Genomic DNA, 112505 nt, shown 5'->3' with positions numbered 1-112505 from the left:
CGCCGCGTGAAGACCGCAATCAGCGGCGCAGCAGCAGCCCGTTCGAGCTGAGTTCGGCGCCGGCCGAGCGGGGCTGAAGACTTTCCTTCCTGCGAAGGCCTTATCGCGGGGCAAGCCCGCTCCCACGGGTTGAATTGCTTGTGGGAGCAACTGTCTTACGCAATTTTTAGAATCTGGCGCGATCCCTGTGGGAGCGGGCTTGCCCGCGAACACGGGCGAAGCCCGTGCCATCCACCACGGTGTTGGCTTCGCGGGCAAACCCGCTTCCACGCTGATCGCGCAGCGTTCTGGATTTACGTTGTACTTTCAGGTTGCGGCAGCACCAGGTCGCGCCATGATGTGCCCGTTCTGAGCATGGCATTTAGCCGTACGATGAAAGTCCTCATGCAGGCCACGATAGCAACCTTGGGAAGCTTCCCCCGCTCGCGCAGTGACTCATAACGCGCCTTGAGTGCTGGGTTGTACTTCATCGCCACAATGCATGCCATGTACAGCGATCGCCTGACCGCAAATCGCCCACCAGAGATAGAACGCTTGCCCACGGACTTCCCGCTGTCGTGGTTGAAGGGCGCGACCCCGACCAGGGAGGCAATTTCTCTGGATTCAACCCGACCTAGCTCCGGCAGCAGCGCTATTAATTTGCCCGCTGTCACCATCCCAATGCCTTTCACTGTGATCAGCTGGGCAACCCGTTCGTCGTTCAGCATCGCGGTTTGCTGTTCGATCTCGCACTCAACCAGTTTGATCTGCGTCTTGAAGTGCTTCAGGTTGGCATTCAGGTAGTTAGCGACTGCAGTCGATTGCACCTGCTTCAGGCGTCGCAGGTCGTCATCTCGTTGTTGAACCAACCGATCACGTTGCTGAAGCAGCTCTCGCAGAAGCGCTCGTTCTGGGCTGACTCGCAGAGAGGGTTGATCTGGAATGACTTCGGCATAGTGCGCCAGAACTTCGGCGTCGATGGCGTCGGTCTTGGCCTTGATGCCCAAAGAGTCAGCGAATGACCTGGCCCGCCTGGGATTGACGCGTATGACCTTGTAGCCAGCGTCCTGTAGAAAACGCATGACATCTCGCTCGTAGCCACCCGTTGCCTCTAGCAGGACGCGCTTGATACTGAGCTTGCGAAGGCTCTTCAGTAGCACCTCAAAGCCTCTCGGATCATTGCTGATATGCAGTTTGATGCCCTGGGGCCGCACCGCAGCATCGAGCGAGATACTGGATACATCGATACCCAAGAAGGAAGCCATCACCAAAACCTCCTAAACTCAACACAGTGAGAGGACTTTGGCTTGGCCCACGCTTGTGATTCGAGATCAGAGCCGCATCCAACTGTTCGGGCTCTCGCCAAAGTGGAACGGTGAATGGCAGCTTGTGCTCCCACGCGTGCTCAAGGCACCTGCGGCATTCAGCTCTTGCCATTCACCGCTCTCACTCCAGATTCTAATCCCACCTCAAGACACAAGCGGGCTTGCCCCGCGATGGGTTTTGTATATGTGAACACCCGTTCACCCAATTCTCGCCGGGCCTCTCCCCGCCACCTCATCCTCCCGTTACACTGCGCGATTGCGACACTGTTTGTCGCATTGCCGAAAACCTCGTGAAAACAGGGTTTGGCGCTGTAACAAGTTGTCGCCTGGCAGCAAGGACAGGCGCCGATCAGTCCTTACAATCCCTTCATCGCTCGCCACTTCCAGGCCAGCGTTCCTCTTCAGGAGACTCAGATGTCCGTTGAGCAAGCCCCGGTGCAACGTGCCGATTTCGACCAGGTGATGGTTCCCAACTATTCCCCGGCGGCCTTCATTCCTGTGCGAGGCGAGGGCTCTCGAGTCTGGGATCAGACCGGTCGCGAGCTGATCGACTTCGCCGGTGGCATCGCCGTCAACGCCCTGGGCCATTGCCACCCGGCACTGGTCAAGGCGCTGACCGAGCAGGCCAACACCCTCTGGCATGTCTCCAACGTGTTCACCAACGAGCCGGCCCTGCGCCTGGCGCACAAGCTGGTGGACGCCACCTTTGCCGAGCGCGCGTTCTTCTGCAACTCGGGCGCCGAATCCAACGAGGCCGCCTTCAAGCTGGCCCGTCGCGTCGCCCATGACCGTTTCGGCCCCGAGAAGCACGAGATCATCGCCACCGTGAACAGCTTCCACGGTCGCACCCTGTTTACCGTCAGTGTCGGCGGCCAGCCCAAGTACTCCGACGGCTTCGGCCCGAAGATCACGGGCATCAGCCATGTGCCGTACAACGACCTGGAAGCGCTCAAGGCACAGATTTCCGACAAGACCTGCGCCGTGGTCATCGAGCCGATCCAGGGCGAGAGCGGCGTGGTCCCGGCCGACAAGGCCTACCTGGAAGGCGCGCGCAAGCTGTGCGACGAGCACAACGCCCTGCTGATCTTCGACGAAGTGCAGACCGGCGTCGGCCGTACCGGTTCGCTGTACGCCTACCAGCACTACGGCGTGACCCCGGACATCCTGACCAGCGCCAAGAGCCTGGGTGGCGGCTTCCCGATCGGCGCCATGCTGACCACCAGCGACATCGCCAAGCACCTGGCCGTCGGCACCCATGGCACCACCTATGGCGGCAACCCGCTGGGCTGCGCCGTCGCCTGCGCCGTGCTGGATGTGATCAACACCCCAGAAACCCTGGCCGGTATCAAGGCCAAGCATGAGCGCTTCAAGACCCGCCTGGAGAAGATCGGCCAGGAGACCGGCCTGTTCACCCTGGTGCGCGGTGTCGGTCTGCTGATCGGCTGCGTGCTGAGCGAGGCCTGGAAAGGCAAGGCCAAGGACATCCTCAACGCCGCCGAGAAGGAAGGCGTGATGGTCCTGCAGGCAGGCCCTGACGTGGTGCGCTTCGCCCCGAGCCTGGTGGTCGAAGACGCCGATATCGATGAAGGCCTGGAGCGCTTCGAGCGCGCCGTGCGCAAACTGACCCAGGGCTGAGCCCTGGGTCCAGTCGCCGGCCCGCAGGCGGGCCGGCGATACCTGATTCCAGTGTGGGCACCTGCTTGCAGGTAGTGGCGCGTGCCCGCCGTTTTTCCGTGCCGATGTGATCGGCGCGCTATCCCGAAAGGAGTGACACCATGCTGGTGATGCGCCCCGCGCAAATGGCGGATCTGAACGAAGTGCAGCGCATGGCTGCCGACAGCCCCATTGGTGTCACCTCGCTGCCGGACGATGCCGGCCGCCTGGGCGACAAGATCGCCGCCTCGGAGACCTCCTTCGCCGCCGAGGTCAGCTTCAATGGCGAGGAGAGCTACTTCTTCGTGCTCGAGGACAGCGCGACCGGCAAGCTGGCGGGCTGCTCGGCCATCGTCGCGTCGGCCGGCTATTCCGAGCCGTTCTACAGCTTTCGCAACGAGACCTTCGTGCACGCTTCGCGCGAGCTGAAGATCCACAACAAGATCCATGTCCTGTCGCTGTGCCACGACTTGACCGGCAACAGCCTGCTGACCAGCTTCTATGTGCTGCCGGAGCTGGTGGGCAGCAGCTGGGCCGAGCTCAATTCCCGCGGTCGCCTGCTGTTCATGGCCGCGCATCCGGAGCGTTTCGCCGACTCGGTGGTGACCGAAATCGTCGGCTACAGCGACGAGCAGGGCGAGTCGCCGTTCTGGGACGCCATCGGCCGCAACTTCTTCGACCTCAACTACGCCGACGCCGAGCGCCTGTGTGGCCTGAAGAGCCGCACCTTCCTCGCCGAGCTGATGCCGCATTACCCGATCTATGTGCCGCTGCTGGCCGACGAGGCGCAGGAAGCCATGGGCCAGGTCCACCCGCGTGCGCAGATCACCTTCGACATCCTCATGCGCGAAGGCTTCGAGACCGAGCACTACATCGACATCTTCGATGGCGGCCCGACCCTGCATGCCCGGACGTCGGGCATCCGCTCCATCGCCCAGAGCCGCGTGGTGCCGGTCAAGCTCGACGACGCGCCGGTCAAGGGCGGGCGCCCCTACCTGGTGTGCAACGGCCAGTTGCAGGACTACCGTGCGGTGCTGCTGGAGCTGGACTGGGTGCCGGGCAAGCCGGTCAGCCTGAACAGCGAAGCCGCCGATGCCCTTGGTGTGGGCGAGGGCGCCAGCGTGCGCCTGGTCGCGGTCTGAGACGCCGCAACAGAGAGTTTCGCGGTGGGCACAGACCGCCGCACAAGGAGATAGCATGATCGTTCGTCCTGTACGCAGCAGCGATTTACCCGCGCTGATCGAGTTGGCCCGCAGTACCGGCACCACCGGGCTGACCACGCTACCCGCCAACGAGGAGCGCCTCGGCCACCGTGTCGGCTGGGCCGAGAAGAGCTTCCGCGGCGAAGCCGAGCGCGGCGACACCGACTACCTGTTCGTGCTGGAGAACGACGAAGGCCTGGTGGTCGGCATCAGCGCCATCGCCGGCGCCGTCGGCCTGCGCGAGCCTTGGTACAACTACCGGGTCGGCCTGACCGTCAGCGCGTCCCAGGAGCTGAACATCTACCGCGAGATCCCCACGCTGTTCCTGGCCAACGACCTGACCGGCAACTCCGAGCTGTGTTCGTTGTTCCTGCGCAGCGACCACCGCAGCGGCCTCAATGGTCGCTTGCTGTCCCGGGCGCGCATGCTGTTCATCGCCGAGTTCCCGGAGCTGTTCGGCAACAAGATCATCGCCGAGATGCGCGGCATGTCCGACGAGCAGGGGCGTTCGCCGTTCTGGGAGAGCCTGGGGCGGCACTTCTTCAAGATGGAGTTCAGCCAGGCCGACTACCTGACCGGCGTGGGCAACAAATCGTTCATCGCCGAGCTGATGCCCAAGTTCCCGCTGTACACCTGCTTCTTGTCGGAGGCCGCGCGCAATGTCATCGGTCGCGTGCACACCGACACCGAGCCCGCGCTGGCCATGCTCAAGCGTGAGGGCTTCAACTACCAGGGTTACGTCGACATCTTCGACGCCGGTCCCGCCATCGAGTGCGAGACTTCGAAGATCCGCGCCGTGCGCGACAGCCAGACCTTGGTGCTGGCCGTGGGCACGCCGGGCGATGACGCTACCCCTTACATCATCCATAACCGCAAGCGCGAAGACTGCCGCATCACTGCGGCGCCTGCGCGCCTGGCGGCCGGTACCCTGGTGGTCGATCCGCAGACCGCCAAGCGCCTGCGCCTGGGCGCCGGCGACAACGTGCGCGCGGTACCGCTGTCCGCCGCTCGGGAGGCTCAGTAAATGACCACGCATTACATCGCGGGCCAGTGGTTGGCCGGCCAGGGCGAAGCCTTGCAGTCGTTGAATCCGGTCACCCAGGCGGTGGTCTGGGAAGGGCAGGGCGCCGATGCCGGCCAGGTTGACGCCGCCGTGCAGGCCGCTCGCAAGGCGTTTCCGGGCTGGGCATCGCTGAGCCTGGAAGCACGCATCGACGTGCTGGAGAAGTTCGCCGGGCAGTTGAAGCAGCACGCCGAGGCGCTGGCCCACTGCATTGGCGAGGAAACCGGCAAGCCCCTGTGGGAGTCGGCCACCGAAGTCACCAGCATGATCAACAAGGTGGCGATCTCCGTGCAGAGCTACCGCGAGCGCACGGGAGAGAAAAGCGGCCCGCTGGCCGACGCCACCGCGGTGCTGCGGCACAAGCCCCATGGCGTGGTGGCGGTGTTCGGGCCGTACAATTTCCCGGGTCACCTGCCCAACGGCCATATCGTGCCGGCCCTGCTGGCGGGCAACTGCGTGGTGTTCAAGCCCAGCGAGCTGACGCCGAAGGTCGCCGAGCTGACCGTCAACTGCTGGATTGCCGCCGGCCTGCCGGCCGGTGTGCTCAACCTGGTCCAGGGGGCGCGTGAGGCCGGCGTGGCGCTGGCTGCCAACCCAGGCATCGACGGGCTGTTCTTCACCGGCTCCAGCCGTACCGGCAACCTGCTGCACCAGCAGTTCGCCGGACGTCCCGACAAGATCCTCGCGCTGGAAATGGGCGGCAACAACCCATTGCTGGTCGACGAGGTCAAGGATCTGGATGCCGCGGTCTACACCATCATCCAGTCGGCCTTCATCTCCGCCGGCCAGCGCTGCACTTGTGCCCGCCGCCTGCTGGTGCCGCAGGGTGCTTGGGGCGATGCGCTGATCCAGCGCCTGGTCGAAGTCAGCCGCGGTATCAGCGTCGGCGCCTTCGACCAGCAGCCTGCGCCGTTCATGGGCTCGGTGATCTCGCTGCAGGCGGCTCGCGCGTTGCTTGCCGCCCAAGCCGAACTGCTCGGCAAAGGTGGCGTGGCGTTGCTGGAAATGACCCAGCCCCAAAGTGACGCAGCCCTGCTTACTCCAGGCATCATCGACGTGACGGCCGTGGCCGAGCGTGCGGATGAGGAATTCTTCGGCCCGTTGCTGCAGGTGATCCGCTACGCCGACTTCGACGCGGCGATCGAGGAGGCCAACAACACCCAGTACGGCCTGGCCGCCGGCCTGCTGTCGGACTCCAACGCTCGCTACCAGCACTTCTGGCTGCGCAGCCGCGCCGGCATCGTCAACTGGAACAAGCAACTGACCGGCGCCGCCAGCAGCGCGCCATTCGGTGGCGTCGGCGCCAGTGGCAACCATCGCGCCAGCGCCTACTACGCGGCAGACTACTGCGCCTATCCCGTGGCTTCGCTGGAGACCGCAAGCCTTGCACTGCCGGCGACCCTGACGCCGGGCGTCACCCTATAACAACAGGTCTCGGAGCCTAGCCGATGAAATCCTTTGAAGTGAATTTTGATGGCCTGGTGGGGCCGACCCATAACTACGGCGGCCTGTCCTACGGCAACGTGGCCTCGCAGAGCAACAGCCAGCAGGGCTCCAATCCGCGTGAAGCCGCGCGCCAGGGCCTGGCGAAGATGAAGGCGCTGATGGACATGGGCTTCAAGCAGGGCGTGCTGGCGCCGCAGGAACGCCCGGATGTCGCCGCGCTGCGTCGCCTGGGCTTCACCGGCAGCGATGCCGAGGTGATCCAGCGCGCGTCGAAGGACGCGATGCCGCTGCTGGTGGCCAGCTGCTCGGCCTCGAGCATGTGGGTGGCCAACGCCGCCACCGTCAGCCCCAGTGCCGACACCGCGGACGGTCGTGTGCATTTCACCGCCGCCAACCTCAACTGCAAGTACCACCGCAGCATCGAGCATCCGACCACCAGCCGTGTGCTCGGTGCGATGTTCAGCGATGACAAGTTCTTCGCCCACCATGAAGCGCTGCCGGCCGTGGCGCAGTTCGGTGACGAAGGCGCGGCCAACCACACGCGTTTCTGCCGTGCCTATGGCGATGCGGGCGTCGAGTTCTTCGTCTACGGACGCAGCGCGTTCGACAGTCGCTACCCCGCGCCGCAGAAGTATCCGGCGCGTCAGACGCTGGAGGCTTCGCAGGCCGTGGCCCGGCTGCATGGCCTGAGCGACGCTGGCGTGGTCTACGCTCAACAGAACCCGGCGGTGATCGATCAGGGCGTGTTCCACAACGACGTGATCTCGGTGGGCAACGGCGAGGTGCTGTTCTATCACGAGGACGCCTTCCTCGAGACCGACGCGGTGCTCGGCCAGCTGCAGGCTAAACTGGCCGGCAAGGGCGGCAACTTCCAGGGTATCTGCGTGCCGCGTTCGGCGGTGACGGTGGAGGACGCGGTGCGCTCCTACCTGTTCAATAGCCAGTTGCTCAGCCGCGAAGACGGTTCGATGCTGCTGGTGGTGCCCGAGGAGTGCCGCAATAACGAGCGTGTCTGGACGTACCTGAGCCAACTGACCAGCCAGGGCGGCCCAGTGAAGGAGGTCAAGGTGTTCGACCTCAAGCAGAGCATGCAGAACGGCGGTGGCCCGGCTTGCCTGCGCCTGCGCGTGGCGCTGAAAGAATCGGAACTGGCGGCGGTCAATCCAGGCGTTATCATGACCGCCCCGCTGTACGACACCCTGGTGCAGTGGGTCGACAAGCACTACCGCGATCGCCTCGGCGAGGCGGACCTGGCCGACCCGCAGCTGCTGGTGGAATGCCGCACGGCCCTGGATGAGCTGACCCAGATCCTCAAGCTGGGCTCGGTGTATCCGTTCCAACGCCAACCTTGATAGAGAGAAATTGCAATGTCCGACGCCCTGCGCCTGATCCTGGAAGATGAAGACGGCACCCAGCTGGAAACCTCCTGCACCCGTTTTGCCGTGGTCTGGCAAGGCAAGGAAGTGTGGATCCAGCAGGATGGCCGTGGCCAGTTGCTGATCGGTGTCGATGTCGAGGAAGACGACACCGAGTACGCCAATCTGCTGCTGCGCCCGATGGCCACCAACCTGGTCAGCCTGCAGCTGGAAATGGAGCCGGCGGACGCTGGTGACGACGACCACGTCCACGGCCCGGACTGCGGCCACCACCACTAAGGAAGCGCCTATGCTCGCCCTCGGCAAACTGCTTGAGCTGACCCTGACCGATCACGAACCGGCCGAGAAGACCCAAGTGACCCCCGGGGGCGTGCGTTTGCGCTGGCTGGGGGAGGGCGCATTGGAAGTGCGCCCGCCCGAGGGTGAGGATTGCGGGCTCGACCTGCTGCTGTCGGCGGGTATCCATGGCAACGAGACGGCGCCGATAGAGCTGCTCGAACGGCTGCTGCACGGTGTGGCCAACGGCAAGATCAAGCCGCGTGCGCGGGTGCTGTTCCTGTTCGGCAACCCCGCGGCGATCCGCAAGGGCGAGCGCTTCATCGAGCAGGACATCAACCGCCTGTTCAATGGCCGCCACGAACTTTCCAGTGGCTTCGAGGCGCTGCGCGCCGCGGAGCTCGAGCAGTTCGCCCGGGTGTTTTTCAGCAAGCCCGAGCGCACCCGTCTGCACTACGACCTGCATACCGCCATTCGGGGATCGAAGATCGAGCAGTTCGCGCTCTATCCGTTCAAGGACGGGCGCAAACACTCCCGGCGCGAGCTGGCCCGTCTGGCGGCGGCTGGCATGGAGGCGGTCCTGCTGCAGAGCAAGTCATCGATCACCTTCAGCGCGTTCACCTACGAGCAGCTCGATGCCGAGGCCTTCACCCTGGAGCTTGGCAAGGCACGCCCATTCGGGCAGAACGAGCAGGTCAATCTCGACAAGCTCGAGCAGCGGCTGATCCAGATCATCGAGCACACCGAGCCCGATACCGAGCAGAGCCTCGATGGCCTGAAACTGTTCAGCGTTTCCCGCGAGATCATCAAGCACAGCGACAGCTTCCACCTGCACCTGCCGGCGGATATCGAGAACTTCTCCGAGCTGAGCAAGGGCTACCTGCTGGCCGAGGACCTGGCCGAGACGCGTTGGATCGTCGAGGAGGAGGGCGCGCGGATCATCTTCCCCAACCCCAAGGTCAAGAACGGCCTCAGGGCGGGGATACTCATCGTGCCGGATGCAGGGCAGAAGCTGGCCTGAGATGCCGGACACAACTGTGTTCAAGCTCCCTCAATAGACATTGCGCCGAGGCAGGCCCAATTCGCGGCGCAGTGCATTCTCGTTGAATGGATCCGGGTTGGTGTTGTTCGCTGGCGTGCTCGGATCGCCGTCGAAATCGAAGCTGTCCGGCGTCGGCAAGCCCGTTACCTGGTTCTCATGATCTGGTAGAACCGTGCCATTGACGCTGTTCCAGGCGTGGCATAGCTCGTGATAGAGGATGACCACTGCGGGCGTGTCGGTTTTCCGGGCAAGGGGATTGAACCCGATGCGGCCTTCAAGCACCTTGTCTCCATGCTGCGAATGGCGGATCGCGGGATCGCCCTGTGAAGGCTCGCCCCTGAAGTAACCATTATCCAGTTCGGGGATGTTCTCGATGGTGATACGGGCGTTGCTGGCGTCCAGGCTTTCCAACATGGCGCGGCCAGTGGCGGTGGCGACCAGCAATGCGAGGTTGAAGGCCACCAGTTCACGGTAAGAAGCGTCGCCGCTAACCAGAATGGACTGGTAGCCTGGGTGAGCGCGTACCGGAGAAGATGGCCCCGTACTTGGTGCAATCGAGGTGATCCTGGTTTGCGGGTTGCTGTAGACGTGGTCTCGGTCGGGAATGCATTCGACGTGATTGCTGCCTATCGTCGCGTCTATCACCGCAGTGCCCAGTGCCTTGACGGTGTCGCTTCCCGTTCCTGTGAAAATCGTGGCGTGCTGCATGTCCGTGATCAGCACGTCATCGCCTGCGCCGCCATAGACCGTCGCCTGACCGCCGCCTCTGAGTTCTACGTGGTCGTCTCCAGTGCCCGCGTTGACAACCACATTGCCTGGGCCGGGCGAGTGTCCCTGGATGATGTCATTGCCCGCCCCTGTTTCGATGACGACCAGGCCGTCATGCTCGGAGAGGATCTCGACACTGTCTGCACCATCGCCGGTGGCGATGTGCAGGGCATCCTTTTCGGCCATCGCAATGAAGTACCAGGTGCCAGCTGTCCTCAAGCGTGCGCCGTGCTGGTCACGTTGGACATGCAACTGCACGCCATGTTGCTTGGCAGTGCCGCGTAATATCGCACCTTGGGCGGTCGTGGCGGAGGGCATGACTTCCAGGTGGAGGTTTGCATCGCTGTAGGGTAGGGCGTGACTGTCGTGGAGGTCGGTTGGGGACGTGCCCTTGAGCACTTCTTTCAGGGTAAGCATGTTCGCTCCGATGGTTGGGATGAACGGAGCATTCTCGGCACTGCATCGCCCGTCCTGTGGTATTTAGAGCTACCTTGCGACCCCATTTTGGGAGTTGTCCCGCTGCTTTTAACTGTATAGCCTGCGCCCATGATCACTGAAATGAAGGTCATTTCATCCCGATTGACCGTTTCTCCCCCATAAACACACTGCATCCGCCTCTCAGGCTGGATATAATGGCGCCCTTTGCCGTCGTTTCGTCGATTCGACGTATGGCCGCCGTTTCCGTGGAAGAACCTATGAAAAGCGCAGAAATCCGTGAAGCCTTCCTCCGCTTCTTCGAAGAGCAGGGGCACACTCGTGTTGCCTCCAGCTCCCTGATCCCGGGCAATGACCCGACCCTGCTGTTCACCAACGCCGGCATGAACCAGTTCAAGGACTGCTTCCTCGGCCAGGAAAAGCGCGCCTATACCCGCGCCGTGAGCAGCCAGAAGTGCGTGCGCGCCGGCGGCAAGCACAACGACCTGGAAAACGTCGGCTACACCGCCCGTCACCACACCTTCTTCGAGATGCTGGGCAACTTCAGTTTCGGCGACTATTTCAAGCGTGATGCCATCACCTTCGCCTGGACCTTCCTGACTTCGGACCAGTGGCTGAACCTGCCGAAGGAAAAGCTGTGGGTCACCGTCTACGCCAGTGACGACGAAGCCTACGACATCTGGACCAAGGAAGTTGGCGTGCCCGCCGAGCGTATGGTGCGCATCGGTGACAACAAGGGCGCCCCGTACGCCTCCGACAACTTCTGGACCATGGGCGACACCGGCCCGTGCGGCCCGTGCACCGAGATCTTCTACGACCATGGCGCCGACATCTGGGGCGGCCCACCCGGCTCGCCGGAAGAGGACGGCGACCGCTACATCGAGATCTGGAACAACGTCTTCATGCAGTTCAACCGCACCGCCGATGGCGTCCTGCACCCGCTGCCGGCGCCGTCGGTGGACACCGGCATGGGCCTGGAGCGCATCAGTGCGGTGATGCAGCACGTGCACTCGAACTACGAGATCGACCTGTTCCAGAGCCTGCTGGCCGCCGCCGCCAAGGCCATCGGTTGCAGCAACGACGAGCAGCCGTCGCTGAAAGTGGTCGCCGACCACATCCGTTCCTGCGGCTTCCTGATCGCCGACGGCGTGCTGCCGTCCAACGAAGGCCGTGGCTACGTGCTGCGTCGCATCATTCGTCGCGCCTGCCGTCACGGCAACAAGCTGGGCGCCAAGGGCAGCTTCTTCCACAAGATCGTCGCCGCGCTGGTGGCCGAGATGGGCGAAGCCTTCCCGGAACTGAAAAGTCAGCAGGCGCATATCGAGCGCGTGCTCAAGACCGAGGAAGAGCAGTTCGCCAAGACCCTCGAGCAGGGCCTGCGCATTCTCGAGCAGGATCTGGCGCAACTGCAGGGCAAGGTCGTCCCGGGCGACGTGGTGTTCAAGCTGTACGACACCTACGGCTTCCCCATGGACCTGACCGCCGACATCGCCCGCGAGCGCGAGCTGACCATCGACGAAGCCGGTTTCGAGCGCGAGATGGAGGCCCAGCGTGAGCGTGCCCGCTCCGCCAGCGCCTTCGGCATGGACTACAACAGCCTGGTCAAGGTCGACACCGCCACCGACTTCCTCGGCTACGACGCCACCGAAGGCCAGGGCAAGATCATCGCCCTGTACAAGGACGGCCAGGCCGTCGAGCAGCTGGCTGAGGGCGAGGAGGGCGTCGTGGTCCTCGATCGCACCCCGTTCTACGCCGAGTCCGGTGGCCAGGTCGGTGACACCGGCTACCTGCAGGCCGGCGCCGTGCGCTTCGACGTGCGTGACACCACCAAGACCGGCGGTGCCTTCCTGCACCACGGCGTGGTCGCCAGCGGCGCGCTGACTGTCGGCGCCACGGTCGACGCCCGCGTCGATGCCGAGGTGCAGCACGCCACCTCGCTGAACCACTCCGCCACCCACCTGCTGCACGAAGCCCTGCGCCAGGTGCTGGGCGAGCACGTGCAGCAGAAGGGCTCGCTGGTCGACAGCCAGCGCCTGCGTTTCGACTTCAGCCACTTCGAGGCGGTCAAACCGGAGCAGATCAAGGCCCTGGAAGACATCGTCAACCGCGAAGTGCGCCGCAACACCGAGGTGCAGACCGAGCTGACCGACATCGAAACCGCCAAGGCCAAAGGCGCCATGGCGTTGTTCGGTGAGAAGTATGGCGACACCGTGCGCGTGCTGAGCATGGGCGGTGACTTCTCCGTCGAGCTGTGCGGCGGCATTCATGCCAAGCGCACCGGCGACATCAGCCTGTTCAAGATCATCAGCGAAGGCGGCGTGGCCTCTGGCGTGCGCCGTATCGAAGCGATCACCGGGGCCGCCGCGCTGGCCTACCTGAACGCTGCCGAAGAGCAGGTCAAGGAAGCCGCGCAACTGGTCAAGGGCAATCGCGACAACCTGATCGACAAGCTGTCGGCTGTGCTCGAGCGCAACCGCCAGCTGGAAAAGCAGCTGGAACAGCTGCAGGCCAAGGCCGCCAGCGCCGCCGGGGACGATCTCTCCAACGCGGCCGTTGAGGTCAAGGGTGCCAAGGTGCTCGCCGCCCGCCTGGATGGGCAGGATGGCAAGGCGCTGCTGGCGCTCGTCGATCAACTGAAGAACAAGCTCGGCCACGCAGTGATCCTGCTGGGCAGCGAGCATGAGGGCAAGGTCGTGCTGGTGGCTGGCGTGACCAAGGACCTCTCCGGCCAACTCAAGGCTGGCGATCTGATGAAACAAGCCGCTGCGGCGGTCGGTGGCAAGGGCGGTGGTCGCCCTGACATGGCCCAGGGCGGTGGCGTCGACGTCGCTGCTCTGGACAAGGCCCTGGCCCTGGCAGTGCCGTTCGCCGAGCAGGGACTTTGAGATGAGGGGGCCGGTCGTCTAGTGGCCGGCCTCTTCATGTTGGATTGTTTTTTGGGGCCCTTGAGGGCTGAGGCACCTTTGAAATGGCGTTGATCGTACAGAAATTTGGCGGCACCTCTGTCGGTTCCATCGAGCGGATCGAGCAGGTTGCCGACAAGGTCAAGAAATTCCGCGAGCAGGGTACCGACCTGGTGGTCGTGCTGTCGGCGATGAGCGGGGAAACCAATCGCCTGATCGACCTGGCGAAGCAGATCACCGACAAGCCCGAACCCCGTGAGCTGGACGTGATCGTTTCGACTGGCGAGCAGGTCACCATCGCCCTGTTGTCCATGGCCTTGATGAAGCGCGGCGTGCCGGCGGTGTCCTACACCGGCAACCAGGTGCGCATCCTCACCGACAGCGCGCACAACAAGGCGCGCATTCTGCAAATCGACGACCAGAAGATCCGCGCCGACCTCAAGGCCGGTCGGGTCGTGGTGGTCGCCGGTTTCCAGGGGGTCGATGAGCACGGCAATATCACCACCCTCGGCCGTGGTGGCTCCGACACCACCGGCGTAGCCCTGGCGGCGGCGCTGAAGGCCGACGAGTGCCAGATCTACACCGATGTCGATGGCGTCTACACCACCGACCCGCGGGTCGTGCCCCAGGCCCAGCGCCTGGAGAAGATCACCTTCGAGGAGATGCTGGAAATGGCCAGCCTCGGTTCCAAGGTGCTGCAGATCCGTTCGGTGGAGTTCGCCGGCAAGTACAACGTCCCGCTGCGCGTGCTGCACAGCTTCAAGGAGGGTCCGGGTACCCTCATTACCATCGATGAAGAGGAATCCATGGAACAGCCGATCATTTCCGGTATCGCCTTCAACCGTGATGAGGCCAAGCTGACCATTCGCGGCGTGCCGGATACCCCGGGCGTCGCGTTCAAGATCCTCGGCCCGATCAGCGCTGCGAACATCGAAGTCGACATGATCGTGCAGAACGTCTCGCACGATAACACCACCGACTTCACCTTCACCGTGCACCGCAACGAGTACGAGAAGGCGTTGAGCGTGCTGGAGAACACCGCCCGCGAAATCGGCGCGCGTGAAGTGATCGGCGACACCAAGATCGCCAAGGTGTCGATCGTCGGCGTCGGCATGCGCTCCCACGCGGGCGTTGCCAGCCGCATGTTCGAAGCCCTGGCCAAGGAGAGCATCAACATCCAGATGATCTCCACCTCCGAGATCAAGGTCTCGGTGGTGATCGAGGAGAAGTATCTAGAGCTGGCCGTACGTGCGCTGCACACCGCGTTCGAGCTCGACGCACCTGCCCGACAGGGTGAGTGACACGCTGCCTGGAGGGGCGCGGCTTGCCGCGCCCTTCGCGTTTCTGGTCGCCGCGGCTGTCCCTGTCCAGGCAGCCGTGGTGGTCGATCCGGGCCAATGCCGTCGTCCCCGGCCAGGCCCTGCTTATCAAAGACTGTTGTCCCTGAAGATTCATGTGAGGAGAAAACTATGCTGATTCTGACTCGTCGGTGCGCCGAGAGCCTGATCATTGGTGACGGTGAGATCACCGTGACGGTCCTGGGTGTCAAAGGCAACCAGGTGCGTATAGGCGTGAGCGCGCCGAAGGAAGTGGCTGTTCACCGCGAGGAAATCTACCTGCGGATCAAGAAAGAGAAGGACGAGGAGCCAAGCCTTTAATTTTTTTGAAGTTTTTTTCAAAAAAAGGGTTGCAAACGAGGAAGGGTGTGTTTAATATTCGCCTCGTGTTGCGGTGAGGTGGCCGAGTGGCCGAAGGCGCTCCCCTGCTAAGGGAGTATACCTCATAAGGGTATCGGGGGTTCGAATCCCCCCTTCACCGCCATTATTTGCCTAGAGCGCTTCGTGCGATCTGAATGGCACAGCAAGACACGGACTCATAGCTCAGCTGGATAGAGTACTCGGCTACGAACCGAGCGGTCGGAGGTTCGAATCCTCCTGAGTCCGCCACTTTTGAAGTGGCTTTGCCTGCAAGGCTGCTTCAATCAACCAGTGGTAACCTGGTCTAAAACTACCCCACGGACTCATAGCTCAGCTGGATAGAGTACTCGGCTACGAACCGAGCGGTCGGAGGTTCGAATCCTCCTGAGTCCGCCACTTCTGAAGTGGCTTTGCCTGCAAGGCTGCTTCGATCAACCAGTGGTAACCTGGTCTAAAACTACCCCACGGACTCATAGCTCAGCTGGATAGAGTACTCGGCTACGAACCGAGCGGTCGGAGGTTCGAATCCTCCTGAGTCCGCCACTTTTGAAGTGGCTTTGCCTACAAGGCTGCTTCGATCAACCAGTGGTAACCTGGTCTAAAACTACCCCACGGACTCATAGCTCAGCTGGATAGAGTACTCGGCTACGAACCGAGCGGTCGGAGGTTCGAATCCTCCTGAGTCCGCCACACAAGAAAAGCCCGCTTATATAAGCGGGCTTTTTTTTTCCTGATTTTTATTGGTCCCGCCTGACTGATTTGTCGATTGGCGCCGGCTAGACTCAAATCGATCGAGTGGTCAGGGGCGTATGCAATGTGCTTTTCGAAGTGGTTGTGTCGTCGCACTGTCGGCTTCGAGCGTTGTCATAGCTTTATCGCGCAAACGATTGTTCTGGCCAAAAATTTAAGCGATCCGACAGCTAACTCAGTGTATGATTGCGCCCGTCAGCCCCGCCGGGGCTTGTGGAATCCCACCATGGACTTACCCAGTAGTTACTCGCTAACACGCTTCATACAGCCAGATCTGACCGATTGATTCTCCCGGCGTGCTCCGCTGCTGGGAGTGGAGTTCGCCTATGACCGAAATAGAAGTAAAGAAAGCCCAAGAGAGCCTGCAGGATCGCCTTGCTCAGGTGATCGAGCTGCTGCAGCGCCAGAGGGTGGTCGAAGACCTGACGCATCGTCAGGAAGGTCATCACCATGACCTGGTGGAAAATCTTGTCCACCGCCAGAACCTTGTCGAGCTGCAGCGCAAGCTTGACGACCTGCACCCCGCCGACATTGCCTATATCCTCGAAGCACTGCCACTGGACGACCGCCTGACGGTCTGGCAGCTGGTGCGCTCGGATCGCGACGGCGACATTCTGCTCGAAGTCTCCGATGCCGTGCGCCAGACCCTGATCGCCGACATGGACGATCACGAGCTGCTGGCGGCCGCCAAGGAGATGGATGCCGACGAGCTCGCCGACCTCGCGCCGGAGCTGCCGCGCGACGTCGTTCATGAGCTCATGGAAAGCCTCGATGCCCAGCAGCGCGAGCGCGTGCGTTCGGCCCTGAGCTACGACGAAGAGCAAGTCGGTGCGCTGATGGACTTCGAGATGGTCACCATCCGTGAAGACGTCAGCCTCGAAGTGGTGTTGCGCTACCTGCGCCGCCTCAAGGAGTTGCCCGGGCATACCGACAAGCTGTTCGTGGTCGATTACGACGGGATTCTCAAGGGCGTGCTGCCGATCAAGCGGCTGCTGGTCAACGACCCGGACAAGAAGGTCGCGGAGGTCATGGCCAATGACCCGGTGACGTTTCATCCCGAGGAAGATGCCTACGACGCCGCGCTGGCATTCGAGCGCTACGACCTGGTTTCCGCGCCGGTGGTGGACAAGAGCGAGCGCTTGATTGGCCGTCTGACCATCGACGAAATGGTCGACCTTATTCGTGAAGAGAGCGAAAGCGAAGTGCTCAACATGGCCGGTCTGCGCGAAGAGGAAGACATCTTCGCCTCGGTCTGGCGTTCGCTGCGCAACCGTTGGGCCTGGCTGGCCATCAACCTGATCACCGCGTTCGTGGCATCGCGGGTGATCGGCCTGTTCGAAGGCTCCATCGAGAAACTCGTGGCGCTGGCGGCATTGATGCCGATCGTGGCGGGCATCGGCGGCAACTCGGGTAACCAGACCATTACCATGATCGTGCGCGCCATGGCGCTCGACCAGGTTTCGCCCGGCAACACCAGCCGGTTGATGCGCAAGGAGTTGGCGGTGTCGCTGCTCAATGGCCTGATCTGGGGGGGCGTGATCGGTGTCGTGGCGTTCTGGCTCTATGGCAGCTGGTCGCTGGGCCTGGTGATGACGGCGGCGATGACCTTGAACTTGCTGCTCGCCGCCTTGATGGGGGTGCTGATCCCGATGACTTTGACGCGTCTGGGGCGCGATCCGGCCATGGGCTCCAGCGTGATGATCACCGCGGTCACCGACAGTGGCGGCTTCTTCATCTTCCTCGGCCTGGCTACGCTCTTTCTGCTATAGGCGTGGGTTCAGGCCATGCGCAACCCCTGTAGGAGCGGCCTTGTGTCGCGAAAGGGTCGCGTAGCGGCCCCAGGATTTCAGCGTTGATACAAAGATCGCCGGGGCCGCTTTGCGGCCCTTTCGCGACACAAGGCCGCTCCTACAGGGGCGTGCGTGACCCCGCTGCAACCCCCGCAATCACCAGATGCAAAAAAGCCAGCTTGCGCTGGCTTTTTTGTGTGCGGTTGGTTGTCGCTTGCCTGGATCAGGACGCGTCGGCGGCCATTTCCACATCGTGGGCGATGAGGGCGACCAGGGCATTCTGCTGGCGGTGGGACAGTTGGCGGAAGCGTTGCAGCAGTTCGCGTTCGTGGAGGCTGAGTTCTGGGCTGTCCAGGCGCATGCTCAGCTCGTCGCCCAGCGCACCTTCCTGGATAAGGCTCTGTTCCAGACGGGCGATGATTTCGGAGTTCATGCTGCGGTGGTGGTTGCGCGCTACCTCGGCAATGCGCTCACGCATCCCGTCTGGCAGGCGGACGACAAACTTGTCAGCGGTGCGGCTCGAATAGATAGCCTGTTTCATTGGGCGCATATAAATTGACCGGTTGTTCTGGTTCAGGGGAAGCGGTTCTCAAATTGGCCGCACGGTGGAAGTACGACCGCGGCGACGACAAAATGTTCAACCGTGATGTGATTTTGGTTCTTCATCTTGCCTCATGGTCGCCGTTTCCTTGGCGTCAATTCTGTGACAAATAGTGATCTCGATAAAGGCTTTATGCCAGTACCAATTATCAGAAATGAGCACTGGTTTGAAAAGTTTCACATTCATCGAATCACATCGGTGTCAGACCTTTGTCGTCAAAAAGCTGGTAAAAGGCGAAAAAGGCCAGGGAAAAGTCTAGAATGCGCTGGTTTCCCACACATTGAGCATAGTGGCTATGCAATATGACGCAAGCGTTGGGCCGGCCTCAAGAGGCCGCCTGATATTCCTCGTAGGACCGTCTGGGTCGGGAAAAGATTCCGTGATCGACGCCGCGCGTGAGCAATTGCGAGGTCATGGGGTCGAAATCGCTCGCCGGGTGATCACCCGTTCGCCCGAGTCGAAAGGCGAGTCGGCTCATGGCGTCAGCCAGGAGCGCTTCGATGAGCTGCGTCGCTCGGGAGCGTTCGCCCTGGATTGGCAGGCCAACGGCCTGTGCTATGGCATTCCCGTGGGCATCGAGCATTGGTTGGCGCGGGGGCGTTCGGTACTGGTCAATGGTTCGCGGGGATACCTGGCGCAGGCGCGTGCGCGTTATCCCGACTTGCTGGCCGTGGGGCTGGTCGTCGATCCGCAGGCGTTGCGCCAGCGATTGTCGGCCCGAGGCCGGGAAAACCAGGACGAAATCGAGCAGCGTCTGGCACGCAATGCAAGTCTGCGAGCCTATGACGCCTCCGTTCACGTGCTGGATAACTCAGGCTCGTTGACCGATGCGGTCGAGGCATTGCTGGCACTGTTGGGCGAGCAGGGGGTGATCGCTGCACCGGTGGAAAAAATCTGACGTGCAAATTGCCCGATTGAGGCATGACAAACGTCGGCATGCTGGTTAACATGCTCGCCGTCTGTACCGCACGGCATTCGCTGTCGGTTCTCGGGTCTCAGTAGCTCAATTGGATAGAGCATCCCCCTCCTAAGGGGAAGGTTGCAGGTTCAAATCCTGCCTGGGACGCCATCATCGTCCTGGCATTTCCCATCCCGACCCAGGTTCCCGTATGCAGTGGATGCTGCCCACCGCCTGAGCGGCGGGGTGCATCGATCAAAGCGCGGTGGCCTTCGGCTTGTCGTCGTCCCGCATGCCTGCGATTTTCCCGTCTGCCTGCGCCTGCTGTTCCAGCCTGGCCTGGGTCTTCATCTGCACATCCTCCTGAATGCGCCTGGCGATCAGTTCATCGACCTTCATTTTTCGTTCCGGTGGCAGCGCGTCGTATTCGTCCTGGGTCAGGCCCAGTTCCTGGAGGAGCTTCTCCTTGATCTTCTCTGCCGGGGACTTGGCCATGTAGTCACGGAACTCCTGCAGTGCGGAGGATGCCCCCTGTTCGCCGACGCTGGTCTGCCGGCGTGCATGGGCATCCGGGTTCTGCAGCATGAGCATCAACTTGGCGAAGGCTTCCTTGTGGTCGCCTTCGGTGCCTTGCTGCGAGGAGCCCTGCTGGTTGGCCTGCCGAGCGTCTGGCTTGTGGCTGGCGGTGACCGGCTGAAAGGTCGCGGCCTGGGTTTGAGGCTGGTCGTTGCCGGTACGGTTCTGCTGTTGCATGGCCGGCCAGGCCAGACCGGTGGTGATGAGCATGGTTCCTCCTTGGATGAATGCAGCTGTGCGACGCAAGGGGCAAAAGCTGTGCCAGAGAAACTATCGGCTTGAAATAGGCCATCGGGGCTATTCCTGCCACGCCGCGCGCGGAATATGCTTGCCTGTCGGAGGAATGGGTTTGCCGTCAGCGGCAACCGTCATAAATGCCGGCGGCACCGGGATCGGGGCGCAGTTGCCGGATGTAAGGGAGAGCGTCCATGAGTCACGAAGCAATGCCGGTACCACCCGGTTTTTCCACAGCGCAACTGCAGACCTTGTTCGATCTGATCAGCGATGGCATCTGGGACTGGGATGCCAACAGCGGTTACGTCTACCGCAACCCCGGCTGGTACGCGATGCTGGGCTATGCCAGTCACTCCATGGCCAATTCGGTGCTGACCTGGGAGAGTGTGATCCATCCCGAGGACTACCCCCGCGTAATGGCGCACTTCGAGGCCTACATCGATCAGCGCAACGAGCGCTATCGCATCGAGTACCGCTGCCGCTGCCAGGACGGCAGCTACCTGTGGATCGAAGACAGTGGCCATATCATCGCCCGCAATCCGGATGGCTCGGTGGCGCGCATGCTGGGCGCCCACCGCAATATCGACGCAGGCAAGCGCCTGATCGCCGAGCTCGAGCAGCGCAACGAGTCGCTGGAGTGCCAAGTGGCCGAACGCACCCGCGAGCTTTCCTGGGTCAATCAGCAACTGCAGCGACAGTTGGACGAGAACCGCGAGCTGGCCGAGCGCGACGCGCTCACGCGTACCGGCAACCGTTACCGGCTGGAAAAGACCCTGCAGCAGGAGTGCGAACGTGCCCGGCGCTTTCGCGAGCCCCTGGCGTTGATCGCCATGGACCTGGACGATTTCAAGCCGATCAACGATCTGCATGGCCATGCGCGCGGCGACGCGGCGTTGATCGAAGTGACCGAGCGTATCCGTACCTGCCTGCGGCCCCAGGACTTGCTGGCGCGGTGGGGGGGCGACGAGTTCGCGGTGGTCCTGCCGCACAGTGCTCACGAGCAGGCCTGCGCGATGGCCCAGGCCATTCGTACGGCGATGGAGGCCCTTGGCTCGATTGGCACGTGCCGGTTGACCATGAGCTATGGCGTGGTGCAGTGGCAGGAGGGGGATGACGCCGCCGGGTTGCTGGAGCGCGCCGACCAGGCGCTGTACCGGGCCAAGGCTCGGGGCAAGAATGCCATCGCCGAGTAGGCGCGGCTCGAGAGGGCTGGGAGAGTGCCGGTCGACGGCAAGCCTGGGCTGAAAAAAATGCCCGCGGCGCCAGAGGCGCAGCGGGCCAAATCGGCTATTGCCGCTTCAGTGTCTTTCGCTAGATGTGCAGGGCATGGCCCAGCGCGCGTAATGCCGCTTCCTGGACTGCTTCGCCAAGGGTTGGATGGGCATGGATGGTACCGGCGACGTCTTCCAGGCGGGCGCCCATCTCCAGTGACTGGGCAAAGGCGGTGGACAGCTCGGACACCGCCACGCCCACGGCCTGCCAGCCAAGGATCAGGTGATTGTCGCGGCGGGCCACCACACGCACGAAGCCGCTTTTCGACTCAAGGCTCATGGCCCGACCGTTGGCGGCGAACGGGAACTGCGCAACGAGGCAGTCCACACCCTGCTGGTTGGCCTGTTCCGGGGTCTTGCCGACCACCACCACTTCCGGGTCGGTGAAGCACACCGCGGCAATCGCGCTGGGTTCGAAACGTCGTGCCTTGCCGGCGATGATCTCGGCGACCATCTCGCCCTGGGCCATGGCCCGGTGCGCCAGCATCGGTTCTCCCGCTACGTCGCCGATGGCCCAGACGTTGCGCATGCTGGTCTGGCAGCGCTCATCGATGGCGATGGCGGCGCCGTTCATTTTCAGGTCCAGGCTTTCCAGGCCGAAGCCCTGGGTGCGTGGGCGCCGACCCACGGCCACCAGCACCTGGTCGGCCTCCAGGCGCAATTGTCCGCCCTGGCCGTCGCGTGCCAGCAGGCAACCGTCGGCGTAGCCTTCGACGCTGTGGCCCAGGTACAGCTCGATGCCCAGCTTCTTGATCGAGTCGGCCACCGGCGCGGTCAGCTCGGCGTCGTAGGTCGGCAGGATGCGCTCGCGCGCTTCCACCACGCTGACCTTGGCGCCGAGCTTGCGGTAGGCGATACCCAGCTCCAGGCCGATGTAGCCACCGCCGACCACCACCAGGTGCTGCGGCAAGGCCTTGGGCGCCAGGGCCTCGGTGGACGAGATGATCGGCCCGCCGATGGGCAGCATCGGCAATTCGACGCTGCTCGAACCGGTGGCCAGCAGCAGGTGCTCGCACTGGATGCGCTGACCGTCGACCTCGACGCTCTTGCCATCGAGGACCTTCGCCCAGCCATGGATCACCTTGACACCATGCTTCTTCAGCAGCGCGGCGACGCCGCTGGTGAGGCGGTCGACGATGCCATCCTTCCATTCGATGCTGCGGCCGATGTCCAGGCGCGGCGAGGACACGCTGATGCCCAGCGCGGACGGCTCGGTGTAGCGGCTGGTCTGGTGGAACTGCTCGGCCACATGGATCAGCGCCTTCGAGGGGATGCAGCCGATGTTCAGGCAGGTGCCGCCCAGGGCCTGGCCCTCGATCAGCACGGTGGGGATGCCCAGTTGTCCGGCGCGGATGGCGGCCACGTAGCCGCCGGGGCCGCCACCGATGATCAGCAGGGTGGTGTCGATAATCGGTTGCATGATCACTCCACGAACAGGCAGGCGGGTTGTTCCAGCAGGCCGCGCATGGCCTGGATGAACAGGGCGGCGTCCATGCCGTCGACCACGCGATGGTCGAACGAGCTGGACAGGTTCATCATCTTGCGCACGACGATCTGGCCGTCGATCACCATCGGCCGCTCGACCATGCGGTTGACGCCGACGATCGCTACTTCCGGGGTGTTGACCACCGGAGTGCTGACGATGCCGCCCAGGGCGCCGAGGCTGGTCAGGGTGATGGTCGAGCCGGACAGCTCCTCGCGGCTGGCCTTGTTGCTGCGGGCAGCGTTGGCGACCCGGGCGATCTCGGCGGCGTTGCTCCACAGGCTGCCGGCCTCGGCATGGCGCAGCACCGGCACCATCAGGCCATTGTCACCCTGGGTGGCGATGCCGACATGCACCGCGCCATGGCGGGTGATGACCTGGGCTTCGTCGTCGTAGGTGGCGTTGATCTGCGGGAAGTCGCGCAGGGCGACGACCATGGCGCGCACCAGGAACGGCAGCAGGGTGAGCTTGCCGCGGCTGTCGCCGTACTTGGCGTTGAGCTGCTGACGCAGTGCCTCGAGCGCGGTGACGTCGATTTCCTCGACATAGCTGAAATGGGCCACGCGCCGCTTGGCGTCCTGCATGCGCTGGGCGATCTTGCGGCGCAGGCCGATCACCGGCACCTGCTCGCTGTCGGTGCGCTTGCCGTAGCCGCTCGGTGCCTGGCCGGCGCTGCGCTGCGGCTTGCTGATGAACGCGTCGAGATCCTCATGGAGGATGCGCCCGGCCGGGCCGCTGCCATGCACGTAACGCAGTTCGATACCGGCATCCAGGGCGCGCTTGCGCACGGCGGGGGAGGCCAGTGGTTTTTCATGGGCCTCGCGTGGCACGATCGGCGCCGCGGCGTGGCTGGCGGCTGCCTGAGGCTGCGCCTCGATGCGCGGTTCAGGCTTGGTTTCGGCTTTCACCGGCGCGGGCGCAGGCTCCACCGGCTTGGCCTGGGGCGTATCGACATGGTTGCCGCTGCCTTCGACTTCGATGCGGATCAGTTCGCTGCCGACCGCCATTACCTCACCTGGCTGGCCGCCCAGGGCCAGCACCTTGCCGCTGACCGGCGAAGGGATTTCCACGGTGGCCTTGTCGGTCATGACATCGGCCACCACCTGGTCCTCGGCGATCATGTCGCCGACCTTGACGAACCACTCCACCAACTCGACCTGCGCGATGCCTTCGCCGATGTCCGGCATCTTGATGACGTGCGTGCCCATTCAGACCTCCATGACCCGTTTCAGTGCCGCGCCTACCCGCGAAGGACCAGGGAAGTAGGCCCATTCCTGTGCGTGAGGGTAGGGGGTGTCCCAGCCGGTGACGCGCTCGATCGGCGCTTCGAGGTGATGGAAGCAGTGCTCCTGGACCAGCGACACCAGTTCGGCGCCAAAACCGCAGGTGCGGGTGGCTTCGTGCACGACCACGCAGCGACCGGTCTTCTTCACCGACTCGACGATGGTCTCCAGGTCCAGCGGCCACAGGCTGCGCAGGTCGATGACCTCGGCGTCGACGCCGGTTTCCTCGGCGGCCACTTGCGAGACATACACGGTCGTGCCGTAGGTCAGCACGGTGACGTCGTTGCCCGGGCGGACGATGGCCGCCTTGTCCAGCGGCACGGTGTAGTAGCCATCCGGCACGGCGCTGTGCGGATGCTTGGCCCACGGGGTCACGGGGCGGTCGTGATGGCCATCGAAGGGGCCGTTGTACAGGCGCTTGGGCTCGAGGAAGATCACCGGGTCGTCGCATTCGATCGAGGCGATCAGCAGGCCTTTGGCGTCATAGGGGTTCGACGGCATCACGGTGCGCAGACCGCAGACCTGGGTGAACATCGCCTCCGGGCTCTGGCTGTGGGTCTGGCCGCCGTAGATGCCGCCGCCGCAGGGCATGCGCAGGGTCAGCGGCGAGATGAACTCGCCGGCCGAGCGATAGCGCAGACGGGCCATCTCCGAGACGATCTGGTCGGAGGCGGGGTAGAAGTAGTCGGCGAACTGGATCTCGACCACCGGGCGCAGGCCATAGGCGCCCATGCCCACGGCGGTGCCGACGATGCCGCTTTCGGAGATCGGCGCGTCGAACACGCGGGACTTGCCGTACTTGGTCTGCAGGCCTTCGGTGCAGCGGAACACGCCGCCGAAGTAGCCCACGTCCTGGCCATAGACCACGACATTGTCATCGCGCTCGAGCATGACATCCATGGCCGAGCGCAGGGCCTGGATCATGGTCATGGTGGTGGTGGACATGGCGTTTTCCAGATGGATGCTGTTGTTGTGATCGTTCATCTCAGACCCCCAGTTCCTGGCGCTGGCGGCGCAGGTGGTCGGGCATTTCCTTGTACACGTCCTCGAACATCGAGGCGGCGCTGGGGATATGGCCATTGCTCAGGGTGCCGAACTGCTCGGCGTCCTTCTGCGCCTTGATGACCTCGGCCTCGAGCTCGGCGGTGACTGCCTGGTGCTCCTCCTCGGACCAGTGACCGATCTTGACCAGGTGCTGCTTGAGGCGCGTGATCGGGTCGCCCAGCGGGAAGTGGCTCCAGTCGTCGGCCGGGCGGTACTTGGATGGATCGTCCGAGGTCGAGTGCGGGCCGGCACGGTAGGTGACCCATTCGATCAGCGTCGGCCCCAGGCCACGGCGGGCACGTTCGGCGGCCCAGCGCGAGGCGGCGTAGACGGCGATGAAGTCGTTGCCGTCGACCCGCAGCGAGGCGATGCCGCAACCCACGCCACGGCCGGCGAAGGTGGTCGACTCGCCACCGGCGATGGCCTGGAAGGTCGAGATCGCCCACTGGTTGTTGACCACGTTGAGGATCACCGGGGCGCGGTAGACGTGGGCGAAGGTCAGGGCGGTGTGGAAGTCGGACTCGGCGGTGGCGCCGTCGCCGATCCAGGCCGAGGCGATCTTGGTATCGCCCTTGATCGCCGAGGCCATGGCCCAGCCGACCGCCTGGACGAACTGGGTGGCCAGGTTGCCGCTGATGGTGAAGAAGCCGGCCTCGCGCACCGAATACATGATCGGCAGCTGACGGCCCTTGAGCGGATCACGGGTGTTGGACAGCAGCTGGCAGATCATGTCCACCAGGGACACGTCGCGGGCCATCAGGATGCTCTGCTGGCGGTAGGTGGGGAAACACATGTCGCTGCGGTTCAGGGCCAGGGCCTGGCCGCTGCCGATGGCTTCCTCGCCCAGGCTCTGCATGTAGAAGGACATCTTCTTCTGGCGCTGGGCGACTACCATGCGGCTGTCGAAGATGCGCGTCTTGAGCATGGCGCGCATGCCCTGGCGCAGCACTTGCGGGTCGACGTCCGCGGCCCACGGGCCAACGGCGTCGCCATGCTCGTTGAGCACGCGGACCAGGCTGTAGGAAAGGTCTGCCGTGTCGGCAGGCTCCACGTCGATGGGCGGTTTACGAACTTGACCTGCGTCGTTCAGGCGCAGGTAGGAGAAATCGGTCTGGCAGCCTGGCCGGCCTGTAGGCTCGGGCACATGCAGACGCAGGGGGGCGTACTCGTTCATTGCTTTTTACGCTCGCTCGAATGTTGTTTTTGTGAGCTTTGAAGCGGCCGCCGCTGAGTGCCGGCTCGTGACTGGCAAGTCAGCGTCTTTTACATCATAGGGGGACGCCAGGAGAATTTTTCTCTCATGTTCATTGCCTTTGCAGCGCGGCGCAGATAAACATTCCGCATAAACACAAAAGCCAGGTGAATTTGTCTCATGCGCAAACTGGATCGTACGGATATCGGCATTCTCAACAGCCTGCAGGAAAACGCCCGGATCACCAACGCGGAGCTGGCGCGCTCGGTCAACCTGTCGCCCACGCCCTGCTTCAACCGGGTCAAGGCGATGGAGGAGATGGGCGTGATTCGCCAGCAGGTGACGCTGTTGTCGCCGGAGGCGCTGGGGCTGGACGTCAATGTGTTCATCCACGTCAGCCTCGAGAAGCAGGTGGAGCAATCGCTGCACCGTTTCGAGGAAGAGATCGCCGAGCGGCCCGAGGTGATGGAGTGCTACCTGATGACGGGAGATCCGGATTACCTGCTGCGGGTGCTGCTGCCCAGCATCCAGGCGCTGGAGCGGTTTCTCGATTACCTGACCCGCTTGCCTGGGGTGGCGAACATTCGCTCCAGCTTTGCCCTCAAGCAGGTGCGCTACAAGACCGCGCTGCCGTTGCCGGCCAATGGCATGACCTTGCGCGAGCAGTAGCCTGGGCTGGCCCTTTCGCGGGTGAACCCGCTCCCACAGGTACGGTGCATGGCTCGAGGTCGGCGCGGGTTTACCCGCGAAGAGGGCGCCACTGCCCCTGGGGTGCTTGATATTTTAAACACCCCCGGCCTATGTTGTGCTCGTTGCCATTCCCGGCAGGCGAAAACAACAAGAAGGACAGTGTCATGACGACCGCAGGCCCGCATACCCAGGCTGAACACCTGAAGGGCATCGATGAAATCGAGTGCGTCACCCCCGACCTCAACGGCGTTGCGCGCGGCAAGGTAATGACCGCCGAGGGCTTCCTCGAAGGCCGCCGCTTGCAGATGGCACGTGGCGTACTGCTGCAATGCATCATGGGTGGCTACCCGCCAGCGAAATTCTACGGCAGTGACGATGGCGACCTGGCGCTGGTGGCCGAGCCCACCCAGATCCATCGCCTGCCCTGGAGCGACGAGCCCCGCGCCCTGGCTATCTGCGATGCGGTGGAACTGGACGGCGCGCCTTCGGGATTGTCCAGCCGCGGCCAGCTCAAGGCGGTGATCGCTCGCTATGCCAAGCGCGGCCTGGCGCCGGTGGTGGCGACCGAACTGGAGTTCTTCGTCTTCGCGCCCAATACCGATCCTGGCCAGCCGTTCCAGCCGCCATTGGGCAAGGATGGTCGCCGGGAAATGGGCCATTCGGCGTTCAGCGTCAGCTCCAACAACGGCTTGCGCCCGTTCTTCAACGAGGTCTACCGGTGCATGGCCGCGCTGGGGTTGCCCCGCGATACCTTCATGCACGAGATGGGCGTCAGTCAGTTCGAGATCAACCTGCTGCACGGCGATCCGTTGCTGCTGGCCGACCAGACGTTCCTGTTCAAGCACCTGCTCAAGGAAGTGGCGCTGCGTCATGGCCTGACCGTGGTGTGCATGGCCAAGCCGCTGGCGCATACACCCGGCAGCTCGATGCACATCCACCAGAGCCTGGTGGAGATCGCCAGCGGGCGCAACGTGTTCAGCGACGAGCAGGGCCGGGCGACCGACACCTTCCACCATTTCATTGGCGGTCTGCAGGCCTGCCTGGCCGACTTCACCGTGCTGTTCGCGCCCAACGTCAATTCCTACCAGCGCCTGTGCCACCCCTATGCGTCGCCGAACAATGCCTGCTGGTCCGAGGACAACCGTGCCGCGGGCTTGCGCATTCCCGCCAGCTCAGCTGTTGCGCGGCGGGTGGAGAACCGCCTGCCGGGGGCCGATGCCAACCCTTACCTGGCCATCGCCGCCAGCCTTGCCGCCGGCCTGCACGGTATCGAGCAGCAGCTGGTGCCGGCGCCCGCCATCCAGGGCGAGTTCGAAGTGCCGGAGCACCTGAGCCTGCCCTGCACCCTGCATGCCGCGCTGGAGCGGCTCAAGCGCAGCGCGCTGGCACGGGAACTGTTCGGCCAGGAGTTCATCGAAGGCTACATCGCCAGCAAGACCCTCGAGCTCAGCGATTTCTTCGATGAAATAACGCCGTGGGAGCGGCGCGTGCTGGCGGCGCAGGCCTGAGCGCGACACGACCGCTACTGGATGCGCCCCTTGTGCTGACTTTCGCTGCAAGGGGCCTGCGTCGGGGCCGTTTTGCTCTTATGCTTGCCTGCAGCCCAACGCCAGCGAATGAAGGAGCTTGACGGGACGTATGCGAAATATCTGGAAGCCGTTTCAGTCGCTGTACTTCGCTGCCTTGATGATGCTGATCGGCTCCGGCCTGCTCAGTACCTACCTGGCGTTGCGCCTGGCCGCCGATCATGTCGACAGTCTGTGGATCGGTGCGCTGATGGCCGCCAACTACTTCGGCCTGGCGGTGGGCGGCAAGGTGGGGCACCGGCTGATCGGCCGGGTCGGGCATATTCGCGCCTACGCCACCTGCGCCGGTATCGTCGGCGCGGCGGTGCTCGGGCATGGCTTGACCAACTGGCTGCCGGCCTGGGTCGGGCTGCGCATGATCGTCGGCCTGGGGATGATGTGCCAGTACATGGTCATCGAGAGCTGGCTCAACGAGCAGGCCGATGCCAAGCATCGCGGGGCGGTGTTCAGCGGCTACATGATCGCCTCCTACCTGGGCCTGGTGCTCGGTCAGTTGATCCTGGTGGTGCATCCGCAATTGGGGCCGGAGCTGCTGATGCTGGTCGCCATGTGCTTCGCGCTGTGCCTGGTGCCGGTGGCGATGACCCGGCGCATTCACCCCGCGCCCCTGCGTCCGGCGCCGATGGAGCCGAAGTTCTTCATCAAGCGGGTGCCGCAATCGCTGTCCACGGTGCTGGGGTCGGGCCTGATCGTCGGCTCCTTCTATGGCCTGGCACCGTTGTACGCGTCCAGCCAGGGGCTTTCCACCGAGCAGGTCGGTCTGTTCATGGGCAGCTGCATCTTCGCCGGGCTGCTGGTGCAATGGCCGCTGGGCTGGCTCTCCGATCGCTACGATCGGGCGGTGTTGATCCGCAGCGTGGCCATCGGCCTGGCGCTGGCCTCGGCGCCGCTGGCGATCCTGCCGGGGGTGCCGCTGGCGCTGCTGTTCGCCATCGGCTTCGTCATTTCGCTGTTGCAGTTCTGCCTGTACCCCTTGGCGGTGGCGTTTTCCAACGACCATGTGGAGAGCGAGCGACGGGTGTCGCTGACCGCCATGTTGCTGGTCACCTATGGCGTCGGCGCCTGTATCGGGCCGCTGGCGGCCGGGGTGCTGATGAAGCTGCTGGGGCCGCAGATGCTGTATGCCTTCTTCCTGTTCTTCGCCCTGGTGCTGGTCTGGCGCATACGGCCCAAGGCCGTCACTGGTCTGCATCAGGTGCAGGATGCGCCGCTGGGGCACGTGGCGATGCCGGCGGCAGGCTCGCCGTTGTCGGCGGCGCTCGACCCACGGGTCGATGAGCAGACGGTGCAGGAGGTGATGCAGGCGCCGGTAGCGGCGGAGGATACCGAGGAAGAGGCGAGCGTGGAGCCGCAAGGCGAGGGTGAGGTGAGTAAATCGGCTTCCTAGGTGGGACGCCCCTTCGCGTCGAAGCGCCGCGAAGGGGCCCTGATCTTTCTCAGGTGAACAGCATCACTGGACTGGCGACGATCAGTAGTCGTCCTTGTCGAACCGACGCGCTTCACGCTGCAACTGGTAGACGAAACTCTCGATCTTGCGCTGCGCCTGGCCGTTGAGGTTGTGGAAGCGCACGCCGGCGAAGGTGGTGTTGATGCGCTCCTCGAAGTGCAGGTGACGCAGTTCGACCAGTGTGTCGGTCAGCCCCAGTGGATTGCCGGCCTTGAACCGTTCGTATACCTGGCCCAGTTGCAGGCGATCCTCGACGTTGCCGTCGAAACGCAGCTTGCAGCCGGTGGCGGAGATGTCCAGCAGCTTGCCGCGCAAGGCGCCGTTGCCCTTTAGGTGCGTCCCGTCGAGCACGATATCGACCAGCTGCGAGAGCTTGAGCGCGGCGCGGAAGGCGTTGCGGCGCTGGTGGTAAGTCATTTCCGTCGGCAGCGGGCCGCGGTAGCAGCGGTGGCCGTCGATTGCGCCGATGGTCAGCGGCGTGTCGCTTTCCCAGGCGATGCGCACGCCATCATGGAAGCCTTCGATGCGGAACGGCTCGCCGTTCTCGATGTACTTTTCGCCGTCGCGAGGAATCATCTCGTCCAGGGCCAGAGTGCCGGTGTCCTTGTCGACATGCACCACGTAGCTCTGGAATCGCTGGCTGCGCTCATGGAAGCTGATGATCAGCGGGTCGTGGCTCTCCAGCAACTGGCGCAGGTTGGCCGTGATCTCCAAAGGGGTGCTCAGCACCTTCGGCGGCTGGGGAGCATCGGATTCATTGAACACGGGTTATCAATCTCCAGGCAAAAACGACACACGCAAGTAACGGCATTTTGCCAGTATGTTCCGTGGCTTGATAGGACTAATCACACTTGGCTGAGGGCGCGGGGCTTGGCCATGGGCGAGGTGCCGCCACGGGCGTCGTAGAGCGACGGCGAGTCGCCGCCCTGGAGGATCCTGATCTGGTTGGCCGTGGCCTGTTGCTGCACCTGGATGATCCGGCCATTGGTCGCGTTGACCTGCTGGCAGGCATCCATGATCTGGCCCAGCGCATCCAGCCGGCTCATGATGGCGTCGCCGCTGCTCGACTGGGCGGCCAGCGCTTGCGCGCCGGCGCGATCGGCGCTCAGGCCGAGGCTCTGGAGCAGCTGGCTGCGCCGTGTACCCTGCTGTTCAAGCAAGATGATCAACGACTGCTTGCGGGCCAGGATCTGCTCCAGGGCCGCCATGTCCCGCCCGTGCAGGGCTATCGCTTCGTTCTGCAGGAGCTCGAGCAGCTCCTGCGCCGGGGCGATGTCGTTTTCGATCAGTTGCAGCAGGGTGATGTCGTGCATGGCTAACTCTTGGCGTGGTGCGTCCTGGAAGTCAGCGCGCCTTGAGGTCAGCGCTGGGCTTCGAAATCAAGCAGCTTGCTGGCGACCCGGTCGGCATCGACCTTGTAGCTGCCGTCTGCGATCGCCTGTTTCAACTCGGCCACGCGGGCGCTGTTGACGGTCGGCTGGTCGCGCAGCTTGTCGCTGATCTTCTGCAATTGCTGGGCCTCAGGGCTCAGATGTACCGTTTCTCCGCTGGCATCGGCGCGCTTGGGCGCCTGGCTGGCTTCGCCGGCTTTCTCGGCGTTGCCGGGCGCGGCATTGCCACGCACGCCGCCCGTGACGGACGGAGAGTTATTCAAACGACTGAAGTCGATGACCATGTCAGAACCCCTGGGTATTAGGACGCATGCCTTGTTTTCGGCCAACCCGAAAGAAACTTTAGGCAACAATGCATCACTGCCGTGAAGCCAGCTTGCGCCACCCGATTTCCGACACAGTTTAGGGCGCGCGGTTCCATACTGCCAGCCTCGCGTCGTTATCCTGACGCCCGGAGCTACATCGCCACCTCGACCTGGCCGGGCCCGGTCACGCGGGCCTTCACCACGCGCTTGGAGTTGAGGTTGCGCACGCGGATCTGCGTCTGCAGGCCGCCCTTGTCCAGGGCCTCGCCGGGCATGCGCACGCTGAGGCTGCCGCTGCGCGCGACGATCACCACGTGGTCGCCCTTGCGCACCACCTCGGCCTGTTCCAGGTGTTGCTGGGTCAGGACCTGGTCGAGCACCGTCGGGCGCAGCAGCTTCATGCCCAGCGCCTGGTCCAGCTGGGTCAGGTAGCCGGGGCCGAGGCTGCCCACGTCGCGCTCGCGCAGGGCCACGTCGCCTTCGCCGACCACGCTTTCGCGCTTGAGCGGGCGAGTCATCACCACCACATCGCGCAGCAGGCGCACCTGGGCGGGGACGAACACGGTCCATGGCGCCGCGCCGTCGCAGCGTACCTTGACCGTGACCCTGCCCAGCGGCGTCGAACTCTCCAGCGAGGCGTCGAGCTGCTGGCTGCACAGCGGCATGCGCAGGCGCGGGTCGAGGGTGTTGACCTGGATCTCGTAGCGGCCGGGCGTCTGGGTGGTTGCCAGATAATCCTCCACGGTGAATTCAAGAAACCCTTGAGTGACACCGATAAGCTGTTCAGGCAAGGTAAACGCGTCCGCCAGCGCACGAACGCCCGGCACCAGCAGGCACACTGCGGCCAGCGAGCCGGCCAGCAGGCGCGTCAGTCGTCGGAAAAATGTCGTTTTCATGTACATGGCGTTCAAAAAAGCAAAGCCCGTGCCGACTTGTTGCACAGGCATTCGTTGAAGGAGTCCGGCATGGCTGGAGTGATGGATTCGGTCAACCAGCGCACGCAGCTGGTGGGGCAGAACCGCCTGGAGTTGCTGTTGTTCCGCCTCAATGGCGACCAGCTCTATGGCATCAATGTGTTCAAGGTCCGAGAGGTGCTGCAGTGCCCGGACCTGACGCTGTTGCCCAAATCCCATCCGGTGGTGCGAGGGGTGGCCAACATTCGCGGGGCGACGATCCCGATCCTGGACCTGTCGATGGCGACCGGGCTGCCGGGGCTGCGGGAGGAAACCCGCAACAGTTTCGTGATCATCACTGAGTACAACACCAAGACCCAGGGCTTCCTGGTGCACTCGGTCGAGCGCATCGTCAACATGAACTGGGAAGAGATCCACCCGCCACCCAAGGGCACCGGGCGCGATCATTACCTGACCGCGGTCACCCGGGTCGACAATCGCATGGTCGAGATCATCGACGTGGAGAAGGTGTTGGCCGAAGTGGCGCCGTCCTCCGAGTCGGTGTCGGCGGGCGTGGTGGATGCCGAGGTACAGGACAAGGCCGTGCTGCTGCGGGTGCTGACGGTCGATGACTCGTCGGTGGCGCGCAAGCAGGTCAGTCGTTGTCTGCAGACCGTCGGCGTCGAGGTGGTGGCGCTCAACGACGGTCGTCAGGCCCTGGACTACCTGCGCAAACTGGTGGACGAAGGCAAGCGGCCCGAGGACGAATTCCTCATGATGATCTCCGATATTGAAATGCCGGAGATGGACGGCTATACCCTCACCGCGGAGATTCGCAGCGATCCGCGCATGCAAAAGCTGCACATCTGCCTGCATACTTCGCTGTCCGGGGTATTCAACCAGGCCATGGTCAAGAAGGTCGGCGCCGATGACTTCCTGGCCAAGTTCAAGCCGGACGACCTCGCCCAGCGCGTGGTCGACCGGATCAAGGCGACTCATTGAAACGGCCGGGGCCTGTCCCCGGCGCTAGCTATTTAGTAAAGAGGCGGCAGCATTGTCTACGGGTAATTTGGATTTCGAACAGTTCCGGGTCTTCCTGGAGAAAGCCTGTGGCATCCTGCTGGGCGAGAATAAGCAGTACCTGGTCTCCAGCCGTCTCAACAAGCTGATGGAACAGCAGGGCATCAAGTCGCTCGGCGAGCTGGTGCAGCGTATCCAGACCCAGCCGCGCGGCGGGTTGCGGGAGCAGGTGGTCGATGCCATGACCACCAACGAGACGCTGTGGTTCCGCGATACCTATCCCTTCGAAGTGCTCAAGAGCAAGGTGATTCCGGAGTTCATCAGGAACAACCCAGGGCAGCGTCTGCGCATCTGGTCGGCGGCCTGTTCGTCGGGGCAGGAGCCCTATTCGCTCTCCATGGCCATCGACGAGTTCGAGCGCAGCAATCTCGGGCAGTTGAAGATGGGGGCGCAGATCGTGGCCACCGACCTGTCCGGCGCCATGCTGAACAACTGCAAGACGGGCGAGTACGACAGCCTGGCCATCGCGCGCGGTCTGTCGCAGGAGCGCCTGCAGCGCTACTTCGATCCCAAGGGGCCAGGGCGCTGGGCGGTCAAGTCGCCGATCCGCAGTCGGGTCGAGTTCCGTTCCTACAACCTGCTCGACAGCTATGCGCCGCTGGGCAAGTTCGACATCGTGTTCTGTCGCAACGTGCTGATCTACTTCTCGGCCCAGGTCAAGAAGGACATCCTGATGCGTATTCACGGCACGCTCAAGCCGGGTGGCTACCTGTTCCTGGGGGCGTCCGAGGCGCTCAACGGCTTGCCGGATCACTACCAGATGGTTCAGTGCAGCCCGGGGATCATCTACCAGGCCAAGTGAAGCAGGCCAAAGGGCCGGTATCGCGAGATACCGGCCCTTTTCGTTTGCCTGTACCGGATTTTTCGCGGGGTAAGCCCGCTTCTGCAGGATTACGCAAAATCTCAAGCTAACGCTTTGCCTGTGGGAGCGGGCTCGCCCGCGAAAGAGGCAGCGCGATCCTCGCCTGAGACAGTGACGTCAATTTTTTGTTTTGCCGCTTTTGCCGCCCGGCAATTGCCGCTTTCCCTTCGTCGGGCGGAAACGGTTTGCCGCTTTTCTGGCATCGCTTTCCAGGTATCCCGTGCTCAGACCCAGCATTCATGGGCTTTGCGTGGCTTGGCACAGCCCTTGCTATACCTTCGCCAACGACATTCACGGTCGACCTTCGAAGGTTTCCCCGACATGAGCATCAGTTTCGACAAGGCGCTTGGCATCCACGAAAAGGCACTGGGCTTCCGCGCCCAGCGCGCCGAGGTGCTGGCCAACAACATCGCCAACGCCGACACGCCCAACTACAAGGCGCGCGACATGGATTTCTCGTCGGTGCTCGCCGCCGAGGCCGACAAGCAGCAGAACGGGCGCATTGCCCTCGAGCGCACCAACAACCGTCATATCGAGGCCCAGGGCCTGGCGATGGCCGACGACACGCTGCAGTACCGCACGCCCATGCAGCCGTCCATCGACCAGAACACCGTCGATGCGCAGATCGAGCAATCGAACTACACGGAAAACGCGGTTGGCTTCCAGGCCAGCTTCACCCTGCTCAACAGTAAATTCAAAGGGCTGGTATCGGCCCTGCGTGGAGAGTGACCATGTCCCTTGCCAGTGTCTTCAATATCGCCGGTAGCGGCATGAGCGCGCAGAACACGCGCCTGAACACCGTCGCCTCGAACATCGCCAACGCCGAGACGGTCTCGTCGAGCATCGACCAGACCTACCGCGCCCGCCACCCAGTGTTCGCCACCACCTTCCAGCAGGCCCAGGCCGGCGCCGGCCAGTCGCTGTTCGAGGACCAGGGTGAAGCGGGGCAGGGCGTGCAGGTCAAGGGCATCATCGAGGACCAGAGCAATCTCGAGGCCCGTTACGAGCCTAACCATCCGGCGGCGAACAAGGACGGCTACGTCTACTACCCGAACGTCAACGTGGTCGAGGAGATGGCCGACATGATCTCCGCCAGCCGCGCGTTCCAGACCAACGCCGAGCTGATGAACACCGCCAAGAACATGATGCAGAAAGTGCTGACCCTGGGTCAGTAAGCAGGGATCCGTAATGACTACCACCAATACTGATACCAAGGTCAACAGTAGCTACCTGGAGTCGCTGCAGAAGCCTGCCAGCAAGAACAACGCCAGCACCGGCCAGGCCGGCAGCGCGCTGGGCAAGGATGCGTTCCTGCAGTTGCTGGTGACGCAGATGAAGAACCAGAACCCGCTCGATCCGCAGGACAACGGCGAGTTCGTCGCGCAGCTGGCGCAGTTCAGCAGCCTCGAGGGTATCCAGTCGCTGAAGGAGTCGGTGGACGGCATCCTCACCGGCATCGGTTCGTCCCAGGCGCTGCAGGCCACTTCGCTGGTTGGCCGCTCGGTGATCGTGGCGAGCGACAAGGCGGTGGTCGACACCACCAAGAGCTTCAGTGGCCAGGTTGTGCTGTCGTCGAACATCACCGAGGGCAAGGTCACCATCAAGGACAAGGATGGCAAGGTGGTCAAGACCATCGACCTGGGCGCGCAGAAGGCCGGTAACGCCGACTTCATCTGGGACGGCAAAAACGACAAGGGTGAGGTGGTCGAGCCGGGCACCTATACCTTCAGCGCCGAAACCAAGGTCGACGGCAAGACCAAGACCCTGGCCACCCTGCTGCCGGCCAAGGTCAACAGTGTCAGCTTCCAGAACGGCAGCGAGATGATGCTCGACCTGGCCGGTATCGGCAAAGTCGGCATCTCCAAAGTCACCACGATCGGAATTTAACGCCGCAGAATCGGCACAAGGAGCGAGTACATGTCTTTCAATATCGGCCTTAGCGGTCTCTACGCGGCGAACAAATCCCTGAACGTCACCGGCAATAACATTGCCAACGTCGCCACCACCGGCTTCAAGGCGTCGCGCGCCGAGTTCGGTGATCAGTACTCCCAGTCCATCCGTGGTACCGCCGGCGGCAAGACTCAGGTGGGCAGCGGCGTGAAGACCATGGCGGTCTCGCAGATGTTCAATCCGGGCAACATCAATGGCACCGGCCAGGCGCTGGACATGGCCATCGATGGCAACGGCTTCTTCGCCCTGAACGACAACGGCTCGCGCATCTACACCCGTTCCGGCGCGTTCTACAGCGACAAGGAAGGCTACGTGGTCAATGCCAACGGCGCCAACCTGCAGGGTTACGCGGTGGACGACAGCGGCAAGGTCATCCCGGGCGTGCTGACCGACCTGAAGATCGACACCTCGAACCTGGCGCCGCGGCCGACCGGTCGCATTTCCGAAACCGTCAACCTGAACTCCAGTGCCGACCAGCCGAAGGTGACGCCGTTCGATCCGACCAACGTCAACAGCTACAACTACACCTTCAATACCCCGGTCTACGACAGCCAGGGTAACGAGCACCAGATGAACCAGTACTTCGTCAAGGATGCCGGCACCAACTCCTGGACCATGTACACCACCATCGGTGGCCGCAACCCGGCCGACCCGACCCTGAGCACGCCGCTGGTGAACAAGCTGCCGTTCACCTCTGGAGGGCAGCTGAATACCGCCGCGATGGCTGCCGGCCCGGTCACGGGTGGCCTGACCATCGGTGCCGACAAGACCTTCCAGCTGGCCAACTGGGTGCCGGCCGAGAAGAACGCCGCGGGCAACTGGGTAAGCAACGGCGCCACCGCGCGCGCAGGTGGCGTGACCCTGGACATGCTGGCGACCACCCAGTACAACGCGGCTTCGGCCACTACCGCCAAGGATCAGGATGGCTACGCCACCGGTGAGCTCGCCGGCCTGACCGTCGATCAGAGCGGCAACATGTTCGCCAACTTCACCAATGGTCAGAACAAGGTGATCGGCCAGGTGGTGGTCGCCAACTTCGCCAACCTGCAGGGGCTGACCCCGGTCGGCGCCACTGCCTGGAAGGAATCCTATGCCTCTGGCGTGGCGATCATCGGCGAGCCGGACACCGGCACGCTGGGTCGCATCGCCGGCAGTTCCCTGGAAGACTCCAACGTCGACCTGACCGGTGAACTGGTCAACCTGATCAAGGCGCAGAGCAACTACCAGGCCAACGCCAAGACCATTTCCACCGAAAGCACCATCATGCAGACCATCATCCAGATGACCTGATGAGCGTGGCGTGATCGAGCCCCTGCTTGCAGGGGCTTTTTCACATCTGGCAGAGGAGGTTGATGTCATGCGCAAGTCGATGCTCGTGGTGGCTGGCGCGCTGTTGATCGCGCTGTCGCTGCAGGCCGCGCCAGCGCCCTGGTACCAGTGGCAAAGCCTGGCGACCGGGCGCTACATGTGCTCGGCCAACGACCCGGGAGAGGGCTGGAAGCGTCATTCCGGGCCCTACAGCAATGGCGCCTGCCGGGCCAACTGACGGGCGCTTGCCGCCTGCGGCAAACATTCGCCGACAAACTGACGCTCGATGCCTGTTGGCACCCCTGGAAGTCCCGTATTAAAGGGGTTCTATCAGTTTGGTTCGATAATTGCTTTGACCTTGTCAACGACAGCGCGACAAGGTGCACGTAGAGGAGATGCTGTGGACAAGATGCTTTATGTGGCCATGACCGGCGCCAGCCAGAACGCGCTGGCGCAGAAGGCCCATGCCAACAACCTGGCGAACGTTTCCACCCATGGCTTCCAGCGTGATCTGGAGCAGGCGCGTTCGATGCCGGTGTTCGGCGACAGCTTTCCGGCGCGCGCCTTCGCCATGACCGAGCGCCCGGCCACCGACTTCAGTGAAGGCGCCCTGGTCGAGACCGGTCGTGAACTGGATGTGGCCGTGAGCGGCAAGGGCTTCATCGCCGTGCAGGCGCCCGATGGCAGCGAAGCCTATGTGCGCACCGGCAGCCTGAACATCGATGCCCTCGGTGTGCTGCGCGCCGGCAATGGCATGCCGGTGATCGGCAATGGCGGCCCGATCGCCATTCCGCCCGAGCAGAAGGTCGAGGTCGGTGACGACGGCACCATCAGCATTCGCGCCATGGGCGAGGACCCTCGGGTGATGGCCGAGGTCGACCGCATCAAGCTGGTCAACCCTGACATCAAGGGCCTGAACAAGGGGCCGGACGGCATGATCCGCACCACCAGCGGCCAGCCCGCCGACGCCGACGTCAATGTTCGCGTGGTCTCGGGTTTCCTGGAGTCGAGCAACGTCAACGCCGTCGAGGAAATGACCTCGGTGCTGGCGCTGTCCCGTCAGTTCGAACTGCACGTCAAGATGATGAACGCGGCCAAGGAAGGCGATGAAGCCATGGCGCGCGTCTTGCAAATCGGCTAACCACATTTGAACGGGTGCCATAAAACAGGCGCACGAGGAGAACACTAAATGCTTCCGGCTCTTTGGGTCGCTAAAACCGGCCTGTCCGCTCAGGACACCAACCTCGCGGTCATCTCCAACAACCTGGCCAACGTCTCGACCACCGGCTTCAAGCGTGATCGCGCCGAGTTCCAGGACCTGCTGTACCAGATCAAACGTCAGCCTGGCGCGCAGTCGACCCAGGACAGCGAACTGCCTTCGGGCCTGCAGGTCGGTACCGGCGTGCGCATCGTCGGCACCCAGAAAAGCTTCATCGCCGGCAGCCTGCAGACCACCGAGAACCCGCTGGACATGGCGGTCAACGGTCGCGGCTTCTTCCAGATCCTGCAACCCGATGGCACCGTGTCGTACACCCGTGACGGCACCTTCCACCTGAACTCCGATGGCCAGATCGTCACCGCCAACGGTTTCTCGCTGGAGCCGGCCATCGTCGTGCCGCCGGACGCGCAGACCTTCACCGTCGGCAAGGACGGCACCGTGTCGATCACCACCGTGGGCAACCCGGCCGCGCAGGTCATCGGCAATATCCAGACCGCCGACTTCATCAACCCGGCCGGCCTGCAGGCCATCGGCGGCAACCTGTTCCTCGAGACCGCCGCCAGTGGCGCGCCGCAGGTCGGCACCCCGGGCCTGAACGGTTTCGGCACCACCGAGCAGCAGACCCTGGAAGCCTCCAACGTCAGCACCGTCGAAGAGCTGGTGAACATGATCACCACCCAGCGCGCCTACGAGATGAACTCCAAGGTCATCTCCGCCGCCGACAAAATGCTGTCGTTCGTCACCCAGCAGCTGTAAGCCCCGACGGCCCGCCGAGCGCGGGCCGCTGACCCATCGCTCGCTGTTGCAGCGTCTGTTTCACCGTGAGGTAAGTGTCATGAAGCGTCTGTTGTCCGTTTTCGCCCTTGGGGGGGCGGTGTCGCTGGCCGGTTGCGTCGCGCCGACGCCCAAGCCCAACGACCCGTACTATGCGCCGGTCCTGCCGCGCACCCCGTTGCCGGCGGCGGCCAACAACGGCTCGATCTACCAGGCCGGTTTCGAGCAGGGCCTGTATACCGACCGCAAGGCGTTCCGGGTCGGTGACATCATCACCATCACCCTCAACGAGCGTACCTCGGCGAGCAAGAACGCCGGCTCGCAGATCCAGAAGAACAGCAAGGCGGACATCGGCCTGACCTCGCTGTTCGGCACCGTGCCGAACACCAACAACCCCCTGGGCAGTGGCGATCTCACCCTCGAGGCCGGCTACAGCGGCGACCGCAGCACCAAGGGCGACAGCAAGGCCACCCAGGGCAACACCCTGACCGGTTCGATCACCGTCACCGTGGCCGAAGTGCTGCCCAACGGCATCATCGCCGTGCGCGGCGAGAAGTGGATGACCCTGAACACCGGCGAAGAGCTGGTGCGCATCGCCGGCCTGGTGCGCGCCGACGATATCGCCACCGACAACACCGTGCCGTCCACCCGCGTGGCCGACGCGCGCATCACCTATTCGGGCACCGGCTCGTTCGCCGACGCCAGTCAGCCCGGTTGGCTCGACCGCTTCTTCATCAGCCCGCTCTGGCCCTTCTGAGTACGGATGACCATGTTCAACGCTAGGCGGTTGATTGCCGCGACACTTCTCCTGACCTGTGCGTTCGCCGCCCACGCCGAGCGCTTGAAGGACATCGCCAGCATTTCTGGCGTGCGCACCAACCAGCTGATCGGCTACGGCCTGGTGGTGGGCCTGAACGGTACCGGTGACCAGACCACCCAGACGCCGTTCACCCTGCAGACCTTCAACAACATGCTCTCGCAGTTCGGCATCAAGGTGCCGGCAGGCTCCGGCAACGTGCAGCTGAAGAACGTCGCGGCAGTGTCGGTGCACGCCGACCTGCCGGCGTTCGCCAAGCCCGGCCAGGTGGTGGATATCACCGTGTCGTCGATCGGCAACTCCAAGAGCCTGCGCGGCGGCAGCCTGCTGATGACGCCGCTCAAGGGTATCGACGGCAACGTCTACGCCATCGCCCAGGGCAACCTGGTGGTCGGTGGCTTCGACGCCGAAGGCCGCGATGGCTCGAAGATCACCGTCAACGTCCCGTCGGCCGGCCGCATTCCAGGCGGCGCGACAGTGGAGCGCGCGGTGCCGAGCGGGTTCAACCAGGGCAACAGCCTGACCCTCAACCTCAATCGCCCGGACTTCACCACCGCCAAGCGCATCGTCGACAAGGTCAACGAGCTGCTCGGTCCGGGCGTGGCCCAGGCCCTCGACGGTGGCTCGGTGCGGGTCACCGCGCCGATGGATCCGAGCCAGCGCGTGGACTACCTGTCGATCCTGGAGAACCTCGAGATCGATCCGGGCCAGGCCGTGGCCAAGGTCATCATCAACTCGCGCACCGGCACCATCGTCATCGGCCAGAACGTCAAGGTCTCGCCGGCGGCGGTCACCCACGGCAGCTTGACCGTGACCATCACCGAAGACCCGATCGTCAGCCAGCCGGGGCCGTTCTCCAATGGCCAGACCGCGGTGGTGCCGCGCTCGCGGGTCAATGCCGAGCAGGAGGCCAAGCCGATGTTCAAGTTCGGTCCGGGCACCACGCTGGATGAGATCGTCCGCGCGGTGAACCAGGTCGGCGCGGCGCCGGGCGACTTGATGGCGATCCTCGAAGCCCTGAAGCAGGCCGGCGCGTTGCAGGCCGACCTGATCGTGATCTGAGGACGTCGCGGATGAACCCGAAAAGCCTGGTTTCCGGAGTTGCCGACAGCGGCTCCTACACCGACCTCAATCGCCTGAGTTCGCTCAAGCATGGCGACCGCGACAGCGAGGGCAACATCCGCAAGGTGGCCCAGGAATTCGAGTCGCTGTTCGTCAGCGAAATGCTCAAGGCGTCGCGCAAGGCCACCGACGTGATGGCCGACGAAGACAGCCCGATGAACAGCGACACGGTCAAGCAGTACCGCGACATGTACGACCAGCAGCTGGCGGTGAGCATGTCCCGCCAGGGCGGTGGCATCGGTCTGCAGGACGTGCTGGTGCGTCAGTTGAGCAAGACCAGGCACAGCGTCAATAACAGCCCGTTCCCGCGTACCGACGGGGCGGCGCCGGTGTTGTGGGGCAATCGCGTCGACGCCCCGGCGCATGCCGAGCAGGCCGGTGTCGCGCGCAACGATGTCGCGGCGCTCAATTCCCGGCGCCTGGCCCTGCCGGGCAAGCTGACCGATCGTCTGCTGGCAGGCATCGTGCCGTCCGCCGCTGGCGGCGATGGCGCCACCGCCAATCGCAACGCTCCATCGCTCGCCGGCGTGGCCCGGGGCGACTGGCAGCCGGCGCAGACCTTCGCCGCGCCGCGCGAGGGCATGCGCATCCTCGGTCGGGCCGTGGCCCAGCCGCCGTTGGCGCCGAACAAGGCGTTCAGCGACAGTGACGCCTTCGTTGCCACCATGCTGCCGATGGCCGAGCAGGCGGCCAAGCGCATCGGTATCGATCCGCGCTACCTGGTGGCCCAGGCCGCTCTGGAAACCGGCTGGGGCAAGTCGGTCATGCGCAACGCCGACGGCAGCAGCAGCCACAACCTGTTCGGCATCAAGGCCAGCGGCAGCTGGCAGGGTGGTGAGGCGCGGGCGATCACCAGCGAGTTTCGCGATGGTCAGTTCGTCAAGGAAACGGCGGCGTTCCGTTCCTACGATTCGTACCAGGACAGCTTCCACGATCTGGTCAGCCTGTTGCAGAACAACGGTCGCTATAAAGATGCGGTCGGTGCCGCCGATAACCCGGAACAGTTTGCACGCGAGCTGCAGAAGGCTGGCTACGCCACCGACCCGGACTATGCCCGCAAGATCATCAGCATTGCCCGACAGCTGCAGCCCGCCCAGGAATACGCCATGGCCGGCACTACCACGAATCTATAAGGATTGAAGCATGTCTAACCTGATCTCGATCGGGCTGTCCGGCCTGAATGCCAGCCAGACGGCGCTGTCCATCACCGGTAACAACATCGCCAACGCGGCGGTCTCCGGTTACTCGCGCCAGCAGACCATCCAGACCACCGGGCCGTCGCACCAGATCGGCGCTGGTTTCGTCGGCACGGGCACCACGCTGTCGGACGTGCGACGCATCTACAACGCTTATCTGGACAACCAGCTGCAGACGGCGACTTCGCTCAATACCGACGCGGCGGCGTTCCAGGATCAAATCACCGGTATCGACAAGCTGCTGGCCGAAAGCGACACCGGCATCAGCTCGGTGCTGACCGCATTCTTTTCGGCCCTGCAGACCGCTTCGGCCAAGCCCAGCGATGTGGCGTCGCGGCAGCTGCTGCTGACCCAGGCGCAGACCCTGAGCAACCGTTTCAATGCCATCTCCGCCCAGATGAGCAAGCAGAACGATGGCATCAACAGCCAGCTCGACACGTTGTCGGGCCAGGTCAACAAGCTGACCTCGAGCATTGCCGACCTCAACAAGCAGATCACCCAGCTGTCGGCGTCCGGCGCCTCGCCGAACAACCTGCTGGACGCGCGCAGCGAAGCGGTGCGCCAGCTCAACGAGCTGGTCGGCGTCACCGTGCAGGAGCGCGACGGCAACTACGACGTGTACCTGGGCAACGGTCAGTCGCTGGTCACCGGCAACCGCGCCAACACCCTCAGCGCCGTGCCGAGCACCGCCGACAAGAGCCAGTACAGCCTGCAGATCAACTACCAGGACTTCTCCTCGGACGTCACCTCGGTGATCACTGGCGGGCAGATCGGTGGCCTGCTGCGCTACCGCAATGATGTGCTCAACCCGTCGATGAACGAGCTGGGGCGTGTCGCCCTGGTGGTGGCCGACAGCATCAACAGCCAGCTGGGGCAGGGGCTCGACGCCAATGGCCAGTTCGGCAGCGCGCTGTTCTCCAGCATCAACAGCGCCGCGGCGATCAGCCAGCGCAGCCTGGCGTCCTCGGCCAACAGCGCCGGCTCCGGCAACCTGGACGTGACCATCGCCAACAGCGGCGCGCTCACCACCTACGACTACGAAGTCAAGTTCACCGGCCCCAACCAATACAGCGTGCGCCGTTCCGATGGCACCGACATGGGCAACTTCGACCTGACCACCACGCCGCCACCGGTGATCGATGGTTTCACCCTCAAGCTCAATGGCGGTGGCCTGGCGGCGGGCGACAGCTTCAAGGTGAGCCCGACCCGTGCGGCGGCCGGCTCCATCAATACCGTGCTCACCGATGCCAACAAGCTGGCCTTCGCCGGGCCGATCAATGGCACGGTCGGCAGTGGCAATACCGGGACCGGCACCATCACCCCACCGAACCTGGGCGCCAAGCTGAATATCTACGGCGGCGCCGACACCGCGTTGATCCAGGACTCGATGAAGCACTCGATGCCGGTGCGCGTGGTGTTCCAGGCCGCCAGCGGCGGTACCCAGGGCTATACCCTGTACGACTCCAAGGGCAACTCCATCGGCACCGGCAGCATCGTGCCTGGCCAGGAAAACAAGCTGTCGATCAATGTGCCGATGCGTGACGCCAGTGGCGCGCCGATCCTCGATGGCAGCGGCAATCCGCGCACCTTCAGCGTGGAGACTACCGTCGGTGGCAGCCCGGCGCTCAACGACAGCTTCACCTTCGCCTTCAACGTCGACGGCAAGTCCGACAACCGCAACGCCCAGGCGCTGCTCGGCTTGCAGACCAAGTCCACGGTCGGCGTGAACTCCGGTGGTGGTTCCAGTTTCACCTCCGCCTATGCCTCGCTGGTCGAGCGCGTCGGCGCCAAGGCCAACCAGGCCAAGATCGACACGGTGGCGACCAAGGCCGTGCTCGATTCGGCCAAGGAAAGCCGCAACGGGGTTTCCGGTGTCAACCTGGACGATGAGGCGGCCAACCTGATCAAGTTCCAGCACTACTACACCGCGTCGTCGCAGATCATCAAGGCGGCGCAAGAAACCTTCAGCATCCTGATCAACGCTTTGTAAGGAGTAGCCATCGTGCGTATTTCCACCGCTCAGTTCTATGAGTCGAGCGCCAGCAGCTACACCAAGAACTTCGCCGACCTGATGAAGACCAAGACCCAGATCGACAGCGGCGTGCGCATCCAGACCGCCGCCGACGATCCGGTCGGTGCCGCGCGCCTGCTGCTGCTGCAACAACAGCAGGGCCTGCTCAAGCAGTACGACAGCAACATGACCACGGTGAACAACTCGCTGCTGCAGGAAGAGAGCGTGCTGTCGACCATCAACGAGGCCATGCAGCGCGCCAGCGAGCTGGCGATTCGCGCCGGCAGCGCCGGTGTCACCGATGCCGACCGCACCTCCATCAGCGCCGAACTCAAGGAGATCGAGGCCAACATCTTCGGCCTGCTCAACTCGCGCGATGCCAATGGCGACTACATGTTCGGCGGCACCAAGACTTCGTCGCCACCCTATGTGCGCAACGCCGACGGCACGTACAGCTATCACGGCGACCAGACCCAGCTGAGCCTGCAGGTGTCCGACACCCTGCACCTGGCGACCAACGACACCGGCTTCAGCATTTTCGATTCGGCCAAGAACAAGAGCCGCACCGAATCCACCCTGGTCGCGCCGCCGGTCGACGATGGACGCGTCGCGCTGTCGCCGGGCCTGCTGACGTCGAGCAACACCTACAGCAACAGCTTCACGGCCGGCCAGCCGTACAAGATCACCTTCACCAGCGCCACCCAGTTCACCGTGACCGATGCCAGCGGTAACGACATCACCGCCGAAACCGCCACCAACGGCAAGTTCGACAGCAAGACCGAAGGCGGCAACCGCATCGCGCTGCGTGGGGTCGAGTTCGAGGTCAACGTGTCGCTGAAGGAAGGCGATGACCCGGACGCCGCCGTGGCGGGGCATGCATTCACCGTGCAGTCGCGTCCGGACACGCTGACCACCACCCGTGGCGCCGGCAACCCGTCCAGTGCCCAGGTCACCGGCAGCGCCGTGACCAACGAGGCGGCCTACCGCAGCACCTTCCCGAGCAATGGCGCGGTGATCAAGTTCACCGGGGCCAACACCTACGAGTTCTATGCCCAGCCGTTGACCGCCGACAGCAAGCCGGTGGCCAGTGGCACCTTCACCGCGCCGGCCCTGACCGTGGCGGGTGTCACCTACCAGGTATCGGGTGCGCCGCAGGCCGGTGACCAGTTCTCGGTGGCCGCCAACAACCACCAGAACCAGAACGTGCTGGAGACGCTCGGCCAGCTGCGTGCCGCCCTGGATGCGCCGCCCGGCACCGAAGGCAACAACCTGGCGATCAAGAACGCGGTCGCCTCGGCCATCGCCAACCTGAGCAGCGCGCGCGAGCAGGTGGACATCACCCGTGGCTCGATCGGTGCGCGGGGCAACTCGCTCGACATCCAGCGCCAGGAAAACACCAGCCTGACCACGGCCAACAAGATCACCCAGGACGCCATCGGCAACACCGACATGGCCGATGCCTCGATCATGCTGACCCTGCAGCAGGCCATGCTCGAGGCCTCGCAACTGGCGTTCTCGCGCATTTCGCAGCTGAGCCTGTTCAACAAGCTCTGATCCCCTGCGTCTGAAAAGCCCCGGTCAGCACTGCGCTACCGGGGCTTTTTCATGTCCGCTGCGCGTGCCTGCGACGGCTTTCGCGATAAATGAGTGTGACCAATGGGTCAAAACGCGCATCTTCCCTGTATTCTATGCGGCAGCTGTTGCAGCATTTTGTTACCGGTGTGGACGTGACGGGCCTGATGTCGGCCTGTCCAGGGTCGCAGTGGCCTTGACCCGGTAGTTGGCGCCCTCAATTCATCGAGCGGCGGTCTTTGGCTGTTTTCATTGGGAAGCCAGAATGATTGGCATCAAAAGCATCGCGAGTTACGTGCCCACCGCTGGCCTGGACAACTACGTCCAGGGTGCGAAGTTCGGCAAGGACGAAGAGTTCATGTTCGGCAAGATCGGCGCCTCCTTCCTGCCGCGCAAGGCCGAGGAGCAAGAGACTTCCGACCTGTGCGTCGAGGCGGCGCGGGCGTTGTTCGCCAACAACCCCGAGCTCGATCCGCAATCGATCGACGTGCTGATCGTGGTCACCCAGAACGGTGACGAAGAGGGCCTGCCGCACACCGCGGCCATCGTCCAGAACAAGCTGGGGCTGTCCACGCGCGTGGCGGCCTTCGACGTGTCGCTGGGCTGCTCCGGCTATGTGTATGGCCTGTACGCGATCAAGGGCTTCATGCAGGCGGCGGGGTTGAAGAATGGCCTGCTGATCACCGCCGACCCGTACTCGAAGATCGTCGACCCGGAAGACCGCAACACCACCATGCTGTTCGGTGACGCCGCCACGGCCACCTGGATGGGCGAGGACGCGGTATGGCAGTTGGGCGAGGCGCGTTTCGGCACCGACGGCTCGGGTGCCGAGCACCTGAAGGTCAGCGATGGCACCTTCTTCATGAACGGTCGCCAGGTGTTCAACTTCGCCCTGGTCAAGGTGCCGGCGCACTTGCACGAGCTGCTCGAAGCCAGTGGCCTGCAGTCGTCGGATATCGACGCCTTCTGCATCCACCAGGGCAGTGCGGCCATCGTCGACGCCGTGGCTCGCCGTTTCGAGGAGCAGCACCCGGAGAAGTTCGTCAAGGACATGCTCGAGACTGGCAATACCGTCTCCTCCAGCGTGCCGCTGCTGCTGCAGAAGCATATGTTCGACAGCAGCTGGAAGCGCGTGGCCATCAGCGGCTTCGGCGTGGGGCTGTCGTGGGGCTCGGCAATCCTGTATCGCGACTGACCACGAGCCTGATCGAAAGAACGCCTGGCGCAGCCCGCCAGGCGTTTTTTTATGCCTGGGATTTGCAGATCGCTCAGCCCTTTGGGTCGCGCTGTCGTGGCTGGAGTGGCGTTCGCGGGCAAGCCCCCTCCCAGGGGTGCCCTGTCGCATTCAAGATCCGGGAGGAGGGGCGGGCCGCCCTTGCATCGATAACCCCCTGATTTCGTGGGGGTGGCGGGGTGATGGCATTTTTTTTTCGAAAATGCCCTCAAGCAACCCACGCAAACGACGATAACCATTACGAAGGTTCTCTAGGCCATACCCGGCGGATGCCAGGGCCGGAAGCCGCAGCACCCATCCAACGAGGATTTCGTCATGGCTTTAACTGTAAACACCAACATTGCTTCGGTTACTACTCAGGTCAACCTGAACAAGGCCAGCAACGCCCAGACTACTTCCATGCAGCGCCTGTCTTCCGGCCTGCGCATCAACAGCGCCAAAGACGACGCTGCCGGCCTGCAGATCGCCAACCGTCTGACCAGCCAGATCAACGGCCTGGGCCAGGCAGTCAAGAACGCCAACGACGGTATCTCGATCGCCCAGACCGCCGAAGGCGCGATGCAGGCTTCGACCGACATCCTGCAGAAAATGCGTACCCTGGCCCTGTCCTCGGCCACTGGCTCCCTGAGCGCCGACGACCGTAAGTCGAACAACGACGAATACCAGGCTCTGACTTCCGAGCTGAACCGTATTGCGCAAACCACTACCTTCGGTGGCCAGAAACTGCTGGACGGCTCCTACGGTACCAAGGCCATCCAGGTCGGCGCCAACGCCAACGAAACCATCAACCTGAGCCTGGAAAACGTTGCTGCCAGCAACATCGGTTCCCAGCAGATCAAGAGCATCACTGCTGCTCCTAAGCTGACCGGCCTGACTGGCGGTGCCATCGATGTCACCGGTAACGGCGAAAGCAAGTCTTACACCGTTGCTGCTGGCGCTTCCGCCAAGGATATCGCCAAGGGCCTGAACGGTCTGATCGGTGGCCTGACCGCCTCGGCCAGCACCGACGTTCGCTTCACTGTCGATGACACCGCTGCTGCTGCTACCCCTGCTACCTTCACTATGAAGGTAGGTACCCAGAGCGTGAACTTTGTTGGTGTAACCAGCACTGCCAACCTGGCTGATCAGTTGAAGTCCAACGCTGCCAAACTGGGCATCAGCGTCAACTACGACGAGACCAACCGCGCCCTGTCGATCAAGTCGGATACCGGCGAGAACGTTCAGTTCTCCGGTGTTACTAATGGTGGATCTGTCCAGGTCGCGAGCAAGGGTGCTGATGGCACCTATAGCACCGATGCTGTCGTTGCCGATACCTTGGTTGCGACCGGTGCAGTCTCCCTGGACTCGGCCAAAGGCTACTCGCTGACTGGTGCGGGCGTAGCTGAGATCTTCGGTACTTCCACCACTTCGGTTAAGACTTCTGTTGCCCAAACTGACGTCACCGACGCCACCAAGGCTCAAAACGCCCTGGCCGTTATCGACAAGGCCATCGGTTCCATCGACAGCGTCCGTTCGGGCCTGGGTGCTACCCAGAACCGTCTGACCACCACCGTCGACAACCTGCAGAACATCCAGAAGAACTCCACCGCTGCCCGCTCCACCGTGCAGGACGTGGACTTCGCTTCGGAAACCGCAGAGCTGACCAAGCAGCAGACCCTGCAGCAGGCTTCGACTGCGATCCTGTCGCAGGCCAACCAGCTGCCATCCTCGGTCCTGAAACTGCTCCAGTAATTCAGGCGCCTGAGTGAAAGGTGGAAGGGCGCGTTTACGTGCCCTTTCACCTTTTTGACATGAGGAGTTCCAAGCATGGACATGAGTGTCAAGCTGAACCAGGTATACCCCTCGATGGCGCCGCAGGCGGTGTCGGTCGCCAAGGATCCGGTCGTGCCTGCCAAGGTGCAGGAGGCCGCGGCCCCTGACGATCAGGCGCACACGCGCGAGGACCTGGAGAAGGCGGTTGGCGAGATCCGCGATTTCGTCCAGTCGAGCCAGCGCAAGCTGGATTTCTCCATCGATGATTCCACCGGCCAGGTCGTGGTCAAGGTGATCGCCACCGAGTCCGGTGACGTGATCCGCCAGATCCCGTCGGAAACCGCGTTGAAGCTTGCACAAAGCCTCAGCGAAGCCGGCAGCCTGCTGTTCGACGGCAAGGCCTAGGCTGGCATGATTTTTGTTGCTGTCGGGCATTTGATGAACGTATTCGTCAAGGACCCGGCGGCTACTGAACAAGGAGAGCAATGATGGCAGGTACAACAGTCAGCGGTATCGGATCGGGCATCGATACCCAGGCGATTGTGAAGTCCCTGGTGGACGCGCAGAAGGCGCCGAAGCAGGCACAGATCAATACCCAGACACTGAAGGCAACCACCACGTTGTCCTCTATCGGCAAGATCCAGGCGGCGTTGGATGCCTTCCGTGGCGCCTTGACCAGCATGACCAACGACAACAGCTTCGGCGGTCTGGCCCTGAAATCCTCGGATGAAAAGGTTGCGACCATCACCGCCGGGGCCGGGGCAGCCAATGGTTCGTTCGCCCTGCAGGTGGAGCAACTGGCGTCGGCGTCCAAGCTCTCCACCAAGGTATACGCCGGTGGGGCGAATAGCGTGGTCAATGCCGGTACTTCCGCGACCACGTTGACCATCACCCAGAATGGCAAGGCCCATGACGTGAGCATTCCCCCAGGGGCCACGTTGCAGCAGGTGCGTGAGGCGATCAACAGCCAGTTCGGGACTGCGGGGCTGAGCGCCAACGTTCTGACCGACGCCTCGGGTTCGCGTCTGGTGATCACATCCAACAAGATGGGCGTGGGGTCCGATATCACCTTGTCGGGTAACTCCGGCATTGATACTGGCTACACCGTCGTGGAGAAGCCTCAGAATGCCAAGTACACGCTCGATGGCATCTCCATGGAGTCCAAGAGCAACGACATCAGTGATGCGGTCAGTGGCTTGAACATCAAGCTGGTCGGGGTTTCCGCCAAGGAAAAGGACAGCAACGACCTCGTCAAGACCACGCTGTCGCTGACCACCAGCACCACCGCGCTGAAGTCGGGCCTGAAGGGGTTCATCGATACCTACAACGCGCTGATGAAGGTCGTCAACGCCGAAACCCGAGTGACCAAGAACGCCGATGGCTCCATGACGCCGGCGGCGCTCACCGGTGATGCCTCGATGCGTGCCTTGATGTCCTCGATCCGCGAAGAGATGAACGCGCTGTCCGGCAATGGCACGTTGAAGTCGCTCGCCGCATTCGGCGTCAGCACTTCCCAGGACGGTGGCCTGTTGACCCTGGACGACAAGAAGTGGGACAAGGCGGCCGCCACCAACGCAGCTGACCTGACCAGTATCTTCAACGGCAAGGATGGCCTGCTGGCGCGTCTGCAGACTGCGACCGAGCCGTATGCCAAGGCTTCCACCGGCACCCTCGCCGAACGCTCCAAGGCCCTGTCCGAGAGCCTGACCAAGCTCAAGACCGAGCAGGACACCCTGGATACCCGCATGGAAGCCCTGCGCATCAGCCTGCAGGACAAGTACAACAGCATGGACACCCTGGTCACCCAGCTGCGTCAGCAGCAGAACAACGTGCTGGGCACGCTCAACGCGCTGAACAACGCCAAGAGCGACAAATAATCCGTGAACGCCGCGTGAAGTCCGGGCATCATGCCCGGCTTCATGTCATCGACCGGTAAAGTTTTTTGCCTCCGGCCCGATACAGGGACTATCGAACCTTCCGTTTTTGCCCGTCACGAGGTCGCAAGATGAACCCCATGAGAGCCCTTCGTCAGTACCAGAAGGTCAATTCCCATGCCCAGATTTCCGAAGCAACGCCCCATCGTCTGGTGCAGATGCTGATGGAGGGTGGGCTCGATCGCATGGCCCAGGCCAAAGGTGCGCTGGCCCGTGGCGACATCGCCGAGAAAGGCCTGATGCTGGGCAAGGCCATCGATATCATCATCGGCCTGAACGACGGTCTCGATGCGCAGAAGAGCGCAGACCCGGCCTACATCGAGCAGCTGTCGAGTCTCTACGCCTACATGACCAACCGTCTGATGCAGGCCAACATCGACAACGACCCGGCGATCATCGACGAGGTCGCCCAGTTGCTGATCACCGTCAAGAGCGGCTGGGACGCGATCGCCGAAGCGCAGCAGCCCGGCTGAGCCGGCAAGGAGAGCAAGGTGAACAGCGAGCTGCAACGATTCGACGAAACCCGCGACGCGCTGCTCGAGGCGCTGGGCGCGCGCGACTGGGAGGCCATCGGCCGGCTCGACGAAACCTGCCGTGGCTGCATCGATGCCATGGTCAATGCCCCGACGCTGGACGAAGCGCTGGTTCGCGAGCGTCTGGAAGGCTTGCTGGCGCTGTACGGCGAGCTGGTCAGCGTGACCACCGGCGAGCGCCAGGCAATTGCCGATGAGATGACCCAGATCAATCAAGCAAAGAATGCTTCGAAGGTTTACCATTTGTTCAGTTAAGATGCACCGCACTGAGCAAAAGGCGCCATAAATTTGACTGTGCAGGCCTTTTTGACTTAACTAGTGGCTGTTTTCGAAATTCAGACGTCCGAACACTGACCATTCAGTCGGAATGATGTCGTGCACGCCCTCCGGGCGCCGATATGACTAGGGAAGTTGCTATTGCATGTGGCGTGAAACCAAGATTCTCCTGATCGATGACGACAGCGAACGCCGCCGCGATCTGGCGGTGGTCCTGAATTTTCTCGGCGAAGAAAACCTTTCTTGCTCCAGCCAGGACTGGCAGCAGGTGGTCGAAGGTTTGCCTTCCAGCCGTGAAGTGCTGTGCGTCCTGATCGGGACTGTGAATGCTCCGGCCAGTGTGCTGGGGCTGCTTAAGACAGTGGCTGGGTGGGACGAGTTCCTTCCGGTGCTGCTTCTGGGTGAAATTTCTTCCGCGGAGTTCCCCGAGGACCTGCGTCGCCGTGTGCTCTCCAACCTCGAGATGCCGCCGAGCTACAGCCAGCTGCTCGATTCGCTGCACCGTGCCCAGGTCTACCGCGAGATGTATGACCAGGCCCGCGAGCGCGGTCGCCAGCGCGAGCCCAACCTGTTCCGCAGCCTGGTGGGCACCAGCCGTGCCATCCAGCATGTGCGGCAGATGATGCAGCAGGTGGCCGATACCGACGCCAGCGTGCTGATCCTGGGTGAGTCGGGCACCGGCAAGGAAGTGGTGGCGCGCAACCTGCACTACCACTCCAAGCGTCGCGAGGCGCCGTTCGTGCCGGTCAACTGTGGCGCCATTCCGGCGGAGCTGCTCGAGAGCGAGCTGTTCGGTCACGAGAAGGGCGCGTTCACCGGCGCGATCACCAGCCGTGCCGGGCGTTTCGAACTGGCCAACGGCGGCACCCTGTTCCTCGACGAGATCGGCGACATGCCGTTGCCGATGCAGGTCAAGCTGCTGCGCGTGCTGCAGGAGCGCACCTTCGAGCGGGTCGGCAGCAACAAGACCCAGAGCATTGATGTGCGCATCATCGCTGCGACGCACAAGAACCTGGAGAGCATGATCGAGGAAGGCACCTTCCGCGAAGACCTCTACTATCGGCTCAATGTCTTCCCCATCGAGATGGCCCCGCTGCGCGAGCGCGTCGAGGACATCCCGCTGCTGATGAACGAGCTGATCTCGCGCATGGAGCACGAGAAGCGCGGTTCGATCCGCTTCAATTCGGCGTCGATCATGTCGCTGTGCCGGCATGGCTGGCCGGGCAACGTCCGTGAGCTGGCCAACCTGGTGGAGCGCATGGCGATCATGCATCCCTACGGGGTGATCGGCGTGGCGGAGCTGCCGAAGAAGTTCCGCTACGTGGACGATGAGGACGAGCAGCTGGTCGACAGCCTGCGCTCCGACCTCGAGGAGCGCGTGGCGATCAACGGGCATGCGCCGAACTTCGCCAGCCACGCCATGCTGCCGCCGGAAGGCCTGGACCTGAAGGACTACCTCGGTAGCCTGGAGCAGGGCTTGATCCAGCAGGCGCTGGACGATGCCAATGGCATCGTCGCCCGTGCCGCCGAGCGCCTGCGCATCCGCCGCACCACCTTGGTGGAGAAGATGCGCAAGTACGGCATGAGTCGCCAGGGCGGCGACGAGCAGGCTGACGACTGACTGCCTGGGCAACTTCACAGCGCCGGCAGGTCCGTACCGCAGATACATGCTGTGGTCGGGCCTGCCGGCGATGACGTTGTAAGGCCCGTTCCTTTCAAGGTGTTCGCCGTTAGAGTTGCAGCGCCTATCAGATCGAGCGCCGCCCGCGCGGCGCATCGCGACGCAAGGCCGCTCCTACATTTGTTTCGGGCCAGTCTCTCCTGTGCCATTACCTGGTCCGCCTTGTTGGCTCGACACAATTCCAGCGTGGGCGTTGCTGCCGCCCCACATGACTCAAGGCATGCGCCAAGGCGGGCAGCGGTACTTTCACAGGACTCATTGGCCCGAAACAAATGTAGGAGCGGTCTTGCGTCGCGATGCGCCGCGCGGGCGGCGCTCGATCTGATAGGCGCAAAAATACTGTCGGCGGACACCTCGAGGCCCTACCCGATCAAGAGCCCTTGCCCCAAGGTCCTTGAGAAGGGCATGGCTTTAAACCCCCATCTCCGGCACGGCTATTGCTACACCGCTGGCAACATACCGTTTTTATGACGGTCAGCCATGCGAGAGAGCACGATGCCCCAGGCCGCCCACAGTTCCCATGCCCCCGATCCGCGCGCGCACGTCCCGCTCGAGCAGGAAAGCCGGCAGGGTCTTGAGCAGGCGTTCGCCCTGTTCGATCAGGTTTCCTCCCAGCTCAGCCAGTCCTACAACATGCTCGAGGCCCGCGTCAGCGAGCTCAAGGGCGAGCTGGCGGTGGTCAGTGCCCAGCGCATGGCCGAGCTGGACGAGAAGGAGCGCCTGGCCAACCGCCTGCAGAACCTGCTGGACCTGCTGCCAGGCGGGGTGATCGTGATCGATGTCGAGGGCTATGTGCGCGAGGCCAACCCGGCGGCCTGCCAGCTGCTTGGCGAGCCGCTGGTCGGGCTGCTCTGGCGTCAGGTGATCGCCCGCAGCTTCGCGCCACGCGAGGACGACGGCCATGAGGTCTCCCTGCGCGACGGGCGGCGCCTGTCGATCGCCACCTGCTCCCTGGACGCGGAACCTGGCCAGTTGGTACTGCTCAACGACCTGACCGAAACCCGGCGCCTGCAGGACCAGCTGGCGCGGCACGAGCGGCTGTCTTCGCTGGGGCGCATGGTCGCCTCGCTGGCCCACCAGATTCGTACGCCGCTGTCGGCCGCCATGCTCTATGCCAGCCACCTGGCCGATTCCGCGCAGGCATTGCCCGAGCAAACCCGGCAGCGCTTCGCCGGCAACCTCAAGGAGCGACTGCACGAGCTTGAGCACCAGGTTCGCGACATGCTGGTGTTCGCCCGTGGCGAGTTGCCGCTCAATGACCGGATCACCCCCAAGGCGTTGTTCCAGGCGTTGCAGCAGGCGGCCCAGGCGCACGTCCAGGGGCACGCGGTGCGCTGGCAGTGCGACACGCACCTGGGTGAGCTGCTGTGCAATCGCGACACCCTGGTGGGGGCGTTGCTCAACCTTGTCGAGAACGCCTTGCAGGCCAGTGGCGAGTCGGCGCGTCTGAAAGTTCACCTGCTGCGCCGTGGGGATGCCTTGCATCTGTGTGTCAGCGACGCCGGTAGCGGCATCGACGCGCAGTTGCTGGCGCGCCTGGGTGAACCTTTCCTCACCACCAAGGCCACGGGCACGGGCCTGGGATTGGCCGTGGTGCAGGCGGTGGTGCGCGCGCACCGGGGCACGTTGCGCGTGCGTTCGAAGGTCGGGCGTGGTACCTGCGTGACGGTGGTGCTGCCGCTGATCGGCGGTGCGGGGGAGGGCGAGCGATGAGCGTCAAGGTGCTGTTGGTCGAGGATGATCGCGTGCTGCGCCAGGCGCTGGCCGATACCCTGGAGATCGGCGGTTTCGCCCACCGTGCCGTCGCCAGCGCCGAGGAGGCGCTGCACGCGGTGACCGAGGAGGCATTCGGCCTGGTGGTCAGTGACGTGAATATGCCGGGCATGGATGGTCACCAACTGCTTGGCCAGTTGCGTCGTCAGCATCCCCAGTTGCCCGTGTTGCTGATGACCGCGCACGCGGCGGTCGAGCGGGCGGTGGACGCCATGCGCCAGGGAGCCGTCGATTACCTGGTCAAGCCGTTCGAGCCCAAGGCCCTGCTCAGCCTGGTGGCGCGTCATGGCGCCGGCAGTGGCGCGCTGGCCGAGGATGAGGGGCCGGTTGCCTGCGAGCCGGCCAGCCGGCAGCTGCTCGAACTGGCGGCACGGGTCGCGCGCAGCGACTCCACCGTGCTCATTTCCGGAGAGTCGGGGACTGGCAAGGAAGTGCTGGCGCGCTATATCCACCAACAATCGCCGCGGGCCGAGCAGGCGTTCGTCGCGATCAACTGCGCGGCGATCCCCGACAACATGCTCGAGGCAACGCTGTTCGGCCACGAAAAGGGCGCCTTCACCGGCGCCATCGCCGCCCAGGCGGGCAAGTTCGAGCAGGCGGACGGCGGTACCTTGCTGCTGGATGAGATTTCCGAAATGCCGCTGGGTCTTCAGGCCAAGCTGCTGCGTGTGTTGCAGGAGCGCGAAGTGGAGCGTGTCGGTGGGCGCAAGCCGGTCGCCCTGGATATCCGCGTGCTCGCCACCACCAACCGCGACCTCGCGGCCGAGGTGGCCGCGGGGCGTTTCCGCGAAGACCTGTACTACCGTCTTTCGGTGTTCCCCATGGCGTGGCGTGCCTTGCGCGAGCGTCCCGCCGATATCCTGCCGCTAGCCGAGCGCCTGCTGGCGCGCCATGTGGCGAAGATGCGCCATGCGCAGGTCCGGCTGTCCGCCGATGCGCGCGCCTGCCTGCTGGCCCATGCCTGGCCCGGCAACGTGCGCGAGCTGGATAACGCCCTGCAGCGGGCGCTGATCCTGCAGCAGGGCGGCGTGATCGAAGCGGCGGATTTCTGTCTGGCGGGCGCCATTCCCTTGTCGGTACCGAGCGTGGCCATCACTGAGCCATCAGTGTTGGGCGCGGTCGCTGAAGCCGGAGGCCTGGGCGATGACATGCGTCGCCACGAGTTCCAGATGATCATCGACACCCTGCGCGCCGAGCGTGGGCGGCGCAAGGAAGCCGCCGAACGCCTTGGCATCAGCCCGCGTACCCTGCGCTACAAGCTTGCGCAGATGCGCGACGCCGGGCTCGATGTGGAAGCCAGCCTGTTTGGCTGACACACCCTTGTGAATGTTTGTCGGGCTGGCTGGCACTTCTCTTGCTAGCTCCAGCCTATCCGCCGCATGAGTGTCAAAAAAATGCGGCCGCCGGAGAGAGAAGTCCATGACCCAAGGTGTTGAATTCAATCGTCTGATGCTGGACATGCGGGCCATGCAGGCCGAGGCCATGTCCCAGCCCAAGCTGGCTGCCGCGCCCGAGCTGGCGCCAGGGCAGAGCAGCTTCGCCGACATGCTCGGCCAGGCCATCGGCAAGGTGCACGAGACGCAGCAGGCGTCCAGTCAGCTGGCCAACGCCTTCGAGATCGGCAAGAGCGGCGTCGACCTGACCGATGTGATGATCGCCTCGCAGAAAGCCTCGGTGTCGTTCCAGGCCCTGACCCAGGTGCGCAACAAGCTGGTACAGGCGTACCAGGACATCATGCAGATGCCGGTTTAAGGGCGAGAGTTGAGTCATGGCCGAAGCAGTCGTCGATAACGCCCCCGCCAAGAGTGGCCCGCCAGCCGCCAAGCCGCCGCTGTTCGGCATGGCGTTCCTGGAAAACATTTCGCAGATGCCCATGCTGCGTCAGGTCGGCCTGCTGGTCGGTCTGGCCGCCAGCGTGGCCATCGGCTTCGCCGTGGTGCTCTGGTCGCAGCAACCCGACTACCGGCCGTTGTACGGCAGCCTGGCAGGCATGGACACCAAGCAAGTGGTGGACGCGCTGACCGCGGCCGATATTCCCTATCGCGTGGAGCCGAACTCCGGCGCCCTGCTGGTCAAGGCCGACGACCTCTCCCGCGCGCGCCTGAAGCTGGCGGCCGCCGGCGTGGCGCCGAGCGATGGCAACGTCGGTTTCGAACTGCTGGACAAGGACCAGGGCCTGGGCACCAGCCAGTTCATGGAAGCCACCCGCTACCGCCGCGGCCTGGAAGGCGAACTGGCGCGCACCGTGTCGAGCCTGAACAACGTCAAGGCCGCCCGCGTGCACCTGGCGATCCCGAAAAGCTCGGTGTTCGTGCGCGACGAGCGCAAGCCCAGCGCCTCGGTGCTGGTCGAACTGTACCCGGGCCGCAGCCTGGAAGCCGGCCAGGTCATGGCCATCGTCAACCTGGTGGCCACCAGCGTCCCGGAGCTGGACAAGTCCCAGGTGACCGTGGTCGACCAGAAGGGCAATCTGCTGTCCGATCAGCTGCAGGACACCGCCCTGACCATGGCCGGCAAGCAGTTCGACTACAGCCGTCGCATGGAAGGCATGCTCACCCAGCGCGTGCACAATATCCTGCAGCCGGTGCTGGGCAACGACCGCTACAAGGCCGAGGTGTCGGCCGACGTCGACTTCAGCGCCGTGGAGTCCACCTCCGAGCAGTTCAATCCCGACCAGCCGGCGCTGCGCAGCGAGCAGTCGGTCAACGAACAGCGTGCCAGCAGCAGCGGCCCACAGGGGGTTCCCGGCGCGCTGAGCAACCAGCCGCCGGCCGGTGCCGCCGCGCCTGAAAACGCCCGTGCCGCCGCCACGCCGGCTGGCGCCATCCAGCCAGGCCAGCCGCTGCTCGATGCCAACGGCCAGCAGATCATGGACCCGGCCACAGGCCAGCCGATGCTGGCGCCGTATCCGAGCGACAAGCGTCAGCAGAGCACCAAGAACTTCGAGCTGGACCGCTCCATCAGTCATACCCGCCAACAGCAGGGGCGCCTGACTCGCCTGTCGGTCGCCGTGGTGGTGGACGACCAGGTCAAGCTCGACGCAGCCACCGGCGAGACGACCCGGGCCCCCTGGGGCGCCGAGGATCTGGCGCGCTTTACCCGTCTGGTCCAGGACGCGGTGGGCTTCGATGCCAGCCGTGGCGACAGTGTCACCGTGATCAACGTGCCGTTCGCCGCCGACCGGGGCGACGAGCTGGCCGACATTCCGTTCTACTCGCAGCCGTGGTTCTGGGACATCGTCAAGCAAGTGCTGGGCGTACTGTTCATCCTGGTGCTGGTGTTCGGTGTGCTGCGTCCGGTGCTCAACAACATCACTGGTGGCGGCAAGCAGGCTGCCACGGACAGCGACATGGAACTGGGCGGCATGATCGGTCTGGATGGCGAACTGGCCAACGACCGCGTCAGCCTGGGTGGCCCGACAAGCATTCTGCTGCCAAGCCCCAGCGAGGGTTACGAGGCGCAGCTCAACGCAATCAAGGGCCTGGTGGCCGAAGACCCGGGCCGCGTGGCCCAGGTCGTGAAAGAGTGGATCAACGCCGATGAGTGACAATCGAGCCCTTACCGCCAAGCTCAGCCGCGTCGACAAGGCGGCGATCCTCCTGCTCTCGCTCGGCGAGACCGATGCCGCGCAGGTCCTGCGTCACATGGGGCCCAAGGAAGTGCAGCGGGTCGGCGTGGCCATGGCGCAGATGGGCAACGTGCATCGCGAGCAGGTCGAGCAGGTGATGAGCGAGTTCGTCGAGATCGTCGGCGACCAGACCAGCCTGGGCGTCGGCTCCGACGGCTACATTCGCAAGATGCTCAACCAGGCCCTCGGCGAGGACAAGGCCAACGGCCTGATCGACCGCATCCTGCTCGGTGGCAACACCAGCGGCCTGGACAGCCTCAAGTGGATGGAGCCGCGCGCCGTGGCCGATGTCATCCGCTACGAGCACCCACAGATCCAGGCCATCGTGGTCGCCTACCTCGACCCCGACCAGGCCGGCGAGGTGCTGAGCAACTTCGACCACAAGGTGCGCCTGGACATCGTCCTGCGCGTCTCGTCGCTCAATACCGTGCAGCCCGCGGCACTCAAGGAACTCAACCAGATCCTCGAGAAGCAGTTCTCGGGCAACTCCAACGCCGCGCGCACCACGCTGGGCGGCATCAAGCGCGCCGCCGACATCATGAACTTCCTCGACAGCTCGGTGGAAGGCGCGCTGATGGATGCGATCCGCGAGATCGACAGCGACCTGTCCGAGCAGATCGAAGACTTGATGTTCGTCTTCAACAACCTGGCCGACGTCGACGACCGTGGCATCCAGGCGCTGCTGCGCGAGGTGTCCTCCGACGTGCTGGTGGTGTCGCTCAAGGGCGCCGACGAGAAGGTCAAGGACAAGATCTTCAAGAACATGTCCAAGCGTGCCTCCGAACTGCTGCGCGACGACCTGGAGGCCAAGGGGCCGGTACGGGTCAGCGACGTGGAGACGGCGCAGAAGGAAATCCTCACCATTGCCCGACGCATGGCCGAGGCCGGCGAGATCGTGCTCGGTGGCAAGGGTGCCGAGGAAATGATTTAAGCGGCAAGTCTCAAGCGGCAAGCGACAAGAAACAGCGGACCGAGCGAGGGCCGCCTTTTCTTGCGGCTTGAAGCTTGAAGCTTGCAGCTAAAGAGGTTTTTGAGCATGTCCACCACCGAACACCCCAGCGACCTGATCCGCGCCCGCGACCTCGAGGGCGTCGACGTGTGGGCGCTGCCCAGCTTCGACCCGGAACCTGAGCCCGAGCCGGAACCTGAGCCGGAAATCATCGAGCAAGAAGTCGAAGAGGTGCCGCTGGAGGAAGTCCAGCCACTGACCCTCGAAGAGCTCGAGGCTATCCGCCAGGAGGCCTACAACGAAGGCTTCGCCACCGGCGAGCGCGAGGGCTTCCACAGCACCCAGCTGAAGGTGCGCCAGGAGGCCGAGGTGGCCTTGGCGGCCAAGCTCACCAGCCTCGAACAGGTCATGAGCCATCTGCTTGAGCCGATCGCCGAGCAGGACACCCAGATCGAGAAAGCGCTGGTATTGCTGGTGGCCGGCATCGCCCGCCAGGTCATCGGCCGCGAGCTGCGCGGCGACTCGAGCCAGATCACCCATGTGCTGCGCGAGGCGCTGAAACTGCTGCCGATGGGCGCCGACAACATCCGTATCCACCTCAATCCGCAGGACTTCGAGCTGGCCAAGGCCTTGCGCGAGCGCCACGAGGAAAACTGGAAACTGCTCGAGGACGAGGCCTTGCTGCCGGGTGGCTGCCGCATCGAAACAGCCCATAGCCGCATCGACGCGACCATGGAGACCCGGATCGAGAAGGCCGTGGCGCAACTGTTCGACCAGTCCCACGATCAGGCCCTGCACCCCGCCGCAGCTGATATCCACGTCGACATCGACCCGCCAGCAGGTGCGACCGATGCGCCTTGACCGCACCAGTTTCGGCAAGCGCCTGCAAGGCTACGCCGACGCGGTGAAGCTGCCGGAGCAGCCGATCGTCGAGGGGCGCCTGCTGCGCATGGTCGGCCTGACCCTCGAGGCCGAAGGGCTGCGGGCGGCGGTTGGCAGCCGTTGCCTGGTGATCAATGACGACAGTTATCACCCGGTGCAGGTCGAGGCCGAGGTCATGGGCTTTGCCGGCAGCAAGGTGTTCCTCATGCCGGTGGGCAGCATCGTTGGCCTGGCGCCCGGTGCCCGAGTGGTGCCACTGGACGACAGCGGTCGCCTGCCCATGGGCATGAGCATGCTCGGCAGGGTGCTCGATGGTGCCGGTCGTGCGCTGGACGGCAAGGGTGGGATGAAGGCCGAGGACTGGGTGCCGATGGACGGCCCGATCATCAACCCGCTCAACCGCGATCCGATCAGTCAGCCGCTGGATGTCGGTATTCGCAGCATCAACGGCCTGCTCACGGTCGGTCGCGGCCAGCGCCTGGGGCTGTTCGCCGGTACCGGTGTCGGCAAGTCGGTGCTGCTGGGCATGATGACCCGTTTCACCGAGGCGGAGATCATCGTGGTCGGGCTGATCGGCGAGCGGGGGCGCGAGGTGAAGGAGTTCATCGAGCACATCCTCGGCGAGGAAGGGCTCAAGCGCTCGGTGGTGGTGGCGTCGCCCGCCGACGATGCGCCGTTGATGCGCCTGCGGGCGGCGATGTACTGCACGCGCATCGCCGAGTACTTTCGCGACAAGGGCAAGAATGTCCTGCTGCTGATGGATTCGCTGACCCGGTTTGCCCAGGCCCAGCGGGAAATCGCCCTGGCCATCGGCGAGCCGCCGGCCACTCGTGGCTATCCGCCATCGGTATTCGCCAAGCTGCCCAAGCTGGTGGAGCGGGCTGGCAACGGCGAGCCCGGAGGCGGTTCGATCACCGCGTTCTACACCGTGCTGTCGGAGGGCGACGATCAGCAGGACCCGATTGCCGACTCGGCGCGTGGGGTGCTAGATGGTCACTTCGTGCTATCCCGGCGCCTGGCCGAGGAAGGGCACTATCCGGCCATCGATATCGAGGCGTCGATCAGTCGGGTCATGCCCCAGGTGGTCGATCCCGATCACTTGCGCCAGGCGCAGAAGTTCAAGCAGCTGTGGTCGCGCCTGTCGCAGAGCCGCGACCTGATCAGCGTTGGCGCCTATGTCGCCGGCGGCGATCCGGAAACCGACCTGGCCATCGCTCTGCAGTCCAAGCTGGTGGAGTTCCTGCGTCAGCGCCTGGATGAAAACGTCGGCATGGCCCAGAGCCGTGAGCAGCTGGGCGCGATCTTCGCGCCGCCGGCGGGCTGATAGGCCATGAGCCAGCCCAGCCGAGCCGCGCGTCTGGCGCCGGTGGTCGAGATGGCCGAGGAGGCCGAGCGCAAGGCCGCCCAGCGCCTGGGGCATTTCCAGAAGCTGCTGAGCGACGCCCAGGCCAAGCTGGCCGAGCTCGAGAGCTTTCGCGAGGCGTACCAGCAGCAGTGGATCAACCGTGGCTCGCAAGGGGTCGACGGCAACTGGCTGGTCAATTACCAGCGCTTCCTGGGGCAGCTGGAAACGGCCATGACCCAGCAGCGCCAGAGCATGACCTGGCACCAGAACAACCTCAACAATGCGCGCAATACCTGGCAGCAGGCCTATGCCCGGGTCGAGGGATTGCGCAAGCTGGTACAGCGTTACCTGGACGAAGCCCGTAGGGCCGAGGACAAGCGCGAGCAGAAGCTGCTCGACGAACTCTCTCAACGCCTGCCGCGCCAGAGCCACCCCTGATCGACCTGGCTTGTGCCTGTAGACAATGTATTGACTCAGCAAGGCTTGAGGTCGGCGCGATCCCTGTGGGAGCGGCTTTAGCCGCGAACACCGGCAAAGCCGGTGCCATCCACCGCGTCCACTGCTTCGCGGGTAAACCCGCTCCCACAGGATGTGTGCTGGTCGGGCAATCATGGCTCCCAGCGCAACAGCGCAGCCCGGCGGGGCGCCATGCAACCTCGAGTCCGCCGCCTTGCACCTGCCGCCAGCGCCTGCTAAACCTTCAGGAGTCGCATTCGCCATCATCGAAGGAATCGCTCGCATGGCAGTCGAAACTGATTTTTCACAGGATGGGAAAAAGCTCACGATCAGGGTCAAAGGTCGTTTCGATTTCGGCAAGCATCAGGAGTTTCGCGACGCTTATGAGCGTCGGAACGCCAAGCCAGACTCGGTGGTGGTCGACCTGAAGGAGACCACGTACCTCGACAGCTCGGCGCTGGGCATGCTGTTGCTGCTGCGCGATCACGTCGGTGGCGAGGACTCGGATATCCGCGTGGTCCATGCCAGCCCTGACGTGCGCAAGATCCTGGCTATCTCCAACTTCGAAAAGCTGTTCGATATCAGTTGAGCATCGTCATGCCCGCCGATCAGGCGTTGACCGTACTGGTGGCCGAGGATGGAGCCGCGGATCGCCTGTTGCTGGCGCAGATCGTCCGGCGCCAGGGGCACGAGGTGTTCACTGCCGAGAACGGCGAGCAGGCAGTCGCCTTGTTCATCGAGCGGCGGCCGCAGCTGGTGCTGCTCGATGCCTTGATGCCGGTGATGGATGGTTTCGAAGCCGCGCGGCGGATCAAGGCGCTGGCGGGCGAGGCGTTGGTGCCGATCATCTTCCTCACTTCCCTCAACGAAGAGGAGGCGCTGGTGCGTTGCCTGGAAGCCGGGGGCGACGATTTCATGGCCAAGCCCTACAGTGCGGTGATCCTTGGCGCCAAGATCCGCGCCATGGACCGTCTGCGCCGTCTGCAAGCCACGGTGCTCGAGCAGCGCGACCAGATTACCCGGCATCACCACCACCTGCTCAACGAGCAGCGGGTGGCCAAGGCGGTATTCGACAAGGTGGCGCATTCCGGCTGTCTGAATGCGCCGAATATCCGCTATCTACAGTCCCCTTACGCCTTGTTCAACGGCGATCTGTTGTTGGCCGCGTTCACGCCGTCCGGCGACATGCACGTGCTGCTGGGCGATTTCACCGGGCACGGCCTGCCCGCGGCGGTGGGCGCGATGCCGCTGGCGGAGGTGTTCTACGGCATGACCGCCAAGGGATACGGGCTGGTTGAAACGTTGCGGGAGATGAATGCCAAGCTCAAGCGCATCCTGCCCGTGGACATGTTCTGCTGTGCCTTGCTGATGAACCTGAGTTTCCAGCGTGCCACGGTAGAGGTGTGGAATGGCGGGATGCCGGATGGCTATCGACTGGATGCCGAGGGTGAGGTGCTGGCATTGCTGCCTTCGCGTCATCTGCCGCTGGGCATCCTGGCGCCGGAGCGGTTCGATGCGACTACGGAGGTGTTGCCGCTTGCCCCGGGCGAGCGGCTGTTCCTGCTTTCCGATGGCGTGGTCGATACCGCAGACGACCAGGAGCGCCTGTTCGGTGTCACGCGACTGCGTCAGGTGCTGGCGCGCAATCTGCGTCCGGAGCGTCTGTTCGATGAAGTGATGGCGGCGCTGGAGAGCTTCGGCGGGCGGCCTCGGGATGACATCAGCCTGTGTGACATCCGCATGCTGGAGCCGGGCCAGGTATTGCCGCAGCCCGTGGTCTATTCCGACAGCGGGCGCTCCAGTCCGCTGGACTGGTCGATGCGCTTCGAGTTGCGTGGGGAAAGCCTCGGCCGTTTCAATCCGGTGCCCTACCTGGTGCAACTGTTGCAGGAGGTTCACGGTCTGCGCCCCAGTGGCGGCCGTTTGCACGCGGTGCTCAGCGAGCTTTACGCCAATGCGCTCGAGCATGGCGTGCTGGGCCTGGACTCGCGGCTCAAGCGCGACGCCCAGGGTTTCTCCGAGTACTATCGCCAGCGTGGCGAGCGCCTGGCCCGACAGGTCGACGGCTGCATTGCCATCGCCCTGCGGGTGGAACCTCGGGCCGCGGGTGGGCATCTGATGATCGAGGTCCGTGACAGCGGCGCAGGATTCGATGTGGGCTCCGTGCTTGACGCTGCACCGGGGCGTGGGTTCAGTGGGCGTGGTGTAAGCCTGGTGCGACGCTTGGCGGACCGTGCCCAGTGGCTGGAGGATGGGCGTCTGGCCCAGGTGGTGTTCGAATGGTGAGTCCGCGCGGGCGGGTTGCCCGTGCTCGGGCGTACTGAGGCTTGATCAGGGAGCGAACAAGTGGAAACGCATATCGATCAGAAGGTGCTGAGTGACCTGCGCGAGGTCATGGAGGAGGGGTACCTGCAATTGCTGGAAACCTTTCTCGAGGACTCCGAGCGTCGCTTGAGCCAGCTGCATGAAGCCAAGGATGCCGGCGAGCTCGGCCTGGCCGCGCACAGCTTCAAGGGTAGCAGCAGCAACATGGGCGCCGTCGGGCTTGCCGGCCTTTGCCAGCAACTGGAGGAGCGCGTGCGCGACCAGTCGCTCTATGGCATCGAGGACCTGATCAACCGCATCGATCAGGAGTACCTTGAGGTGCAACGCTTCTATCGTGGCGAGCGGGAACGAATTTCCGCGAGCTAGGAATATCTGGCGCGAGTCTTGCTAATCCAAGCTCCAGACGTAATTTTCCAGATGCTGGAGCGGAGACTTTTCCATGCCTGTCGCACCCAACCCTCTATTGCAAGCCGGCTCCGTGAGCAAGGTGTCGCGGCCGGCTGCCGGCGTGGCGGACAAGCCGCAGCAGGGCGGCGGCTTCGATCAGGTCATGGCCGGCCAGGGGCGCGACAGTGTTTCTGCGCGGGATGACAAACCGACCCGGCCAGCGGCGCAGGCGAGCGCCAAGCAGCAATCGGAGCCTGCCGCCAGCGGCAAGCAACAGGCCAATGGCGCGCCAGCGGTTGCCGATGACGGCAAGGTTTTGCCAGGGGATGTGAAAACTCAGGCGCTGAGCGACGCCGAGGACGCCGACAGCCAGGAGGCTTCGCCAGCCCTCGATGCCAGTCTGGTGGCGGGCCAGGTGACCGATGCCCAGCCAGGCGCGCAGTTGCTTCAGGCGCAGGCCGAAGCGGTCGCGCCGGTCCTGCAGGCCGCGGTCCAGCCTGCCGCGCAATCGACTCCGCCAGCGCCGACGCCGGCAGAGGCCGAAGCGTTCGATCCCGCTGCCGACCCGCTGGCGAACATGCCGACATTGCGCCTGGCCCTCGAGCAGGATGCCAAGGCCAAGGGCACGACCTCGGCGCATGCCACTGCCACCCGCCTCGACAGCAACCCGCAGGCCGCCGAGCCGAGTGCGGCCCCCGTCAATACCTTGGCGAACATGGTCGAGAAAACCGAGGCTGAAGCCGGGCGTGGCGAACGTGGCGACAAGGCCTTCGCGGGCCTGATCGACGATGGCCTCAAGGATCTCAAGGCTGCGGGCAGCGATACGCGGGTTGACGATTTCGCCAACCGTCTGGCCAGCCTTACCCAGGCCGCCACGGCGAAGACCGCCAATGCCGTGCCGGTCACCTCGAACCCGTTGCAGCAACCGTTGGCGATGAACCAGGGTGCCTGGGCCGAAGGCTTGGTCAACCGGGTCATGTACCTGTCCAGCCAGAACCTCAAGTCGGCGGACATTCAGCTGGAGCCCGCGGAACTGGGGCGCCTGGACATCCGCGTCAATGTCGCGGCGGACCAGCCGACCCAGATCCATTTCGTCAGCGGCCATGCCGGCGTGCGTGATGCCCTCGACAGCCAGGTGCATCGCCTGCGCGAGATGTTCGCCCAGCAGGGCTTGGCGCAACCGGACGTCAGCGTTGCCGACCAGTCCCGTGGCCAGCAGCAACAGCAGGCCCAGCAGGGTGAGTCGAATCTGTCCGGGGTTGCCGCGCGCCGCGCCGAAGCGGGCGGGGAGGGCGGGGAGCCTGGCAATGCCGTGCGTCCGGTCGAGCACCAGGTGGTGGTGGGCGACAGTGCGGTGGACTACTACGCCTGACGCGTGGTCCCGTCGCGGGGCAAGCCCGCTCCCACGCTGGTGAGATTTGCAGCGCTGTTCCCTGCTCGGCGGCGCGGCCCGAAGGGGCGGGGACGATTCACACCTCGCGCCTGACAAATCTGGCATAACACTTGCTCAAGCCACGTCATCCTTCTTTGAAACCGCGATGGACGACGGATTATTGGCATGGCGAAGAGCGACGCAGTGAAAGACCCCGCCACTAAAGGCAAACTCAAGTTGATCCTGCTGCTGGTGCTGGCCCTGCTTCTGGCGGTCGGCCTGTCGGTGGGCGCGACCTGGTTCTTCATGCACAAGAGCGAGTCGGCGCCGGCCCCCGAGGCGGCGCAGAGCAACGTCAAGCCCGCCGCGATCTACGAGCCGCTGGCGCCGGCCTTCGTGGTCAACTTCAACCAGAACGGCCGTCAGCGCTACATGCAGGTGAGCATCACCATGCAGGGTCGCAACCAGAGCGACCTCGACGCGCTCAAGGTGCACATGCCGGTGATTCGCAACAACCTGGTGATGATGTTTTCCGGCCAGGGCTTCGACACGCTCGCCAGCAGCGCGGTCGGCCAGGAGATGCTGCGCCAGAAAGCCACCGCGGTGGTGCAGGAAGTGGCGCAGAAGGAAATCGGCAGGCCGGTCGTCGACCAGTTGCTGTTCACCAATTTCGTATTGCAGTAGGAGCACATAGATGGCCGTGCAGGACCTGCTGTCCCAGGATGAGATCGATGCCCTGCTGCATGGGGTGGACGATGGGCTGGTACAAACCGAGAGTGCCGCCGAGCCCGGCAGCATCAAGAGCTACGACCTGACCAGTCAGGACCGTATCGTCCGGGGGCGCATGCCGACCCTGGAAATGATCAACGAGCGTTTCGCCCGCTACACCCGCATCAGCATGTTCAACCTGTTGCGTCGCTCCGCCGATGTGGCGGTGGGCGGCGTGCAGGTGATGAAGTTCGGCGAGTACGTGCATTCGCTGTATGTGCCGACCAGCCTGAACCTGGTCAAGATCAAGCCGCTGCGCGGCACCTCGCTGTTCATCCTTGACGCCAAGCTGGTGTTCAAGCTGGTGGACAACTTCTTCGGTGGCGATGGCCGTCACGCCAAGATCGAGGGTCGTGAGTTCACCCCGACCGAATTGCGCGTGGTGCGCATGGTCCTGGACCAGTGCTTCGTCGACCTCAAGGAGGCCTGGCAGGCGATCATGCCGGTCAACTTCGAGTACATAAACTCCGAGGTCAACCCAGCCATGGCCAACATCGTCGGCCCCAGCGAGGCGGTGGTGGTCTCGACCTTCCACATCGAACTCGACGGCGGTGGTGGCGACCTGCATGTGACCATGCCGTACTCGATGATCGAGCCGGTGCGCGAGATGCTCGACGCCGGCTTCCAGTCCGACCTCGACGATCAGGACGAGCGCTGGGTCAAGGCCCTGCGCGAGGACGTGCTGGACGTGAACGTGCCGCTGTCGGCCACTGTTGCCCGGCGCCAGTTGAAGCTGCGCGACATCCTGCACATGCAGCCCGGCGACGTGATTCCGGTGGAGCTGCCGGAGCACCTGGTGTTGCGCGCCAACGGCGTGCCGTCGTTCAAGGCGCGGCTGGGTTCGCACAAGGGCACCCTGTCGCTGCAGATCATCGACCCGATCGAACGCCGCTGACGGCGTGTCGGTCGCTCTAACGTATTGAATGCCTGCCGAGGAAATCATGGCTAACGAAAACGAGATCACCTCTCCCGAGGAACAGGCCCTGGCCGATGAGTGGGCGGCCGCCCTGGAAGAGACCGGCGACGCCGGCCAGGCCGACATCGACGCCTTGCTCGCCGCGGATGGGCCGTCTTCGGGCCGCCTGCCGATGGAGGAGTTCGCCAGTTCGCCCCGACCCAGTGACAACGTCAGCCTCGAAGGGCCGAACCTGGATGTGATCCTGGACATTCCGGTGAGCATTTCCATGGAAGTGGGCAGCACCGAAATCAGCATCCGCAACCTGCTGCAGCTCAACCAGGGTTCGGTGATCGAGCTGGACCGCCTGGCTGGCGAGCCGCTGGATGTGCTGGTCAACGGCACGCTGATCGCCCATGGCGAGGTGGTGGTGGTCAACGAGAAGTTCGGCATCCGCCTGACCGACGTGATCAGCCCCAGCGAACGTATCAAGAAGCTGCGCTGAGTGAAGGGCATGATGCGGGGTTTCACGGCCCTTGGCGCGCTGCTGGCCAGTGAGGCGGTGATCGCCGCGGCCGAGCCTGCTGCGGCGCCAGCTGCTCCGTTGCCGGGAGGCATGGGCGCGCAACTGGCGCAGATGGTCTTCGGCCTGTTGCTGGTGGTCGGCCTGATCTTCGCCCTGGCCTGGTTGCTGCGACGCATGCAGGGCAACGCCCAGCGCGGTGCCCAGGTCATCGAGATCGTCGGCAGCCGGGCCATCGGCCCGCGCGATCGGCTGCTGCTGGTGCAGGTCGGCAAGGAGCAGATCCTCATCGGCCACACGCCGGGCAGCATCGAGGCCCTGCATGTGCTGGCCGAGCCCGTGGATGTGCCCGCCGCGGCGCGCCAGGCCACGCCGGAATTCGCCCAGCGGCTGCTCGAGCTGATGGGCAAGGATCAGAAGGACAAGATGTGATGAGCGGCGCACTGCGCGTGTTGTTGACCCTGGCGCTGCTGCTGGCCGCGCCGTTGGCCCTGGCCGCCGACCCACTGTCGATTCCGGCCATCACCCTGTCGAGCGGGGCGGACGGGCAGCAGGAATATTCGGTCAGCCTGCAGATCCTGCTGATCATGACGGCGCTGAGCTTCATTCCGGCGTTCGTCATCCTGATGACCAGCTTCACCCGCATCATCATCGTCTTCTCCATCCTGCGCCAGGCCCTGGGTCTGCAGCAGACGCCGTCGAACCAGGTGCTCACTGGCATGGCGCTGTTCCTGACCCTGTTCATCATGGCGCCGGTGTTCGATCGGGTGAACAAGGATGCCCTGCAGCCTTACCTGGCCGAGCAGATGACCGCCCAGCAGGCCATCGACAAGGCCCAGGGGCCGTTGAAGGACTTCATGCTGGCGCAGACCCGGCAGAGCGATCTCGATCTGTTCATGCGCCTGTCCAAGCGCACCGACATCGCTGGGCCCGACCAGGCGCCGCTGACCATCCTGGTGCCGGCGTTCGTCACCTCCGAGCTCAAGACCGCGTTCCAGATCGGTTTCATGATCTTCATCCCGTTCCTGATCATCGACATGGTGGTCGCCAGCGTGCTGATGGCCATGGGCATGATGATGCTGTCGCCGCTGATCATCTCGCTGCCGTTCAAGATCATGCTGTTCGTGCTGGTCGATGGCTGGGCGCTGATCATGGGGACCCTGGCCGGTAGTTTCGGCGGCGTCTGACGTTGCCAAGGAGAACCTCGCATGACCCCTGAAGTCGCTGTCGATCTGTTCCGTGACGCGCTGTGGCTGACCACCCTGATCGTCGCCGTGCTGGTGGTGCCGAGCCTGCTGGTTGGCCTGGTGGTGGCGATGTTCCAGGCCGCCACGCAGATCAACGAACAGACCCTGAGCTTCCTGCCGCGTCTGTTGGTGATGTTGGTCACGCTGATCATCGCCGGGCCGTGGCTGGTGCAGAAGTTCATGGAGTACTTCACGGGCCTGTACACCAGCATTCCGCACCTGATCGGTTGAGGGCGCCATGCTGGAGCTGACCGACACGCAGATCGGCACCTGGGTCGCCACCTTCATCCTGCCGCTGTTCCGGGTAATGGCGGTGCTGATGACCATGCCGATCTTCGGCACCAAGATGCTGCCGGCACGGGTGCGTCTGTATGCGGCCGTGGCGATCACCGTGGTCATCGTGCCGGGCCTGCCGCCGCTACCCGAGATCGATCCGCTCAGCTTGCGTGGCGTGCTGCTGTGCTTCGAGCAGGTCATCGTCGGGGCGTTGTTCGGGTTCTCCCTGCAGTTGCTGTTCCAGGCCTTCGTCATCGCCGGGCAGATTGTCGCGGTGCAGATGGGCATGGCCTTCGCCTCCATGGTCGATCCGGCCAACGGCGTCAACGTCACGGTGATCAGCCAGTTCATGACCATGCTGGTGAGCGTGCTGTTCCTGCTGATGAACGGCCACCTGGTGGTGTTCGAGGTGCTGACCGAGAGCTTCACCACGCTGCCGGTGGGCAGTGCCCTGGTGGTCAATCATTTCTGGGAGATGGCTGGGCGCCTGAGCTGGGTGATGGCGGCGGCGCTGTTGCTGATCCTGCCGGCGATCGCCGCGCTGCTGGTGGTCAACATCGCTTTTGGCGTAATGACCCGCGCCGCGCCGCAGCTGAACATCTTCTCCATCGGTTTCCCGCTCACCCTGGTGTTGGGCATGGGCATCTTCTGGGTCGGCCTGGCCGACATTCTCCCCCATTACCAGGCACTGGCCAGCGAAGCGCTGCAGTGGCTGCGTGAACTGGCACGGGCGCGCTGAGCATGGCAGAGAGCGAAAGCGGTCAGGACAAGACAGAGGAGCCCACCGAGAAGCGCAAGCGTGACGCGCGCGAGAAGGGTGAGGTTGCCCGCTCCAAGGAGCTGAACACGGTCGCGGTGACCCTGGCCGGTGCCGGTGGCTTGCTGGCGTTTGGCGGTTATCTGGCGGAAACCCTGATGACCCTGATGCGCATGAATTTCAGCCTGACCCGTGAAGTGATCGTCGATGAGCGGAGCATGGGCGCGTTCCTGCTGGCGTCGGGCAAGATGGCGATCTGGTCGGTGCAGCCGATCCTGATCTTGCTGTTCGTCATCTCTTTCGTCGCGCCGATCGCGCTGGGTGGTTTCCTGTTCTCCGGGAGTCTGCTGCAGCCGAAGTTCAGTCGCATGAATCCGTTGTCCGGGATCAAGCGCATGTTCTCGATGAATGCGCTCACCGAGCTGCTCAAGGCAGTCGCCAAGTTCATCATGATCCTGATGGTGGCGTTGCTGGTGCTGGCCAGCGACCGGGAGGCGCTGCTGGCCATCGCCAACGAGCCGATGGAGCAGGCGATCATCCATGCCGTGCAGGTGGTGGGCTGGAGCGCTTTGTGGATGGCGGCGGGGTTGCTGCTGATCGCCGGGCTCGATGTGCCTTACCAGCTGTTCCAGTCGCACAAGAAGATGAAGATGACCAAGCAGGAGGTCAAGGACGAGTACAAGGACAGCGAGGGCAAGCCTGAGGTCAAGCAGCGGATTCGCCAGCTGCAACGGGAGATGTCGCAGCGGCGGATGATGGCGGCGGTGCCCGAGGCGGATGTGATCATCACCAACCCGACTCATTACGCGGTGGCCTTGAAGTACGACCCGGAGAAGGGCGGTACGGCGCCTTTGCTGCTGGCCAAGGGGACTGACTTCCTGGCCCTGAAGATGCGTGAGATCGGGGTTGAGCACAAGGTGCAGATCCTTGAGTCACCGGCCCTGGCGCGGGCCATTTACTACTCGACCGAGATCGAGCAGGAGATTCCTGCGGGGTTGTACCTGGCGGTGGCGCAGGTGTTGGCCTATGTGTTCCAGATTCGGCAGTATCGGGCTGGGCGGGGGAAGGCGCCGGAGCCGTTGAAGAAGGATCTGCCTATTCCTGATGATTTGCGGCGGGATAGTTGAGGTTATTGGGTTATTGGGTTATTGGGTTATTGGGTTATTGGGTTTTTGGGTTGTTTTGAAAGTTGTATGCGCATTCATTTGCGATGTCGACGCATAGTCACCTTTCCGCCCTTACGGCGGGTCACTTTTTGTCAAACGCGACAAAAAGTAACCAAAAAACGCTGCGCTCCATTCATCCGGCCCTACGCTTCGCTCCGGGTCCCCTCACTCCGGCCTTGCTCCCGGGAGGACCGCGCTGAACGGCCCATCCTGGGCCGCAGCGCTTGACGGGCATCCATGCCCGTCACCTCCCTCCGCAAGGCCTGCGTTCGGCCTCCTGAAGTCGCGAAGTTACGGGCGGCGACTGGGCTGGCGCAGCTGACGCTAGTTGCACTTCTGTGATCTCCAGGGCCCTTTCGCGGGTAAACCCGCTCCCACAGGGTTATGCACATTTTCAACTTGCACCACTCTCCTGTGGGAGCGGGTTTACCCGCGAAAGGGCCGGAACAACCAATATATAAATAACTGCCAAGAGCTAATTTGAAGTTTCTGCTCTTGCTCTTGCTCTTGCTTCTAAGCGCGCGCTAGTTCAAGCGCCGCCAATTGCGACTTCAGGAGGCCGAGCGGAGTTCTTGCGAAGGGAGGTGACGGGCATGGATGCCCGTCAAGCGCTGCGGCCCAGGATGGGCCGTTCAGCGCGGTCCTCCCGGGAGCAAGAACGGAGCGAGGGAACCCCGGAGCGAAGCGTAGGGGCCGGATGAATGGAGCGAGGATTTTTTGGTTACTTTTTGATCCTTCAAAAAGTAACCCGCCGTAAGGGCGGAAAGGTGACTGTGCGTCACCATCGCCAATGAATGCGCATAAAAAAATCAAAACCCACTCTCTTGAGGCCAAAGCCAAAGCCCCGATTTCCCCAGCCTGGAAAAAGTTGGAAAGCTTCTTGCAGAGGCAGCGCCAGGCGCCACCCAGGCGTCAAAGTTTTGCCTGAAGAGGAATCGCGGTGGATCGCACTCAGTTAATCAGCAACGCCCGTAACAACCTGGCCGGTCTCGGCCGGGGCAACGTCGGCGTGCCGCTGCTGTTGCTGGTGATGCTGGCAATGATGATGCTGCCGATCCCGCCGTTCCTGCTCGACGTGTTCTTCACCTTCAACATCGCCCTGTCCATCGTGGTCCTGCTGGTCTGCGTCTATGCCCTGCGCCCACTGGATTTCGCCGCCTTCCCGACCATCCTGCTGGTGGCGACCCTGCTGCGCCTGGCGTTGAACGTGGCCTCCACCCGCGTGGTCATGCTCCACGGCCAGGAAGGCCACGGCGCCGCGGGCAAGGTGATCCAGGCCTTCGGTGAGGTGGTGATCGGCGGCAACTACGTGGTCGGCGCGGTGGTCTTCGCCATCCTCATGATCATCAACTTCGTGGTGGTGACCAAGGGTGCCGGACGCATCTCCGAGGTGAGCGCGCGCTTCACCCTCGACGCCATGCCCGGCAAGCAGATGGCCATCGACGCCGACCTCAATGCCGGCCTCATCGACCAGGCCCAGGCCAAGGCCCGCCGCTCCGAAGTCGCCCAGGAAGCCGAGTTCTACGGCTCCATGGACGGCGCCAGCAAGTTCGTTCGCGGCGACGCCATCGCCGGCCTGCTGATCCTGTTCATCAACCTGATCGGCGGCATGCTCATCGGCATGCTGCAGCACGGCATGACCTTCAGCGACGCCGGCAAGGTCTACGCCCTGCTGACCATCGGTGACGGTTTGGTGGCGCAATTGCCATCGCTGCTGCTGTCCACCGCCGCCGCGATCATGGTCACCCGTGCCTCCGGCTCGGAAGACATGGGCAAGCTCATCAATCGGCAGATGTTCGACTCGCCCAAGGCCCTGGCCGTCTCTGGCGCGCTGATGATCATCATGGGCCTGGTGCCGGGCATGCCCCACGTCGCCTTCCTCAGCCTGGGCGCGTTGGCGGGCGGTGGTGCCTACTTCGTCTGGAAGAAGCAGCAGAAAGCCAAGCTGGCCGCTCAGCAGGAGGCCCAGCGCCAGCAAGACCTGCTGCCCTCGCCGCAGCGTGCGATGGAGACCAAGGAGCTGGGCTGGGATGACGTCACGCCCATCGACATGATCGGCCTCGAGGTCGGCTACCGCCTGATCCCGCTGGTGGACCGCAACCAGGGCGGGCAGTTGCTGGCGCGGATCAAGGGTGTGCGCAAGAAGCTCTCCCAGGACCTGGGCTTTCTCATGCCCACCGTGCACATCCGCGACAACCTCGACCTGCAGCCCAGTGCCTATCGCCTGACGCTGATGGGGGTGATCCTGGCGGAGGCCGAGATCTACCCGGACCGTGAACTGGCAATCAATCCGGGCCAGGTGTTCGGCACCCTCAACGGCATCGCCGCGCGCGACCCGGCCTTCGGCCTGGAAGCGGTCTGGATCGATGTCGGCCAGCGCGCGCAGGCACAATCGCTGGGCTACACGGTGGTCGACGCCAGCACCGTGGTCGCCACCCACCTCAACCAGATACTGCAGAAGCATTGTCATGAGCTGATAGGTCACGAGGAGGTCCAGCAACTGCTGCAGGTACTGGCCAAGGCATCGCCAAAGTTGGCCGAAGAGCTGGTGCCGGGTGTCATTTCCTTGTCGGGGCTGCTCAAGGTCTTGCAGGCATTGCTTGCCGAGCAGGTGCCGGTGCGTGATATTCGCAGCATTGCCGAGGCCATCGCCAATAACGCGATGAAGAGTCAAGATACCGCCGCGTTGGTGGCGGTCGTGCGGGTCGGATTGTGTCGCGCTATCGTGCAAAGCATTGTCGGTGTTGAGTCCGAGCTGCCTGTGATCACCCTGGAACCAAGGTTGGAACAAATCTTGCTCAATAGTCTGCAAAGGGCCGGGCAGGGTCAGGAAGAGGGTGTTCTTCTTGAGCCGAGCATGGCCGAGAAGCTTCAGCGTTCGTTGATCGAGGCGGCCCAGCGCCAGGAAATGCAGGGCCAGCCGGCCATCCTTCTGGTCGCCGGCCCGATCCGCGCCATGCTGTCGCGCTTCGGTCGCCTGGCTGTACCGAATTTGCATGTTTTGGCGTATCAGGAAATACCTGACAACAAGCAAGTCACCATCGTTGCCACCGTGGGCCCCAACGGCTGAGGTAGTGGGTTATGCAAGTTAAGCGTTTTTTCGCCGCCGATATGCGTCAGGCCATGAAGCTGGTCCGGGATGAGCTGGGCTCCGATGCCGCCATCATCGGCAACCGGCGCATCGCCGGCGGTGTCGAACTGACGGCCGCGCTGGACTACAAGCTGTCCGCCCTGGCCCCGCGTGTGCCCAACGTCGAGCTCGAGGACGAGCTGCGCAAGACGCAGTCGCGCATCGTCACCGCCCAGGCCGAACTGAGTGGGCGCAGCGAGGCCAGCGAGGGTAACCGACAGCTGTTCGCCGGCCAGTCGCTGACCGCCGCCGAGCCGCTGATCGAGCCGCATGCCGATGAGCCCGCGCCAGCGTCGACGCCTGTGGCGGCGCCGGTCGATCCGCGCCTGTTCGATGCCATGCGCAGCGAGCTCAATGGCCTGCGCGAACTGCTCGAAGTACAGCTGGGCTCGCTGGCCTGGGGTCAGTTGCAGGGCAGCAAGCCGCAACAGGCCAACCTCTGGCGTCGCCTGCAGCGCCTGGGTCTGTCCGGTGGGCTGGCTCGCGAGCTGCTCGACCTGACTGCGGGAATAGAAGAGCCGCGCCATGCCTGGCGCATGGTTCTGGCGCACCTGGCACGGATGATCGAGGTGCCCGAGATCGAACCGATCGAGGAGGGCGGGGTGATCGCCATGGTCGGCCCGGCCGGCATGGGCAAGACCACCACCCTGGCCAAGCTGGCCGCGCGCTACGTGCTCAAGTACGGCGCAAGCAACCTGGCGTTGGTCAGCATGGACAGTTTCCGCATTGGCGCCCAGGAGCAGCTCAAGACCCTGGGGCGCATCCTCAACGTGCCGGTCACCTACGTCGATCCGGGCGAGTCCCTGGCCCAGGCGCTGGAGCCGCTGCTGCGCAAGCGCGTGGTGCTGATCGACACCGCCGGCCTGCAGGCCAGCGACCCGGCCCTGCGCATGCAGCTGGAAACCCTGGCCGGACGTGGCATCGCCGCCAAGAACTACCTGGTGCTGGCGACCACCAGCCAGAAGCAGGTGCTCACCGCCGCCTACCACAGCTACAAGCGCTGTGGCCTGGCCGGGTGCATCCTGACCAAGCTCGATGAGACGGCTTGCCTCGGCGAAGTGCTGAGCCTGGCCATCAGTCATGAATTGCCGGTGGCCTATCTGACCGATGGGCCGCGCATTCCTGACGACCTGCAGCTGCCACGCAAGCACCAGCTGGTGAGCCGTGCGGTCAGCGTGCAGTTGCAGGACGAGCCCAGCGACGAGGCCATGGCCGACATGTTCGCTGATCTCTACCACAACCCTGGCAAGCGCGCGGGTTGAAGGTGAATACTGTGCAAAGTACCTACATCATGGGGTTGCCCGGCCTGTACGTGGCCTTGAGTGTTCAGCCCCTCATGTGGCCTGGGTCCAAGCGAGACAAGGTAAAGAACAGACATGGGTAGCATGCATCCCGTACAGGTAATCGCCGTGACCGGCGGCAAGGGTGGCGTCGGCAAGACCAACGTTTCAGTGAACCTGTCGCTGGCGCTAGCCGAGCTCGGCCGTCGGGTCATGTTGCTGGACGCCGACCTGGGCCTGGCCAATGTCGACGTTCTGTTGGGGCTCACGCCCAAACGCACCCTCGCCGACGTCATCGAGGGCCGCTGCGAGCTGCGTGATGTGCTGCTGCAGGGGCCCGGCGGTGTGCGCATCGTGCCTGCGGCCTCGGGCACGCAGAGCATGGTGCACCTGGCGCCTGCGCAGCATGCCGGCCTGATCCAGGCCTTCAGCGACATCGGCGACAACCTCGATGTGCTGGTGATCGACACCGCCGCGGGCATCGGCGAATCGGTGGTCAGCTTCGTGCGCGCCGCGCAGGAAGTGCTGCTGGTGGTGTGCGACGAGCCGACCTCGATCACCGATGCCTACGCCCTGATCAAGCTGCTCAACCGCGATTACGGGATGAATCGATTCCGTGTGCTGGCCAACATGGCCCAGAGCCCGCAGGAGGGCCGCAACCTCTTCGCCAAGTTGACCAAGGTCACGGACCGCTTCCTCGACGTCGCCCTACAATACGTCGGCGCCGTGCCTTACGACGAATGTGTGCGCAAGGCGGTGCAGAAGCAGCGGGCGGTCTATGAAGCCTTCCCTCGGTCCAAGTGCGCGCTGGCCTTCAAGGCCATCGCGCAGAAGGTCGACAGCTGGCCGCTGCCTGCCAACCCGCGCGGTCACCTTGAATTCTTCGTCGAGCGCCTGGTGCAGCCCACCAGTGCAGGGCCCGTCCTATGAGTGCGAGCGGTTTCAAGATGTACAGCAAGGCGTCCAAGGATGCTCAGTACGAGCTGATCGAACGCTACGCGCCGCTGGTCAAGCGTATCGCCTATCACCTGCTGGCGCGCCTGCCGGCCAATGTCCAGGTGGAAGACCTGATCCAGGCCGGCATGATTGGCCTGCTGGAAGTCGCCAACAAGTACGACGCCAGCAAGGGCGCCAGCTTCGAGACCTACGCCGGCATCCGCATTCGCGGCGCCATGCTCGACGAGGTGCGCAAGGGGGACTGGGCGCCGCGTTCGGTCCATCGCAATACGCGCATGGTCAGCGATGCGATTCGTTGTGTCGAAGCAAAGACGGGGCGCGACGCTAAAGATCACGAAGTTGCTGCCGAACTCCAATTGAGTCTCGATGATTACTACGGGATTCTGAACGACACCTTGGGCAGTCGCCTGTTTAGTTTCGACGACTTGCTGCAGGACGGCGAACACGAGGGGCTGCACGAGGACGGCGCCAGCGGCCAGCTGGAGCCATCGCGGGACCTGGAGGACGAGCGCTTCCAGGCCGCGCTGGCCGATGCCATCGCCAACCTGCCGGAGCGCGAGCGTCTGGTGCTGGCGCTGTACTACGACGAAGAGCTGAACCTCAAGGAAATCGGTGAGGTGCTGGGGGTCAGCGAATCGCGTGTCAGCCAACTGCACAGCCAGTGCGCGGCGCGCCTGCGCAGCCGTCTGGGTGAGTGGCGGGCGCGTTGAGCCAAGGTTCGCTGCAGTCGTTTTTTGTGGTGCCGAATTGATTGACTGCGCGCTCGGCGCCGAGCGCGTTTAAGACTGCTTGGAGGTCTAATTGAACAAAGACATGAAAATCCTCATCGTTGACGATTTTTCGACGATGCGGCGGATCATCAAGAACCTGTTGCGTGACCTGGGCTTCACCAACACCTCGGAAGCCGACGATGGCAATACCGCGCTGCCGATGCTCGAGAGCGGGCACTTCGATTTCCTGGTAACCGACTGGAACATGCCTGGTATGTCCGGTATCGAGTTGCTGCGCAAGGTCCGCGCCGACGAGCGACTGAAGCACCTGCCGGTGTTGATGGTCACCGCCGAGGCCAAGCGCGAGCAGATCATCGAAGCGGCCCAGGCCGGGGTCAACGGCTACGTGGTCAAGCCTTTCACCGCCCAGGTGCTGAAAGAAAAGATCGAGAAGATCTTCGAGCGCGTCAACGGCTGAGTCATGTCAGGGGGCGCCATGGAGTCACAGAACAACTCTCTGGGTGAGTTTGAATCAACCCTGAAGAAGCATGCCCAGGAACTGGTCGAGAGCCTCGAGCGTGGCCGTTTCGGCGAAGCCGTGCAGCTTATCCACCAGCTGAACCAGACCCGCGATCGCGGTCTGTACCAGGAGGTGGGCAAGCTGACCCGCGAGCTGCACAGCGCGATCGTCAGCTTCCAGATCGACCCGGCGATGCCGCAGGCCGAGGAAGTCTCGCAGATCACCGATGCGACCGAGCGACTCTCGTATGTGGTTCGTCTCACCGAGGGCGCCGCCAACCGCACCATGGACCTGGTGGAGGAGAGCACCCCGGTGCTCAACGAGCTGGCCACCGAGGCGCAGAACCTGTCCGCCGACTGGCAGCGCTTCATGCGCCGCGAGGTGGCGGCGCCGGAATTCCGCGAGCTGGTCAAGCGCGTCGACGGTTTCCTGGCGCACAGCGCCGAAGGCAATCGCAAGGTTGCCGGCCACCTCAACGACATTCTGCTGGCTCAGGACTATCAGGACCTGACCGGCCAGGTAATCAAGCGGGTTACCGCGCTGGTTACCGAAGTAGAAAGCAATCTGCTCAAGCTCGTGCTGATGGCCAGTCAGGTCGACCGCTTTGCCGGGATCGAACATGACCACCAGCAGCTGCGTGCTGAAAAAGATCAAGAAAAACATCCGACTCGGGGTGAAGGTCCGCAGATTCATGCCGATAAGCGTGAAGACGTCGTATCCGGTCAGGACGATGTCGACGATCTGCTGTCCAGCCTGGGTTTTTAAGGAGCACGTTTAATGAGCTTCGGCGCCGATGAAGAAATCCTCCAGGATTTCCTGGTAGAAGCCGGCGAAATCCTCGAGCAACTGTCCGAGCAACTGGTCGAGCTGGAAAGCCGGCCCGATGACGCGGACCTGCTCAATGCGATTTTCCGCGGTTTCCACACTGTAAAAGGGGGCGCCGGCTTCCTTCAGCTCAACGAGCTGGTGGAGTGCTGCCATATCGCCGAGAACGTGTTCGACATCCTGCGCAAAGGTGAACGCCGGGTCGACGCGGAGTTGATGGACGTGGTGCTCGAGGCGCTCGACACGGTCAACAGCATGTTCGGCCAGGTGCGCGAGCGCAGCGACGTCACCCCTGCCACGCCTGAGCTGCTGGCGGCGCTGGCGCGCCTGGCCGAGCCAGGAGGCGCCGAAGCCCCGGCAGCGGTGGCCGAGGTCGCGCCGGTGAGCGAGCCTGCCGCCGAGCCGGATATCACCGACACCGAGTTCGAACAGCTGCTCGACTCCCTCGATGCGGTCAAGGCCGAGGCCGCTGTTCACGAGCAGATGCTGGGTGAGACCGTCAGCGGCAATGCGGACGAGATCACCGATGCCGAGTTCGAATCGCTGCTCGACCAGTTGCATGGCAAGGGCCAGTTCTCTGCGCAAACCGCCGTCGGCGAAGCCGCTGCTGCGGCGCCCTCCAGCGACGAGATCACCGACGACGAATTCGAGTCGCTGCTCGACCAATTGCATGGCAAGGGCACGTTCGCCGTCGATGCGCTGCCGGGCGCCGTGGCGCCTGCGGCGAGCGCCGCGCCGGCTGCGGCCGACGAGAACATCACCGAACACGAGTTCGAGGCGCTGCTGGATCAGCTGCACGGCAAGGGCAAGTTCTCCGGTGACGCTGTCGCCGCCGAAGCGCCTGTCGCCGCGGTGGCCGCCGCGCCGAAGGCCGAGGTCAAGCCTGTCGCCAAGCCGGCTCCCGCGCCTGCGGCCGCCAAACCCGCCGCCGCGCCCCGTGCCCCGGCCCCCAGCGCCGACAAGCATGGCGCCAGCGAGGCGGAAACCACGGTGCGCGTCGATACCGCGCGCCTGGATGAGATCATGAACATGGTCGGCGAACTGGTGCTGGTGCGTAACCGCCTGGTGCGCCTGGGCCTGAACAGCGGCGACGAGGCCATGTCCAAGGCCGTGTCGAACCTCGACGTAGTCACCGCCGACCTGCAGACCGCGGTGATGAAGACCCGCATGCAGCCGATCAAGAAGGTCTTCGGGCGCTTCCCGCGCCTGGTGCGCGACCTCGCCCGGCAGTTGAAGAAAGAGATCAATCTGGAGCTGGTCGGCGAAGAAACCGACCTGGACAAGAACCTTGTCGAGGCGCTGGCCGACCCGCTGGTGCACCTGGTGCGCAACGCCGTCGACCATGGCGTCGAGATGCCGGACGAGCGCGAAGCTTCCGGCAAGGCCCGCACGGGCCGGGTGGTGCTGTCCGCCGAGCAGGAGGGCGACCACATCCTGCTGTCGATCTCCGACGACGGCAAGGGCATGGACCCGAGCGTGCTGCGCGCCAAGGCCGTGGAAAAGGGCCTGATGGACAAGGACGCTGCCGACCGCCTGAGCGAGTCCGACTGCTACAACCTGATCTTCGCCCCGGGCTTCTCGACCAAGACCGAGATTTCCGACGTGTCCGGCCGCGGCGTGGGCATGGATGTGGTGAAGACCAAGATCTCCCAGCTCAATGGCTCGATCAATATCTTCTCGGCCAAGGGGCAGGGCTCGAAGATCGTCATCAAGGTACCGCTGACCCTGGCGATCATGCCGACGCTGATGGTGATGCTGGGCAACCAGGCCTTCGCCTTCCCGCTGGTCAACGTCAACGAGATCTTCCACCTGGACCTGTCGCGTACCAACGTGGTCGACGGCCAGGAAGTGGTGATCGTGCGCGACAAGGCGCTGCCGTTGTTCTACCTCAAGCGCTGGCTGGTCCAGGACCATGAGCACGAGGAGCAGCGCGAGGGGCATGTGGTGATCCTGTCGGTCGGCACCCAGCGCATCGGCTTCGTCGTCGACCAGCTGGTGGGCCAGGAAGAGGTGGTGATCAAGCCGCTGGGCAAGATGCTGCAGGGCACCCCGGGCATGTCCGGCGCGACCATCACCGGTGACGGCCGTATCGCGCTGATTCTCGACGTTCCGAGCATGCTCAAGCGTTACGCCGCCCGGCGTATTTGATTTCGGCGGCGCGCCCTGGCGGGTGCGCCGTCTAATGGAGTGTTTATGGCAGTCAAGGTCCTGGTGGTGGATGATTCCGGTTTCTTCCGCCGCCGTGTCTCGGAAATTCTCTCGGCGGACCCGACGATCCAGGTCGTGGGCACCGCGACCAACGGCAAGGAAGCGATCGACCAGGCGCTGGCGCTCAAGCCCGATGTCATCACCATGGACTACGAGATGCCCATGATGGATGGCATCACCGCGGTGCGGCACATCATGCAACGCTGCCCGACACCGGTGCTGATGTTCTCCTCGCTGACCCACGAAGGCGCCCGCGTCACCCTCGACGCCCTGGATGCCGGCGCGGTCGACTACCTGCCGAAGAACTTCGAGGACATCTCCCGCAACCCGGAGAAGGTCAAGCAGATGCTGTGCGAGAAGGTCCACACCATCTCGCGCAGCAACCGACGTTTCAGCGGCTATTCCAGCCCGGCGCCCAGCGCTGCACCGGTGTCGGCCAGCAGCCATGCGCCGGCCAGCAGCTTCACCAGCACGGCCTCGCGGCCGGCGCCTGCGGCGCGTACCGTGGCAGCGCCGGCCAGCCATTCGCCGGCGCCCAAGCGCAAGCCCTACAAGCTGGTCGCCATCGGCACCTCCACGGGTGGGCCGGTGGCCCTGCAGCGCGTGCTTACCCAGCTGCCGGCCAATTTCCCGGCGCCCATCGTGCTGATCCAGCACATGCCGGCGGCCTTCACCAAGGCGTTCGCCGAACGCCTGGACAAGCTGTGCAAGATCAATGTCAAGGAAGCCGAGGACGGTGACGTGCTGCGCCCAGGCCTGGCGCTGCTGGCCCCGGGCGGCAAGCAGATGATGGTCGACGGCCGTGGCACGGTGAAGATTCTGCCGGGTGACGAGCGCCTGAACTACAAGCCCTGCGTGGACATCACCTTCGGTTCCGCGGCCAAGTCCTATGGCGACAAGGTACTGTCGGTAGTCCTCACCGGCATGGGCGCCGATGGCCGCGAGGGCGCGCGCCTGCTCAAGCAGGGCGGCAGCACCGTGTGGGCGCAGGATGAAGCCAGCTGCGTGATCTATGGCATGCCGATGGCCATCGTCAAGGCCAACCTGGCCGATGCCGTGTACAGCCTGGACGAGATCGGCAAGCATCTGGTCGAGGCGTGCGGCTGATGGATGTCCTGAGCCTTATCGGCCTGATCCTCGCCTTCGTCGCCATCGTCGGTGGCAACTTCCTCGAAGGTGGCCACGCCGGCGCGCTGCTCAATGGCCCGGCGGCCCTGATCGTGCTCGGCGGCACCCTGGCGGCGGCGCTGCTGCAATCGCCGCTGTCGTCGTTCAAGCGCGCGCTGCAGATCGTGCGCTGGATTTTCTTCCCGCCACGGGTGGACCTGGCCGGTGGCATCGACCGGGTGGTGAACTGGAGCCTGACCGCGCGCAAGGAGGGGCTGCTGGGCCTGGAGGGCGTGGCCGATGCCGAGCCCGATCCGTACGCGCGCAAGGGCCTGCAACTGTTGGTCGATGGCGCCGAGCCGGAGGCCATCCGCAGCATTCTCGAAGTCGATTTCCTGACCCAGGAAAGCCGTGATATCCAGGCCGCCAAGGTGTTCGAGAGCATGGGCGGCTATGCGCCGACCATCGGCATCATCGGTGCGGTGATGGGCCTGATCCATGTGATGGGAAACCTGGCCGATCCTTCGCAATTGGGCAACGGCATTGCCGTGGCCTTCGTCGCCACCATCTATGGCGTGGCCAGCGCCAACCTGATCCTGCTGCCGGTCGCCAACAAGCTCAAGGCCCTCACCCTGCGCCAGTCGCGCTACCGCGAGATGCTGCTCGAGGGCCTGCTGTCGATCGCCGAAGGCGAAAACCCGCGCTCGATCGAACTGAAGCTGCAAGGCTTCATGGAGTAGGCCATGGCCCGCCGTCGTCATACCGAGGAGCATGAAAACCACGAACGCTGGCTGGTGTCGTATGCCGACTTCATCACCTTGCTGTTCGCCTTCTTCGTGGTCATGTACTCGATTTCCTCGATCAACGAGGGCAAGTACAAGGTGATTTCCCAGGCGTTGCTCGGGGTGTTCAACGATCCTGACCGGAGCATGAAACCGATCCCCATCGGCGAGGAGCGACCGCTCAGCGTCAAGCCGGCCGAGCCGCTGATCAAGGACAGCGAGCAGACCGACGCGGGCCTGGCGCAGGCCAGCGTCGAGCCGCTCAAGCGCATCAGCGACGATGTGCGCGATGCCTTCGGCGACCTGATCAAGTCCGACCAGATGACCGTGCGCGGCAACGAACTGTGGGTGGAGATCGAGCTCAATTCCTCGCTGCTGTTCGCCAGTGCCGACGCAATGCCCAGCGATTCCGCCTTCACGATCATCGAGAAGGTGGCGAAGATCCTCAAGCCGTTCGCCAACCCCGTGCATGTCGAGGGGTTCACCGACAACCTGCCGATCCGCACCGCTCAGTACCCGACCAACTGGGAGCTGTCGTCGGCGCGGGCGGCGAGCATCGTGCGCCTGCTGGCCATGGAAGGGGTCAACCCGGCACGGATGGCCTCGGTCGGCTACGGCGAGTACCAGCCGGTGGCCAGCAACGACACCGCCGAAGGTCGTTCGCGCAACCGTCGCGTGGTGCTGGTGATTTCGCGCAATCTTGAAGTGCGCCGCAGCCTGACCGGCAGCGGTAGCGCCAACGCCACCCCGGATGCCGCGTTGCGGCGGGCTGGCACACAAAGTGCACCAGCCACGCCAGCACCGTCGACCGGGGGATGATTCCGTCAAATCCCCGTCATTGAATTTCACACCGTTCCCGGCAGGGCAGGCGGCCATCCCGGGAGGAAGCAACGCACGATGAGAGTCTGGGCAGTAGCCAATCAAAAGGGTGGCGTCGGCAAGACCACCACCACCATCGCCCTCGCTGGCCTGCTGGCCGAGGCGGGCAAGCGCGTGGTCGTCGTCGACCTCGACCCGCACGGCTCGATGACCAGCTACTTCGGGCACAATCCCGACGCGCTGGAGCACAGCTGCTACGACCTGTTCCTGCACAAGGGCGCGGTGCCCGAAGGCTTGCCTGGCCAGCTGTTGCTGCCGACCAGCGACGAGCGCATCTCGCTGCTGCCGTCGAGCACCGCGCTGGCCGTGCTGGAGCGTCAGTCGCCCGGTCAGAGCGGCCTGGGCCTGGTGATCGCCAAGAGTCTGGCGCAGCTGTGGCAGGATTTCGACTTCGCCTTGATCGACAGCCCGCCCTTGTTGGGCGTACTGATGGTCAACGCCCTGGCCGCCAGCCAGCAACTGGTGATCCCGGTGCAGACAGAGTTTCTCGCGGTCAAGGGCCTGGAACGCATGGTCAGCACCCTGGGCATGATCAACCGCTCACGCAAGCAGGCGCTGCCGTACCAGATCGTTCCGACCTTGTTCGACCGCCGAACCCAGGCTTCGCTCGGCACGCTGAAGGTGCTGCGCGATACCTACGGCGACCAGGTCTGGCAGGGATACATTCCCGTCGACACGCGTCTGCGCGATGCCAGCCGCAATGGCCTCACACCGTCGCAGTTCGACGGCAAGAGCCGTGGCGTGGTGGCCTACCGGGCGCTGCTCAAGCACCTGCTCACCTATCGCGCTTCGCTGCAGGTGGCGTGATGAATCAGCCCCGCGAGATTATTTCCAAACCCCAGATGGCCCTGCAGTCCTATCTCGATGGGTTGCTGCAGGAGGCGACCGAATTCGTCGAGCTGCCCGAGGCACTTGACGCGCCGCCGATCGAACAGCAATCGCGCGACGAATTCGAGGCGGCGGTCCGTGAGGAACAGGCGCGCGATGCGCAGCGCCAGACCGTGTCCGATGGAGCGCTTGCGCGGCCTTTTGCCGAACCACCGGTACAGGTCCTGCCGATCACTCTGCCGCCTGCGCGGCCTCTGGAACCGCCTGTCGTCAGCGTCGTAGAAACCGAAGTCGCGGTCGATACCAGCGTTGCGCTGGCGACCGACACGCCGTCCATCGAGCCCGTCGCGCCGCTGGTCGATCTGCATGTGCCAGCACCTGGCGCGCCGACGCCACCGGCGACGGTCGACGGGCGTCCGACATGGGCCGCCGAGCCGTTCGAGTGCCTGCTGTTCGATGTCGCCGGACTGACCCTGGCGGTACCGCTGGTGTGCCTGGGCTCGATCTACAGCCTCGCGGGACAGGAGCTGACGCCGCTGTTCGGCCAGCCGGACTGGTTCCTGGGCATCCTCACGTGTCAGGCGGGCAACCTCAAGGTGCTGGATACCGCCCGCTGGGTGATGCCGGACCGCTACCGCGACGATTTCCGCCAGGGCCTGCAGTACGTGATTTCCGTGCAGGGCTACGAATGGGGATTGGCCGTGCACCAGGTCAGCCGCTCGCTGCGCCTGGATCCGGCCGAGATCAAGTGGCGCAGCCAACGCGGCCAACGGCCGTGGCTGGCCGGCACGGTGATCGAACACATGTGCGCGCTGCTCGATGTCGCCGAACTGGCCGAGTTGATCGCCAGCGGCGCGGTCAAGCAACTGAACACCAAACACAACTGAAACAACGCCGCTACTGCCGCGGCCACACAGAGCACACCGCCAATGGCGGACTTAGAGGGCTAGGGGAATGAAAAAGTCGTCTGCACAAGGTTCCGAAGATCCGATCCTGCAGTGGGTCACCTTCCGTCTGGACAACGAGTCCTACGGCATCAACGTGATGCAGGTGCAGGAAGTCCTGCGCTACACCGAGATCGCCCCGGTTCCGGGCGCCCCCAGCTACGTGCTGGGCATCATCAACCTGCGCGGCAACGTGGTGACGGTGATCGACACCCGCCAGCGCTTCGGCCTGATGCCGACCGAAGTCACCGACAACACCCGTATCGTGATCATCGAAGCGGACAAGCAGGTGGTCGGCATTCTCGTCGACAGCGTCGCCGAGGTGGTCTATTTGCGCCAGTCGGAGATCGAGACCGCGCCGAATGTCGGCAACGAAGAGTCGGCCAAGTTCATCCAGGGCGTGTGCAACAAGAACGGCGAGCTGCTGATCCTGGTCGAGCTGGACAAGATGATGACCGAGGAAGAGTGGTCCGAGCTGGAGAACATCTGAGTTGATCTTCGAGGTTGCTGTCATCTTCCTGGCGCTGCTCTGGGCACTGAGCCTGTGGTTCTTCCTCAACTACAGCAAGCGCCAGCGTGAGCTGGCCGCCCAGCAGGCCCTGGGCGATGCGCTGCGTGACCAGCGCATCAAGGACCTGGCCAAGCGCCTGGACGACTACCAGAACGGTACCGTGCGCATGGGCGAGGCGATCCACGAGCTGCGCGCGGTGGTGGCGCCGCTGCCCGAGAAGCTGCAGCAGCTCGAGCAACGTGATCCGAACAGCGTTACCTTCACCCAGGCGGCCAAGCTGGTGGGCATGGGCGCCAGCGTCGAGGAACTGACCCAGACCTGCGGTTTGACCCAGGCCGAGGCGCAGCTGATGAGCAAGCTGCACCGGGGCGAGTGAAGGCGTGGCAAGGCGACCGAATGGTCGCCTTTTTCATCTGGCTGTATCGGTTTTCGCGTTGGGCTCAGGTTCGCGCCCACGAATGAAAGCGACCCACGCGGGCAATGCGGTTGAGCGGCAGTTGATCGCGGAGCGCCTGTGCCAGGGCTTCTATATCGATGAACTGTCGCGCATTGATCTGCGGGATGCTGAGCAGATTGACGGCATGGCGCAGGTTACGCAGCGCAGGCCACTGACGGTCGATGATGTCCGTGACCAAGGCGGGGCCGGTGAGCCTGCTGAGGCGGCCAGCATAGCGATAGAACCCCTCCAGATCATCCGCGAGGCTTGGCTTGGCGTCATAGAAGTCCCTTCCCGCGAGGAAACGAACGCGCATTTCCTCGGAAATGGCCGCCAGCGTCGGATTACCCGCGTGGCTGCCGATCAGGCTGGTGTTGAACTGGCAATTCATGCGCAGCTTTTCGTTGCGCATGGGCGGTGGGATCAGCAGTCCATCCTGGGTGGCACGCAGATCCACCGTGTCGATCGCCGCACCGCTGCCATCGGCATGGGCGGCCAGCAAGGTGTCGTCCATGTCCATGTAGATGCCGCCCTCGTGGGCCAGCATCGGGTAGCGCAGCACATCCGAGGCTGAAGCGTAATTGCGCGCGACGCCGCCGTTGCCGTCCAGCGCCGCCTGGTACTGTTCGAACGAGGTGCTTTGACGAAACGCCTGGAAAAAGGCCTGCTCTTCCAGTGGCAGGACGCTGAGGCCGGGGGCTGAAGCCGCCAGCAGCCGCACGTTCTCTTCATAGACTGCCGGCAGCGCATTGGTGAGGTACAGGCGCAACTGGTACGCGCTACCTTGAAGGCGTTGTGCATTCAGGGAGAGGTTTTCCAACAGACTGGCATCGATGACGTGATCACCTACCCACAGGCAGGTGATTTTCTTGGGTATGGGCAGCAAGCCCTCCGCAGCTACCTGCGGCAGTTCGAAGGGCAGGTTCAGGTCGATGCCCATCGCCCGCAGGGTGCTTTCGCGCATGGTGTTGCTGACCGGTCGCGTACCTGGATCCACGGGATCGAGGTCTCGCTGACCGGCTCGTGCGATGTAGTACGTAGGGTCGACTTCGTTGAGATCGGCGTCGAAAAGAAATGCGTCGCGCTCCATGTCATACACCATATCGGCGTTGTAGCCTCCGACGGAGGCGGTGAGCATGTCGTGGCCGCCATCGTAGCGCGGTACCCGAACGACCGCGCCGGCCACCGCGGGATCGCCCCCGGGCAGTGGTGCGATGGCGTCGGAGTCGTGGAAGAATTCCGCCACGTCGATGTCCGGAAGGTGGGGCGGGGAAACCGGGCTCAGCGGGTAGCCCAACTGGTCGTTGATGCGGCTCGGTACCACGAAGTTATCGCTCTTGATGCGGAACAGCACTTTCGCCTTGGCCACCCCTTCCACGAGCAGCGGGGCAGCATTGAGCAGCCCGTAGGTGGTATTCGATACGCCTTCGGCCTTCTCCTCGGCGTTCTTGCCATTGATCACCTGGTCGAGTCCGAGGCCGAATTGCGCCGCGCCAGCCAGCGCGAACAGTGGTGCGAGCTCCGGCAGGACGAACATCAGAGGCGCGAGCATGTTGATGGTCGAGACCAGATAGCCACGCCACCTGGCCTTGAGCACGTCGCGGTTGCTGGTGATGAGGAAGTCCGCATCGGCGAGGCTGCGTTGTTGCTGACGTCTGGCCAGGGCCAGGAACAGATCGCCTTTGAGTGCGGGGTTGTACTTGGTGGGACGGTAGTTGACATAGATTTGCGCAGGCCATGCCCCATTGGTGGTGAATCCGGGGCGGTTGGGCGGCAGGCGATGAATCGCCGGGTACACGCCCAGGCCTTCCAGGGCAGTGTCCAGGCCGCTGAAATCCAGCCCGTCCGGGGTGTCGGCGAGCGCGAAGTGACGGCGTAACGCCTCACGGGTGTCGGTATTGCGGCATTGCCTGCCGACCCAGGCTCTGAGCGCCTTGCGGTCGGTGAACTCGTGCAGCGGCGATGAGTTGCCGGGCATGTACAGCAGCACCGGACCGTCGCTGGATTCGCTGATCAGCACCAGGTCGGTGGACGCATAGCCATAGATGTTCATCGCCCGCGCCTGATAGCCCGGCGAGCGCTTGGCGATGCCCGCCGCCTGCCAGGCCAGGCGGCGGCCGGTATCGCTCAGGCTGCCTTCGCTGACCTGCTTGTTGCAGGCCGCGATGAAGCTGGTTTTCGCCGCCAGACGATAGTGTTCCAGGCCATCTTTCCAATAGCGTTCCAGCGTGGCCTTGTAGCGCTCGCGAAAATCCAGGTGCCACACGAACGACTGGAAGTCCTCCGCCGAAACAGGCAGGTGCGTGGTGGCGTCATAGCGTTGCGGCGTAGTGCGCTTGAACAGGCCATTGAAGATGGCATCTTCGGCGCGGGGTTGCCAGGGGCTGCGGGCGTCGAGCCTGGCGACCACGCGGATACCCGAGGCCGGTAGCTGGCCGGCCCAGGGGCCGCCGAGCAGGTCGCCGATCACGTCATTGGCCGATTCGCCTTGCCAGTCACCCAGCACTGCCTGGGCCAGGGTCAGCTGCCCGGCGACGATACCGACCCAGCCGTGGGCACCGTCCGAGCGGTAGTGCAGCGTGGCCGCCAGGGTGTTGTCGGGATCGAGGTCCATGCTCCGCTCCTTGCCCCACTTGCGGATGGCTTCGGCGGCTTCCTGGTCCGGACGTGGAAAGGTCGCCAGGTGATCACTGAGGTATCGTCTGGCTTTCGCATGGTTGGATTGTCGGTTCATGGACATGCACTCTTGAGGGCGGTGGAAAGCCCCAAAGTGTCATGCCGGTGGACCGGGCGGTGGTACATAAGTCTGTCGTGGGCCAAGTGGGGCAGGGCGCGCCGCCTGGCCCACGGCCTCAGGTCTGGTACCAGCTGTGCGCGTGGCCGGTGCCGGCGACATGGTTGAGTGGCAGGTACTGGTCGTACAGCAGGTTCAACTGCCGGATGCTGAGATGGCGTGCGCCGTCGATAACCGGGGAGACCATCAGGTTGCAGGCTTCGCGCAGTTGCTTGAGCCAGGGTAGTGTTCGGTCGATCACGTCATTGAGCACGCCAGGGCCGGTCAGCCGGTTCAGCTGCCGGGCATAGTCGAGGAAGGCCTGGGGATCGGACTGGTGGTCGGGGCGCTGATCGTAGAAGGTCCTGGCCCGGGTGAAGCGCTGGAAGATTTCCTCGGAGATGGCATCCAGCGTCGGGTTGCCTGGATGGCTGCCGATCAGGCTGGTGTTGTACTGGATGTACATGCCCAGTTGGTCGTTGGAGACCGGCGGGCTGAGCAGCAGTCCGTCGTGCGTGGTTTCCAGCGGCAGCGAGATCACGGGCGCGCTCAGCGCAGCTTTGGTTGCCGGGTGCAGCATGTCGTCGGCGTCGATGTACAGGCCGCCCAGGCGCTTGAGGACGCGATAGCGCAAGATGTCGCTGGCCGAGCTGAAGTTCGTCGCCACGCCGCCGTTGCCCTCGATGGCGGCGTTGAACTGGCTGAAGTAGGGGCTGCCGAGAAACTCCAGGTAGAAGGATTGCTTTTCCAGGGGCAGAACGCTGAGACCCGGCGCATGTGCCGCGAGCAGCGCCACACTTTGCGCATAGACACTGGAGGACCGGCTCGAGAGGTACAGTCGGTATGGCACGGCGCTTCCCTGCAGGATCTTGGCGTTGTGGGCGATGGCGGCGAGGTAGGGTTGCCCGATCACCTGGTCGCCGACCCACAAGCTGAACAGATGGCGCGGGATGGCGGTGCGCTTGAGTGCATCGAGCGATGTGAAGTCTAGGGGGAGTTCGACGCGGATGCCCAGTGCCTGGAGAGTGCGCGTGCGGTCAGCGTCAGTTACTTGCCGGTTAGACGCCTTGAGCCTGACCAGCCCCGGTCCGCCGTCGTCCGGGACGACATAGCGGCGTGGCTCGCGCAGACGGCTTTCACCTTGCTTGGTGAAGCTGTCGCTGGCGAGCTCATACTCCACCTGCGACTGCGTCAGCTCTCCATCGTCATGGATCAACGCATAAAAGCGATGCTGCAGGGCGCTGTCCACGCGTGTCAGCAGGTATTGCAGGGCATGGCCAGACACAGGCCTGAGCGTTTGTTCGTCGCGAAAGGCCAGTTCGAACCCCTCGACCTCGTTCGGCGCTCCTTCCCGCGCTTCGAGCAAGGTGCGGACAGGAATGAAGCCGGGACGCCGGAAGGCGAACACCTTCGGTACGCCGGGCAGCATCGAATGAATGACGGGCAAGGCATTGAGCAGGCCGAACACCTGGTCCTGGACGCCCTGGACCTTGGCCTCCAGGGTCTTGCCGTCGATCACCTGCTCCAGCCCCATGGCGAACTCCAGCAGGCCGCCCACTGCCAGCAATGGCGCCAGCCCCGGGACAATGACGGCGATGGGGGCCAGCAGGTTGAGGCTGCTGCGCACGTAACCGCGCAGGCGAGCTTCCTCGACCTGAGCGTTGCTGGTGATCTGATTGTCGGCGTCCTGATAGGAGCGGGTCTTCATATGCTCGGCCAGGGTCACGAACAGGTCGCCGTGAATGACCGGGCTGTAGTGGTCGGCCCGATAGTTGATCATGTCGTCCGGGCGCCAGATGCCACTGGTGGCGAAGCCGCTGTGATCGACCGAGAAGCGATGGGCCTGTGGGTACCGCGCCAGCCCGGTCAAGGCGGTTTCCAGGCCGCTGTAATCGAGGCCGTCCGGGCGGTCGGCCGGGTTGAAGGCGTTCAGCAGGGCCTGGCGGCGATCAGGCGTACGGCACTGGACGGCGAACCAGGTCTTCATCGCCGAGGCACTGGCGAACTCGTGCAGCGGCGACGAGTTACCGGGAATGTAGAGCACGGTCAGGCCGCTGTGTGTGTCGCTCAGGCAGACGATGGCGCTGGAGACATAGCCGTACACATTCAACATGCGCCGTTGAACGTGCTCGTATTCGTCCGGCAGCAGTCCCGCTGCCTGCCAGATCAACCGTTGCGCGGCTTGCGACAGGCTGCCAGCGGCCACCTGGCGGTTGCAGGCGGTGATCATGGCGATCTTCAGGGCGCGTTGGTACAGGGCCTGGTTGTTGCGCCAGTAGCTATCCAGGCTTTGCTTGAAGTGTTCGTTGAAATGCTGGCCCCAGACGAACGCCTGGAAGTCCTCGGCCCTGGCGGGCAATCGCGTGTCGGGTGCCAGGCGTAACGGCGAGGTACGTTGGTACAGGCCATTGAAGATCAGGTAGCCGCTGCTGTTCTCGAACGGGCCGGGCGCTTGCAGCCGCTCGACCAGCGTCAGAGCCCCCATGGGCGCCAGCCCGGCCCAGTCGCCGACATGCAGGCCGGCATAGCCCTCGGCCGTCTCGCCCTGCCAGTTGCTCAGCATGGCCTGCACCAGCCCGAGGCGACGGCTGATCACGGCCTGCTCCCTGTAGTGCTTGCGCCCTTCGCCCAGTGGCTCGAACTGGTAGTGCAGGGTCACGACGTCGATGTCGTCCGGTGCGAGGGCGATGGTGTGCGTTTTCAGCCAGTCGGACAGGGCCTGCCGGGCGAGCGGGACGGGTTGGGGGAAATCGTTCAATGCCGCACTCGCGAGTGCGATGGCTGCTGAGGGGGATTCGATCATGGGTTCGACCCTTGAATGCGTGGAGCCCTCAAGGGTCGGGGACGATGGCCAGGCCGTGGCACTAGTTATTGCTTTGGCAGATACAACAGCTCAGGCGTGATATCACGTTCCTCGGGCGGCGAATCCTGGAAGCCCACCGGCACCCGCCCACGCAGCTGCCAGGCGAAGGCGATGATCTCGGCAATGGTCAGGTACAACGCTTCGGGAATCTGCTCGCCCAACTCCAGGCGCGCCAGCAAGCGTACCAGCTCGGGGTTCTCGTAGATCGGCACTTCGTGCTCGCGGGCGATGGCGAGGATGGCCTCAGCCAGCTCGTCGTCGCCCTTGGCGCTCAAGGTCGGGGCCTGTTGGCCGTCGTAGCTCAGGGCGATGGCCTGGCGCGGTGGCTTGTGCTTCATGCGGTTTCGTCCACCCAGCGTTGTTCGAGGCGAGTGCGTGGGCCTTGCGGGGGGATGCCGGGATGGCACTCCAGGTCGCCGACATCCAGGCCCCGGGCCAGCAGACGATCGCGCAGATTGCCCAGTTGGCTGTCGATCAGGCGGGCGGTGCTTTCCTGCTGTGCCCAGAGTTGGCCGCAGAGCTTGCCCTGCAGCAGTTGTGCCTGGACCTGCAGAGGGCCCAGGGGCGAGAGGTCGAAGGCCAGCTCGATGCGCCACAGGGCTTCCAGCGGATCGTGCTGTTCGCGCTCACGGTCGGCCTGCTGCTTCGGTGTTTCCTCGCGCTGCAACTTGACCTGCAACGGCACGAACTCCTGACCGTGGCGTACGGGAATCTCGGTCTGCCAGGTGGTCTGCTGGTTGCCGTTGTCCAGGGTGCCGCTCTGTTGCAGGCTCGACAGCGCGTGACTCTGCAGACGCGAGATGGCGGCCGCGGCCAGGCGCAGCAGTTGCTGCAGGTCGCTTTCGCTTTCCAGCATCTGCAGCAGGCGTGAGGGCAGCGGGAACGCGCTGGGCTGCGGGCGCGGGCTGACCTGGCCGAGCATGCCCAGGGCACTGCGCGCCAGGCCGGGCATGGCCTGGGCGAGGGCGCCGGTGGTCAGCGCTGGGGTCAACGGCGGATGAGCGGACCCGCTGGGCGAGGCCTGGGCCATCAGCCTGATCAATTGGGCCTTGAGGTCGGGAGCGACGCCGCTGGTCAGCCCGCCAAGCAGCTTGGACTCCAGGAACGAACCACTGTCGTTGAACGCCTGAGCCAGGCTCCTGGGCTCGCCCAGTTGGCGAGCTTCCGGCAGGCTGGCGAGCAGGCGTTGGGCGCTGGCGCGCAACTCGGAACTGGCATCCGGAGCGCTGGCGACCCGCTGAAGGGCATCGAGCACGCCCGACAACGATGCCTGCTGGTTCTGCTGGGATGACAGGTGCTGAGTGATGGCCAGTTGGTCCTTACGGCCGCTCAGGGGCACGAAGCGCAGCGATTGATCGGCCTGTACCAGGGCACTGAGCAGGCTGCCGACGGCGAGTCGACGCGGGCTGTCGATGGCCAGGGTGGCGCCCGCCTGACTGCTGTTGAGCAGGCTGACCAGGGAGCGGAAACTGGCCGGCTCGCCGGAGGGCTGCGCTAGCGCCTGGCTGGTCAGCACCTTGCCCTGCAGCAAGGTGCCCACCGGCATCTGGCGGCTGTCCAGTTGGGTGAGCACCGCGACATTGCTGGCGTTGACCTGCTGCACCATGACCGCCAGGCGGCTACCTTCGGTCTGGCTGACGGTGATCTGACTGCCGGGGAGCATGGGCTGGCTGGCACTGGTCAGTAGCTGGGTCTGGTTGCCGTTGGCCTGGGTGAGCCGCAGCAGCATCTGGAAGTCCTGGCCGACCTGGCGCAGCGTCACGACTTCGGCGTTCGCCGTTTCGCCGGGTGCCAGCAGGCCAGGCTGGGCCTGCAGCAGACGCAGCAGTTCGCCGGTCATGGCGGCCCGCGTCGCCTGGGGGCTTACCGCGGTTTGTGCGGCGAGACTATTGATTTCAGTCATGATTGTATACAACCTGTCGGACCAGCCCTCTTGGCAGCGCGGCAGTGCGTGTAATAATGCCGCGCGCCTGACTGCCAGTATAACGGCAGGACCGAGGGCGACTTGAGACACAAGGCTCAGCGTCAGTGTCATCTGCTTCGCGGGTAAACCCGCTCCCACAGGTTCGGCATGATCCCTGTGGGAGCGGGTTTACCCGCGAAGCAGGCGACAGCGGACATGAGCCCAACCGCATAAGGCAAAACCGTGACCCTTCACCTCCAAGCCGTGGGCCTGGCCTGCGAGCGCGACTGGCGACTGCTGTTCGAGCACCTGCACTTCGAACTGCAGCCCGGCGACATGCTGCAGATCGCCGGCCCCAACGGCAGTGGCAAGACCAGCCTGCTGCGCCTGCTGGCCGGTCTGATGCAACCCACCGCCGGGCAGATCCTGCTGGGCGGCCAGCCTTTGGCCGAACAGCGCCATGCGCTGGCCAGCATCCTGTTGTGGATCGGCCACGCCGCCGGTATCAAGGACCTGCTCAGCGCTGAAGAAAACCTCGCCTGGCTTTGCGCCCTGCACCAGCCTGCCAGCCGCGACGCGATCTGGCAGGCGCTCGCGGCGGTCGGCTTGCGCGGTTTCGAGGACGTTCCTTGCCACACGCTGTCGGCTGGCCAGCAACGCCGGGTCGCCTTGGCCCGTCTGTACCTGGACAGCCCGCCGCTGTGGATTCTCGACGAACCCTTCACTGCCTTGGACAAGCAAGGCGTCGCCCAGCTCGAGGCGCACCTGGCGGCGCATTGCGAGCAGGGCGGTACCGTGGTGCTGACCACCCATCACACGCTCGAACGCAAGCCTGGCGGCTACCGCGAGCTGAACCTGGGGCAGTGGACGGCATGAGCGTGTTCCTTCTGCTGCTGCGCCGTGAGGCGCGCCTGCTGTTCCGTCGCCCCGCGGAGCTGGCCAACCCGCTGGTGTTCTTTGCCATCGTCGTCGCCCTGTTCCCGTTGGCGGTCGGCCCCGAGACGCAATTGTTGCAAACCTTGTCGCCTGGGCTGGTCTGGGTCGCGGCCTTGCTGGCGGTGCTGCTGTCGCTGGACGGGCTGTTTCGCAGCGATTTCGAGGACGGCTCGCTGGAGCAGTGGGTGCTGTCACCGCACCCGCTGGCCATGCTGGTGCTGGCCAAGGTGCTGGCACACTGGATCTTTTCCGGCCTGGCGCTGGTATTGTTGGCGCCGCTGCTGGCCTTGATGCTCGGCCTGCCGGCCAGCTGCCTGCCGGTGCTGCTCGCGTCCTTGCTGCTGGGCACGCCGGTGCTGAGCCTGCTGGGCGCGGTGGGCGCGGCGCTGACGGTCGGTCTCAAGCGCGGCGGTCTGCTGCTGGCATTGCTGATTCTGCCGTTGTATATCCCTGTATTGATCCTGGGCAGTGGTGCGTTGCAGGCGGCGTTGCAGAATATGCCGGCCACCGGCCATCTGCTCTGGCTCGCCAGCCTGACGGCCCTGGCAGTGACACTGGCACCCTTTGCGATCGCGGCCGGGCTGAAGATCAGCGTCGGCGAATAACGAGTCCCGGGCATCGCAGCCCGGCCAATACCCTGGATGTACCCTGATGAAAATTAGCTGGACGTGGTTCCACAAACTGGGCTCCCCCAAATGGTTCTATGCCATCAGCGGCCGCATGCTGCCATGGCTGACCGTTTCCGCCATCCTGCTGCTGCTGGTCGGCATCGTCTGGGGCCTGGCCTTCGCGCCCCAGGACTACCAGCAGGGCAACAGCTTCCGCATCATCTATATCCACGTGCCGGCGGCGATGCTGGCGCAGTCGTGCTACGTGCTGCTGGCCGTGGCCGGGGTGGTGGGCCTGGTGTGGAAGATGAAACTGGCCGATGTCGCCCTGCAGTGCGCCGCGCCCATCGGCGCCTGGATGACCGCGGTGGCGCTGGTCACCGGGGCGATCTGGGGCAAGCCCACCTGGGGCAGCTGGTGGGTCTGGGATGCGCGCCTGACCTCCATGCTCATCCTGCTGTTCCTGTATTTCGGCATCATCGCCCTGGGCCAGGCCATCAGTAACCGCGACAGTGCGGCCAAGGCCTGTGCGGTGCTGGCGATCGTCGGCGTGGTGAACATCCCGATCATCAAGTATTCGGTGGAGTGGTGGAACACGCTGCACCAGGGCGCCACCTTCACCCTGACCGAAAAACCGGCCATGCCGGCCGAGATGTGGCTGCCGCTGCTGCTCACCGCGCTGGGCTTCTACTGCTTCTTCGGCGCCGTGCTGCTGCTGCGCATGCGCCTGGAAGTGCTCAAGCGCGAGGCGCGCGCCAGCTGGGTCAAGGATGAGGTGCTGGGCCAGCTCGCACGGGAGGTGGCACGATGAGTTTCGCGTCGTTCAGTGATTTTCTCGCCATGGGTCACCATGGCCTGTACGTCTGGTCGGCCTACGGTATCTGCCTGGCGGTGCTGGCGCTCAATGTCGCCGCACCCCTGCTGGCCCGTCGCCGCTACCTGCAAGAAGAGGCGCGTCGTCTGCGCCGGGAGAGCAAACCGTGAATCCGCAGCGCAAGAAACGCCTGTTCATCATCCTCGGCCTGCTGGCCGGTGTCGGCGTCGCCGTGGGCTTCGCCCTGAGCGCGCTGCAGCAGAACATCAACCTGTTCTACACCCCGACCCAGATCGCCAACGGCGAGGCGCCGCTGGACACCCGCATCCGCGCCGGCGGCATGGTCGAGAAAGGCTCGGTGCAGCGCTCTGCCGATTCGCTCGACGTGCGCTTCGTGGTCACCGACTACAGCAAGTCGGTGCCGATCACCTACCGCGGCATCCTTCCCGACCTGTTCCGCGAAGGGCAGGGCATCGTCGCCCTTGGCAAGCTCAACGCCGACGGTGTGGTGGTGGCCGACGAGGTGCTGGCCAAGCACGATGAGAAATACATGCCGCCGGAAGTCACCAAGGCCCTGAAGGAAAGCGGCCAGGCCGCCAGCGACGCAGGAGTCAAACCATGAATGCGGCCCTGGTGATCCCCGAACTGGGCCAACTGGCGATGATCCTGGCGATCTGCTTCGCCGCCGTGCAGGCCACCGTGCCGCTGCTCGGCGCCTGGCGTGGCGACAGCCTGTGGATGGGCCTGGCGCGGCCGGCCGCCTGGGGGCAGTTCGCCTTCCTGGCCTTCGCCTTCGCCTGCCTGACCCATGCCTTCATGACCGACAATTTCTCGGTCGCGTATGTCGCCAGCAACTCCAACAGCGCCTTGCCCTGGTACTACAAGTTCAGCGCCGTGTGGGGCGCGCACGAAGGCTCGCTGCTGCTGTGGGCGCTGATCCTCGGCGGCTGGACCTTCGCCGTGTCGGTCTTCTCGCGCCAGCTGCCGCAGGTGATGCTGGCCCGGGTGCTGGCGGTGATGGGCATGATCAGCGTGGGCTTCCTGAGCTTCCTGATCATCACCTCCAACCCGTTCCAGCGCCTGTTGCCACAGGTGCCGGGCGATGGCCGCGACCTCAACCCGCTGTTGCAGGACTTCGGCCTGATCGTCCACCCGCCGATGCTGTACATGGGCTACGTGGGCTTCTCGGTGGCCTTCGCCTTTGCCATCGCCGCGTTGCTGGGCGGGCGCCTGGACGCGGCCTGGGCGCGCTGGTCGCGGCCCTGGACCATCGTCGCCTGGGCGTTCCTCGGCGTGGGCATCACCCTCGGCTCCTGGTGGGCCTACTACGAGCTGGGCTGGGGCGGCTGGTGGTTCTGGGACCCGGTCGAGAACGCCTCGTTCATGCCCTGGCTGGTGGGCACCGCGCTGATCCACTCGCTGGCGGTCACCGAAAAGCGCGGGGTGTTCAAGAGCTGGACCGTGCTGTTGGCCATTGCCGCGTTCTCCCTGAGCCTGCTGGGGACCTTCCTGGTGCGCTCCGGCGTGCTGACCTCGGTGCATGCGTTCGCCGCCGACCCGTCCCGTGGCGTGTTCATCCTGATCTTCCTGTTGTTCGTGGTCGGCGGTTCGCTGACCTTGTTCGCCCTGCGCGCGCCTGTGGTCAAGAGCCAGGTGGGCTTTGCCCTGTGGTCGCGCGAGACCCTGCTGCTGGCCAATAACCTGGTGCTGGTGGTGGCCGCGTCGATGATCCTGCTCGGCACCCTCTACCCGCTGGTGCTCGATGCCCTGACCGGGGCCAAGCTGTCGGTTGGTCCGCCGTACTTCGACGCGTTGTTCCTGCCGCTGATGGCCCTGCTGATGGTGGTACTCGGCGTGGGCGTGGTGGTGCGCTGGAAAGACACCCCCGGCAAGTGGCTGGCGGGCATGCTGACTCCGGTGCTGATCGGCAGCGCGGTGCTGGCGCCGGTCGCCGGCTTGATCGTCGACGACTTCGACTGGCCGGCCCTGAGCGTGTTCGCCCTGGCCGCCTGGGTGGTGCTCGGTGGCGTGCGCGATATTCTCGACAAGACTCGCCACAAGGGGCTGCTCAAGGGCCTGGGCGGCCTCGGCCGCAGCTACTGGGGCATGCACCTGGCGCACCTGGGCCTGGTGGTGTGCGCGCTGGGCGTCGTCCTGTCGAGCAACAACAGCGCTGAGCGCGACCTGCGCATGGCGCCGGGCGAAAGTGTCGAGCTGGGCGGTTATCACTTCCTGTTCGAAGGCGCCAAGCATTTCGAGGGGCCGAACTTCATTTCCGACAAGGGCACCATCCGAGTCTCGCGCGACGGTCGTGAAGTCTCGGTGCTGCACCCGGAGAAGCGCCTCTACACGGTGCAGCAGTCGATGATGACCGAGGCTGGCATCGACGCCGGCTTCACCCGCGACCTGTACGTCGCCCTGGGCGAGCCGCTGGAAAATGGCGCCTGGGCCGTGCGGGTGCATATCAAACCTTATGTCCGCTGGATCTGGCTGGGCGGTCTGCTGACCGGCCTGGGCGGCCTGCTGGCGGCCCTCGACCGACGCTACCGCGTCAAGGTCAAGACCCGGGTGCGTGAGGCCCTGGGCGTGTCTGGAGCGACTGCATGAAGCGTTGGATCATGGTGGTGCCACTGGCGGTGTTCCTGCTGGTGGCGGTCTTTCTCTACAAGGGGTTGTTCCTCAAACCCGACGAACTGCCTTCGGCGATGATCGGCAAGCCGTTCCCGGCGTTTTCGCTGAGCACGGTGCAGGGCGACCGCACGCTGACCCAGGCCGACCTGATCGGCCGCCCGGCGCTGGTCAACGTGTGGGGCACCTGGTGCCCGTCGTGCAAGGTCGAGCACCCGTACCTGAACCAGCTGGCCGAGCAGGGCGTGGTGATCCATGGGGTCAACTACAAGGACGACAACGCCGCTGCGCTGAAGTGGCTGGCCGAGTTCCACAACCCGTACCAGCTCAACATCGCCGACCAGCAAGGTTCGCTGGGCCTGGACCTGGGCGTGTACGGCGCGCCGGAAACCTTCCTGATCGACGCCAAGGGCATCATTCGCTACAAGCACGTGGGCGTGGTCGATTCCACGGTCTGGCGCGAACAGCTGGCGCCGCTGTACCAGGGCCTGGTCGACGAGGCCCGGCCATGAGGCGCTGGCTGGCGGCCGCCGTGCTCGGCCTGAGCCTGGCCAGTGTGGCCAAGGCGGCCATCGATACCTACCAGTTCCGTGATGACGCCGAGCGTGAGCGCTACCAGCAACTGACCAAGGAACTGCGTTGCCCCAAGTGCCAGAACCAGGATATCGCCGACTCCAACGCCCCGATCGCCGCCGACCTGCGCCGCGAGATCTTCCGCATGCTGGGCGAGGGCAAGAGCAATCAGCAGATCGTCGACTTCATGGTCGATCGCTATGGCGACTTCGTGCGCTACAAGCCGGCGCTCAGCGGGCGCACCTGGCTGCTCTGGTTCGGTCCCGGGATCCTGCTGGCCGCAGGCTTCGTGGTGCTTGCGGTGATCGTCCGCCGTCGCCGCAGCCAGGCCGTGGCCGGCACCCCCGAACTGTCCGCCGACGAACGCGAACGTCTCGCCAAACTGCTGGATAAAGAACGCACCCATGACTGAATTCTGGCTCAGCGCGGGCCTGTTGCTGCTCGCCGCCCTGGCTTTCCTGCTGCTGCCGATCCTGCGGGGGCATCGCCACCAGCAGGCCGAACAGGACCGTACCGCACTCAATGTCGCGCTCTACGAGGAGCGTGTCGCCGAACTGACCGCGCAGCAGGCGGCCGGTGTGCTCGACAGCGAGCAACTGGCCAAGGGCCGCGACGAAGCCGCTCGCGAGCTGCTGGCTGACACCGAGCGCAGCGAGGCTACGCGCCAGGGGCGCCTGGGCAAGGCCGTGCCGGTGCTGGCGGCGGTTCTGGTGCCGGCCATGGCCCTGGGCCTGTACCTGCACTTTGGCGCGGCGGACAAAGTCGAGCTGACCCAGGAGTTCGCCAACGCACCGCGATCGATGGAAGAGATGACGACGCGCCTGGAACGCGCGGTGCAGGCCCAGCCGGACTCGGCCGAAGGCCTGTACTTCCTGGGCCGGGCCTACATGGCCGAGCAGCGGCCGGCGGATGCGGCCAAGGCCTTCGAGCGCGCCGTGAAGCTGGCCGGGCGCCAACCCGAGTTGCTCGGGCAATGGGCGCAATCGCTGTACTTTGCCGCCGACAAGCAGTGGTCGGCGCAGGTGCAGGCCCTTACCGACGAGGCCCTCAAGGCCGATCCGCGGGAAGTCACCAGCCTGGGCCTGCGCGGTATCGCCGCCTTCGAGGGCGAGCGTTACCAGGAAGCCATCGACTACTGGCAACGCCTGCTGGCGCAACTGCCCGAAGGCGATGCGTCCCGCGCCGCGCTGCAGGGTGGTATCGACCGCGCAGCCGACAAGCTCAAGGCCGGCGGCGGCAAGGTCGTCGAAGTGGCGCGTCTGAAGGTGCGGGTCGAGCTGGCCGCGGCGCTCAAGGACAAGGTGCGCCCGGACGACACGGTGTTCATCTTCGCCCGCGCCAGCAAAGGTCCGCCCATGCCGGTGGCGGCCAAGCGAGTGACCGTGGCGCAGTTGCCGATCGAGGTGGAGCTGTCCGATGCCGACGCGATGATGCCGCAGATGAAACTGTCGGACTTCGCCGAAGTCCAACTGGTTGCCCGCGTCTCGCGCGCCGGCGTGCCGACCCGTGGCGAGTGGAAGGGCCAGAGTGCTCCGTTGGCCACCGCCACCCAGGCCACCCAGCACCTGACCATCGACAGCCCCGATACATAAGAGAGCAACCGTCATGAACAGCACCGTCCGCCTGACCCTGATCACCCTGGCCTTGGGTCTGTCCGCGTGTACGGTGCACCAGCCAGCGGAGCGTGAACCGTTGCCGCCGATCGAGACCACGCCGCCGCCCCACCAGGGGCCGGTGGTCAAGCCGCTGCCGGGCGGCCAGCCTGGACCCCAGCCGAGCAAGCCGGCGGCCATTCCCAAGCCCATGCCACGGACTTCCGCCAGCTTCGCACCGCCGCCCGGCGGCGCCAGCCACTGGGATCCGAAGCTGGGCGTGTATGTGCTGGAGAAGCAGCCCAACACGTTCTATCGCCAACGTACCTACTACCGTTGGAACAATGGCTGGAGCTGGTCGTTGAGCCCCAACGGACCCTGGCAGGAAACCGACAGCAGTGGTGTGCCAGGCGGGCTGGGCAGGGCGTTCGGACAATAATTGCCGTTGCCCCGCGATAGGGCCGGCGACGCCCGCAGCTGGCATAATCCCCCTTCGCATTCAATCGGAGGGTGGCATGAGCAAGACAGTCCTGGTGCTGGTGGAAACCGTCGATGACTATCTGCCGATATTGGAACAGGCCGGTTATCGCCTGATCCGTGCCCCGTCGCCACAAATGCGTGCCGACGCCATCGCCCGTCATGCCGACGAGATCGATGCGGTCCTCACCCGTGGCCCGCTGGGTCTGAGCGCTGCGGAAATCGACACCTTGAGCAAGCTGCGGATCATCTGCGTGATTGGCGCCGGCTACGAGCAGGTCGACCTGGCCGCCGCTGCCGCGCGCGGCATCACCGTCACCAACGGCGCTGGCGCCAACGCTGGCCCCGTGGCCGACCATGCCATGGCTTTGCTGCTGGCGCTGCTGCGTGATATTCCCAAGGCCGATGCCAGCACGCGCCGGGGTGAGTGGAACCGGGTGATCAGCCCATCGGTGAGCGGCAAGCGCTTAGGGATCATCGGTCTGGGCGCTGTCGGCCAGGCCATCGCCCGGCGCGCGACCTTGGGCTTCGACATGAACGTCAGCTATCACAGCCGAGCCCCGCGTGCCGAGGTGCCCTACACCTGGTACGACAGCCCGCTGCACCTGGCCGATGCCGTGGACATCCTGGTGGTCGCCACGCCTGGAGGCCCTGGCACTCGGCACCTGGTGGATGCCAGGGTGCTCGAAGCGCTGGGGGCCGAGGGCTACCTGGTCAATATCGCCCGTGCCAGCGTCGTCGATACCCAGGCCCTGGTCGACGCCTTGCAGCAAGGCGTAATAGCAGGGGCGGCGCTGGATGTGTTCGATGACGAACCCGCCGTGCCCGATGCGCTCAAGCGGCTGGGCAACACCGTGCTCACGCCCCATGTGGCGGGGCAGTCGCCGGAGGCTGCGCGGGATACTGTCACCCTGGTGCTGCGCAACCTGCAGGCGTTCTTCGCCGGCGAGCCGGTGCTGACGCCGGTGCGGACCTGATCCTTTTTCGATACCTGCCCGGCGCCGTGCCGGGCATTGAGGAGCCTTTTGCATGCAACTCGAGATATTCCAGGTCGATGCCTTTTCCGCCACGCCGTTCGGTGGCAACCCTGCCGCCGTGATCCCGCTGGAGCGCTGGCTGGCCGACGATGTGCTGCAGCGCATCGCTGAAGAGAACAACCTGTCCGAGACCGCCTACTTCGTACGCAACGGCGAGGGTTTCGACCTGCGCTGGTTCACCCCGGCAGTGGAGGTCGACCTGTGCGGCCACGCGACGCTGGCGGCCGCCTGGGTGCTGTTCGAGCAACTGGGTGAGCGTGCCGAGGTGCTGCGCTTCAACACCCGCAGCGGTGAATTACGGGTCAGTCGCTCGGACGATGGCCTGCTGGCCATGGACTTCCCGGCCAAGCAACCGGTTGCCGTGGCGATGGAGCCTGGGTTGCTGGCGGCCCTGGGCCTGCACGAGGCCAGGGCGTTGTACCGGACCGACGATCACATGCTGGTGATCGATGATGCCGCGCAGCTCGATTCGCTGAAGCCGGACTTCGTGGCCTTGTCCGCGTTCGCTGTGCGGGGCATCGCGGTAACGGCGCCGGGGCGCGGCTTCGACTTCGTGAGCCGTTGGTTCGGGCCACGGGTGGGCGTCAACGAGGACCCGGTCACAGGTTCGGCGCACACCTCGCTCGCGCCGTACTGGGCCGAGCGCCTGGGTCAGCGCCGCTTGAACTGCGAGCAGGGCGGGGCACGCAAGGGCCAGTTGCACTGCGAGGTACCGGGCAACGGCCGGGTGATCATCAGTGGGCGGGGTGCGTTGTACTTGCGCGGCAGCATCTTCATCTGACGCCGTTGCGAACCTGGGCGATGGCGCTGCGCAGGGCATCGAGGTCCAGGGCGCCGGCTAGCAGGTAGCGATCCTCGATGACCAGGCTGGGCACCGAGGTGATGCCCAGGCGCTCGCCGCGGGTGAGCGCCTGGTCGAGCAGCTGTGGTGCCTGGTCGTGGAAGGCCAGGGCGAAGGCCCGTGGGTCGAAGCCCGCCTCGGCGGCGATGCTCAGCACCGTGTCGTGATCGCCGATGTTGCGGCTTTGCACCAGATGGGCCTCCTGCAGGCGATCGAACATCCGCCCGTGGCCTTCGTTACCGGCCAGCGCGGTGGCTGCCTGGCATGCCAGGCCGGCCAGCAGCCCGGAGGGGTACTCGAAGCTTTGTCGGCGCATGCCTTCGATATCGATGCGCTTGACGTCCTCGGCCTGGGCGCAGGCGCGCCAGTGATCGAGAATGGTCTGCTTGGCCTGGGGCATCGAGCCGAAGCGCTCGATCATCGCGTCGCGGCTGGTCTGCAGGATGAAGGTACGGTGCTGGATATCCAGGTCCAGTTCCTCCTGCAACTGCCTGAGCCTTGGGGCGAGAACGAAGCACCAGCCACAGACGACATCGTGGAAGAATTCGATCTTGAGGGCAGGCATGGATGGGTTCCTTGATGCTGAATGCGATGGCTCACTATCCCTGGCGAACCGCGAGCAAGAAAAGCGACAAAAATGCGGCAAACCCACCCATTCCCTTCATCGATGGCGGTCGGACGCCGGCCTGAGCGGGTAGAATGGCGTTCTTTTGCCTGACCGTAGCCGACATGACCTCAGCCATCGCCTCCCTCGAGCAGCACCTGCTCGCCGCCCTCGACCCCACGCCAGTGGAAACGCGCCGCCTGTTCCATGGCCGTGGCCGCTGCTGGCCAGGACTGGAGCAGATCACCGTCGACTGGCTCGACGGTGTGCTGTCGGTGGCGTTGTTCCGCGAGCCGCCTGCAGGCCAGCTGGCGGAACTCGAAGCCATGCTGCGTGCCCTGGCCGAACGCCCGCAATGGGCTGGCCAGGCGATCCTCCTGCAGCATCGCTACCTGCCCGATAGCCCCGGCCAGTGGTTGCTGGGAGAACCTTGCCAGCAGCGCGAAGTGGTCGAAGATGGCCTGAAGTACCTGCTCGACCTGGGCGTGCGCCAGAACAACGGCCTGTTCCTCGACATGCGTTACGGTCGGCGCTGGGTGCGTGAGCAGGCGGCCGGCAAGCGTGTGCTGAACCTGTTCGCCTATACCTGTGGCTTCTCGGTGGCGGCGATCGCCGGTGGCGCCGAGCAGGTGGTCAACCTGGACATGGCCAAGTCGGCGTTGTCGCGGGGCCGCGACAATCACCGGCTCAATGGCCATGACGCCTCGCGGGTCGCGTACCTGGGGCATGAGCTGTTCAAGTCGTGGGGCAAGGTGCGCAAGTACGGGCCATATGACTTGATCATCATCGATCCGCCGACCTTCCAGCGCGGCAGCTTCGTGCTGACCCAGGACTACGCCAAGATCCTCCGTCGTTTGCCGGAGTTGCTGAACGAAGGCGGCACGGTGCTGGCATGCGTCAACGATCCGGGGATCGGGCCGCAGTTTCTCATCGATGGCATGGCCGAGCAGGCGCCGGGACTGGTGTTCGTCGAGCGGCTGGAGAATCCGCCGGAGTTTCCCGATGCGGATCCGCAGGGTGGGCTCAAAGCCCTGGTTTTCCGCCAGCAGGCCTGACCCTTATTGATACTGGAAGGTGCGTGGGAGCGGGCTTGCCCCGCGATGGCGACGGAGGCAACGACAGTGTTGCCTGGGCTGGCTCTATCGCGGGGCAAGCCCGCTCCCACGAGCCGCTACCACAGAACCGCTCCCTCAGGTCTGACCCTGAGAGCGGCGGTTACTTGTTGGTGTAGATCTGGTCGAACACGCCACCGTCGTTGAAGTGGGTCTTCTGCACGGTGCGCCAGTCGCCGAAGGTCTTTTCCACCGACAGGAAGTCGACTTTCGGGAAGCGGTCGGTGTACTTGGCCAGCACGCTGGCATCACGTGGGCGCAGGTAGTTGTTCGCGGCGATCTCCTGGGCCTGCGGCGACCACAGGTACTTGAGGTATTCCTCGGCCACGGCCTGGGTGCCTTTCTTGGCCACCACCTTGTCGACCACGCTCACCGGCGGCTCGGCCTCGGCCGACACGCTCGGGTAGACCACTTCGAACTGGTCGCGGCCGAACTCGCGGGCGATCATCTCGGCCTCGTTCTCGAAGGTCACCAGCACGTCGCCGATCTGGTTGGTCATGAAGGTGGTGGTGGCGGCGCGGCCACCGGTGTCGAGCACCGGCGCCTGCTTGAACAGCTTGCCGACGAAGTCGCGGGCCTTGGCCTCGTCACCGCCTTGCTTGAGCACGTAACCCCAGGCCGAGAGGTAGGTGTAGCGGCCGTTACCCGAGGTCTTGGGGTTGGGCACGATCACCTGCACGCCGTCCTTGAGCAGGTCCGGCCAGTCCTTCAGCGCCTTGGGGTTGCCCTTGCGCACGATGAACACGGTGGCCGAGGTGAACGGCGCGCTGTTGTTCGGCAGGCGGGTCACCCAGTTGTCCGGCACCAGCTTGCCGTTGTCGGCCAGGGCATTGATGTCAGTGGCCATGTTCATGGTGATCACGTCGGCCGGCAGGCCATCGATCACCGCGCGTGCCTGCTTGCTCGAGCCGCCGAAGGACATCTGCAGGTTGACCTTCTCGTTGTGCTCTTTCTCCCAGTGCTTCTGGAAAGCTGGGTTGTAGTCCTTGTAGAAGTCGCGCATCACGTCGTAGGAGACGTTGAGCAGGGTCGGCGCGGCCTGGGCGAGGTTGCCCAGGGCCAGGCCCGCGGCAAGCAGCGAGGCGCTGAAGAGTTTTTTCACTGGGGCATTCCTTGTTCTGGTTCAAAGGGTTGGCGATTTGCCAGCGACTATAGCGGGTGGTTTCGCGCGGGTTAAAGAACAAAACAGTCTTTGGTTATGCCTGGCGCAAGACTGCCAGACGCTTACGTCCCCTGTAGGAGCGGCCTTGTGTCGCGAAAGGGCTGCAAAGCAGCCCCAGCAATCTTGCGTCGACCACAAGTCCTGGGGCCGCTACGCGCCCCTTTCCGACCGGTCCGACGCCTCGGCAAGGCCGCTCCTACAGGTCCTGTGCCGGTTGTTTGGGAAACAACGCATTGCCACAGCGCGAACAGAATGCCGCGCCATGTTCGTGATGCTGCTTGGCGCACGTCGGGCAATCGTGCTGCAACTGTTCCCCACGCAGGGCATTGGCCAGTTCGGCGGTGAAGATCCCGGTGGGCACGGCGATGATCGAATAACCGGTGATCATCACCAGCGATGACAGCACCTGCCCCAGCGGGGTCTTGGGCACGATATCGCCGAAGCCCACGGTAGTCAGGGTGACGATCGCCCAGTAGATGCCCTTGGGGATGCTGGTGAAGCCGTGCTCGGGGCCTTCGATCACGTACATCAGGGTGCCGAACACGGTGACCAGGGTCGACACGCTGACCAGGAACACGATGATCTTCTGCTTGCTGCCCTGCAATGCCGCCAGCAGGTAGTGGGCCTGTTTCAGGTAGGGGCTGAGCTTGAGCACGCGGAAGATGCGCAGCATGCGGACCACACGGATGATTAGCAGGTACTGCGCGTCGCTGTAGTACAGGGCCAGGATGCCCGGCACGATGGCCAGCAGGTCGACCAGCCCGTAAAAACTGAAGGCATAGCGCAGGGGCTTGGGCGAGCAGTACAGGCGGGTGATGTACTCGGCGAGGAAGATCGCCGTGAAACCCCACTCTATGCCGGCCAGCAGGCCGGCGTAGCCCTGGTGGACCTCGTCGATGCTGTCCAGGATCACCGTGACCAGGCTGGCGAGAATGATCAGCAGGAGAATCTTGTCGAAGCGCCTGCCAGCGACGGTGTCGGTCTGGAAGACGATGACGTAGAGCCGCTCGCGCAGGCTCGAGGGGTTATCCATGGGCGCGTTCCATTGTGCGAATGGGCAGAGCCTAGGGGCTGCGTTTCAGCTGTGCAAGCGAGGGGCGTTACGGCGTTGGTTGAGCTGGGCCAGATGATTGCCCAGGTGCATCAGCCAGCAAGCCGTGACGAAAGGCGCGGTGAGCCCGGCGATCGGCAGCAGGTTGAACAGCGGCTGCAGCAGCAGGGCGCAGGCGATGGCGAGCAATGTCACCCAGGGCCTCTCGCCCTGGCGACTGAAGGCCAGCGCCGCCAGGGTGGCATTGAAACCGTACAGTCCCAGCCAGGCGGCGTGCGTTTCACCGGCCAGCAGCGCGATACCGCCACCGAGCGCCGAACCGATCACTGCCCAGGTGGCGGCATAGGGGTTGGCGATGTACATGCCAACCACGATCAGCAGGCCGGCCATGGGCTTGTCGAGCAGGAAGATCTGCCCGACGCCGCGCAGCAGGGCGTACACCGGGTCGGCTGCGACCGGGCCACTGGCCGATGGCTCGGCCAGCAGCAGGGCGGCCCAGCCGAGCAGCACGAACGGTGCGGTATAGGCGATCAGCAGCTTGCCGCCACGCTTGCGCCACTGGTGGGTGAGCATGCTCGACAGGCCGCCGGCGGCGAGGATCAGCGGCGGCAGGATGGCCGACCAGGGCAGCACGGCGCTGATCAGGATGCCGATCAGCACGCCGTTGTAGCAGTACAGCCCGGCTTGCCGGTCGGCGCGATCGTAGCCTCGGCGCTGGGCGGTGAGCAGGCCGGCGAGGGCGCCGAGCAGGGCGCCGCCGACCAGGTTCGGCGCGGTCAGCAGGATGGCCAGCAGGCAGCACAGGCCGCACAGGGGGTTGCGCAGCAGCAGCACCTGGCTGAAACCGTTGAGCAAAGCCGTGGCCCAGTCGGGGCACGGGTTGACGAAGTTCTTGGTGTACATGGGCAGTCGGCAAGGTGAGTGGGGGAGCGGTGGGCCTCTTTGGGCCTCGGTTTTCCGCAGTTCTGTTGTAGCGGTGTACGGGGAGGGCAGCGCCCTCCAATCGCGACACAAGGCCGCTCCTACAGGGATCGTGTATTCATGCCTGGGTGCGATCCCTGTAGGAGCGGCCTTGTGTCGCGAAAGGGGCGCAGAGCGCCCCCGGCGATCTCAAACCAAGGTCTCGATCCGCAAGGTGTTAGTCGAACCCGGCTTGCCGAAAGGCACACCGGCGGTGATCAGCAGCGTGTCGCCACGGCTGGCCATGCCTTGCGCCTGGGCGATCTCCAGCGCGGTGGAGACGACTTCGTCGACCTGGCGCAAGCGGTCGTTGACCACCGAATGCACGCCCCAGGTCACGCTCAGGCGGCGAGCGGTGTTGAGGTTCGGCGTCAGGTTGAGGATCGGCGCGCGCGGGCGCTCACGGGCGGCGCGCAGGGTCGAGGCCCCCGACTCGCTGTAGTTGACCAGCACCGCCACCGGCAGGATGCCGCTGATACGACGGATCGCGCAGCTGATGGCGTCCGACACGGTGGCCTCGGCCTTCGGTCGGCCAACGTCGAGCTGGGCCTGGTAGTCCGGGCCATTCTCCACCTGGCGGATGATCTTGCTCATCATCTGCACCGCTTCCAGCGGGTAGTCACCCGAGGCGGTCTCGGCCGACAGCATCACCGCGTCCGCGCCTTCGGCCACGGCATTGGCCACGTCGGTGACTTCAGCGCGGGTCGGGGCCGGGGAGAAGCGCATGGATTCGAGCATCTGGGTGGCCACCACCACCGGCTTGCCCAGCTGGCGGCAGGTGCCGATGATGCGCTTCTGGATCTGCGGCACGCTCTCGGCCGGCACTTCCACGCCCAGGTCGCCACGGGCGACCATGATTGCGTCGGACAGCTCGGCGATGGCCTGCAGCTGCTCGACCGCCGAGGGCTTCTCGATCTTGGCCATCAGGTAGGCGCGCTCGCCGATCAGTTGACGTGCCTCGACGATGTCCTCGGGACGCTGGACGAACGACAGCGCCACCCAGTCGACCCCCAGCTCCAGACCGAAGGCCAGGTCGCGGCGGTCCTTCTCGGTCAGCGGGGAGAGGTCCAGCACCGCCTGGGGCACGTTGACGCCCTTGCGGTCGGACAGCTCGCCACCGGCCAGCACTTCGGTGTCGATGGCGTCGCTGTGCTTGGCGGTGACGCGCAGGCGCAGCTTGCCGTCGTCCAGCAGCAGGTCCATGCCCGGCTCCAGCGCGGCGATGATCTCCGGGTGCGGCAGGTTGACCCGACGGCTGTCGCCCGGGGTCTTGTCCAGGTCCAGGCGCAGGGCCTGGCCGCGTTGCAGTTGGACCTTGCCGTCAGCGAAACGGCCGACGCGCAGCTTCGGCCCCTGCAGGTCCATGAGAATGCCCAGCGGGTAGTTGAGCTGCTGCTCGACTTCGCGGATCCACTGGTAGCGCAGGGCGTGGTCGGCGTGTTCGCCGTGGCTGAAGTTGAGGCGGAAAATGTTCACTCCGGCCTCGACCAGTTGGCGGATGTCATCGATGCCTTTGATCGCAGGCCCGAGGGTGGCGAGGATTTTGACTTTTTTATCAGGCGTCATGATTGCGGAGTCTCGAGGATCAGGATGGCACGGAAGTCGTTGACGTTGGTGCGGGTCGGCTCGGTGACGATCAGCGCGTCGAGGGCGGCGAAGTAGCCATAGCCGTTGTTGTTGTCCAATTCATCGCTGGCCGACAGGCCCAGGGCCTCGGCGCGGGCATGGCTGTCCGGGGTCATGAAGGCGCCGGCGTTGTCCTCCGAGCCATCAATGCCGTCGGTGTCGCCGGCCAGGGCATGCACGCCCGGCAGGCCTTTGAGGCTTTCGGTGAGGCTGAGCAGGAACTCGGCGTTGCGCCCGCCACGGCCGTTGCCGCGCACGGTGACGGTGGTCTCGCCGCCGGAGAGGATCACGCAGGGTGCCTTGAGCGGTTGGCCGTGCAGGACGATCTGCCGGGCGATGCCAGCATGCACCTTGGCCACTTCGCGCGACTCGCCCTCCAGGTCGCCGAGGATCAACGGGCTGAAGCCAGCTTGGCGTGCCTTCACCGCGGCGGCCTCCAGCGACTGCTGGGGCCTGGCGATCAGCTGGAAGTGGCTGCGGGACAGGGCCGGATCATCGGCCTTGACGGTCTCGGAGGCTGGGTTGTTGAGCCAGTCGATGACGGCCTTGGGCGCGTCGATGTTGTAGCGCTTGATGATCGCCAGGGCGTCGGCCGAGGTGCTCGGGTCGGCCACGGTGGGGCCGGAGGCGATGACGGTGGCGAGATCGCCCGGCACGTCGGAAATCGCGTAGGTGTAGACGGTAGCCGGCCAGCAGGCCTTGGCCAGGCGGCCGCCCTTGATCGCCGAGAGGTGCTTGCGCACGCAGTTCATCTCGCCGATGGTGGCGCCGGACTTGAGCAGGGCCTTGTTGATCTGTTGCTTGTCGGCCAGGGTCAGGCCTTCGGCGGGCAGGGCCAGCAGGGCCGAGCCGCCGCCGGACAGGAGGAAGATGACGCGGTCGTCTTCGCTCAGGTTGCTGACCAGGTCGAGCACGCGCTTGGCCACGGCCAGGCCGGCGGCATCGGGGACCGGGTGGGCGGCTTCGACCACCTCGATCTTCTGGCAGCTGGCGCCATGGCCGTAGCGGGTGACCACCAGGCCGCAGACTTCGCCCTGCCAGCTCTTCTCGACCACTTCGGCCATGGCGGCGGCGGCCTTGCCGGCGCCGATGACGATGACCCGGCCGCTGCGGTCGGCGGGCAGATAGGGTTCCAGCACCTGGCGGGGGTGGGCGGCGG

General features: G+C 64.3%; 107 protein-coding genes and 6 tRNA genes (2 of these 113 running past the window's edge). 91 read left to right on the top strand and 22 right to left on the bottom strand.

The annotated features are described in order from the left end of the window. Positions 1–77: the final stretch of a GlxA family transcriptional regulator gene (gene argR / locus ACYUME_RS18825; protein WP_279911490.1), read on the top strand. 904 nt of this gene lie to the left of the window's left edge; the window shows 77 of its 981 coding nt (coding positions 905–981); its start codon lies beyond the left edge, outside the window; its stop codon occupies positions 75–77. A 216-nt stretch (positions 78–293) separates the two neighbouring features. On the opposite strand, the gene ACYUME_RS18820 is transcribed toward argR, so the two are convergent. Then, the gene (locus ACYUME_RS18820; protein WP_460415301.1) at positions 294–1244 is read right to left on the bottom strand and encodes an IS110 family transposase; all 951 of its coding nucleotides are present in this window, start codon (positions 1242–1244) and stop codon (positions 294–296) included. A 474-nt stretch (positions 1245–1718) separates the two neighbouring features. Between ACYUME_RS18820 and ACYUME_RS18815 the strand changes: the two genes are divergently transcribed. From ACYUME_RS18815 to astE, 7 genes are all read left to right on the top strand, one after another. Next, positions 1719–2939, top strand: coding sequence for an aspartate aminotransferase family protein (locus ACYUME_RS18815; protein ID WP_279888270.1), 1221 nt, complete (start codon positions 1719–1721; stop codon positions 2937–2939). A 140-nt stretch (positions 2940–3079) separates the two neighbouring features. Next, entirely contained in the window at positions 3080–4099 is a 1020-nt protein-coding gene (aruF, locus tag ACYUME_RS18810; protein ID WP_460416261.1) for an arginine/ornithine succinyltransferase subunit alpha, read from the top strand. Between the two features lie 55 nt (positions 4100–4154). Further along, entirely contained in the window at positions 4155–5183 is a 1029-nt protein-coding gene (astA, locus tag ACYUME_RS18805; protein ID WP_279888273.1) for an arginine N-succinyltransferase, read from the top strand. Continuing rightward, a complete protein-coding gene (astD, locus tag ACYUME_RS18800; RefSeq protein ID WP_460416259.1) occupies positions 5184–6647 on the top strand; it encodes a succinylglutamate-semialdehyde dehydrogenase in 1464 nt (487 codons plus the stop codon). A gap of 23 nt (positions 6648–6670) precedes the next feature. Then, positions 6671–8020 carry an N-succinylarginine dihydrolase gene (gene astB / locus ACYUME_RS18795; protein ID WP_460416257.1) on the top strand — a complete coding sequence of 450 codons (1350 nt, stop codon included), beginning with the start codon at positions 6671–6673 and terminating at the stop codon, positions 8018–8020. A gap of 15 nt (positions 8021–8035) precedes the next feature. Beyond that, positions 8036–8323, top strand: coding sequence for a topoisomerase II (locus ACYUME_RS18790; protein ID WP_134690889.1), 288 nt, complete (start codon positions 8036–8038; stop codon positions 8321–8323). 10 nt (positions 8324–8333) lie between these two features. Then, positions 8334–9341 carry a succinylglutamate desuccinylase gene (gene astE / locus ACYUME_RS18785; protein ID WP_460416255.1) on the top strand — a complete coding sequence of 336 codons (1008 nt, stop codon included), beginning with the start codon at positions 8334–8336 and terminating at the stop codon, positions 9339–9341. A 30-nt stretch (positions 9342–9371) separates the two neighbouring features. Here the strand turns inward: astE and ACYUME_RS18780 are convergent, their stop codons facing one another. Next, entirely contained in the window at positions 9372–10547 is a 1176-nt protein-coding gene (locus ACYUME_RS18780; protein WP_460416253.1) for a M91 family zinc metallopeptidase, read from the bottom strand. Between the two features lie 278 nt (positions 10548–10825). Here ACYUME_RS18780 and alaS point away from each other — a divergent pair, with 278 nt between their 5' ends. The 9 genes from alaS (at position 10826) to mgtE (ending at position 17684) form a co-directional block, all read left to right on the top strand. Next, on the top strand, positions 10826–13450 hold the full coding sequence (gene alaS / locus ACYUME_RS18775) for an alanine--tRNA ligase (RefSeq protein WP_460416251.1): 2625 nt from the start codon (positions 10826–10828) through the stop codon (positions 13448–13450). Positions 13451–13533: 83 nt separating this feature from the next. Beyond that, positions 13534–14769: an aspartate kinase gene (locus ACYUME_RS18770; RefSeq protein ID WP_028691060.1), complete on the top strand. Its 1236-nt coding sequence runs from the start codon at positions 13534–13536 to the stop codon at positions 14767–14769. A gap of 168 nt (positions 14770–14937) precedes the next feature. Continuing rightward, the gene (gene csrA / locus ACYUME_RS18765) at positions 14938–15126 is read left to right on the top strand and encodes a carbon storage regulator CsrA (RefSeq protein WP_003254503.1); all 189 of its coding nucleotides are present in this window, start codon (positions 14938–14940) and stop codon (positions 15124–15126) included. A gap of 72 nt (positions 15127–15198) precedes the next feature. Continuing rightward, positions 15199–15289: transfer RNA gene (locus ACYUME_RS18760), tRNA-Ser, on the top strand. 48 nt (positions 15290–15337) lie between these two features. Beyond that, positions 15338–15414 (top strand) — tRNA-Arg (locus tag ACYUME_RS18755). Positions 15415–15484: 70 nt separating this feature from the next. After that, positions 15485–15561 (top strand) — tRNA-Arg (locus ACYUME_RS18750). Positions 15562–15631: 70 nt separating this feature from the next. After that, positions 15632–15708 (top strand) — tRNA-Arg (locus ACYUME_RS18745). Positions 15709–15778: 70 nt separating this feature from the next. Further along, positions 15779–15855, top strand: a tRNA-Arg gene (locus tag ACYUME_RS18740). Positions 15856–16241: 386 nt separating this feature from the next. Continuing rightward, complete coding sequence (mgtE, locus tag ACYUME_RS18735; protein ID WP_279888280.1) at positions 16242–17684, top strand: magnesium transporter; 1443 nt, start codon at positions 16242–16244, stop codon at positions 17682–17684. A gap of 244 nt (positions 17685–17928) precedes the next feature. Here the strand turns inward: mgtE and ACYUME_RS18730 are convergent, their stop codons facing one another. After that, complete coding sequence (locus ACYUME_RS18730) at positions 17929–18255, bottom strand: Arc family DNA-binding protein (RefSeq protein WP_003254499.1); 327 nt, start codon at positions 18253–18255, stop codon at positions 17929–17931. A gap of 346 nt (positions 18256–18601) precedes the next feature. On the opposite strand from ACYUME_RS18730, the gene phnN reads away from it, so the two are divergent. After that, a complete protein-coding gene (gene phnN / locus ACYUME_RS18725; RefSeq protein WP_460416248.1) occupies positions 18602–19204 on the top strand; it encodes a phosphonate metabolism protein/1,5-bisphosphokinase (PRPP-forming) PhnN in 603 nt (200 codons plus the stop codon). A 94-nt stretch (positions 19205–19298) separates the two neighbouring features. Continuing rightward, positions 19299–19375: transfer RNA gene (locus tag ACYUME_RS18720), tRNA-Arg, on the top strand. A gap of 84 nt (positions 19376–19459) precedes the next feature. Here ACYUME_RS18720 and ACYUME_RS18715 read toward each other — a convergent pair. Beyond that, positions 19460–19990 (bottom strand): hypothetical protein, encoded by a 531-nt coding sequence (locus tag ACYUME_RS18715; RefSeq protein ID WP_460416246.1) that lies wholly within the window; start codon positions 19988–19990, stop codon positions 19460–19462. Between the two features lie 218 nt (positions 19991–20208). On the opposite strand from ACYUME_RS18715, the gene ACYUME_RS18710 reads away from it, so the two are divergent. After that, on the top strand, positions 20209–21207 hold the full coding sequence (locus ACYUME_RS18710; RefSeq protein ID WP_460416244.1) for a sensor domain-containing diguanylate cyclase: 999 nt from the start codon (positions 20209–20211) through the stop codon (positions 21205–21207). 118 nt (positions 21208–21325) lie between these two features. Here the strand turns inward: ACYUME_RS18710 and lpdA are convergent, their stop codons facing one another. The 4 genes from lpdA to ACYUME_RS18690 are packed head-to-tail and all read right to left on the bottom strand — an operon-like array spanning position 21326 to position 26269. Next, positions 21326–22705 carry a dihydrolipoyl dehydrogenase gene (gene lpdA / locus ACYUME_RS18705; protein ID WP_460416242.1) on the bottom strand — a complete coding sequence of 460 codons (1380 nt, stop codon included), beginning with the start codon at positions 22703–22705 and terminating at the stop codon, positions 21326–21328. Positions 22706–22707: 2 nt separating this feature from the next. Beyond that, on the bottom strand, positions 22708–23976 hold the full coding sequence (locus ACYUME_RS18700; RefSeq protein WP_460416241.1) for a dihydrolipoamide acetyltransferase family protein: 1269 nt from the start codon (positions 23974–23976) through the stop codon (positions 22708–22710). Next, entirely contained in the window at positions 23977–25035 is a 1059-nt protein-coding gene (locus ACYUME_RS18695) for an alpha-ketoacid dehydrogenase subunit beta (RefSeq protein ID WP_279882127.1), read from the bottom strand. It lies immediately after the preceding gene. A gap of 1 nt (position 25036) precedes the next feature. Beyond that, on the bottom strand, positions 25037–26269 hold the full coding sequence (locus tag ACYUME_RS18690) for a 3-methyl-2-oxobutanoate dehydrogenase (2-methylpropanoyl-transferring) subunit alpha (protein WP_279882125.1): 1233 nt from the start codon (positions 26267–26269) through the stop codon (positions 25037–25039). A 198-nt stretch (positions 26270–26467) separates the two neighbouring features. Between ACYUME_RS18690 and bkdR the strand changes: the two genes are divergently transcribed. The 3 genes from bkdR to ACYUME_RS18675 all read left to right on the top strand — a co-directional run bounded on the left by bkdR (position 26468) and on the right by ACYUME_RS18675 (position 29950). After that, positions 26468–26956 carry a Bkd operon transcriptional regulator BkdR gene (bkdR, locus tag ACYUME_RS18685; protein WP_186660896.1) on the top strand — a complete coding sequence of 163 codons (489 nt, stop codon included), beginning with the start codon at positions 26468–26470 and terminating at the stop codon, positions 26954–26956. Between the two features lie 287 nt (positions 26957–27243). Continuing rightward, positions 27244–28485 carry a glutamine synthetase family protein gene (locus ACYUME_RS18680; RefSeq protein WP_279882152.1) on the top strand — a complete coding sequence of 414 codons (1242 nt, stop codon included), beginning with the start codon at positions 27244–27246 and terminating at the stop codon, positions 28483–28485. Between the two features lie 130 nt (positions 28486–28615). Beyond that, on the top strand, positions 28616–29950 hold the full coding sequence (locus ACYUME_RS18675) for an MFS transporter (protein ID WP_460416237.1): 1335 nt from the start codon (positions 28616–28618) through the stop codon (positions 29948–29950). A gap of 81 nt (positions 29951–30031) precedes the next feature. Here the strand turns inward: ACYUME_RS18675 and ACYUME_RS18670 are convergent, their stop codons facing one another. From ACYUME_RS18670 to flgA, 4 genes are all read right to left on the bottom strand, one after another. Then, positions 30032–30775 carry a flagellar brake protein gene (locus ACYUME_RS18670; RefSeq protein WP_279882119.1) on the bottom strand — a complete coding sequence of 248 codons (744 nt, stop codon included), beginning with the start codon at positions 30773–30775 and terminating at the stop codon, positions 30032–30034. A gap of 80 nt (positions 30776–30855) precedes the next feature. Further along, entirely contained in the window at positions 30856–31323 is a 468-nt protein-coding gene (locus ACYUME_RS18665; protein WP_279882117.1) for a flagella synthesis protein FlgN, read from the bottom strand. A gap of 47 nt (positions 31324–31370) precedes the next feature. After that, positions 31371–31685: a flagellar biosynthesis anti-sigma factor FlgM gene (flgM, locus tag ACYUME_RS18660; protein ID WP_279882115.1), complete on the bottom strand. Its 315-nt coding sequence runs from the start codon at positions 31683–31685 to the stop codon at positions 31371–31373. 173 nt (positions 31686–31858) lie between these two features. Continuing rightward, positions 31859–32608, bottom strand: a complete 750-nt coding sequence (gene flgA, locus ACYUME_RS18655) for a flagellar basal body P-ring formation chaperone FlgA (protein WP_460416235.1) — start codon at positions 32606–32608, stop codon at positions 31859–31861. A gap of 63 nt (positions 32609–32671) precedes the next feature. Between flgA and ACYUME_RS18650 the strand changes: the two genes are divergently transcribed. The 55 genes from ACYUME_RS18650 (at position 32672) to ACYUME_RS18380 (ending at position 87726) form a co-directional block, all read left to right on the top strand. After that, on the top strand, positions 32672–33601 hold the full coding sequence (locus tag ACYUME_RS18650) for a chemotaxis protein CheV (RefSeq protein ID WP_279882111.1): 930 nt from the start codon (positions 32672–32674) through the stop codon (positions 33599–33601). Between the two features lie 52 nt (positions 33602–33653). Next, positions 33654–34481, top strand: a complete 828-nt coding sequence (gene cheR / locus ACYUME_RS18645; RefSeq protein WP_279882108.1) for a protein-glutamate O-methyltransferase CheR — start codon at positions 33654–33656, stop codon at positions 34479–34481. A gap of 381 nt (positions 34482–34862) precedes the next feature. Then, positions 34863–35270, top strand: coding sequence for a flagellar basal body rod protein FlgB (gene flgB / locus ACYUME_RS18640; protein WP_279804665.1), 408 nt, complete (start codon positions 34863–34865; stop codon positions 35268–35270). Between the two features lie 2 nt (positions 35271–35272). Next, positions 35273–35716 carry a flagellar basal body rod protein FlgC gene (gene flgC / locus ACYUME_RS18635; RefSeq protein WP_104445064.1) on the top strand — a complete coding sequence of 148 codons (444 nt, stop codon included), beginning with the start codon at positions 35273–35275 and terminating at the stop codon, positions 35714–35716. 13 nt (positions 35717–35729) lie between these two features. Then, entirely contained in the window at positions 35730–36428 is a 699-nt protein-coding gene (flgD, locus tag ACYUME_RS18630; protein WP_460416231.1) for a flagellar hook assembly protein FlgD, read from the top strand. A 30-nt stretch (positions 36429–36458) separates the two neighbouring features. Next, positions 36459–37781, top strand: a complete 1323-nt coding sequence (flgE, locus tag ACYUME_RS18625) for a flagellar hook protein FlgE (protein WP_279882104.1) — start codon at positions 36459–36461, stop codon at positions 37779–37781. Between the two features lie 67 nt (positions 37782–37848). Continuing rightward, entirely contained in the window at positions 37849–38037 is a 189-nt protein-coding gene (locus ACYUME_RS18620; RefSeq protein ID WP_460419463.1) for a hypothetical protein, read from the top strand. A 162-nt stretch (positions 38038–38199) separates the two neighbouring features. Then, positions 38200–38940, top strand: coding sequence for a flagellar basal-body rod protein FlgF (gene flgF, locus ACYUME_RS18615; RefSeq protein ID WP_460416229.1), 741 nt, complete (start codon positions 38200–38202; stop codon positions 38938–38940). Positions 38941–38988: 48 nt separating this feature from the next. Next, the gene (gene flgG / locus ACYUME_RS18610; RefSeq protein WP_279882098.1) at positions 38989–39774 is read left to right on the top strand and encodes a flagellar basal-body rod protein FlgG; all 786 of its coding nucleotides are present in this window, start codon (positions 38989–38991) and stop codon (positions 39772–39774) included. A gap of 79 nt (positions 39775–39853) precedes the next feature. Next, positions 39854–40549 carry a flagellar basal body L-ring protein FlgH gene (gene flgH / locus ACYUME_RS18605; RefSeq protein ID WP_279882097.1) on the top strand — a complete coding sequence of 232 codons (696 nt, stop codon included), beginning with the start codon at positions 39854–39856 and terminating at the stop codon, positions 40547–40549. A gap of 12 nt (positions 40550–40561) precedes the next feature. Continuing rightward, the gene (locus ACYUME_RS18600; RefSeq protein ID WP_460419391.1) at positions 40562–41671 is read left to right on the top strand and encodes a flagellar basal body P-ring protein FlgI; all 1110 of its coding nucleotides are present in this window, start codon (positions 40562–40564) and stop codon (positions 41669–41671) included. 11 nt (positions 41672–41682) lie between these two features. Then, positions 41683–42864 (top strand): flagellar assembly peptidoglycan hydrolase FlgJ, encoded by a 1182-nt coding sequence (gene flgJ, locus ACYUME_RS18595; RefSeq protein ID WP_460416226.1) that lies wholly within the window; start codon positions 41683–41685, stop codon positions 42862–42864. Positions 42865–42874: 10 nt separating this feature from the next. Then, the gene (gene flgK / locus ACYUME_RS18590) at positions 42875–44917 is read left to right on the top strand and encodes a flagellar hook-associated protein FlgK (protein ID WP_460416224.1); all 2043 of its coding nucleotides are present in this window, start codon (positions 42875–42877) and stop codon (positions 44915–44917) included. Between the two features lie 12 nt (positions 44918–44929). Next, positions 44930–46492 (top strand): flagellar hook-associated protein 3, encoded by a 1563-nt coding sequence (locus ACYUME_RS18585; RefSeq protein WP_279882089.1) that lies wholly within the window; start codon positions 44930–44932, stop codon positions 46490–46492. 283 nt (positions 46493–46775) lie between these two features. Then, positions 46776–47705, top strand: coding sequence for a ketoacyl-ACP synthase III (locus tag ACYUME_RS18580; RefSeq protein ID WP_460416222.1), 930 nt, complete (start codon positions 46776–46778; stop codon positions 47703–47705). Between the two features lie 354 nt (positions 47706–48059). Then, positions 48060–49475: a flagellin N-terminal helical domain-containing protein gene (locus ACYUME_RS18575; RefSeq protein WP_460416220.1), complete on the top strand. Its 1416-nt coding sequence runs from the start codon at positions 48060–48062 to the stop codon at positions 49473–49475. A gap of 75 nt (positions 49476–49550) precedes the next feature. Next, positions 49551–49901 (top strand): flagellar protein FlaG, encoded by a 351-nt coding sequence (locus ACYUME_RS18570; RefSeq protein WP_279882080.1) that lies wholly within the window; start codon positions 49551–49553, stop codon positions 49899–49901. An 83-nt stretch (positions 49902–49984) separates the two neighbouring features. Beyond that, positions 49985–51373, top strand: coding sequence for a flagellar filament capping protein FliD (fliD, locus tag ACYUME_RS18565; RefSeq protein WP_460416218.1), 1389 nt, complete (start codon positions 49985–49987; stop codon positions 51371–51373). A 128-nt stretch (positions 51374–51501) separates the two neighbouring features. Continuing rightward, complete coding sequence (fliS, locus tag ACYUME_RS18560; protein WP_279882075.1) at positions 51502–51903, top strand: flagellar export chaperone FliS; 402 nt, start codon at positions 51502–51504, stop codon at positions 51901–51903. An 18-nt stretch (positions 51904–51921) separates the two neighbouring features. Next, on the top strand, positions 51922–52218 hold the full coding sequence (locus tag ACYUME_RS18555) for a flagellar protein FliT (protein WP_279882072.1): 297 nt from the start codon (positions 51922–51924) through the stop codon (positions 52216–52218). A 166-nt stretch (positions 52219–52384) separates the two neighbouring features. Continuing rightward, positions 52385–53860 carry a transcriptional regulator FleQ gene (gene fleQ, locus ACYUME_RS18550; RefSeq protein ID WP_460416215.1) on the top strand — a complete coding sequence of 492 codons (1476 nt, stop codon included), beginning with the start codon at positions 52385–52387 and terminating at the stop codon, positions 53858–53860. 555 nt (positions 53861–54415) lie between these two features. Continuing rightward, positions 54416–55633: a sensor histidine kinase gene (locus ACYUME_RS18545; protein ID WP_460416213.1), complete on the top strand. Its 1218-nt coding sequence runs from the start codon at positions 54416–54418 to the stop codon at positions 55631–55633. Next, positions 55630–57006 carry a sigma-54-dependent transcriptional regulator gene (locus tag ACYUME_RS18540; RefSeq protein ID WP_460416212.1) on the top strand — a complete coding sequence of 459 codons (1377 nt, stop codon included), beginning with the start codon at positions 55630–55632 and terminating at the stop codon, positions 57004–57006. Before ACYUME_RS18545 ends, ACYUME_RS18540 begins: the two co-directional genes overlap by 4 nt. A 106-nt stretch (positions 57007–57112) precedes the next feature. Further along, positions 57113–57445 (top strand): flagellar hook-basal body complex protein FliE, encoded by a 333-nt coding sequence (fliE, locus tag ACYUME_RS18535; RefSeq protein WP_279882063.1) that lies wholly within the window; start codon positions 57113–57115, stop codon positions 57443–57445. A gap of 16 nt (positions 57446–57461) precedes the next feature. Further along, complete coding sequence (gene fliF / locus ACYUME_RS18530; protein ID WP_460416211.1) at positions 57462–59240, top strand: flagellar basal-body MS-ring/collar protein FliF; 1779 nt, start codon at positions 57462–57464, stop codon at positions 59238–59240. Continuing rightward, positions 59233–60252: a flagellar motor switch protein FliG gene (gene fliG, locus ACYUME_RS18525; protein WP_279882059.1), complete on the top strand. Its 1020-nt coding sequence runs from the start codon at positions 59233–59235 to the stop codon at positions 60250–60252. Before fliF ends, fliG begins: the two co-directional genes overlap by 8 nt. Positions 60253–60357: 105 nt before the next feature. Continuing rightward, positions 60358–61131, top strand: coding sequence for a flagellar assembly protein FliH (gene fliH, locus ACYUME_RS18520; protein ID WP_460416209.1), 774 nt, complete (start codon positions 60358–60360; stop codon positions 61129–61131). Further along, on the top strand, positions 61121–62476 hold the full coding sequence (gene fliI, locus ACYUME_RS18515) for a flagellar protein export ATPase FliI (protein ID WP_279882053.1): 1356 nt from the start codon (positions 61121–61123) through the stop codon (positions 62474–62476). Before fliH ends, fliI begins: the two co-directional genes overlap by 11 nt. A 6-nt stretch (positions 62477–62482) precedes the next feature. Next, positions 62483–62935 (top strand): flagellar export protein FliJ, encoded by a 453-nt coding sequence (fliJ, locus tag ACYUME_RS18510; protein ID WP_279882050.1) that lies wholly within the window; start codon positions 62483–62485, stop codon positions 62933–62935. Positions 62936–63236: 301 nt separating this feature from the next. Continuing rightward, on the top strand, positions 63237–63542 hold the full coding sequence (locus ACYUME_RS18505; RefSeq protein WP_460416207.1) for an STAS domain-containing protein: 306 nt from the start codon (positions 63237–63239) through the stop codon (positions 63540–63542). Between the two features lie 8 nt (positions 63543–63550). Further along, positions 63551–65239 (top strand): fused response regulator/phosphatase, encoded by a 1689-nt coding sequence (locus tag ACYUME_RS18500; protein WP_279882044.1) that lies wholly within the window; start codon positions 63551–63553, stop codon positions 65237–65239. A 108-nt stretch (positions 65240–65347) separates the two neighbouring features. Further along, a complete protein-coding gene (locus ACYUME_RS18495; RefSeq protein WP_460419389.1) occupies positions 65348–65644 on the top strand; it encodes an Hpt domain-containing protein in 297 nt (98 codons plus the stop codon). A gap of 73 nt (positions 65645–65717) precedes the next feature. Next, on the top strand, positions 65718–67037 hold the full coding sequence (locus tag ACYUME_RS18490; protein ID WP_460416205.1) for a flagellar hook-length control protein FliK: 1320 nt from the start codon (positions 65718–65720) through the stop codon (positions 67035–67037). A 186-nt stretch (positions 67038–67223) separates the two neighbouring features. Then, positions 67224–67721, top strand: coding sequence for a flagellar basal body-associated protein FliL (fliL, locus tag ACYUME_RS18485; RefSeq protein WP_279882039.1), 498 nt, complete (start codon positions 67224–67226; stop codon positions 67719–67721). A gap of 10 nt (positions 67722–67731) precedes the next feature. Next, on the top strand, positions 67732–68700 hold the full coding sequence (fliM, locus tag ACYUME_RS18480; protein ID WP_279804633.1) for a flagellar motor switch protein FliM: 969 nt from the start codon (positions 67732–67734) through the stop codon (positions 68698–68700). Between the two features lie 46 nt (positions 68701–68746). Further along, positions 68747–69205: a flagellar motor switch protein FliN gene (gene fliN, locus ACYUME_RS18475; protein ID WP_279882038.1), complete on the top strand. Its 459-nt coding sequence runs from the start codon at positions 68747–68749 to the stop codon at positions 69203–69205. A gap of 12 nt (positions 69206–69217) precedes the next feature. After that, entirely contained in the window at positions 69218–69655 is a 438-nt protein-coding gene (fliO, locus tag ACYUME_RS18470) for a flagellar biosynthetic protein FliO (RefSeq protein WP_279882148.1), read from the top strand. After that, entirely contained in the window at positions 69655–70410 is a 756-nt protein-coding gene (fliP, locus tag ACYUME_RS18465; RefSeq protein WP_279882036.1) for a flagellar type III secretion system pore protein FliP, read from the top strand. The genes fliO and fliP overlap by 1 nt, the downstream gene beginning before the upstream one ends. A gap of 21 nt (positions 70411–70431) precedes the next feature. Then, entirely contained in the window at positions 70432–70701 is a 270-nt protein-coding gene (fliQ, locus tag ACYUME_RS18460; protein ID WP_279804628.1) for a flagellar biosynthesis protein FliQ, read from the top strand. A gap of 7 nt (positions 70702–70708) precedes the next feature. After that, on the top strand, positions 70709–71485 hold the full coding sequence (gene fliR, locus ACYUME_RS18455) for a flagellar biosynthetic protein FliR (protein ID WP_279882033.1): 777 nt from the start codon (positions 70709–70711) through the stop codon (positions 71483–71485). Positions 71486–71487: 2 nt separating this feature from the next. Then, positions 71488–72630: a flagellar biosynthesis protein FlhB gene (flhB, locus tag ACYUME_RS18450; protein ID WP_279882030.1), complete on the top strand. Its 1143-nt coding sequence runs from the start codon at positions 71488–71490 to the stop codon at positions 72628–72630. A gap of 979 nt (positions 72631–73609) precedes the next feature. After that, positions 73610–75739 carry a flagellar biosynthesis protein FlhA gene (gene flhA, locus ACYUME_RS18445; protein WP_279884219.1) on the top strand — a complete coding sequence of 710 codons (2130 nt, stop codon included), beginning with the start codon at positions 73610–73612 and terminating at the stop codon, positions 75737–75739. Between the two features lie 11 nt (positions 75740–75750). Beyond that, on the top strand, positions 75751–77061 hold the full coding sequence (gene flhF / locus ACYUME_RS18440; protein ID WP_460416203.1) for a flagellar biosynthesis protein FlhF: 1311 nt from the start codon (positions 75751–75753) through the stop codon (positions 77059–77061). 114 nt (positions 77062–77175) lie between these two features. Continuing rightward, positions 77176–78009 (top strand): flagellar synthesis regulator FleN, encoded by an 834-nt coding sequence (gene fleN / locus ACYUME_RS18435; RefSeq protein WP_279804622.1) that lies wholly within the window; start codon positions 77176–77178, stop codon positions 78007–78009. Further along, positions 78006–78746, top strand: a complete 741-nt coding sequence (gene fliA, locus ACYUME_RS18430) for an RNA polymerase sigma factor FliA (protein WP_279804621.1) — start codon at positions 78006–78008, stop codon at positions 78744–78746. Before fleN ends, fliA begins: the two co-directional genes overlap by 4 nt. A 103-nt stretch (positions 78747–78849) precedes the next feature. Continuing rightward, positions 78850–79224 (top strand): chemotaxis response regulator CheY, encoded by a 375-nt coding sequence (locus tag ACYUME_RS18425; protein WP_178125875.1) that lies wholly within the window; start codon positions 78850–78852, stop codon positions 79222–79224. 18 nt (positions 79225–79242) lie between these two features. Further along, positions 79243–80031: a protein phosphatase CheZ gene (locus tag ACYUME_RS18420; RefSeq protein ID WP_279884215.1), complete on the top strand. Its 789-nt coding sequence runs from the start codon at positions 79243–79245 to the stop codon at positions 80029–80031. A gap of 12 nt (positions 80032–80043) precedes the next feature. Beyond that, positions 80044–82239 (top strand): chemotaxis protein CheA, encoded by a 2196-nt coding sequence (locus ACYUME_RS18415; protein WP_460416201.1) that lies wholly within the window; start codon positions 80044–80046, stop codon positions 82237–82239. Positions 82240–82284: 45 nt separating this feature from the next. After that, positions 82285–83406 (top strand): protein-glutamate methylesterase/protein-glutamine glutaminase, encoded by a 1122-nt coding sequence (locus tag ACYUME_RS18410; RefSeq protein ID WP_460416200.1) that lies wholly within the window; start codon positions 82285–82287, stop codon positions 83404–83406. Further along, positions 83406–84146: a flagellar motor protein gene (locus ACYUME_RS18405; RefSeq protein ID WP_279884210.1), complete on the top strand. Its 741-nt coding sequence runs from the start codon at positions 83406–83408 to the stop codon at positions 84144–84146. The genes ACYUME_RS18410 and ACYUME_RS18405 overlap by 1 nt, the downstream gene beginning before the upstream one ends. Before the next feature lie 3 nt (positions 84147–84149). Next, positions 84150–85007 carry a flagellar motor protein MotD gene (gene motD, locus ACYUME_RS18400; RefSeq protein ID WP_460416198.1) on the top strand — a complete coding sequence of 286 codons (858 nt, stop codon included), beginning with the start codon at positions 84150–84152 and terminating at the stop codon, positions 85005–85007. Between the two features lie 78 nt (positions 85008–85085). Further along, positions 85086–85874 (top strand): ParA family protein, encoded by a 789-nt coding sequence (locus ACYUME_RS18395; protein ID WP_279884206.1) that lies wholly within the window; start codon positions 85086–85088, stop codon positions 85872–85874. Then, positions 85874–86782 carry a CheW domain-containing protein gene (locus ACYUME_RS18390; protein WP_460416196.1) on the top strand — a complete coding sequence of 303 codons (909 nt, stop codon included), beginning with the start codon at positions 85874–85876 and terminating at the stop codon, positions 86780–86782. Before ACYUME_RS18395 ends, ACYUME_RS18390 begins: the two co-directional genes overlap by 1 nt. 67 nt (positions 86783–86849) lie before the next feature. After that, positions 86850–87329: a chemotaxis protein CheW gene (locus tag ACYUME_RS18385; protein ID WP_003254393.1), complete on the top strand. Its 480-nt coding sequence runs from the start codon at positions 86850–86852 to the stop codon at positions 87327–87329. Position 87330: 1 nt separating this feature from the next. After that, entirely contained in the window at positions 87331–87726 is a 396-nt protein-coding gene (locus ACYUME_RS18380) for a DUF2802 domain-containing protein (RefSeq protein ID WP_279884203.1), read from the top strand. Positions 87727–87790: 64 nt separating this feature from the next. On the opposite strand, the gene ACYUME_RS18375 is transcribed toward ACYUME_RS18380, so the two are convergent. The 4 genes from ACYUME_RS18375 to fliK all read right to left on the bottom strand — a co-directional run bounded on the left by ACYUME_RS18375 (position 87791) and on the right by fliK (position 95325). Next, positions 87791–90520 (bottom strand): dermonecrotic toxin domain-containing protein, encoded by a 2730-nt coding sequence (locus tag ACYUME_RS18375; RefSeq protein WP_460416193.1) that lies wholly within the window; start codon positions 90518–90520, stop codon positions 87791–87793. Between the two features lie 118 nt (positions 90521–90638). Beyond that, complete coding sequence (locus ACYUME_RS18370; RefSeq protein WP_460416191.1) at positions 90639–93317, bottom strand: dermonecrotic toxin domain-containing protein; 2679 nt, start codon at positions 93315–93317, stop codon at positions 90639–90641. Between the two features lie 110 nt (positions 93318–93427). After that, positions 93428–93760 carry an EscU/YscU/HrcU family type III secretion system export apparatus switch protein gene (locus tag ACYUME_RS18365; protein ID WP_460416189.1) on the bottom strand — a complete coding sequence of 111 codons (333 nt, stop codon included), beginning with the start codon at positions 93758–93760 and terminating at the stop codon, positions 93428–93430. After that, complete coding sequence (fliK, locus tag ACYUME_RS18360) at positions 93757–95325, bottom strand: flagellar hook-length control protein FliK (protein WP_460416186.1); 1569 nt, start codon at positions 95323–95325, stop codon at positions 93757–93759. Before fliK ends, ACYUME_RS18365 begins: the two co-directional genes overlap by 4 nt. Positions 95326–95568: 243 nt before the next feature. Between fliK and ccmA the strand changes: the two genes are divergently transcribed. From ccmA to ACYUME_RS18300, 12 genes are all read left to right on the top strand, one after another. After that, complete coding sequence (gene ccmA, locus ACYUME_RS18355) at positions 95569–96201, top strand: cytochrome c biogenesis heme-transporting ATPase CcmA (RefSeq protein ID WP_460416184.1); 633 nt, start codon at positions 95569–95571, stop codon at positions 96199–96201. Beyond that, complete coding sequence (gene ccmB / locus ACYUME_RS18350; RefSeq protein WP_134693825.1) at positions 96198–96866, top strand: heme exporter protein CcmB; 669 nt, start codon at positions 96198–96200, stop codon at positions 96864–96866. The genes ccmA and ccmB overlap by 4 nt, the downstream gene beginning before the upstream one ends. 46 nt (positions 96867–96912) lie before the next feature. After that, a complete protein-coding gene (locus ACYUME_RS18345) occupies positions 96913–97680 on the top strand; it encodes a heme ABC transporter permease (RefSeq protein ID WP_279884189.1) in 768 nt (255 codons plus the stop codon). Beyond that, positions 97677–97853: a heme exporter protein CcmD gene (gene ccmD / locus ACYUME_RS18340; RefSeq protein ID WP_011534872.1), complete on the top strand. Its 177-nt coding sequence runs from the start codon at positions 97677–97679 to the stop codon at positions 97851–97853. The genes ACYUME_RS18345 and ccmD overlap by 4 nt, the downstream gene beginning before the upstream one ends. Beyond that, positions 97850–98305, top strand: coding sequence for a cytochrome c maturation protein CcmE (gene ccmE, locus ACYUME_RS18335; RefSeq protein ID WP_279884187.1), 456 nt, complete (start codon positions 97850–97852; stop codon positions 98303–98305). Before ccmD ends, ccmE begins: the two co-directional genes overlap by 4 nt. Before the next feature lie 11 nt (positions 98306–98316). Then, complete coding sequence (locus tag ACYUME_RS18330) at positions 98317–100290, top strand: heme lyase CcmF/NrfE family subunit (protein ID WP_279884221.1); 1974 nt, start codon at positions 98317–98319, stop codon at positions 100288–100290. Beyond that, entirely contained in the window at positions 100287–100823 is a 537-nt protein-coding gene (locus ACYUME_RS18325) for a DsbE family thiol:disulfide interchange protein (protein WP_460416183.1), read from the top strand. The genes ACYUME_RS18330 and ACYUME_RS18325 overlap by 4 nt, the downstream gene beginning before the upstream one ends. Beyond that, entirely contained in the window at positions 100820–101296 is a 477-nt protein-coding gene (locus ACYUME_RS18320) for a cytochrome c-type biogenesis protein (RefSeq protein ID WP_460416182.1), read from the top strand. Before ACYUME_RS18325 ends, ACYUME_RS18320 begins: the two co-directional genes overlap by 4 nt. Then, a complete protein-coding gene (gene ccmI / locus ACYUME_RS18315) occupies positions 101289–102476 on the top strand; it encodes a c-type cytochrome biogenesis protein CcmI (protein ID WP_460416180.1) in 1188 nt (395 codons plus the stop codon). Before ACYUME_RS18320 ends, ccmI begins: the two co-directional genes overlap by 8 nt. A gap of 13 nt (positions 102477–102489) precedes the next feature. After that, positions 102490–102915, top strand: a complete 426-nt coding sequence (locus ACYUME_RS18310) for a hypothetical protein (protein ID WP_460416179.1) — start codon at positions 102490–102492, stop codon at positions 102913–102915. A gap of 76 nt (positions 102916–102991) precedes the next feature. After that, positions 102992–103930: a 2-hydroxyacid dehydrogenase gene (locus ACYUME_RS18305; RefSeq protein WP_460416177.1), complete on the top strand. Its 939-nt coding sequence runs from the start codon at positions 102992–102994 to the stop codon at positions 103928–103930. 52 nt (positions 103931–103982) lie between these two features. Further along, positions 103983–104771, top strand: coding sequence for a PhzF family phenazine biosynthesis protein (locus tag ACYUME_RS18300; protein WP_460416175.1), 789 nt, complete (start codon positions 103983–103985; stop codon positions 104769–104771). Here ACYUME_RS18300 and ACYUME_RS18295 read toward each other — a convergent pair. Beyond that, positions 104764–105396: a DsbA family oxidoreductase gene (locus ACYUME_RS18295; RefSeq protein WP_460416173.1), complete on the bottom strand. Its 633-nt coding sequence runs from the start codon at positions 105394–105396 to the stop codon at positions 104764–104766. The genes ACYUME_RS18300 and ACYUME_RS18295 overlap by 8 nt on opposite strands. Before the next feature lie 164 nt (positions 105397–105560). On the opposite strand from ACYUME_RS18295, the gene ACYUME_RS18290 reads away from it, so the two are divergent. Beyond that, the gene (locus ACYUME_RS18290) at positions 105561–106490 is read left to right on the top strand and encodes a class I SAM-dependent methyltransferase (RefSeq protein ID WP_460416172.1); all 930 of its coding nucleotides are present in this window, start codon (positions 105561–105563) and stop codon (positions 106488–106490) included. A gap of 160 nt (positions 106491–106650) precedes the next feature. Here the strand turns inward: ACYUME_RS18290 and ACYUME_RS18285 are convergent, their stop codons facing one another. From ACYUME_RS18285 to ACYUME_RS18265, 5 genes are all read right to left on the bottom strand, one after another. Continuing rightward, complete coding sequence (locus ACYUME_RS18285; protein WP_279884172.1) at positions 106651–107649, bottom strand: sulfate ABC transporter substrate-binding protein; 999 nt, start codon at positions 107647–107649, stop codon at positions 106651–106653. A gap of 256 nt (positions 107650–107905) precedes the next feature. Next, entirely contained in the window at positions 107906–108742 is an 837-nt protein-coding gene (locus ACYUME_RS18280) for an ion transporter (protein ID WP_279884170.1), read from the bottom strand. A 45-nt stretch (positions 108743–108787) separates the two neighbouring features. Beyond that, entirely contained in the window at positions 108788–109663 is an 876-nt protein-coding gene (locus tag ACYUME_RS18275; protein WP_460416170.1) for an urea transporter, read from the bottom strand. A gap of 207 nt (positions 109664–109870) precedes the next feature. Further along, the gene (gene pyk / locus ACYUME_RS18270; RefSeq protein WP_460416168.1) at positions 109871–111286 is read right to left on the bottom strand and encodes a pyruvate kinase; all 1416 of its coding nucleotides are present in this window, start codon (positions 111284–111286) and stop codon (positions 109871–109873) included. Further along, positions 111283–112505: the 3' portion of a glycerate kinase type-2 family protein gene (locus tag ACYUME_RS18265; protein WP_279884164.1), read on the bottom strand. 52 nt of this gene lie beyond the right edge of the window; 1223 of the gene's 1275 nt are visible here — the last part of the coding sequence; its start codon lies off the right edge, out of view; its stop codon occupies positions 111283–111285. The genes pyk and ACYUME_RS18265 overlap by 4 nt, the downstream gene beginning before the upstream one ends.

Source organism: Pseudomonas sp. microsymbiont 2, from assembly GCF_054788395.1.
Note: the sequence above shows the minus strand (reverse complement) of the source record. Positions and strands in the feature narration are given on the sequence as shown.

What these genes read in the sequence shown, in the direction of transcription:
- ACYUME_RS18820 (WP_460415301.1), bottom strand. Translation starts at nt 1,244, where the DNA reads ATGGCTTCCTTCTTGGGTATCGATGTATCCAGTATCTCGCTCGATGCT.
- ACYUME_RS18815 (WP_279888270.1), top strand. Translation starts at nt 1,719, where the DNA reads ATGTCCGTTGAGCAAGCCCCGGTGCAACGTGCCGATTTCGACCAGGTG.
- aruF (WP_460416261.1), top strand. Translation starts at nt 3,080, where the DNA reads ATGCTGGTGATGCGCCCCGCGCAAATGGCGGATCTGAACGAAGTGCAG.
- astA (WP_279888273.1), top strand. Translation starts at nt 4,155, where the DNA reads ATGATCGTTCGTCCTGTACGCAGCAGCGATTTACCCGCGCTGATCGAG.
- astD (WP_460416259.1), top strand. Translation starts at nt 5,184, where the DNA reads ATGACCACGCATTACATCGCGGGCCAGTGGTTGGCCGGCCAGGGCGAA.
- astB (WP_460416257.1), top strand. Translation starts at nt 6,671, where the DNA reads ATGAAATCCTTTGAAGTGAATTTTGATGGCCTGGTGGGGCCGACCCAT.
- ACYUME_RS18790 (WP_134690889.1), top strand. Translation starts at nt 8,036, where the DNA reads ATGTCCGACGCCCTGCGCCTGATCCTGGAAGATGAAGACGGCACCCAG.
- astE (WP_460416255.1), top strand. Translation starts at nt 8,334, where the DNA reads ATGCTCGCCCTCGGCAAACTGCTTGAGCTGACCCTGACCGATCACGAA.
- ACYUME_RS18780 (WP_460416253.1), bottom strand. Translation starts at nt 10,547, where the DNA reads ATGCTTACCCTGAAAGAAGTGCTCAAGGGCACGTCCCCAACCGACCTC.
- alaS (WP_460416251.1), top strand. Translation starts at nt 10,826, where the DNA reads ATGAAAAGCGCAGAAATCCGTGAAGCCTTCCTCCGCTTCTTCGAAGAG.
- ACYUME_RS18770 (WP_028691060.1), top strand. Translation starts at nt 13,534, where the DNA reads ATGGCGTTGATCGTACAGAAATTTGGCGGCACCTCTGTCGGTTCCATC.
- csrA (WP_003254503.1), top strand. Translation starts at nt 14,938, where the DNA reads ATGCTGATTCTGACTCGTCGGTGCGCCGAGAGCCTGATCATTGGTGAC.
- mgtE (WP_279888280.1), top strand. Translation starts at nt 16,242, where the DNA reads ATGACCGAAATAGAAGTAAAGAAAGCCCAAGAGAGCCTGCAGGATCGC.
- ACYUME_RS18730 (WP_003254499.1), bottom strand. Translation starts at nt 18,255, where the DNA reads ATGCGCCCAATGAAACAGGCTATCTATTCGAGCCGCACCGCTGACAAG.
- phnN (WP_460416248.1), top strand. Translation starts at nt 18,602, where the DNA reads ATGCAATATGACGCAAGCGTTGGGCCGGCCTCAAGAGGCCGCCTGATA.
- ACYUME_RS18715 (WP_460416246.1), bottom strand. Translation starts at nt 19,990, where the DNA reads ATGCTCATCACCACCGGTCTGGCCTGGCCGGCCATGCAACAGCAGAAC.
- ACYUME_RS18710 (WP_460416244.1), top strand. Translation starts at nt 20,209, where the DNA reads ATGAGTCACGAAGCAATGCCGGTACCACCCGGTTTTTCCACAGCGCAA.
- lpdA (WP_460416242.1), bottom strand. Translation starts at nt 22,705, where the DNA reads ATGCAACCGATTATCGACACCACCCTGCTGATCATCGGTGGCGGCCCC.
- ACYUME_RS18700 (WP_460416241.1), bottom strand. Translation starts at nt 23,976, where the DNA reads ATGGGCACGCACGTCATCAAGATGCCGGACATCGGCGAAGGCATCGCG.
- ACYUME_RS18695 (WP_279882127.1), bottom strand. Translation starts at nt 25,035, where the DNA reads ATGAACGATCACAACAACAGCATCCATCTGGAAAACGCCATGTCCACC.
- ACYUME_RS18690 (WP_279882125.1), bottom strand. Translation starts at nt 26,269, where the DNA reads ATGAACGAGTACGCCCCCCTGCGTCTGCATGTGCCCGAGCCTACAGGC.
- bkdR (WP_186660896.1), top strand. Translation starts at nt 26,468, where the DNA reads ATGCGCAAACTGGATCGTACGGATATCGGCATTCTCAACAGCCTGCAG.
- ACYUME_RS18680 (WP_279882152.1), top strand. Translation starts at nt 27,244, where the DNA reads ATGACCGCCGAGGGCTTCCTCGAAGGCCGCCGCTTGCAGATGGCACGT.
- ACYUME_RS18675 (WP_460416237.1), top strand. Translation starts at nt 28,616, where the DNA reads ATGCGAAATATCTGGAAGCCGTTTCAGTCGCTGTACTTCGCTGCCTTG.
- ACYUME_RS18665 (WP_279882117.1), bottom strand. Translation starts at nt 31,323, where the DNA reads ATGCACGACATCACCCTGCTGCAACTGATCGAAAACGACATCGCCCCG.
- flgM (WP_279882115.1), bottom strand. Translation starts at nt 31,685, where the DNA reads ATGGTCATCGACTTCAGTCGTTTGAATAACTCTCCGTCCGTCACGGGC.
- flgA (WP_460416235.1), bottom strand. Translation starts at nt 32,608, where the DNA reads ATGTACATGAAAACGACATTTTTCCGACGACTGACGCGCCTGCTGGCC.
- ACYUME_RS18650 (WP_279882111.1), top strand. Translation starts at nt 32,672, where the DNA reads ATGGCTGGAGTGATGGATTCGGTCAACCAGCGCACGCAGCTGGTGGGG.
- flgB (WP_279804665.1), top strand. Translation starts at nt 34,863, where the DNA reads ATGAGCATCAGTTTCGACAAGGCGCTTGGCATCCACGAAAAGGCACTG.
- flgC (WP_104445064.1), top strand. Translation starts at nt 35,273, where the DNA reads ATGTCCCTTGCCAGTGTCTTCAATATCGCCGGTAGCGGCATGAGCGCG.
- flgD (WP_460416231.1), top strand. Translation starts at nt 35,730, where the DNA reads ATGACTACCACCAATACTGATACCAAGGTCAACAGTAGCTACCTGGAG.
- flgE (WP_279882104.1), top strand. Translation starts at nt 36,459, where the DNA reads ATGTCTTTCAATATCGGCCTTAGCGGTCTCTACGCGGCGAACAAATCC.
- ACYUME_RS18620 (WP_460419463.1), top strand. Translation starts at nt 37,849, where the DNA reads ATGCGCAAGTCGATGCTCGTGGTGGCTGGCGCGCTGTTGATCGCGCTG.
- flgG (WP_279882098.1), top strand. Translation starts at nt 38,989, where the DNA reads ATGCTTCCGGCTCTTTGGGTCGCTAAAACCGGCCTGTCCGCTCAGGAC.
- flgH (WP_279882097.1), top strand. Translation starts at nt 39,854, where the DNA reads ATGAAGCGTCTGTTGTCCGTTTTCGCCCTTGGGGGGGCGGTGTCGCTG.
- ACYUME_RS18600 (WP_460419391.1), top strand. Translation starts at nt 40,562, where the DNA reads ATGTTCAACGCTAGGCGGTTGATTGCCGCGACACTTCTCCTGACCTGT.
- flgJ (WP_460416226.1), top strand. Translation starts at nt 41,683, where the DNA reads ATGAACCCGAAAAGCCTGGTTTCCGGAGTTGCCGACAGCGGCTCCTAC.
- flgK (WP_460416224.1), top strand. Translation starts at nt 42,875, where the DNA reads ATGTCTAACCTGATCTCGATCGGGCTGTCCGGCCTGAATGCCAGCCAG.
- ACYUME_RS18580 (WP_460416222.1), top strand. Translation starts at nt 46,776, where the DNA reads ATGATTGGCATCAAAAGCATCGCGAGTTACGTGCCCACCGCTGGCCTG.
- ACYUME_RS18575 (WP_460416220.1), top strand. Translation starts at nt 48,060, where the DNA reads ATGGCTTTAACTGTAAACACCAACATTGCTTCGGTTACTACTCAGGTC.
- ACYUME_RS18570 (WP_279882080.1), top strand. Translation starts at nt 49,551, where the DNA reads ATGGACATGAGTGTCAAGCTGAACCAGGTATACCCCTCGATGGCGCCG.
- fliD (WP_460416218.1), top strand. Translation starts at nt 49,985, where the DNA reads ATGGCAGGTACAACAGTCAGCGGTATCGGATCGGGCATCGATACCCAG.
- fliS (WP_279882075.1), top strand. Translation starts at nt 51,502, where the DNA reads ATGAACCCCATGAGAGCCCTTCGTCAGTACCAGAAGGTCAATTCCCAT.
- fleQ (WP_460416215.1), top strand. Translation starts at nt 52,385, where the DNA reads ATGTGGCGTGAAACCAAGATTCTCCTGATCGATGACGACAGCGAACGC.
- ACYUME_RS18545 (WP_460416213.1), top strand. Translation starts at nt 54,416, where the DNA reads ATGCCCCAGGCCGCCCACAGTTCCCATGCCCCCGATCCGCGCGCGCAC.
- ACYUME_RS18540 (WP_460416212.1), top strand. Translation starts at nt 55,630, where the DNA reads ATGAGCGTCAAGGTGCTGTTGGTCGAGGATGATCGCGTGCTGCGCCAG.
- fliE (WP_279882063.1), top strand. Translation starts at nt 57,113, where the DNA reads ATGACCCAAGGTGTTGAATTCAATCGTCTGATGCTGGACATGCGGGCC.
- fliF (WP_460416211.1), top strand. Translation starts at nt 57,462, where the DNA reads ATGGCCGAAGCAGTCGTCGATAACGCCCCCGCCAAGAGTGGCCCGCCA.
- fliG (WP_279882059.1), top strand. Translation starts at nt 59,233, where the DNA reads ATGAGTGACAATCGAGCCCTTACCGCCAAGCTCAGCCGCGTCGACAAG.
- fliH (WP_460416209.1), top strand. Translation starts at nt 60,358, where the DNA reads ATGTCCACCACCGAACACCCCAGCGACCTGATCCGCGCCCGCGACCTC.
- fliI (WP_279882053.1), top strand. Translation starts at nt 61,121, where the DNA reads ATGCGCCTTGACCGCACCAGTTTCGGCAAGCGCCTGCAAGGCTACGCC.
- fliJ (WP_279882050.1), top strand. Translation starts at nt 62,483, where the DNA reads ATGAGCCAGCCCAGCCGAGCCGCGCGTCTGGCGCCGGTGGTCGAGATG.
- ACYUME_RS18505 (WP_460416207.1), top strand. Translation starts at nt 63,237, where the DNA reads ATGGCAGTCGAAACTGATTTTTCACAGGATGGGAAAAAGCTCACGATC.
- ACYUME_RS18500 (WP_279882044.1), top strand. Translation starts at nt 63,551, where the DNA reads ATGCCCGCCGATCAGGCGTTGACCGTACTGGTGGCCGAGGATGGAGCC.
- ACYUME_RS18495 (WP_460419389.1), top strand. Translation starts at nt 65,348, where the DNA reads ATGGAGGAGGGGTACCTGCAATTGCTGGAAACCTTTCTCGAGGACTCC.
- ACYUME_RS18490 (WP_460416205.1), top strand. Translation starts at nt 65,718, where the DNA reads ATGCCTGTCGCACCCAACCCTCTATTGCAAGCCGGCTCCGTGAGCAAG.
- fliL (WP_279882039.1), top strand. Translation starts at nt 67,224, where the DNA reads ATGGCGAAGAGCGACGCAGTGAAAGACCCCGCCACTAAAGGCAAACTC.
- fliM (WP_279804633.1), top strand. Translation starts at nt 67,732, where the DNA reads ATGGCCGTGCAGGACCTGCTGTCCCAGGATGAGATCGATGCCCTGCTG.
- fliN (WP_279882038.1), top strand. Translation starts at nt 68,747, where the DNA reads ATGGCTAACGAAAACGAGATCACCTCTCCCGAGGAACAGGCCCTGGCC.
- fliO (WP_279882148.1), top strand. Translation starts at nt 69,218, where the DNA reads ATGCGGGGTTTCACGGCCCTTGGCGCGCTGCTGGCCAGTGAGGCGGTG.
- fliP (WP_279882036.1), top strand. Translation starts at nt 69,655, where the DNA reads ATGAGCGGCGCACTGCGCGTGTTGTTGACCCTGGCGCTGCTGCTGGCC.
- fliQ (WP_279804628.1), top strand. Translation starts at nt 70,432, where the DNA reads ATGACCCCTGAAGTCGCTGTCGATCTGTTCCGTGACGCGCTGTGGCTG.
- fliR (WP_279882033.1), top strand. Translation starts at nt 70,709, where the DNA reads ATGCTGGAGCTGACCGACACGCAGATCGGCACCTGGGTCGCCACCTTC.
- flhB (WP_279882030.1), top strand. Translation starts at nt 71,488, where the DNA reads ATGGCAGAGAGCGAAAGCGGTCAGGACAAGACAGAGGAGCCCACCGAG.
- flhF (WP_460416203.1), top strand. Translation starts at nt 75,751, where the DNA reads ATGCAAGTTAAGCGTTTTTTCGCCGCCGATATGCGTCAGGCCATGAAG.
- fleN (WP_279804622.1), top strand. Translation starts at nt 77,176, where the DNA reads ATGGGTAGCATGCATCCCGTACAGGTAATCGCCGTGACCGGCGGCAAG.
- fliA (WP_279804621.1), top strand. Translation starts at nt 78,006, where the DNA reads ATGAGTGCGAGCGGTTTCAAGATGTACAGCAAGGCGTCCAAGGATGCT.
- ACYUME_RS18425 (WP_178125875.1), top strand. Translation starts at nt 78,850, where the DNA reads ATGAAAATCCTCATCGTTGACGATTTTTCGACGATGCGGCGGATCATC.
- ACYUME_RS18420 (WP_279884215.1), top strand. Translation starts at nt 79,243, where the DNA reads ATGGAGTCACAGAACAACTCTCTGGGTGAGTTTGAATCAACCCTGAAG.
- ACYUME_RS18415 (WP_460416201.1), top strand. Translation starts at nt 80,044, where the DNA reads ATGAGCTTCGGCGCCGATGAAGAAATCCTCCAGGATTTCCTGGTAGAA.
- ACYUME_RS18410 (WP_460416200.1), top strand. Translation starts at nt 82,285, where the DNA reads ATGGCAGTCAAGGTCCTGGTGGTGGATGATTCCGGTTTCTTCCGCCGC.
- ACYUME_RS18405 (WP_279884210.1), top strand. Translation starts at nt 83,406, where the DNA reads ATGGATGTCCTGAGCCTTATCGGCCTGATCCTCGCCTTCGTCGCCATC.
- motD (WP_460416198.1), top strand. Translation starts at nt 84,150, where the DNA reads ATGGCCCGCCGTCGTCATACCGAGGAGCATGAAAACCACGAACGCTGG.
- ACYUME_RS18395 (WP_279884206.1), top strand. Translation starts at nt 85,086, where the DNA reads ATGAGAGTCTGGGCAGTAGCCAATCAAAAGGGTGGCGTCGGCAAGACC.
- ACYUME_RS18390 (WP_460416196.1), top strand. Translation starts at nt 85,874, where the DNA reads ATGAATCAGCCCCGCGAGATTATTTCCAAACCCCAGATGGCCCTGCAG.
- ACYUME_RS18385 (WP_003254393.1), top strand. Translation starts at nt 86,850, where the DNA reads ATGAAAAAGTCGTCTGCACAAGGTTCCGAAGATCCGATCCTGCAGTGG.
- ACYUME_RS18375 (WP_460416193.1), bottom strand. Translation starts at nt 90,520, where the DNA reads ATGAACCGACAATCCAACCATGCGAAAGCCAGACGATACCTCAGTGAT.
- ACYUME_RS18365 (WP_460416189.1), bottom strand. Translation starts at nt 93,760, where the DNA reads ATGAAGCACAAGCCACCGCGCCAGGCCATCGCCCTGAGCTACGACGGC.
- fliK (WP_460416186.1), bottom strand. Translation starts at nt 95,325, where the DNA reads ATGACTGAAATCAATAGTCTCGCCGCACAAACCGCGGTAAGCCCCCAG.
- ccmB (WP_134693825.1), top strand. Translation starts at nt 96,198, where the DNA reads ATGAGCGTGTTCCTTCTGCTGCTGCGCCGTGAGGCGCGCCTGCTGTTC.
- ACYUME_RS18345 (WP_279884189.1), top strand. Translation starts at nt 96,913, where the DNA reads ATGAAAATTAGCTGGACGTGGTTCCACAAACTGGGCTCCCCCAAATGG.
- ccmD (WP_011534872.1), top strand. Translation starts at nt 97,677, where the DNA reads ATGAGTTTCGCGTCGTTCAGTGATTTTCTCGCCATGGGTCACCATGGC.
- ACYUME_RS18325 (WP_460416183.1), top strand. Translation starts at nt 100,287, where the DNA reads ATGAAGCGTTGGATCATGGTGGTGCCACTGGCGGTGTTCCTGCTGGTG.
- ACYUME_RS18320 (WP_460416182.1), top strand. Translation starts at nt 100,820, where the DNA reads ATGAGGCGCTGGCTGGCGGCCGCCGTGCTCGGCCTGAGCCTGGCCAGT.
- ccmI (WP_460416180.1), top strand. Translation starts at nt 101,289, where the DNA reads ATGACTGAATTCTGGCTCAGCGCGGGCCTGTTGCTGCTCGCCGCCCTG.
- ACYUME_RS18310 (WP_460416179.1), top strand. Translation starts at nt 102,490, where the DNA reads ATGAACAGCACCGTCCGCCTGACCCTGATCACCCTGGCCTTGGGTCTG.
- ACYUME_RS18305 (WP_460416177.1), top strand. Translation starts at nt 102,992, where the DNA reads ATGAGCAAGACAGTCCTGGTGCTGGTGGAAACCGTCGATGACTATCTG.
- ACYUME_RS18300 (WP_460416175.1), top strand. Translation starts at nt 103,983, where the DNA reads ATGCAACTCGAGATATTCCAGGTCGATGCCTTTTCCGCCACGCCGTTC.
- ACYUME_RS18295 (WP_460416173.1), bottom strand. Translation starts at nt 105,396, where the DNA reads ATGCCTGCCCTCAAGATCGAATTCTTCCACGATGTCGTCTGTGGCTGG.
- ACYUME_RS18290 (WP_460416172.1), top strand. Translation starts at nt 105,561, where the DNA reads ATGACCTCAGCCATCGCCTCCCTCGAGCAGCACCTGCTCGCCGCCCTC.
- ACYUME_RS18280 (WP_279884170.1), bottom strand. Translation starts at nt 108,742, where the DNA reads ATGGATAACCCCTCGAGCCTGCGCGAGCGGCTCTACGTCATCGTCTTC.
- ACYUME_RS18275 (WP_460416170.1), bottom strand. Translation starts at nt 109,663, where the DNA reads ATGTACACCAAGAACTTCGTCAACCCGTGCCCCGACTGGGCCACGGCT.
- pyk (WP_460416168.1), bottom strand. Translation starts at nt 111,286, where the DNA reads ATGACGCCTGATAAAAAAGTCAAAATCCTCGCCACCCTCGGGCCTGCG.